The sequence below is a fragment of the Natrinema salinisoli genome (genome assembly GCF_020405205.1).
Classification (GTDB): domain Archaea; phylum Halobacteriota; class Halobacteria; order Halobacteriales; family Natrialbaceae; genus Natrinema; species Natrinema salinisoli.
In genome coordinates this window covers 55650-167969 of the sequence record NZ_CP084469.1, presented here as the reverse complement: position 1 = coordinate 167969, position 112320 = coordinate 55650, and the positions used below count along the sequence as shown (strand labels likewise).

Genomic DNA, 112320 nt, shown 5'->3' with positions numbered 1-112320 from the left:
GGTGGTTGCCGATGCGGGGTGGCGCGGCGCAATGGATACATTGCTTGATTGAGGGGTTGCTCGAGTGTGCTGGTGGGTGGTTGCCTCGAGCAACGCGGGGATCGACTTGTGTGTGGGTCGATCCGTGGTGTGGGGTGCCGCGGAGTTTCTGCGGCACCATGGGGTACTCAATCGGAGATTTCGCACTGGCGGCTGAGGGGGTCCGAACGTTCGGAGTGTTCGGACTGTGGATTACTGTTAAAAAAGTGGAAATCTGCTATAGTATAGCAGGTGGGGAGAGTGGGGACGGAGTTCGAGACGACGGCGCGGGAAGCCAATGCGGATGGGACGATCGAGGCAACGATCTGGCAGCATATCGTCCAGGAAGAGGATATCGAGGATGGCGATATCGTGACACTGGAAGTAAAGGATGTTGAGAAGGAGGGTGATGACTCGTGAGCTATATGCGGATAGGATGGCCGCGGCGGTACGCTGAAGGGGAGAAAACGGAGCAGTACGTTATCGATACGGGGGATGAGATCATGTTCTACGGGCTCGGTCCTGTTCATTATCATGACTGGGCGGAGCTTGTGATCGGTGCTGTTCGCCGGACGGATCTGGACGATGCTATTGTTGACCGGGTGGAGGAAGCGGTTGTCGACGAGTTCGTGGATGACGAGGTGGCAGTGATCCGTGACCAAGACGAACTGCAGGAGGTCTACATGGAAGGTGCCGAGGAACTGGCCGAGGAAGGCAGGAAGTTCGCTGAGGAACTCGAGCAAGAGGGTGATACCTGATTACTGATCAGAAGCCGTGGCGGGAGGATGGGTATAGTGCGGAGGAGATGGTTCCGTATCTGTGTATCGCGTTTCTGCTTGGTGCCGCGTTCATTATCGGGATTACCGTTATCTTCGGAGATAGCGGTACTGCGGTAGACGATGCTCCAGTGGACAGTACAGCATCCGCTGTGCAGGTGCCGGATGGGACGGTCACGGAACAGGTGGTCGCGGCCTCACTTGACGATGAGACGGTGGACGCGTTCTGCGAGGATCAGGGGTACCGTGCCGGGTATCCTGATGCGAATACCGGGCAACGGTATACGATTGCCTGTTACGACGATGAGAACGGCCGGAGTGTCCGTGAGGCGTTTTCCATGTTCGAGGAGTTCGCGGAATACGTTGAGGACGAGGGTGATACGCACTGAGTTTCACGGCAGCGTATTCGCAGCTGTATCGGCTGACGGAGGATGGTAATGTCGGTGATCGACCGCCGAAAATTCTGGAGAAGGAGGAGTTCGAATCGTTGTACGACCGAATCGATATGTCAGAGAGCGCGTTCCGGAAGAACATCGTCACTGACCGGGAGAAGGATTACAGTGAGTATCCGATACGGGAATACGACGTTTTGAAGGGATTCAAGACGTGGAAGCCATCGGATGCATTCGCGTTAGACCATAACCCGGATAAGCAGAATCTGACCAAGATAATCGAAAGTCATGAGGACTACCGGACAGGGCCGATCGGGTATAATTACAATGTTGAGCGGTTTGGCCTGGCGTACGGGACGTCACAGAGTGAGTTTTTCCGATTCTGGTCCGCGGTTAGCAAGTGCACTGAACCATTTGTCGTGTGGCATAGTTCGATCGAGCATGAGTTCCAGCGGATAGATGCGATGGACCGTGACGGTGACGACGAAGCCACACTGTATCGCGTAGAGTGCCGGGACGGTGAGGTCACGCTGTACGAGGTGACGTTTGAACGTACGGAGGAAGAGAAGATCGGCGGTTTTGAGCCGGTTACAGAGGGTGATATCGCTGAGTGAGGATGTACGGTACGGGAAGAGTCCGTTGACCGGGAACTGGTACAGGGTGACGGAGTGGGAGGAAGTTGACGGCCATCCTGAGCGGATCATTGCCGACGAGAAGGTTGAGGTCGATGAATCCGAGGTTCCGGAATCGGTCCGGGAGATGCACAGCGATATTGGTCCTGACGAGGGTGGTTGTGGTGAGTGAGCCGACGCCGGAACTGTTAGAAGAGTACGATGAAGAGTTTGTCTTGGGGCTGTTCGCCTGGTTTATCGTCCCGATGCTGTTGCTGGTGGCGACTGTTATCTCGTTTGGGATCGCGGTGAAGCACCTGATGCGATTTGTCGATGCGATTCTGTCGCGGTTCGAGGGTGGTAGCGGTGGGTAAGAATCTCGAACGCGAGCATCTCGTCAGTGAATGCGCGGATCAGATCAGCGATGCAGCCGACCGGTTGCAGGAGTGCAAGGAGATGGCGCATCCGTACCAGCCGGATCCCGAGGCTCGGCTGTGGATCTCCGAGGAAGGGGCACGGCTTGATGCCTGGAAGGAAGTATTGGATGACGTGCTTGCGGCGTATAGCGAAGACGGAGGCGCAGCGGAATTGCAGCGGTTATTTTTTCGGCGGTCGTATCTGTATCATGTGTTTGCGGAGGAGCAGCGGAAAGAGACGGGTCGGGGATCGTTGTTCCGACGGTTTGATATGTCCGAGTCAGTGTTTTCGCGTGCCGTTAGTATCGTCAAGGAGGCCACTGGTCTGGAGCCGTTGGATGAGGATGAGCGGCGACGTATCCGGAATAGTGTTCGACGGTCGCGTGGGAAACCAGTTATCGAATCCGAGGGTGATAACGTTGCGAATTAGACGATTTCTGCAGAAGCTGTTCGTTGAGAGATGTGAGTATCGGCCGGAGGACTGTGACCAGCCGGGTTATCTGATTCTGGAAACCCGGAAGCACGGGTTTCAGAGTCCGTTACTGTGTCTGCAGCATGGATGGGAATTGTATGATGAACAGAAGCACAGGATGATCGGTCAGGACCCGGAAGCGGTCCAGGAATATATTGAGAGGCAGGGTGATACCCGTTAGTCTGTTCACAGGGAAACGAGTGGTAGCAGCGGTGATCGCGTATTTCGCGCTGTTGATGACGCTACCGGCAACGAGTCGAGAAGCGTTCATGGCCGAGTTCTGGAGTTCGGCGGTGTACGTGGTCGGGCTGAACGCTTTGTTCTGGTACGCGGTGCTCGGCGTAGTCGTCCTGTTCGTGAGGTGGTTGCGGTGAGTGAGGCGTATGATCGGCAGTTGCGGCGGCCGCGGCGGTTCTATCTGGATGAAACCGTGGGCCCGGAAGTGCCGGGGCATTACGATTTCTCAGATGTGGATATTGATCCGGCTACAATCTGGCAATGCCGTCAAAATCACCCTGAGCTTATCGTATCCGATCTGGCGAAGGCGTTCGATCTGGATGAAGAAGGGAAGAACGTGGTGCGACTTTCGCTCTTACGCAGGGGCTGCGCGAAATGGCTCTACTGTAGACGCCAGTTCATCCAGTTGAAGCACGAGGTGAAGGCGTTGATGAAGGAGGCGGAGATCGGGTCGGATCGGTTCGAGTTGCTGCAGGAGTTGAACGAGAAGATGCAGCATATTGCGAAGACGCCGCGGTGGGTGGAGTGGCCGACGAAGGTGCATAGTTGTCGGAAACGCGATCAGGAGAACGTGATTATCCGGGGGAAGATGTGCTGATGTATCGGAACGAGGACGGCGAGTTGATGATGACGAAGGAGGACGATATCGTGTTGACGTTCCTGGCCTGTGACGTGGCCGAGTTTTTGCTGGACGTTCTCGGTGTAGAACCGGCGTCAGAGGGTGATGTGCGGTGAGTGAGTTGCAGGCGGATCTGCTGAAGGTTGATGGGGAGGACCATTATTTTGTGGCGATTCCGGACCGGTTCTGGTGTGAGTGGATGGATGAGCGGACGACGGAGGAGTCGCTCGTCGAGACCGGTCGGGTGCCGCCACGGACGCAGTTCACCAAGTTACCGAGTTTTCAGACGCGGACCTCGAAAGAGGAGATGATCGAGGCACTGCGGGACCAGAAGGAGTACTGGGAGTTGAAGGCGTGCGGGGAGATCGCGAAGGAATTGAACAACCGGGACGGGAGTCGCGAAACGTACAACCGGTACAAGCAACGGGCAACCTGCTGCAGAGACTTCCTTATGGCATTGGTGGATCGTCCGTTACCGGATGACAGAACGGTGAACGCGTAGTTGAGGTGTCTGTGATCGGCGAGGATGAGACGGTTGACGAGACGTTCTTTGAACGGAACCAAGCGGTGTTCCTCTTACTGGCAGTGCTGCAGGATCGTGGTCACATGGTCGGGTATCGTGTTGACGAGGATCCGGCGTGGCCGGTGGTGTTCGCGGAGACGCCGGAAGGGCAGATAGCGTGGCATGTGCCGCGAAACGAGCTGCCGGACTGGCTCAAGGAGCGGGATGTTGCATGGGATGGTCATTCGACGAAGGAGAAGCACGAACGGATGGAACAGTTCGCGGAATCGCTGGTAGCTGCCGCAGATACCGGTTCTGAACGGTTTGATGTCGAGGCGTTCGATGACGGCTATATACGGATCGATGATGCGAACTCAACGTCGGTGATATCAGCAACGTGGTGCCAGGAAGAGGATGCAGTCCAACTGGCAAACCAGATTATAGGCGTAGTACAGAACGGTGATATCGGTGCGGACTGAGTACGTTGATCCGGGTAGTGAGGACCAGGATTTTTCGAAGGTGGTCGTGAAGGGGCCGCGGTACAACCGGAAGCCGTACTGCCGGGAGCACGGCGCCCTCAACAAGGTATACGTGGATGAGGAGAAGGCATTCTGGCAGTGTCAGGCGATCACGGAGCGCGGTGACGGCCACCTGGAGATCGTGGAGACGTGTGATGCGGCGTGCAAGGAGATCGAGGTGGAGGACCCAGTCGGGTTCGAACTTGATGCAGAGTATCCGGAGCCGAAGATTCCGCCGGAGATCACGGCGCGGACCTCCGGGTACCGAACTGGCGACGATGCAGAAGATGATGACGAGGAAGGTGATGACTAAGTGGGGATGACATTTGTACTGGTAAATCACGACGATGAGGAGTACGTCGAGTTCGACAACGACAAATCAACGCATTTCGGTGGGGATGGAACGAGGTTCACGAATCAGATGGTGGCCGAGTACATGAAGATGGCCAGTTACGAAGTGCGGAACGGGAGGCGTATCCAGCTGATAGCGCGGGACGAGAAATTTTACGAGGAGATCCATGACGAGTACGACAACGCGACGTGCGATGTACTCTACAGCATGTTTGAGGCAGGGTACGTGCCGAACAGTAACTGGGTCACTGGCTGGATCTTCACGCAATTCAAACAAGCAGACCGGATGGACCACTTGAAGAAGTGGATGGACGACTGGTGATACGCGGTGGGTGATTCGGAGTTTACGTGGTGGGGAGTTGCTGCATTAGTGGTGATGGTAGTGTTAATGGCGTTCTTGGCGATCATGGAGCCAGCGGAGCCTGCGGAGAATTCGGTGTTCAAGGATCGATTCCTCGAGGACCTGGAATCGGGCCTGTCGGATCGGTATGGACCGGTGGACTGTCAGCCGTTGAAGTGGTCGCACCGGTTCGAGTGCGTGTATGCAAATAATCAGTCGCAGCGGTTCGAATTGGCGTTCGTACCGGTCGAACGTGACCGACTGGATGTGCCGGTGGTGCCGGTGCGGCGACGGACAGGGTGATTGCAGTTAATATCCGCAAGTACATCGAGGAGTCGAACAAGATTGAGGGTGTTCACGAGGAGCAGGCTGTTGAGGACAGTCTGGATGCGTGGCAGTATCTGCGGAAGCAGGAGCGGTTGACGCATGAGGTGATCCGGCAGACGCATCTGCGGATCATGGAGCGTCGGCAGCCGGATATTGCGGGTGAGTACCGTGATTGCCGGGTGTATGTCGGTGGACACGTGCCGCCAGAACCGGAGCAGGTGAAGCAGTTGATGACCGAGCTTCTGGGTGCGGCGAACCGGCCGGAGACACCGGTCGATGCGCTGCGGTGGCATGTCAGGTTCGAGAAGATCCATCCGTTTGCGGATGGGAACGGCCGTGTTGGTCGGATGCTGTACTGGTGGCACTGTCACCAACTCGGTGTGACACCGATCCTGTTCCGGGCAAGGGACCGAAACGGGTACTACGGTCTTTTCCAGGAGGTCGATACGGATGACTGAGTGGCAGAAACGTATCGGGCTCGAGCCGGATCGGCCGCGGCGAGCGGTGATCCAGGCGGGTGCGCATCCGTGTGATGGGCCGGAGTGTCCGGTACCGGGCTGTGACAACAAGACCGGTGACGAGGGGTGGAACGGCTGTAATCTGTGCGGTTACCACGAGTGGAGTCCGCGGAACGAGTTCCCAGATCATGTCTGCCCCCGGTGCGGCTACGTGGTGCCGGAGAGGGAGCGGTACCTAGGAGATCTGTGTCCGGAGTGCGACGGAGATGTGGAGCTGGTGTTCAAGGACGCACCGTGTTTCCGGTGCGGCGGCTCAATCGGTGTCGGCACGGGGATGTGCGGGACGTCGAAGAATCGGAACGCAGCGATCTGTGCAGACTGTGCGGCGCTCGAGGTCGAAGAGGAGGGAGTGTTCGACGACTGAATACCAGTAGCTCGTCGATGTGAGGTTCCGGAGAAGTCCTTCGTATCTACTCCTTGTGACTAGAAGCACTTAAAGCGAAGATTGAGGGTCTCGGTGAGTCGTGGCGGGGTGCGGTAGACCGGAAGATTCCGTCTTAGAAGTATGCTGGTTTGCGGAGGCGGCCTTCGCGTTCGAGCGTGTTGATCGCTTTTTCGATGGTGTCCTGATAGTCGTCGACGTCAATGACTGTTTTGCCACCTGTGTCGAAGGCCCCGTCCAGTTTGTTATAGAGCTCGTCAGAGGGAACGATTAGCCCATATCGTGCCATCTGGATGCCTTTGAGTTGGGTGCCGTCGATTTCTTTGAACGTAGCGCAGTTCGGTTTCCATTCGCCAACGGTGATGATCTTGTCATCGTCGTTCGGTGTCCGGATGAGACCGATTCCACCTTCCTGGGTAATGGTCTCGATCCGGTTGAAGGCGAGTCCAGCAGCAGATCTGCGGTTGTCGTCAGGGACGGCCGAACTCTCGAGAGACCGTCCATTGTTATAGTCGGCGACGAAGAGGCCTTCGGCCGTTAACCGGGCCTGAAGATCCTCGGAGATGGCGGGCTTGTTGTAGCAGCGGATGACTTCTTGGTCACTGGTCAGCGTAGTTGACATACAGGATTACCGACAAAGACTAGGTTGATAGGAGTTGCGGTAGGTCGGTAGGGTCAGCGGGAAAATAATGGGCGTTCACAGGCGGACAGCGTCCACAGGACGCAGACCGCGGTCGGACGCCTAGAATGAGAGTATAGGGGCGCGGCACTTCGCACCGGCAGTAGGTGCCGTCGGTAGTGCTGCCCGTGCTCCGGCCGCGCCCGAGGACGGCTGGCTGGTGATGTTGATCGGTTCGTCTACCGAGTCGCCGGTGGTTCAGGTGCGGTCGTCATGTTGGTCGACTGCCTCGCCGTCTTGGAGTTCCCGGTATGTCGTGCAGTCGGGGCAGCCATAGACTTCGCCGTCGATGCCGAATACGCGGACGAAGTCACTGGTCACGTATGCGTCGCATTCGCCGCAGGTGGGCATGGGATATCTGAAAGACTCTAGTAGGACATCATAAACATACAGGATGTTGACAGCGCACAATGTGCGTTAGGTGATGATCGCGGTCGGGATGCCCGATACTCTCAAGAGGGTATATTTCCATGCTGCTGATAGTACAGAGTCATGCCGACGATCAATCGCTATGTGGACGAGGAAGGGTATTATATCCGGGCACGTCCGTCTGGCGCGGGGAATATCACGTATAAGATCAAGGAGGAAGGTGATCCGGTTGTCTGGAAGCATGGGCTCAGGGATGGGAATGAGATTTCGTGGTCGACGATCCAGTCGTTCAAAGCGCTGGGGATCATTTACACGGAGGAATCGGGGACGCTGGGACCGGATGATTTCAAACCTGATCCCGAGCAACTGGAGAAGACGGAGTTACCGGAGTCTGATGCAGAGGAACTGTTCTCGATTATCACGACACAGTTTGATCTCTCGCCGGAGGAGCGTGCAGAGATCCGGTCGATTCTCGGGCTGCCACCGGAGCAGGATTTCGAGTTGATTGGGACCCGAATCAAGTCATATCTTGAAGCATACGTGGACAACGAGGGACTTGCTGTTCGTCCCGACCGGACGGTAGCGGACACTGATGAGGTCGAAATTTCCACCTGGGTGAACAAGAGTGGTTCAACGGACTACGATACGTGGCAACTCCATATATTGATCAGCAGCGAGGAGGGTGACGAATCATATCCTACTGACCACTGTATCCACCTATGTGAGAAACATGGACTCGAGCGGTGGCATATCCAGGTGGTGGAGACACCATCTTGGGACATCAAGCGGGTTGCTATCGAACAACGAAGCGTCATTTTCCCACGGCTGCTTGATGAACTCCGAGCTGTCGAGTTTGATCTTGGTGATCCATCTGATGTGTTAGCACCGCAGGTCGAACTTCCTGAACACGAATCTACAGACTAAGCCACCACTCTGGGATTCGGCACAGAACGTGATCGTCACCGCACTCCTCCCCGCCGTAGGGCGGCGAGCTTCCGCATTAAGCAAGTCATCCGAGTGGTTTCTCACGCGGAGGATTCGATTACGTATGCTTCGGTGCGATTGATTGTACGGGGTAGACGAGCGAGATAGTATACTGTCTACGGTCGGGCGTTATCATGTTTCATCTCGAATGCGGTGTAGTATACTCCTCGTGGAAATCGCTGTGTGGTTTCGAGTTTTTGGGTTGTGGTTCGCCGGGTTCGGGAGTGTTCGCCGGTGTTGGACATCCGAACGTTCGGAGTGTGGCGTGATCGAACACCTGGTTCGGAGTGAGAACGTTCTCACTGCGCCTCAGTTTCCAGATAGAGCGCTGACGAAGAGTATAGCGGCTGTACCTCGACTATTACAGTATGTAACGTATAAAAAGATTAGAACACATACATTTCCCACCAGGTGAACAGCACTCATGAACACAATCCAAGAAATCCTCGAACTCCACGGGTTCGACTCCGTGGAGGATATGCCGATCAGTTACGAAATCAAACTCGAAGTAGACGGTTTCATGCCGCTCGTTATCGAGAAAGTTGACGCACACCGTCTTTCTGTTGCACACTACTATGAGCAGAACGGCGACCTGATGCGTGACCCGGAGATCGTGTTCGATACACAGGTCTGGGTAGCGGTCGAATACCGACAAGATCCGTTCGTCTACCAGCGGGATGAAGGCGGCCTTGTGGACGCGACAGCGTTCGCACTGGATACGTGGGATGACGACCTTGAACGGCAGGGATTCGTGGAGGCGGCCCGTGAGGCCGCTCCTGCCTCTCCTGCACAAGAGGTGGTCGCATGAGCGACGACCAAGAAGGAACGGAAGCATCCGGTTCTGTTACTGACCTTTACCGGAGTAGCAGCGAGAACAAGCCGCACGGCGTCCACGTTGACGGAACCCGGTACACCACGTTCAACGACGAAGACGTAGAAGAGATCGGGGAAGGCGTCACAATCCAGTTTCGGTACGTAGAGAACGGTGATCACCGGAATATCGTGCCCGGTTCGGTGGAAATCGTGGAGGAATCGAACGGCCCAGAGACTTACGGCGATACCGCCGGAGAAGAGCCGTTTTCCATGAACGATGCCCGTATCGGCGCACAGTCCGCACTCCGTTCGGCAGTCCTGCACCACCAGCACCGGGAGGACAGTACGGACGAGGACGTGATAGCGACAGCACAGAAGTTTGCGGATGCTCAGGCTGACCTGTACCGGAAACTGCGGAACACCGGACAGGGTGAAACCCAGTGAGTACGGGACACGGCATTACCTGCGACTGTGGCGAGACATTCGCCACGGTCGCCGGGTTCCAAGACCATTTGAACCGGCAGACGCCGGAGGTGCTGTATACAATTGTGGACCCATCCACACCGGAAGGCCAGAGCATGGCCGAGGGCTGTGACAATGTGTTCGGCGTGCTATACGCGGTCGAAGAGTTCCAGGTCGAAGACCGTTGCGAACACTGTGAGAAAGAAGGCGCATACCACCTGCAGGGCAGTAGAGGTGCGGCAGTGTGCCGACAGCATCTGGAGCAAGCGCCGTGGGTGGCTGCTGTCGTGGAGTCCAAAGACGAGATTGAGCAGTTCAAGATGCCGGAAGGCCCGGTGCGGACGGGTGAGCAGTGATGTACGAGTGCCCGAACGAGTGCAGTGGAAACCGGTTTTTCCAGACCGTCATACAGACCAAGCGCGTCATAGTCAACGAGCGAGGCGAAGTGATTACGTCCAATGGCATAGGCGAACCAGACGTATCCGGCCCTCGTTGTGCAGTGTGCGGTGAAGAGGTGGATACCGGTGAGTGAACACCAATTGACGAAGTACGAGTCACTGGTCCGGGAAATCCCGATGGGGATGACAGAAGGCGGTGGCGGCCTTGTGCCGACCGGTCCCGGCGTGGTCGCAGATCACAGCGGCGACCGTGACGGCTACTGGTACGCCTGCTCCTGTGGAAAACAGTTCCACGACGACAGCAGTGCATGGGATCACATCGCCGAATATGGTGACGACAGTGGACGGTCACAGACGGCATATGGAGGTGACGAGGATCGGCACGTTGCCGGACTCGTCTTTACTCACGCTCTCCCAGAGGACGTTGATCTGGTGCTGCAAACGCTGGGCACGAGCGAGTTCATCCGCGTCGATCAAGGCGGAGCAAACTACGCAGATATCGTTATCGAGGGTGGCGCAGAGTGATTGAGAACAGCAGTCCGATGGGGCAGTTCTGGTATGAGGACGAGCAGGACTTGCAGGAACGGCTCGGTCACTGCGACCCGCCGATTGGTGTCAGTCTGTTCACCGGGGCAGGCGGGTTTGATCTGGGATTCGAGCAGGCCGGGTTTGATGTTCGCGTCATGGTGGAGAACGAGGAGACCGCCTGCGATACGCTGCGACTGAACATGGAGGCGTTCAACGATCATACGGAGTCGACGATTATCCAAGAGGACATCCGTGAGGTTGGCACGTCAGAGATTCTGGAGGCCGCAGATGTCGGTGTCGGCGGGATCACTGTGATCTTCGGCGGTCCACCGTGCCAAGGGTTTTCGATGGCGGGGAACCGTGACCCGGACGACGAACGGAACGCGCTATACCTGGAGATGGTCCGCATCGTGCATCAGGCCAAGCCCGTGTTCTTCGTGATGGAGAACGTACCGGGATTAGCAACGATGGAGGATGGCGACGTGATTCAGCGGGTGTGCGACGAGTTCCGGCAGGGTGGGTACAACGTCACATGGGATATCTTGAACGCCGCGAACTATGGTGTTCCACAGCGCCGGAAGCGGACGTTCATCTTCGGGAAGCGGATCGATGTCATGACGCAGCCGCCGTTCGGCAACCCACAGATGCATATCGGTGCCGTACCGGGCCGGGTGGACCACCCGAATTTCTTCGTGGAGAAACACGACCTGCAGCCGTCGGAACAGGCGTCACTTGATGCGTTCACAGAGAAGCCGGAAACGCTGAACGAGATGCTGGAACAGATGATCGAGCAGGGTGGTACCTGATCGGCACCGGCCCAGAATACCACAAATACAGAGAACACGTCATGCCGGTCACGGACGCACTGACCGCGATCGAGCAGCAAAGGTACAGCCGTCACAACGTGTTCGATGACTGGCTTGATCTGATGCTGTACGCGTTGCAGCGGCGGGACGATCCGTACCTCGAGATCGTGGAACAGTACGACAACGACCGGCCGGAAGGTAACCGCGAGATCGACTACTTCACGGAAGCATTCGCCCAGCTCCAGCAGGGTATGGCGGCAACGGATGCCGACCTGCTCGGTGTGATCTACGAGGCGTACGGCCAGAGCAGTGATGCGTTCGGCCAGTACTTCACGCCGCACAACGTCTCCGATGCGATGGCAGCGATGAACCTCGACGATGTGGACAGTACGCAGTACAGTCAAGATGATCCATTGACGGTAGCTGATCCGGCGTGTGGCAGCGGTCGGATGCTCATAAGTGCGGCCCAGGCCATCCCTGACGACGTGGAGGCTGCGGTGTTCTACGGACAGGACAAGGACCCCATGTGCGGCAAGATGACCGCGCTCAACCTCTGCCTATTCAACGTAGACGGGTACGCGGTCCTCGGTGACTCGCTCCGGGTGGAGGCCCGGCGGCTGTGGCAGACCCGGAGCAGTCCCTTCGGTGGTAGTGTCCGCGAACTCGATCCAGAGGAGTACGGGAATCCGTTTGAGGCCGCCTTGTCCACATCGGACACCGACGACGAACAAATAGCGGAGGACGACATCAGCGCGGATTCACCAGCTCTGGACGCGGTAGATGTGGAACTGCGCCAGGCCACGTTCGACGAGTACGGTGGTGATACGTCGTGAGCCTATGGCGTGGTTCGACGTTGACGGACAGGGGCCGCCTTCAGGAGAAGAACGACGATGATCGTGAGGACGAGGATGCCGGTGACAGCGGATTGACGCAGGCCGATCTGTCGCAGTGGTCCGGGTAGCTCCCGGCCGCTGCATTTCAGGTGGTGACACTGAAATCACTCGATCAGCTATTGAAGGACTACAATCTGACACCAGAAAACGCGAAACAGTACGTCTGCCGCGGGTTAGCATACAATATCCGTGAAATCAAGAAGGATACCGGAATCTCGCGGAACACGCTGCACCGGTACAAGCGCCGATTCCGGACGATGGAAGAGGAGACACGGCTACGGTTGATCGCGATGCTCGCAGTTGAACTGCATAATGAGATCGCGGACGCTGACCTCGAGGTGGTGGAGCAGTGATCAAGGAGACTGTTGTCCAGTTGGGTGAGGAACGAGCGACCGGCTTCTACCATGTGGATCAGCAGGATATCGTGCCCGAGATGTACGGTCGTATCTGGCGCGTTAATCTGGTAGACGGCCGCGCTGTCAGTCAGGGACACAAAGACGTCGAGGCTATCACGCTCCAGACGGACCAGGTAACGGTCAGCCGACGCACCGGGAAAGAGGTCGTCGCAATAGACGAAGTAGGCAGCATCCTTGTAAAAGCGGAGCGAGACGGTCAGATGGCGCTTGCACGGTGGTCACAGTAAAGGACGGCCCGAACTGTGCATCTACTGCGGCCGGTACCACCATCCGAAAACGCCGTGCAAAGAGGTGGTCTAGATCCAGCAGTCGTTCGCGGAGACGGTTTTGCGTTAAAGAAAATGGTTTCGCTCTGTGCAGACCGCGCCGGTCCGTTTACTCGTCTGATCCCGAGGAATCTCCGCCAGCTTTTTCGACCGTCGAACTTTTGCCGTCCGAGTTGAACCTGCCCTTCGACGTGTCCTGGCCGCTTGACTCGAATCCGGATTCGGATGCGGCGTCGGCCGCAGATTGTCCGGATTCGTTGGAATTTCCGTCGTTGCTCATACAACAACTGCTAGTAATGTCCCGATGACGATAAAGACTACGCCCACGATTAATGCGCGTTTCGCGGTGTTGACGGTATCGCCATTCGTTGTCGTTTTCTCGTTGACTTGGTCTATCCAGGTCTCGTAGTCTTTCAGTGTCTCGTAGAGGTATGCGATTTCGGGCGGGTCGGTTGCTCGGAGGCTTTCGAATGCGTCACTGCTTTGTCCGATCGTCACTGTTTGCGCTTCTTGACCCTCTGTAGCGAGGTAGACGGAGACGCCGAGGAGGATTAGGCCCAAGCCGATGGGGATTCCACTGAGGTACGTAAACGATAGTTCTGGGAGGGCATTTGCAACAGCCGCGGTGTAGACGGTGGCAATGATTCCGTTCATCTGGACGATGCGCCACGCTTTGTCAGTCACGTCGTTGAACGCCTCGAGCTGTTGATCCAAGGTACGACGGGCTTCTTCCAGTGCATGTCGATATGTCTCGATATCGTATGCGGGCTCGGTAGCTGCCTCGTCCTCGTCCTTGCTGGCGTCACCGGTCTCGTCCGATTCCTCCGTCTGCGCGGTCACATTTCGATGCAGGTACAGGTTTGACGTAAGTGTTTATTCAGAACCGCGCTTCCATTTGGGAGGTGGGGCTGTGAGAACGTTCATTGGATGAACTGGGTTCACCCGGACAGCATGGTGTTACCTTCGGGCGTGGCTTCGCCCTTCCTCATTCCGGCATTCACTCATTCGTCATTCGCTCATTCTCTTCTAGCGTCATTCCGGTCTAGTAGAATGAGGTCCTAACTGTCCGTCGGATTGACTATTGTACCGCTGCAAAGGGATACTATGGCAGGACTTGGAGCCATAGACCCAGGTGAATTGGACGTGAGATGCAGCCCCCCGTACGGAGCGCACCCTCTTCTGTACGAGGCTGTAGACGATGTCCTCGGTCCACGATTTCGACAGGGACCGAACGGAGAACCGGCGGATAAACGCCGTGATGACTATCTCCTCGGAGCTGCGTTATTCATTGATGTGCCGGCGGATGAAAGGGACAAAACTCGGATGTACTTCGCGGCCAGTATGATCGCGCAGGCACCGAATCGGGACGTGAACACGCAGTTGGCACCGGTCAACAATTACCGGGCGATGTTCGACGAAGAGGCTGTGGAAGAATCCAACGAGTTTGACACGAAGATCGATGTCGTTGAAGAGGCGTTTCGCGAGATTGAGAGGGAGATAGAGGGACGACTTGAGGAGGCAGACGCGGACAGGTCAGAGGTCGTGACTGAGACGCTCGACGGTGTGCGGAGCGGGCAGTCCTTTTTTGCCCGGTGGGGTAACGCTCGCGAGGAACTGAAGGACCAGGCTCGTGATCAGGGACGCGGGAAGTACGGGTTCTGAGACAGTAAGACATTTCGTCCGTACACGACATATCGACTGTATGAACGAAGAACACTTTGAACAGGTACTGCAATTCTACCAGGGGACCGACTATAATCCGCGGAGAGAAACGCTTCGTCGCCGTGTAGAAGATGCCTATCCAATACTCAAACAAAAGGCGGGGGACCGAGAGCTTATCGAGTATAAGACGTTGGCTGACCAGATTCATACTGATAAGCAGCGGTATATGAGTGTGGTTCTTGGAACCATCAGTAGAATGGAAGATAAAGCAGGACGTCCACCGCTTTCAGCCGTTGTTGTGAATAAAGATCAGCAGATTCCCAGTGACCGGTTTTTCACGTTAATCGACCAACTCCAATATTCGCCAGAAGGAGGAACGAAGGAGAGCATCTTCGAAAATATACGAGATGACTTGGCGGCAGAGTGGGGATGACCTTCTCGGAGTCCAGCTCTGGATAGTATTATGGTTTCCAGGCGGCCAACTCTTCGAGACCAGTATCGAGGAGGGCTTTCCGCCGGTCTTTCAGGAAGGACAGTGCGGCGTTGACATCATGGTCAGCACCAAGCCGTTGCCACGTGTAGGTGGCTGTTCCGTTCCCGATATCTTCTCCAAACTCTTTGCGAACGCCTTCTTGGACGGTTTCTGTTGAGACACCGGTCCACGGTTCAGTCAGGTCTGGATCGTCGTCTTTGCGAGGGACGACTGCATGGCGAGCACAGTAGTCGATCACCAGCTGCATTTTGTGGCCAGCGTCTTCGTAATCGGTAATACGTTTTTGTGCCATTAGATTGGTATTCAAGTTTCATCGATATAAGATGTCATGGTTCTAGGGGGCCTCGAAGAGTTCTGAAGGAGCGCTGGGACCCGGTCCGTCATAGCCGTGGCGGATCACCGCACTCACCGGGTGTCCTGAGTGCCGTTTATCCGTCGAACACGAACGATCGCATATGGGTTGCAAAAGCTGCAACGCGTCAAGCGCGAATAGGAACTGCCACTTCTGCGGTGGCACGCTGTGTATCGCCTGCTCCTTCGAGCACCGTATCTACAAAGATGCTGGCTCGTGGATCTCCAAACACGTCTGCCACGCCTGCAAGAAGAAACACTGACCGCATCAATCCCGGAACTCCCGGAACCACCACTCATACCCTCTTAAACCTGCATTCCGCATACTGTTACAGTGAGATACGATCGACGCGACCAGTGCATCTCGGAATACCGGCGTAACCGAACCCCTTCTTGAGGAAATCACCGCCCGGATCGAACGCATCGACCCGGACCGGGAAAGCGGGAACGGCAACCCGTATACGCTTGTGGTGACGGATACCGCGGACTGGGTGTACGTCTGGAACCGAGCGTGGCGCCAGGAACTGAAGCGGCAGTACGCGTTCTACTACAATCTGGACGTAGTAGTGTACGTTCGCGACCGGCGTAGCCCAGGGAGTGAGGAGCCACGATACGATCTCGAAGCCATCGTCCCGCAGAGCACACAGCTCACAAAACAATTTTTCGAGCGGTGGAAACGACAGAACCGACACGAGTTGTTGGACACGGCGGAGCAATGCGTTAGCACCGTGGATTCACCACGTTCCTGATGTCTCCCGTAAAATCTAGGTTGCTGGAGCGTGTACGTGTATCATGGGGTTCGATAGCACAGAGCATGAGCGATCGCGGGGCGGGACCGCTCGGTCACCGGAGACGCCGGACGAGGAGGCAGCGGACGAGTCCATATGGAACAGGCTGTACTACGGATTTATTTTGATCTGTATCGGTGTACTTGTCGGTATTAGCGGGCTCAACGTGGTGATCGAGGAGACAGGAGGGATTGGACCGCTTTCGACTGTGCGGCTTGCCGCCGTGGGGCTGGTATTGGTATGTGTCGGGGTTGTAGCGGTCGGTGCCGTGGTGATGGTACGGGGCACGCCGAATCTTCAAGAGTGGCTGCCGGTATCGTTCGACCGAGAGATACTTCCTGCCGAACCGGAGGACCGGGATGTCGAACCCGGGAACTGGGCCGACCTGTACTTGGCAGTGTTCCTCGTGTACAGTCTCATGTTTTTCGCGCCAGGAGTGCTGGGCGTGTACGAGGCAGCGACCGCCGAGTCCTGGATGGCCAGGGGTGAAATCCTACTGGGGATCCTGTTCCTCTTGGTCGGGACGCTGATCGTGATCTCGGCGCTTGACGGACGGGATGGTGACAGGATGGGACTGTGGATCAACGGTGGGATCGCCGCTGTGATGAGTTTGGCCGGTGTCTATACCGTCAGAGTGGATATGGCGTACGGGCATGATCCGTGGCTCGGACTGGTAGTACTGATCCCGTCCGTGATCGGTGCCGTGGTGACGTGGCAAGCTTACATGGAACTCCGCACTGCCGCAGCGTGACCGTTTTTTGCTGGTGTCCAATTCCTGTGGACTCTGAACGTTCGGAGTTATGCTTCTGACGGAGTGGTCACACGGAGTTCGCTGTCGACCTCGTAGAAGTATCCACGGTCAAGCAGCCGTGTCAATGCATAGTCGGCGTCCTCTGGCTCGAGGTCTAGCTCGTCAGTAGAGAGCAGTACCTCGATCGCGTCGTCACGGGGAATCGCCTGGACCTGACGATGACTCTCACCACGATCATGCTCGGTGATGGCGTCGGTGAGTACGGTGTACGCCTCTAGCACCCAGTCGGGGAGTGGTGGACGGGGATCAGCAGCCCGGGACATCTATCAGATCACCTGTCAATAGACCGTTCTACACACTAGCGTTTAATTGTACCTCCAAATTCGGCCGACAGCACTGCACCACTTACTTTGAGTACAAGAAAATCCTGATCTGTTTTGTCTTATTTTCGAGTATTTGCTGTATCGCTATAATCGAGGCAGTGGAGAACATGGTTTGAAACGGTGATGATCGGAAGTCTCTAACGATGACCGGTGGGTCATACACCGGTTGCAACGGTTTCCGTGAGCGGAATGCGAGACAAAATATCAAGACAGTACAGTGCCAACCTGTCGGCAGAAATGGTCGAACTTGATGACTTAACGTCCACCCTTGACAATGGAGAGATCGGTCTTCCGCTGCCGTTGGGGGTCGCGATTCCGAAGCGGACCGTGAACGCGAGTTCCGTGTTGAACTTCACGGCGAGTGAATTCGAGGCCGTCGATAGTACTGAGAAAGGCTGGCCGACACTGGTTATCGGAACGGACGAGGAAGCAGATGCAACACTGGGTGTGGCGATCGACTATCTGGGTATCTGGCGGGATGCACCAGTGCAAGAGGTAGATATCGTACTCGACAGTGATCAAACGTGGTGGGCTGTCGTTGCGTTCCATACCTCAGAGCATGCAGAAAACCATGCCAACTACGAGGTTGACGGGTACGCCGGGTGCGAATTCATTGATTGGCCGGACTACGTGGATATGGATCTCGAGGAAGATGTCGTAGAAGAGTATATCGACGAGAAGATCACGCCGATCATGTATACTGCGGACTATCCATCGTATGAAGCGATCGCGGTTCAACGTGCAGAAAATGTTGGTACGCTTACTCGGATGTTTAACTTGGAGCGGTACGGCACGCTGATGGATCGGAAGGAACGGTTGTATCGGCGTGTGATTCCGCGAGAGGAACGGTGGGAAGAGCTAGATACGGATCAGGTTGATCAGCTCCGCGATGTGTATCAGTCGGTCACTGATGATGAGGGTGATGGAGCACTCTGAACGGCTAGCCGTCGCGTTCCTTCGTTACCGGGTGTCCTGCTGGATTTCAAGGACATGTTCCGGTTTCTCAGCCGATCCATACAGGATGACTTCATCCCTGTCCTCGTATAGGTACAGTTCGGCTTCTCCACCTTGTACTCCTTCGATTTCGATGACCTGTGCTGATTCCCCTTCGTGGTCCTTGCCAGGATACTTGTCCTGTACGGTCGCACGGTTCGGTGGCCGTGGGCCCGTCATCGGTCCAGCCTTCACCGATCCACTGAAATTCGTCACCCTCCTCGAGTTGCTTGGCGTTTTCTGCAGACGTACGGCTGTGCTCTGCCATAGCAGTCTGGTGTACGAGATTAAGTGGCATGAAAGAGATGGGAGAGGATTATTCCGAACGTTCTGACTCCGGATTAGGTATATAAATGATTCTTCCCCGTAGCACGTTATGGTGCAGGACGAGTTCGCAGACTTCGCGTTCCAAGTCTTCATCGGATCAGTCATCCTGTTCGGCGTCTATATTGGGATGTTCTTCCTGCTGAGCCAGACCCAGTTCGTAGAACTGGATATCAACCTATTCCTCGATGAATTTGGATTAGCGTTTGTGGCTACGACCCTCGTCTGGAAGTTTATCGACATCGGGTTCGGCCGGCTCCGTAGTTAGATTACTCTCCGAACCAGAGGGCAATCTCCTCCTCGGCCTCTCCCGGTTCACTCGCGTGAATCACGTTGTGCAGCGGCCGGTCCTCCGCATCCGCCCGGCTGTACGAATCGTCACTATATTTGCCGCGGATCGTACCCGGCGCAGCGGACGCCGGCTCAGTATCTCCGACCAATTGTTTCATCCGTTCCGCCGCGTTCTCGCCCTCAATGATCCCGACGATCACCAGGTCCGTCATCCAATCCACTAATGCGTCGTAGAAATCCTCGTCCTGCTTCTCGCGATAGTGGACTTTGATGAGTTCCCGGTCCGCATCCACCGTCTTGAGCCGGGCGAGCTCCAGACCCGCGGATTCGATCTCGGCCAGAACCGTTCCGATGATATTCCGCTTCACCGCGTCCGGCTTCAAGATGATCAGTGTCCGATTCCGCTGTGTGGCCATGTATAACGTGTCACGCTCTAAATCCGAGAATCTTGCTCCTATGCGGTGCCATGGACTATACCTGTCCACGCCGTCCATTTCTAATCGAGCGCGTTCTGTACGCCGCCGACGATCCGGCTGGGAACTTGCGCACCGAGCGACACCAGCGTGAACACAACACTGTAGACGACGAGGCCAATACTTCTGACGCCGCCTTCGACCATGCCGAGGACACTGGGCATCGGACTGGGGGATGCACCCGTAGCATACCCGATCTGCCGCAACAGGACGAGATAGTAATCGGTAAGGTGGACGTCCGCTTTCGCCGGCACCGTCTCCAGTTCGGTGAAGAAATGGTACAGGTGGTATCCGGTCTGGACCGGCCATGCCCGTGATTCCGGGTACAGGACGAACGCGGTGTAGGCGAGAATGAGGAAGAGAGCGGTACACTGTGCGACTGCCCGGCCGTACGCCCGACGATACTCCTCGTGTTCCGAGCGTCGTGCCTGCAGTGCGTAGTACGCGGCGGCGAGGAGAATGATCCCACCGGCTAGGTCGATCAATTGGTGGATTGTGACCGGGTGTGAGAGTTCAGTCATCGTCTTCCCAGTAGTCGTCGTCCTCGAGTTCTACGATATCGATCGGTTCCATCTCGTCCGACTGTTGTCCGAGCCAGTCCGGTACCATATGGTCGTATCTGTTCTGGAGGTGGCCGACGACATCGAGCAACGGTCGCCCACCCGACTCCGGGTTCGGATGGGTTCCGTGGTCCGTGTCAGGCTCCGTCTCGGTACCGCGGGCGAGGATATCTGGCATGGACAGATCGATAGAGGGGTCGTACCCGGTGAATCGCTGCACTGCCCAGAGCGTGGGTAGGGTGATGGCCAGTACGCCAGTGACGAGGATCACGACGTCGACGATGATGATGAAGACAGCGGTGACGGTGGACGCGATCAGTCCGGGATACAGGACAGCATCGTCGGACCGGGCCAGGTACCGGGATAGCCGGAAGCTCCCGATGAAGGTAAGCGCTAACAGCAACCATCCAAGCAACTGGATGAATACGTTCATTCTCCCTGTGAGGGTATAGCAAGGCCAGCGGCTAAACAGTTGCGAGAAATTCAGGTGTAGTGACGGGTGGCTGGTCTACAATGAGGCTTCGGCGTCGGTAGACCGGAGGAGTATGAGGTGGTCGCTGTCCTGGATTTCCGCCAGTCGCATCTGGAAGTGTGCTGGACAGTAGTGCTGTGTCTGCTGCGACCCGTCTTCGGTGTCTTGGACCGTGAGCTGGGTGGTGGCGTTGCGGACGCATGGCTGCCACCAGTCGCAGTTCATACTGGTTCTCTCATTGGACAGTGTGATAATAGATAGGGGTAGATATCGAGATGTGAGCCTATAGTTTCTTGCGAGTTGCGGCCGTATACTGGCGTATGTCGGGGGTGAAGGAGGCGTACGAGGTTCGGGTATACTCAGTCATGAATTTGGTCGGGGTACAGCAGACGTTCGGAGATATCCGGGAAGGGTTGCACAGAGTGCCGGACGATGTGCCGCCGGGCGCTGTACACCAGAACGGGGAGTGGGACACGTTCGAGGACAGTGATGTGGTCACAGAGGCGTTGGGGACGCCGCTGATCGGTTGGGTGATTGTGTTCGAGGAGCCACCGCTGGAGGACTACTCTTACTACCGGTATCCCGATCTCCGCGAGGAGTAAACCAGGTCCGAACGTTCGGACCGTAAGTGTGGCACACTCGCACACACATATTAAAGATTTTCTGATAATTGTGATACGGAGGGGAACACTCCGTGGTACGAGATATACGTGTAACAGTTGAAAATGACGAATTTGAATTCCTCAAACAGGTGAAAGGCGACCGCTCCTGGCGTGACGCGCTGCTTGATGAGTTCGGCTACGAGGAGGACAAGACCGATGAGTAACGGATACGAGAAGCCGTTCAATCTACTGAAAGAATACGTCGGAAACACAGTTGAGGTCGTCCGGCACGATGGCAGCGTGGTCAACGGCACACTCCAGGCCTTTGATCGTCACGTCAACATGGTGCTGACCGATGCCATTGTCTATTCCAACGCGACCGACTCACAGCACCAGGAAGACGTCGGCCGGCTCTTTCAGCGTGGTGGCTCCGTTACCGATGTACGGCCTGCCCGAGGCGACAACCAATGAGCGACGGCAACCACGGACAGGACCCGCTCATCGTCTGCAACATCAAGGAATCGGCAGCGACCGACGAACTCCATACTGTGAAAGCTGCGTTGAGCGGTGCCGGATTCAGCCTCGAGGAAAACCAGTATGAGGGAACTATCAAAGTCTACCGTACTGATCCGGCCGACCGCGAAGACGATCATGAAGCTGCGGACGAGGATAACTCCGAGACAACGTATACGTGCAGCAACTGCGGTCAAGAGTTCGATGCACCGGTCAAGACACAACCGAAGTACCATGACTGCCCGGGATCAGGGGTAGACACCATTACGTGGACACCTGAGAACGTTCTCACCGCGATGCAGGACAACGGCTGGATGACCACACACGAGATCGCTCAGGAAGTCACCAGCCAATCTGATCCGTCGTACGCTGTCCGCGAAAAGTTCCACAAGCAACGGCACAATCATCCGGACTTGGATGCCCAAATCGAGTCACGCCGTGATCCGGCCGACGGACGACGGAAACAGTATCGGATCAGACCCGACGGAGAAGAGAAAGACAGCGCTACGGACGAGGAAGAGGAACTGACAGCCTTTGAACGGCGCTACAGGCGACTTGACAACGAACTTGAGGAGAACACGCCATACACGTCTGAAGAGCTTGCAGCGATCGCGTTCGACAAAGAAGCAGAGGACGTGACAGCCAGTAACAAGGCATACATCTCCAACCTCCGGAACGAGACAGATCTCGAACTTGAGGACATGCAAGACCCGAACAGGCCGGGGAACCGCAAACTGTACTACCGCGGTGAGAAACCCACCATCGAAGACGAGACCGACGACGAGGCCGACGAAGCAACTGATGGTGTCGAAATCCACCCGGACTACGTAGCCGACTGTCCAGACTGCGACTACTGTAAAGAGTTCCAGGACACGGATGAAGCGGACGCCGCGCTCGAGACCCACATCACCGAGGAACACAGCGACGACACTGACACGAACCGAAAAATGGGTGAACCGGTCCGGGACGCACCAGAAGGACGCAGTGATGCAGATATCGTCCGCAACGATGAAACGGAGATAGATGGCGAACAGGACTTGGACGATGTTGCACCGGTGTCAGCCGAAGAAGAGGACCTCAACGATGCCACGTTTACCGCAACTGAGACCGGAAACTGGGAGAAGCCGGTTGAAGACGAAGTGACGGACGACATCACGGATGTCCTGCCGGACGACATCCCGATCAAGGAACTGTCCAAGGCCGACCTGATCAAACTCCTGCACTACCGAACAGACCGGTCACAGGAGGAGATCGCGGACCTTGTCGGCGCACAGCAGTCGTATGTTTCCTTGGTCACCGGTGACCTCCCAGACAGTCAGCAACCGGAGATCGTCGGCAGTGTCCACGAGTGCCGCGAACACGACGTGGTCCGGTACATCAAGTGCGTGGAGTGTGATGCCGTGTTCGACCTAGAGGCAGTAGCAAGACCGGGACGTGTACAGTGGGACAACAAGCAGGACCCGGTAACGCACGTGAACTGGTTCCAGCATAACCGGTTCGAGGGATACGTGGTGAAACCAGAGGGCGAGGAGCCTCCGGATCGACCGGATGGTGCGGTCAAGAACCATCGCATCGTATCATAGAGAAGTAAGCTTCTCTCCCTGTTTCCTTTCTTTTTCTTCTTGGCACGGTTTGAACGCCATTCTACGTCGTTTCCGGTGGTGACACGATAGTCCTAGCCGGAGATCGGGAACAGCTTGATGCCAGTAGCGCCCTACTTGGAGATACAATTCGGAGGTGTGTCTAGGGAAGTCTGGTGTTCGGACCAGTCATTTCATCGCCTATTTCATTTAGTACGCTCCGTGTTGGACGTTGGCCCATGCCACACAATTTGGCCCAGGGAAAGCGCGACCAGTTGTCCCTTGAGCTTGTCGAGTTTGACCTGTGGGAGGTTTCGAACGAACGCGGGAACCGCAGGATGATGGGATGGGAACACGATGAGATCGGTATTGCTCGATTCGAGGCAATCGAGAGAAGCCTTGAATCCATTTATCAAAAAGAGCGGGAGGAACACGTCGGTGATATCCTTGAGTTAGAGGAAGACGTCATCGTCCACATCTACGATACGGACGGTGTGATCATCGTTGAGGACTACAATCTTGGAAGGGCAACCGTGGAACTTGAAGCCAAGCATGTAGACGCCTTCCTTGAAGGGACCACCACCCTTGACCAAGATCCCACGTGGGAAGACGAAGAGATCAAACTGTCCACCGTCGATTAACACGGCACAGAACGAATCTTTTTACACGAACCTGCTTTCGGCAGAGGAGTCAGAGCGACCGTCCTTCTGTTATTGTGCCCGAGAAATTCCCGTCATCGATTCGGTCAACCTGTTCCTGAAGTTGTTCTAACTGTGCTCGACGGCGGCGAGCCCATACCAACCGAACGAACAGTAGAAGAATTAAAAACACTAGTGCAGCGCGTGACCCGTAGAAGGCGATAATGCTGCTGATGAATATGAGGACTGAAACTACCCAATCGCCGATCGAAATTCCAAGAATCGGCTTGTGTAATATCTTCATAGATTCTCACATTAAGAGCATCGCTATGAAACTACTCATTCTTGCCATCTTTCACGAAACTAGGATAGCTCCCGTTGCAATTTGATGGGTTCAGAGAAGGTTTTATTGTAGCTAACATGGTGTTCGGCACATGGTGTCACCTGACACTATCCTGATGTACGAAAAGGATGATCGAAAGCCACTCGACAGTAGCCGTGAACGTACATTTCACCAGGGCTGGGAAGATGCACTAGAAGATGGGGCGTATAGTGAGGGCACTTTCAAGCGTCTAAGCTGGCAGAACTTGGGGAACCGATTTGGTTGTCTCTTTGGAGATGTTCCGGACGAGATGCGTGATGAACTTATGTTTTGGGCAGAACGACAGCGCCGACTCGATTAAAGCTAATTACACTGTGTCTTTCTCGTCTTCTGATTGATCGGTGGGAAACACCACGGTGGTGGCGGATAGCCACGGTGATGGCTCACCACGCTCACATTACGTACGACCAGCTCCAATCAGCGGATGAAGTATGGCAAAGAAGCGTTGTCCGAGTTGCGGTTCCGGGCGTATCGGAGAGAAATCGAATGACTCGAGCAGCAACAGATACACCAGTATTTGGTACTGCAAGAGTTGCGGTCTCGAATCGGGACGATTGAAAGCCTTTGTCTCGTATCCATAACCGCTCTCTATCGCACTCTGGTTCTGATCGAGCTCTGGAGCAGCCGTCATTGTTCGGTGTCAGTTCCGAACAATCCGGTGAGCCTGAAACACGTCCCACGATCGATCACTGTTCTTCCGGTCACCCTGCTGTGGGTACTCAGTTGATAGCGGTATAGCGGTTCGAGCGGTAGACCTATCTTGTTACAGGAATTACTTCTGTAGCATATAGTCGAGGTTTGCAATCATCCGTGTTCAACCAGAAAAAGACCAGAACACAAGCGGCTGTTATCGTGGTGGCAGCGATGCTGGTTCTTGCCGGATGCAGCACGGGCAGTGATCCGGGGAACGGGGTCGAGTCTGAGCCGCAGGAACCGACAGTGGTGACGACCGAAGCGGAAGAGGACGATAACTCTGATGATACGATTGATTCGGACTACGGGCCGGAGCCGGGCCAGAATCTGACGGAGTACAGTGACGAGAAAGGGTCGGGTGCGGCCGGATTGAACAGCTCTGAGCAGGAGCAGGTGGAGGCCCTGGTCGTTGGGTTCTACGATGAACTGCCGGAGAACGAGTCCGAACGCCGCGACCTGTTCCTTGAGACGGCGGACGAGCACTGCGGGTTTGAAGAAAACTACAGCAGTCGGGTGAACACGTCTGCGCTCGAAGAGAACGGGTCAGACATGGGTGACACGGTGCGGCGGGCGCATTACGGAGCGCAGATCGCGAACGAGTTCAATGGGCAGGTCCCGGTCGAACCGTTTGAGGATATCCGAAGTGGGACCGGTGATGTGACGAAGTATGCGCCGTTGCTCGGAAGTTACAATCAGATGAGTGAGGCGGCGTGTGCTGCCTCGGAGGAGCGGACGGATGCAGCGATCCAGGACTACCAGTTTGCCACGTTGATGTTCGGGGTGGATGCGGCGTTGATCTCGACGGGCGCGTTTTACCAGCCGGCGTTCGTTGGCACACGGCTCACGGCGAACAAGGCGAGTCAACTCGGGCTGTACCGATTGCGGTATATGTGCGGTGACCGGTGCTGGGCGCTTGCGATGAGCGAGGTACACGTGACCATGCGTGCATCGATGGTGACCGGGACGTCGAACCTGCTACGGCAGGCGGAGGAGATGGGAACCAAGTTGGATTGGGAAGACCTGGAGGCGATAGCGGATGAACACGATACCGATGTGGACAGTATGCTGGAAGACGTGGATTCATCGGTCGCGTCTGATGCGCTGGATACAGTAGCTGATGATGCCACGGCATGCCGTGATGCCGTACTCGAGTCGAGTGATGGCGACAGTGGTGACAGCGGTGACGGTGGTGGGATCTTGGGCGGTGGCGGCAATATCATTGAGAAGGGTGAGGATGCACTGAACAGGTCTGCTGAGGCGGTTGAGGACTGTCGTAACGGAGGCGAGTAAACGTATGGACATAGATTGTGAGGCACAGGCCTATGAACACGACCTGCTACAAGAGAAAGAAGAATATACGTCCGAACATTCGAATAATGAACTTGTCAACCACTTGCTGGCCGGAATCTCGCGTCTAGACACTGCTGTTTCCACGGTGAATCGTCGGTACTCGTCGTATATTGATTCTCGCCATGAGTTCCAGGATATTTTCGTGATTAAGGGCGTAAATGCGTTGGAATCTCTGTATATCTCCGTTAAGCATCGGCGGTATGATTCGGCGTATCGGGATGTCCGATATTTGATGGAGACGTATCTCTTGGTGAAACACCTGAACGAACACAAGATTGAGGCATCACAGATCCATTCGCGGCAGATGGCGGAAGTCCGGGAGGAAGTCGAGGATATGTCGTTGTTGAGTCGGCATCGCGTGGTTTCGGTGGACCGGTTCTATGAGATGATCCGGGAGGAAAAGCAGAATTACAAGGAATTTGATGACGGCTTACAGACATTTAACTTTCTCAGTAATCGTAGCGCACATCCGCACCGAATTGTTGGGGCGCGTCTAGACGGTGAGCATGTAGAAGACGAGGAGCGGCAGGTCCTGGAGTGGGGATTGGATTTATTGGCTGGTCTGTGCATCGAGTACGTGAAGCTGTATGCTGATACGCCTGCATTCACCGTTGTGCGTGATCTGTTGAGACCGTTGTTTGAGGCTCTTGAGGAGGTGCATAGGCCGCAGAATTTTCTGGAGTTGTCGTTATCCGATCCGATTTTCTCTAGTCACGGAAAAGAAGGGGAATCGGTGTAGCTTGTAGGAAGTGTGAACTCCGTGGTCAACAGGGGTGTGGTATAAAAAGTTCAGGTGTGAGAACGTTCTCAGTGGTGAGGCGGTGAGCCGCAAACAGCGAATCCTGCAGATACTCGAGAACGAGGAACGACCAGTCTCCACAAACACGATCGCCGACCAACTCGGCGTCCACTGGAAGACCGTCGCCGACGACCTCGAAGAACTCCACGACCAAGGAAAGGTGGACAGGAAAGAACTGAACAACCGGCTCACCCTCTGGTCCGATCACAAGATCCGGCTCTAACTCCGGAACAACACAGGTGACGACGATGGAGCATGATGAGCACGAACTAGTTCAGGAGATCGGTGAGGTCATCCAGGAGGCAGATGACGATCGGCTGCCGGATGACACGATCTGGTATGGGGATGCACAAACGCTGTCAGAGGCGATCGCAAGACGCGTCGTAAATATCCGCGAGAAAGAGGAGGGTGATAGCACTGAGCAATAAGCCAGATTATTTACAGCCGCCGGAGATGTCACCGTTAAACTCGGCAGCAGTGCCGGAAGCAGCATTCAGGTGTAATCAGGGATGCAATGAACGTCTATACTGGAATCCGTGGACAGAGGAACTGGAATGCTGGAATCCTGAATGTGAACACTACCAAGGCGAGAAAGGTGGTAGCGGTGAGTGAGGAACAGATAGAAACTGCGGTGATGAAGCTGGCAGAGGTTACTGAGGACATGCTGTTCACGATGCAGAACGAGGGACTATTGACTGAGGACCAGCGGAAAGGCGGTCAGAATATCATTCAGGAAGCGAGAGATGCAGTTTCCGCAGAGAAATCGCAGGGTGAGAGTGATGGGTGATACAGATGTTCCAGAACCCGAACCAGAGACACGGAATGTGACTGCGGAAAACTGGCAGTCAGTGATCGAGGACGGATTCATCATCCAGTTCGGACGTGAACTTGTTGAAAAATGCACCGAGGGTGGCGCATCGGTGATTGATAGATGGAATTGGGTTGAGGGACCTGGGCAGGAGAATAATATCATTCTGCTCATTGAGGTCCTTGGACCGTCCGCAATCGATGTCGAGGGCCTAGTTGAGGCCAAGAAACTACTTGGATCGGAGGAGGTCGACATATTCGACTTCAAAGTCGCATCACGTAACACTGGATACCCACTTTTTGACGATTACAGCAACGCTGTCGCACATATTGTGTTCCGGCGATGCACCAACATAGACGAGTTCCTTGATGATAGAGAAGCGATCCATGAAGACGATTGTTGGGCAGATCCATACGCTAAACACGAGAACTTCGAAACCGTCCTACCTAGTCAATAGGTAGAGATCGGAGCGGAAACTGAGGGTGATAGCACTGAGTGACGAAATAGAACCAGCCATGGAATTTGCGTGGCGGTGCGAAGAATGCGGCCATACGTTTGTCGGATGGGGAGAAGACGGCTGTCCAGCTCATAGAGGACCTGATGAACGAGGAAGCAAGGATGAGCTGCACCGCGTCAAACTCTATGCAGGCGAAGACCTCCGCGAACGATTAGACGAGATGGAAGAAGAGATTGAACGACGGGATATTCGCGGCGATCGTGGACTGAGTTTCAGGGATGTAGAGGATGTAATAGCTGACCTAAAAAACGAACTCGGAGTTTCCGGACAGAAAACGAGGTGCGACGAGTAGAATGGAAATAGGATCAGACGGTGTACGGATTGACAACTATGAGGGGATGGTCTCCTGCAGTGAGTGTGGAAGCAAAGAGTTTCATATCGTTATCTCACGCTGGCGAGATCCGCTGGTAAACGATGAGGAATACTACTGTGCTGGCTGTGGGCGGGTAGTGCAGTTACCGCACATGCCGGTAAAAGAGGGTGAGAACGCTGGAAGCTGAAGTTGACGGAAAGCAGGTACGGTTGATGGATGCGCGTGGCCCGTCCGGGATGATTACGTGCGATCACTACCTGGATGCGGAGGAGGCAGAGAAACTTATTGAGCAGTTGGAAGACGCGGTTGAAGAGATCCGAGGGAACTAGAGCGATGATGAGCGAGCAGGAGATTGAGGACATGGTTGACTTCCTGGAGGAGTCAATGGAGATCTACAGAGAGGATAATGTGTACGAGATTCGTGTCTGCGCTGAGTGCCAGGAACGAGACATAACACGGCATGGTAACCATATCGATGATCCACTGGAATATGACGAATTGGATTGCGAGCACGACTATGCTAGCTGGCCGCTGGTCATGTACCAGTCACCGCATGAGAGCCATGAAATCCAGTTCACAATCAACCTGCTGAACTACCTACTACAAGATTTCCGAGACGAACCTACAGCGGGTGATATGAGGTGAAAATCAGCGGTTTGGGTGAAGAGATTGACAACCCTGTACTGCAGACAATCGTTGGCATAACGGCGATTCCGTACGTGATCATCGTGTTGCTGGCGGTGGTGATCCTGTTGATACTGGCCATCCCGCTGATTGTGGTTACTTTGGTTGCATACGGGCTGGACAACGCCCGACCAAAATTCCTACACAACCCTTCGGAGGATGATAGTTGAATGGATGCATCCACGGTCCACACAGTTCCCGGCCGCGATTTGACGCTGGCAAACGGCGATTTCAGAACATCCGTTGATGGATACCGACTCCCGCTGGTCTCGTGGAGTATGCGGATTGACGCAGCCTACTGCGATTGCTGCGGAAACCAAATCTCGGAGCCAATGACGGTCCGGTGGCTGCACGGATTGAACGATGCCGATGTGGATCAACTGCTGAAGGTGGAAACGCAGGACGAAACCTGCGTCATAGATTTCGAAGACAAGAAACCCTAGTCATCTCCCTCAATCTCTTGAACGATTTCGAGCAGGTCTTCATTGTATTCGTCGCCGTCGTCACCGTGGTGGATACGGTAATGGCAGTTCGGACAAAGAGCGATCACGGTATCAGGCGTATCAGATCCACCATTGCTCAATTCATGAACGTGATGGGCGTGTAGGTATGGTTCTCCCGTTTTGCTAGTGAACGGCGCCGGTTCTCCACAACCCTCGCATCGGCCCCCAGCCCGTTCTTTGACGTATCGCTTCACCCACAACGACCGCGTGTATTGCTCTGTTGAACTCCGATTCACTTCCGCATCTTCGGGCACTTCATCAACAGCGTCCTCCTCGGCTTTTTCTCGTAACGTGTTGAGGGTAGACGCTGATGACTCCTCATCGGAATCAGCCGACCCCGTATCTGACTCCACATCAACAGCAGCTGAAACCACTTCACCGATCGCGTATAACGGACTCGAACTTTCAACTTCGATCTTGACTTCCTCACCGACGTTAGCCCCTATAGCGAAGATCGTCCTTCCTTCAGCATTGGCAACCGGAACGCCTGTATTTTCATAGTAGAGGCCGTCCTCATAGAGAGTTTCTTTAGGAACAACCGTTATTGCTTCTCCTTGAAGATCGCCCTGTGATCGCAACGGATTAAATGACGAGGGGGTCTTCCTATCAACATGTCTTTTCAGTAATTCTTTGGCTGTGTCCTCAGGGATCTCCTCTCGGATCGTATATTCACCGCTTTCCCTATCCACCTCTACCGCTTTCCCGACATCAGCATTAGATGCAGGACCGATATTGATCTCATGGTCTGCGATCATCCCATTACCATTATTGCTGATTCGACCGATTACCCCGAGGAAGGTTTTTCCTGGCTCTGGGTGTCTCATGACGACATTTGACTGTAGAAAGTCTTTCCGTAGCAATAGTGCTTGAGGGGGTTGCGTAACCCGGTGCCGATTCTATCTGACCGGTTGCATGGAAACCGCCTATCCGGTTAAAAGCCTCCACGGGTACAGGTTCTCCCGGTGATTTTCCCGTGGCAGACGAAGAACGGCCGAATCTTGTACAGGCCGCTACCGATCTACTCAAAGGATTGCAGCAGGAGTACAATGCGGTCCAGATCGCGATGCTGCTCGAGGCCGCCCAGTACCTGCATGCCATCAACAGCAGCGCCGATATCCAGGAAGAACGCATCCTCCGCGGCGATCACATCGAACACGACGAAACAGACAGGTGAACCACGATCGGCTCAGACGACGGGAACGACTTCACTGAAACGTACGAGTTGCATCTTACCTCTGACGATACCCTGGACGTCGAGTACGTGTCTCGGGATGATTGGGAAGGGTTGCTCGAGCCGTGTCCTGAGTGCCAAGGCACCGAGTTCGATCATATGCGGTACGAGGGCGGGCACTACGGCCACCATGAGGACGCAGTGATCCAGCGCACCGATTACTGGGACCAGAAAGGATGCCTGTACACAGCCTGCAAATCGTGTGACGAGGTTCTATACAAGCATCCGGCGTATGACCTGTTGGAACAGTGGACTGAATATATAGAGAAAGAGTAGGGGATTTAACCGGTAGTATGCCGGAACTCCTCCCAGAAGATGATTTCTGAGAACCTCAAATCGGTTCCAACCGGAACCCCGGGTGTCTACTGTATGTTTGATCTTGATGGCAAAGCCGCCTATGCAGGAAAGTCCAGTAAACTCCGGAGCCGCCTCAGACAGCACTTTGTCCGGCAGGATTCCAGCGTGGTCAGTTACGGCCGACTAGATATTTGGGATATTTCCTACGTGGACTGGTGGGAAACGTCTGAGACAGACCGTGCCGAACAGAAACTGCTGTCTACGCACCAACCGTATTTGAATTTTGACGACGAAATCACGTCGCCGAGCGGTTCCGTCGACCTGAACCTTGAGCATCCGGACGGAACGGTTGAACTAGTGTCCGAGGAGGAACGAGAGTTCCGGTCAGAGCCGTACAACCGGTCAAAGCAGAAACTGGAGCACTTGCTGCGGATGGTCGACACGATCAAACTGGCCGGCCACAGTGAGGCCACAAAGAAAACGCTCTATGCACACCAGCGTATTTTCCATGAGAACGTATCTGAATTCCTCGGCGTGGAACCCGAGGAGGCTTCTGCAGATCTTTCCGACTGGACCGAATAGCCGAATTCCGTCTCTCTATTACGCGGTCAGCACTGCCAGCCGTTTCTCAATATCCTCTCCTACGTAGTCTTCGATATCGTCCATGTACGGTTCGAATTCATCATCTTCCGTACGGAACTTCAATGATTCCAGTATGGCGGTGATGAGCTGCGCTTTCCGGTCGATCAACTGTTCGTAGGTCCACCACTCGTTGAAGTACTGGACCGTGGGATGGACGTCTCCGAACTGAGTTTCATCCTCTGGCAGCTCCAACCCGAGAAGCTCCTCGAGTTTGTCGGTCGAGACGTTATCGGCGGTCGAGAAGTACTGGTTGACGAGGTTGTCCATGTCCTTGCTGTGCCGGAGGTGGTATTCTCGGAGCTTCACCGAGAACAGCCGGTTCTTGATCGGTTTGTTGACCTCTTCGTCGAGGAGCATCATGTTCCCTAGGTCGCGGACAAACCGTTCCTCGATTCCCTCGATGATCTGCTCGATCTCATCGTAGCCGGGATCGTCAGAGGAGAGAAGGTGGGCATCCCGTGTACGCAGATAATCGATCTGTGTTTCGATCATGTTGCGCTTCCCGTTATCGAAGAAGCACTCCAGCCATGCATACGGGTTCTCTTTGCCGGGGAGGAAGTACGAGATGGGGAGGATGTGCTCAATGTGGACCTCGCTCGGATCCTCACTTAGTTCGGACTTCGTGATCCCGGTCTGGTTCCGTCTCCGGAAATCCTCGTCCGCGATCTTCAGGAACAATTGCTTCGTCTGGTTGTTCCGCCAGTTTTCACTGGTGACAAGGATATCGATGAACGACTCGCCAAAGAGCTGCCGTGCCGAACTATCGATGTTATCGACCAGTGTTGCACTGATCTGCTCAGTGTCGAACTGGTTCCCGGACTGTTCGAGCTCCCGGAACGCTTGGCAGGTTTTCGGATAGGTATCATCGACGACGGTCGCCACGAGATCGGAAATCGCGACACGGAACGTGATGTTCTCGACCGTTTTCAGGATGTCGCGCAGGAACGCATCCTTCCCGGGAGCCTCGGTCACGGCCTGGTAGACATACATGACGAACGGCCGCCACTGTGTTGTTCCCAGCTTGTTGAGCCGTTGGAGGATGGCTTCGCACTCTTCCCGGTACTCCTTTTTTAATTCAGTGTCGTCATCGGTCAGGTCCGCGGTCACGATTTCCCGGTACCGGCCTGCGTAGTTCTCCAGTTCCTCGAGGAAGTCTCGGGCCTGCCCAGGGCTTGCCAGCCGTGACTTGATATCACGGCGACCGATCTGTTTCAGCCGGAACGCTTCCAGCATGTTACTGCGGGCATCAGTCACGGTGTCAAACGATTTCTCGGTCGCAGCCAGGTAATGGGCAAGGAAGTCTTCAACGGCGTCTGCGTCACCGCCGAACATCTGGACCACGTTCTCCCAGCGGGCGATCTGCTTGTCGCTGTCAGATTCGCCCTGGAACCGGCCGACGATACGGGCCCGGACCTTGTCCATACTGGAGAGCTCAACACCACGGTCATTCAGCGACTGGAAGACCTCGATCCGAAGTTCCTGGTTATCAGTCTGGAAGATACACTCGGAAACGCGGAGAGACCGCAGCGTGAAATGTGCGAGGTTAAGCAGGGCCTTGACCTCCTTCTCGGCCGTGTCGAACTCCTCTCGGTCTGCGAACTCTGCGACTTTCGCATCGTAGTATTCGTCGGTCCGCACGAGTCGGCGGTGGGAGTCACCAAAGTACCGGAACGATTCCAGTAGATCGGTGTCAGCCAGCTCCTCGTCCTCTTCGTAGACCTCTTCGGGGATACCAACCTCGTCGAAGAGGTCCCGGAGACGGATGGCATTCTGCTTGCGGCCGTCGTACTGGTCCATCGCCTTCAGGGTCTGAACCTTTTTCTCCGGGTCCTGAAACAGCAGCTCGTAGATGCTGTCGTCGTGGTCGTTGAGTTCTAGGAACGGTGTCTCCGTCGGGCCTTTCCGCCGGTACAGCAATTCGTCAAGGTATTCCTCGCATATATGTTCGGCGTACGCCTGGAGCTGCCCGTCAACCTTCGTCCGCTTCTCTTCGAGGTGGTCCTTGATGTTCTTCAGCAGGATAGAGACCGTGGAGAGTCGTTGCTGGCCGTCGATGATCTCATAGACTTCTCCCTGGGCGGACCGAGCAATATACACAGTGCCGAAGTAGGTGTCCACCGGGAGTTCGCCAGATTTCGGTTTCAGCGTCAGAATTGACAGTAACGTATCCCAGAGTTCCTCGTGCTGTTCTTCCTCCCACGAGAAATTTCGCTGGTATTCCGGGACTTCAAACCGTTCCCCGTCGGTCACGCGGAGGAGAGACCGGTTTTTCAGCTTGATATCTTGCTCGAGAGAGCGGATAAACTGGGTACTGTCCACGAAGTCCAGATCCTGATAGATCTCCCGGTAATCGGTGGGATCATAGTCGATGATCCCTGTCCCGTCCGGGTCACCAGGATACAGGAAAACGCGAGTACCGCAAAGTGGTGTTTCGTCTGAGCTTTCCATGTCCCTACACCCGTGTCATCTCCACGTTAATATTGTGGTAGCAGACAGTCCCGATTTCCCTGCCTAAGAGGCAACGGTCACCGTCCTAATCCAGTGATGGGAGTGGTTGGTGCTCCAGTGCGGCCAACCGGTCAGAGACCGTGATGATGTCCACGGTGTGACGGTTCTCATGGTGGTAGATGATTTGGTTGTCTTGAAGATTGATTTCCACGTCACCGCCGTGGTATCCGTTCCGTTCATATTCTCGCAGGATATCGATATCACCGTAGCTCCAGCACAGAATCGTGTCGGCTGAACCGAGCGGATAGTCGTCTTCGAAATGCTCGGTGAGTTCGACGTATACGTGACTGGGACGCAGCGTGCCATCGTCCAGCAGGATTGCCGGGACCTCATGGTCTGCTTTGTACTCTTTTACGGTGATACTGTTGTCCGCCTCGTTGTTCGAGCGTTCGAGTGCCAGCAGGACCTCCGACCGATTGGTCGGCTTGAACCGGTCGTTGGTATCAATGGACTCCAGTCGTTCTTCAAGTGACGTTGTCTGGGACTGTGCGCGTCGCCGTAGCTGTGCGCGTTTGCGTGTTTCTAGATAGTCTTCCTTGAACCAGGGATCTTCTGCCACCTTCGTCAGATAGTGTTTGAGTTCCTGTTTCAGTTCTTTATACAGTGAACTCGCCTTGTTCCGGACCTTTCCTCGGTTTGCCGAGAGTTCGAGGTCTTGGCAGTTGGCGATGAAGAAGAAGTGGATAAACTCGTTGTCATGGGACAGCACTTCATTGACCTGTTCGACCTTGATATGGTCCTTTGCAAGCCAGACACCAAATTGGACGGAGTGCCGTCCGTAGGTAGGGAGTTCATTGCGGGCCTCTTTACCGCCAACCATACCGACGATTTCCACAGTTGATGTCCCTCCATCATGCTCGAATTCGATTTCACGCGCCGGATAGTGCTTACACATTCGGGTGGCGGGGAAATCACTGTTGTCTGGTTCTAGCTGCTCGCTGGGGAATGTAAGCTGGTTGGTCGTGACAAGCTGCTCTTGGGAATCGTCAATCTCCTCATCGAGGTCGACCACGATATCCATCTTGCGCTGATCGTCGTCGAAATAGTGTGCTGTCGATCCGGCAATGGTCTTCCACTTCAGGTAGTGGTGGATCTTGTCGTACGTCAGCGATTCTGGATCAAATCCTTCACCGGACCGGAAACCACTGATTTGGATACGGGTCCCAGTATTGCCTGGGCGGGTTTCTGTTTCTGTGACCTCGTATTCTGGTAGTGTTTTCTCATTAAGTTTCTCCCAGGGCTGGTCCATGACCGCGTGGTAGTTTGAGCCGTTGTGCGCGGTGTCAACGACAATACGGTCGCTCTTGTAGAAGATTTTTGTTCCGTGGCCTTTGTGGCCGATCGAGTCGGTCTTCCGGGAGTTCCCGAGGTCGAAGAAGGACTTGAGATCGTCCCGGGACATGCCGTGCCCGTCGTCTTCGATGATGATGTCGGAGCCTGCGGCAGTGTCGCGGATCGTTATCACGACCTCTGTCGCACCGGCATCGTACGCATTTGATAGTGATTCACGGATGATCTCGAGGGGATCCTCGAAATCGCTGGCAATCTCAAGAAACTCCTGTACTTCGTTGACTTCCGGGTGTTGTTTCATTGTTAGAAATACCCTCCGAGCGCTTCGTTGACAACGCGATGCGTCTGTTTGCGGATTGAATCATTCCGGCCCACGGTCTCGTCAAGGTAGTCGATAACCGGTTCCGTGCCGTGCTGCTTGATCCGCTGCCGGAGTTCTTGCACCTCCTGTCTGTGGATGATAAGATTGTGCATAGCGACCGGGCCGAGAACATCTTTCTGGTATTCAGTGTTCCCCTGCATCCAGTTGACTAGCATCGGGTCCGAGCACACGGCACAGTCACACTGGGTGAAATCGACTTCGTCCAGCGGAATATGCTCGGTCAAACCCACGGCATACTTCTCGTTGATAGCGTTCAGGAGATAGGTCGTTGAGTCGAACGTGTCGGCGCCGGCAGCGACAAGGAGCGGGATCGATCCACTGCCAATGCCCAGTACGTGGAGTGGAAGATCAGCAAGCCCGCGTTCCTCCATGATTTCGACACAGTCCATGACCGCGGTGATCAATGCTGCTTTGTCATCTTTCTTCGGGACAAGGCTGCCGAGAGCGATCCCGTCAAACAGGGTAGAAATATCAATATTCCCGAACTGGGATTGCACGTGGTCGAAGAACCGGTCGAGCATCGAATAGTTATATCCATGGACGGTCAGGTACCGGGCTCCTGGATAATCCTGGGTAAGACGTGCAAACTCAACCGCATTTTCGGCGGTGCGTTCAGCCTTCTGTTGCCGTTCGTCGAACGTGTCGCTGGGAGCGATCGGCCGATCAAGGTTGACGATGATATCGCCGCCGAGCTGCTTCTGGATGCGGAACGCTTCCCGTTGATCGATCTCTATCTCGAAATCACTCCCGTCAAGCCCATCGTTATGTAAGAATTTGTATCCGCCAGAATCAACGAAGATGAGGCCGTTATAGTCGGAAAACGTTTCTCGTTCTTTGATTTGGTCCGAGACATAATCGTCAAATCGTTCCCGGTTGATGCCGTAGTCAGTGAGAGATGCAACAGAGGTCATCGTTCCGCGGAAGTATTCGTCGTACGTTCCGCCACCGATCTCCTCCTTACCGAGCATGAACTCCTTTATCGTCCTGTGAACGCCGCCGCCGAAGACGCTGGATTTCGTACCACCGCCATAGAAACTCAGGACGGGGAAAAACGTTGGAGTGTCGAGTGACTGACCGTTGACAGTGAGGGTCCCGGCACGGGCATCGCCAGCTGTCGCAGCGACTTGGAACGAGGCAGTCTGATCAGTCTGCTTGAGCTGTGGCATTCCTCACCTCCATCTCAAGCGACGAATAGTCGCCCCGAATAATTTGCTTGAGTGTGTGCCCTTTGTATCCGATGCCATCTCCCTCAATAAACTGGACTGATGCCGGAAGGTCAGACAAATCTCCGATCGCACCCCTATATGCAGATCCGAGATTGAAGATGACATGGTCATAATCGTTCTCATCGACTCGTGATCGCAGTTCCATCGTGATGTCATCCCGGATCTCAGCTGCCCGGTCTGCGTTCATACGTCGATCATAGTAGCTGATTTCGTCAGTTGTATCGATTAGTCCGTGTTCGGCCGAGAGAACGCAAATATCGATTTCATCCTGAAGCTTGCCGTCCCGTATCGATTTTTTGATAATTTTGAAGAAATAGCCCGAGTATAATTCGAGGGCCTTAACCGGTTCTCCCGGCTGATTTTTAGACTTTGAGCATGACTGTACCAGCAGTATTGACATGGTTTCCTCTTTCGACCCCGAGACCTTATAGCTTACCACGTTCTCTACTGCGCCGTGTATCCGGAGAATTCAACAGATACAGGAGTCATACCTGGGGTTCTGAGATAAGTGGATAGGCAACGGTAACCAGAACCGGCTAGTCCCTTATATACGCTCATGGTTTTGTTTTGAGAGAAAGAGAACGATATCTATGGGGTGTCACTCGAACGACTCGAGTGTTGACTGATCTGGGGGTGAGGTTTGCTCGAGCCATTCCATCTGTTCGAACAGCCTCTTTCCTTGGAACGGCCACTGTACCGTGGGTGCTGCTTGGCGAAGTTCGTCACTGATTGGGTCAAAGTAGTCACGGCCAGCGAGGACGACAACTTCGTCAAAACTACTGAGCAGTGGGCGCAAATCGGCCATGACATCTGTGGCCCATTCGTTGGCCTGCTCGTTGCTCAGGTCGGCCATCGCGGTATCGTACGGTTCTAAAACAGTGGCTGGGTGAACTACCCCGTGTTCAGCAGAAAGGATACGCCAGGTATCGCATCCTTCGGCCCACTGCCGTTTTTTAGCGAAGTAGGTGGAGGTATAGAGTGACTTCGCTTCCGTCCGCGTATCACGTTTTTCGCTTCCACAGCCCACAAGCGCCAAGGTTTTCGTCATGACCCGTTTTATTGGTAGTCGCTGATACTTTTCTGGTTGGTGGTAAACTCGGTATTGTACTTGGTGAGCCGGTGCGTTGCCTGGAGGAGGATTCCGAACTCGAATGCCCCTGCGACCGAGTTCCGCATCTGTCCTTCGACCAGTCCAAATGGCTGTTTTTGCCAGTGCTTGTCAAGCAGGCCACCGTTGAGAATGGCCTGTGATGGACCGCTGTTATCGACGGACTCGATCAGGTCCGGATTATGCCGGAGTGATTCAACAAGGGCATCCGAGAGCCCCCAGCCCAGTCCGTGGAGGTCCGGCTCGCTACCGATTTCGTCTCGGAGGGCCTGAGCTTCGCTGATCCGTCGTTTAGGGTTCGCATTTTTGAGCCCGCCAAGCATGTACCTCTCCTCGAGATGACTGTCGACGACGATTTCCCTGATATCTTGTATATGATCGACATACGGAGGCTGCAGCGGGATATATGCCGGTGGGTGCCGGTCCGGATCATGGAGGTCGATAAACTCCTGGATGCTTTGGGTCGTTGCCTCTGTATGGTTTGCTGCCCCCGTCAGCTTTTCCAGGTCAAATTTGCGGTCATAGAGATGAAATGGCAGGTAGTCTTTGGCGACAACAGCTGTCGCGTCCTTCTGTATCGCCTCCTCAAGGATATCCTCGTTGGTGACCCGTGGATCAGTGATATTAGAATCCAAGATGCGGTGCTGACTCCGCCAGAACGATGCCGGAGCACACTCCCCAGCCTTCTGCAACCGATATGGCCAGGGATGTTTAAGAGACGAGGCCGCATAGATATTCACAGGACATTTCTCTAAGATCAGTTCTAAGCGTTGAAAATACCCTAAGACCAAATTCGGATCAAAGATTTCAAGATCGTCGGGTTCCGCGTGGAAGTCCTCGACTTCCTCCGCGTATGCCCCTATCTCAGGCCGTTTTCCCATAGCGTGGGTTTATTAGACCAGTTGGTTAAGCCGTTTGGGTTCCCGAACGAACCACGGTTTTATAAACACGATCGAGGCCAAAAGCCGGATGTCGGTTTTAGAGGTCAATCTGAAGCCTATCCTCGAGAAAGCCGCTAATACTCCCGCATTCGTTTTCACGAATATCACAGAGCTCGATATTGATATTTAATCCGCGGTACGTTACGTTTGCAGAGCCCTGATACAGTACTTGGTCTGTCACGATCGCTTTAGCATGAAGGTTTTCAACCTCTTTGATATAGGCCACGTCCGAGACACGAGGGAGTAATGCAGCAGGTCGAAGCCGATTGTGATCGTCTTGTGCGGGATCGACGACGAACCAGACATCAACGTCAAAGAACCGCACTGCTTCAGATAGCTGCAATTGGCGTTCAGAGAGCTGATCAGTTTCCGGGAACTGGACAGTGATGTCACTTACCCAGGGTGAGACGATCGCGATCCGCTCTGCGTTCAGGAACGCCGTCCCAAGGAAGGAGGCGATCAGGTCAGAGTGAATGGAAAATGTTCGTGCCATCGATTCGAGCTCCGGCCATCGCCTCGTTGTCGAGTATGTCTTCACCCCACTCATCGCCATCTTTCCGTGTGATCAGATGCTCATACAGCGGCTCCAGAACGGCAAAGCTCAGTACGTCATTTTGGTCTCCTGGAGCAATACTGTAAGCTTGGTGGAGGTTTTCGATACACCCATCGACATCGGGTTCTTCCAGTAGATTCCGCACCTTTTCAGCAGTAACGTCCAGATCATGGTCGTCGATGAGATCCTCAGCCGGTTCATGATCTCCGTCAACGAACTGCCGGTGGACAACGTCTTGTCGGAGGTCGTACGCGTTGTCCGGATCGATACCAGCATCTCTGGCAAATTCCCCGACCCGATCAGCCGTATTACGGACCATCTCAACGACGTCGTCGACCACGGTCTCTACAGCGACGGTGACACGGTCCTCGATTCTGCCTCGAACCGCATCCCAGTTGTCATTCTGGACAGCGGAAACGAACTCCGGATCGGTCCATAGATAACCGTTGATCAGCTGCGGATTAGATGCGACTCGGTTGATCGACCGAAGTAGCTTTTCGTGCTCCGCCTGGTCCCGGACATCATCAAAGAGATCAACGATACCTTGTCCACCTTCAGCGTACTCGAATACAGCGACCTGCCGATTCTCCGGGTTGATACCGTACAATAATTGAGCCTGGTTAACGCCACTCACGTCTGCGATGATCTCCAACAAGAGATGGGCAGCGGTGTAATGGATTGCAGTCTCCAGATCGCCGTCCGGGTTCTGGGTGTCAAATCTGTCACGGAACACCTGATATTCTTCTTCTTCGAGGAACGCATCGATAAACTCGTTGAGATCCCAGACCGCTCCTCGCGTTCTGAGTGAGAACCCAAGCGGTCGTTCGAATTCGATCAAGACCTCATCTTGGTTATCCCGGTCCGGATTAAACGGGGTGCTGCCCCCAGTCGTCGGATCGCCCATGGGATCTGCGGGAGTGATGGTCAGATCAACAGCGTCTAGTCGGACATCCGGGGACATATACGTGACAGTGATCCCATCCTCTGTTGGCACATCCTCGTTGAAGGCGGTAGAGATCTGAGGCTCCGAATGAAGCTGTCCAAATTCCATGGTATCCCCTCCATGCGGTCCAGTGTCCCAGAAATCACGCGCCACATAGAGTGACTCAGTACAGTACCGGACGATCGACTGGGCACGATCACCTGAAAAGTCCCGGACGCGTTTTACGGGCAGCGTGTTCGGCGTGATCACGTTCTGTCCAGGCTCCGTACTGAGACCGGCAACATCGAAGTAGTAATCCGCCTCTTCCTCTGGAGGAGCATCCTGAACAGGCGGGTTAAACATCTGCAGTGATTGGTCTGCCAGATATTTCGCCATGTATGGTGCATATTCAAAGAGAAGCGTAGTCAGCGGTGCTTCTGTACGCTGTGTGTCATTTTCATCACCGTCCTCATCATTATTCACAAACCGACGGTCATACAAGATATCGACACGGTCTTCTTCTTCGTCCTCGTCGTGTTCCTCTTCAGGAACGATGGAAAACGTCTCCCCTGCCTCAGCGAAGTACGATGTGGGCACGTAATGCGGTGGCTGGAGTTGTTCACCAACATCATCCATCGCAACGGCACGATCAAAGAAGTACACTCCGCGGAGCAACGCCTTAAACGCACGAACCATCAGATGGCCGTAAACCGTGTTTTCAGCATCCTCCCGCTCATACTCCTGACCGATAAAGCAGTACAATTCTTGTAGGGACTTCTTGAGGTAGTATGCCTGTCGCCACCGCTGAGATCGCTGCTGCAGTTCATCGTCTCTACGGATTCCACGAGCTGTTTGCAGCGCCTCCATAGCCTCCCCGTATCCCAGGTTATAGGGGAAAGAATCGGGTACCCCGTCCAACGATTGCGCGAGAGACGCCAGATCACCCTGAATGTCGTACAGCATTCGGTCGAGGCGGTCATACCGGTCACGGCGGTCTATTTCATCCTCAGTGAGCAGATCAGTGAGGTCCGCAAGGTCATCACGGATGTCATCGACCGTCTGTTCAGCAGCAGCAGTTTCCGACTCTGAATCGTCTATCAGGTCCTCAGTTTCTGTGCGCAGAGTACGCAATCCCTGATCTATCCACTCATCGAGGTCATCACGCCCCTCCAGCTGGAGGGTGAAGCGTGTCGCTGGTTCATTGACAAATCCAGCGATTTCCGTGAAGACGGCTCGGTCTTGGATGTCTTGCAACTCACGGTACGCCCGTCGCAGTCCATCTGTGGTCTCCAGTCCGTCCAAGTCACGGACTTGCTGCTGAAACGTATTTTGCAAAATTGTGTTAGGATTCTGGACCAGATGCAGAAATGCTTGGAACGAGGCTTCAGCTGAACCGTTGAGGAACGATTCAAGGAAATTTTCCCGTTGCTCGTTATTGGATAGTCCCGGCTGGCTCCGGAGTTGATAGATAATCTCAAAGGCGCGATAGAGTTGATCGTGAATCCAGATCAGAATCTCGTTGTCGACGTTCAGGGGGGTGGTGATTTCTGGTTCAAGGAACCGATCAGCTCGGTGGAACAGCGTTCTATCACCACCTTCATTTTCCAATGTGACAAGGAAATGAGCGTCATTCCCCTCTTGGCGCGAAGCACGACCGATTCGTTGAACGAACTGGGACATCTCCCACGGTGCCCGGTACTGGCTGATCACCTTGATGGCTGGAATATCAATCCCTACTTCGAGCAGGGAAGTACTCAGTATTAGGTCCGTGTTCCCGAACTCGTCTGCTCCAAGACGGAGATCAGATGTGGTCCGCTCAATATTGAGGTCATCTTGGATAAGCTCGTGTCCAGGAAGTGTCTCAGTTGGCCTGGCGGCTCTATATGGAGTCTCATTGGCGACCGCATCCCAGTCATCCTCATCAGTATCGTGATGACGCCACCGCCCTTCGTTTTCGAAATCCCGTATCTGGAAATACCGTTGGTTGACCTGACTCACACTGTCGATAAAGGCAAGCGCCTTCTTTCGCTCGCGGTCATCACGCTCGTCCAGAAGCGCATGCGCAAACAGCAGGATTTGCTGGATAAACGTGGAACTCGTTCCGACTTCCTCTGCCGAAGTCACAAAGTGGAAGTGCTCCGTGTCGTCGGTCTCACGTTTATCCTCTGGTCTTGTCCTGATCACGGAGGTACTGCCTGAATCTACTCCGAACAAATCACTGCCGAACTGTTTGGGCTGGGCGATCGTTGCACTGGAGCCAATATACAGCATTCCGACATCGTCATCGACTCGTCGTGCGATCGACTCACGCGTATTTTTGATAATGCGTGAAGCGTGCGATCCGTAGATACCGTTATAGAGATGAACCTCATCAAACACGACCGTCCGGAACTCGTCGATTATATGGTAATTTGGTTTGAGTGCAAAGTTTTCTAAGGAGTTGATGGTCGTAAGTAAAATGTCGGGAACATCTCCTCCATTATCCGGCTGCATAGCAGAACGCGATAGTTTCAGTGTGTCTTCCCCGAACGTGGGACCATCTGGAGCTGTCAGCGCATACGCGTCGTCATCCCACTCTAGTGCAACGGGGTCGTCTTCATGCTCACCTCCTGTCCACTGTGCAACCGCGAATTCACCGTCTTCAACGAGCGAACTTGTCGCAACATCACTGTTATCCCGCGGAACATTGCCGTTATAAATCCCGATCGAGATGTTGGCGTCGTATTCCTCGTTCATCTCATGTAACGTGACGAGGAAGCGCTCAAGTTGATCTTCAAGCAACGCGTTCCGCGGATAGACAATCGCGGTTTTCCCAAATCCCTCACCGTTGTTGAATGCGAGATCGTGGAATAAGGGTCCAGAGAATCCTTCCGTCTTGCCGAACCCAGTTGGCGCGGTTAACATCGCAGCTTGAGTTTCACCTTCATCTGACCGGGCTCGCCGCATCTCCTTCAAGCGGGTCCAGCATTTTTCCTGGAACGGAATCAACTCTTCAAATCCAAGGACATCATGCAGTACCTCCTCAATGTATTCGTCTTCTCCATCATACGATTGCCTATCAGGGCGTTGAACTGGCTGAGAATGATATTTGAGGGCCTCTGTTACTGGAGTAGGATTTGCATCATCGGCACCCCAACGCTGGTGATTTTCTACGATAGCCTCGAGAAGTGTTTGTACCTGGGGGTCAAACCGGTCGAAGTCTGAGTGCCGATCCGCATAGTCCATGGCGAATGAGTGCCACCGGTCTGATCATTAAACTTGCCTTATAGCAACCTCCTGACCACTATCGGACGAGATAATGATACGCGGGTTGAAGATCAAGACAGCATATCTTTTTAAAAATGAAGTCACGGAACCAGTGTAGAGGTAGAAGTTAGAGCGCCTGCCACGCCACTTGGTGTCGCCGGTCGCCATCCTTCCTCCTAGAGGATTCGTCGACACCTGCGAGTGCTGTTCACCTCGATCGGGTGTGGCGGGCTGCTCTCTCCTCACTTTCCTTCTGATTCTGACTGCTGATACGGGTTTGACTGAGAGTCTAGAGAAAAAGAGAGAAGGAGAAGAACCAGTGATGCAGCATCCTTAGCGGTCATGCTGGTCCTGATATCGGTTGCCAGCAAACCAGGAACCGAGTTCGACGGGTGACGCGTTCCGGTCCACCTGACCACCGAAGTACCCGGATATGAACGCCATGCCGGGGTGTCCTTGCTGTGGAGACATTAGGTGGTCACCTCATCGGAGACATCACCCTCGAATGCGTACGAGGTCCGGCCGTTCTCCTCTTCCTGTTTGACAACGGTTTCGTCGTAGGTTTCTGCCCAACGCTGGATATGCGGGGGCAGATCATCGTGTGCGAGTGCTGTTCGATTCATAATATGAATCACCTGATAGTGGTATGTTATAAGCCAGTTTATATAATTACTCCTCCAAGGTGTTGGTTATATAAACGGTTTTCGCGCACACATCTACAGCCATGAACCGGCGAATCCTTGCAGTTCTCTTCGGGATCGGACTACTCGTTGTCGCAGCCGGAATCAGCTCACTCTCTGTTGGTAGCAGTGACGGATTTGATCCCAATCCCAGTGTAGCAGGGACTGACGACAGGATCAGTATCGATACGACCGTCAGCAACCCGACACTGTCCTCGCGGATTCTCCCGTTTGACCTCGAGCCGCCGTCGCTGGCCGTCGTCGACACCGTCGACGATACATACGCACCCGGTGACACCGTGGACCTCGAGTTCACCGATACCGCACACACCAGTTGCGACAACACCGAGTTCCGCGTCGAGGTACGAGAACCAGAAAGCAGCGTCACCGATCTTCGCGGATCCAACTCGCTGCAAAAGTACGACGGCTCAGTCATGACTGACCAGCTCGTGACCGGTGAGGTCACCATCCAGCTCCCGGATGATGCACCCGCAGGAGAGTGGGAAGCCATGGGGTATCTGTACTGCCTGGACGACGACTCGGTCGGCGATCCAGATCACGATACGTTCACCGTCGAAACCACCTCGCCTGATCCAGAGCCAACAGACGACTCCACAGATGATACAGACGATACGGATAGTGACGATGGAACCGACGAAACCGATGATACCGAAACTGACGGTGACACCAGTTCTGACGATAGCGACAGTGAAGACAGTACAGATACCGGTGACAACACGGATGAGACAGTCGATGAAACAGATGATACCGGTGATGACGAGGAGCGCCACTGGACGGTCGACGCGGTCCTCGATCTCTGGGAGCGGATAACCGATGTATTCCGATGATACGACGTGATGTGTGATGGGACGAATACTCGTAGTTTGCGGCGTGGTACTTGTCTTGGCTGCTGGCGCGGCCGGCCAAACAACAAGCAACAGTACAATCGATGACGATGCGGATCCGCGGCCCGGTCTCATCAATGCGGACAGCCCACTATATGGTCTAGATGTTGCACTGGATACCGTGTGGATATCGGTCGGTGTGAAGCGGGCCAGTAGCGTAGTCGAGGAACGCGCATGGGAAGCGTTGGCCGCAGCAGAGGACGGTGATACGGCGGCCGCAGAACAAGCGGCAGTGGATGCATCCCGGTTCGCACAGGTCGCACACAGTGTCAATGATGACGGGAGCAATCCACAGCGACAGCTCAGGGATGCCGAAACGTTGCTCCGGGAGGTCCGCGACCGTGTCCCAGCGGAGGCGCATGACGGATTGGATACGGCGATCAACCAGGTAATGCAGGCCCAGCAGCGTCTGCCGACCGATCTGCCGGCGAATCCGGAGATCTCGGACCGGCCAAGCGCTGGAACACCAACGCCAGCTGCAAGGGGTGAACGGTAAGATGGGATACCACAGGAATTCGGGACCGGTGAACACGCCGAGTGACCTGGTAGGCCGCACTATCAAGGACGACAAGGGCCGCCGATACACGTATGAGAACTTCTTCCGGGTGGGCGGTGCCCATGCGAAGCGCGAAGTGAAGCGTGAGGGCGAGCGGATGAAGGCGAACAACGAGATCCGCAACTACCGAGTCAAGAAGTATCGGAACGTCCGCGTCCAGAAATACCCGAACGGCAAGTTCACTCGATCGACGATTTACGCGTTATACACGCGGTGATCCGTGCTGTGGATAATCGGCGTCGGGACGAGGAACGGTGGCTGACCTCCGGGCAGGCCCGGTGGCTGAAACGCTTCGGCACCGTGTTCGTCCTGAAGATGCTGTTTCTCGGCGGGTACCTGCTGCATTCGATGTATCTCGGATGATCTCTCGGTACGCTACCATGACACATATAAATCGGCAACATGTGTAGGGAAACGCTTATCTCGGACACGCGGATAGGACGGTTGATCATGACAGATCACCCCTCCGATAGCGCTGACAAGTCATCGGACACGACGAAGAACGTCACGGTCTCCGCGCCGGCCGCCACCGCAGAAGCGACCGCAGTCGCCAACGCATCAGTCACGATCGGGTTCTCCGCGGACAACATCCGAGACAGACTGGAGAATGGTACAATCACTGAAGCACTGGTGATGACGTCGACCCGCCTCGAGAGCGTCCTGAGCCGGGCGATCGCGGACCGGTACGACATCACCGACGAGCAGTTCGAGAAGCTGTACGGCCGGGAGAGCCTCGGCCGGTACCAGGACATGACGGCCGTCCTCGGGTTGTTCGACGAACACCAGGAGACGCTGCAGGACGTGGTTCGATACCGGAAGAACCTCGTACACGAATACGGCTACCTCGAGACGCTGGATATCGATGACGACGAACGGGAAGCGGCCAAAGCCGTAATCGAGGACGCGATCACGTTCATCGAACAGACCGAAATCTAACGCCGCTCTTCGGCGGTTCGCCTCTAACTGCTCGTAGGACAATCGGTCTCCCGCTCGCGGTTCGCCTGACTTAATCTGCAAATTTACTTAAATACTCTTCACGCATATCTTTACGGGAATTCCGAGGGGGCAGGGCGATGGTCGAGATCAGGCTGAGCACGTACAGGGATGACTACATCGATCGACGGAAAGCGAAACAGGCCGAGACCACGGCCGATCAGAAGGCGATCACCGTCCGCCACCTCACGGACTATCTGGACGACGAGCAGGAAACGATCGACACCACGGAACCGTACGAGGCGTTGGACGCGATCCGCGATTTCTTCGAGACCGACCGGATCACTGTGTCAGGTACACGGCTTTCGCATATCCGGGATTTCCTTGAGTATGTTGCGTCGCACCTGGATTCGACCCGTGCCCAAGACCAGCTGCTGGACATCCGGGATAAGGTGGAGAAGGATCGGTGGCCGGAGGAAGCGTTTGAGTCTGGGGAGACGGAACCGGAGTTCATCCGGACTGATGATGTCCGTCGTGCCTGCCAGCTGGCGTCGGACCGCGGTGAGCGGGCGATCCGGTTCCTGTTCGAGACCGGGTGTCGGCTCGGTGAGATGCGAGCAGTCACGGTCAATGATATCGATTTCGAGCATCCGGAGGTCGGGGCAGCCGTGTCGATCACGAAGAAGAAGACGGAGAAGAACACGATCGAGGCGCCGAAGACGCAGGCCGGATACCGGACCGTTGAATTGACGCCCAAGACCGCTGACCTGCTTCAGAACCACATCGAGGAGAATAATCTGGCTGCGGACGACGAGGTATTCCCCATGTCGCCGAACACGTATCGGAACCATGTCGAGGCAGGGTTTACCGAGGCCGGTGTGTGCATCGACCCGGAGAGCGGTGAGACGGAGATGACGCCGCACTGGCTGCGGCATAACCGGAACACCCGGATCAAGAAAGAGGAGGGATCGGAGGCGGCACAGCAGTACATGGGTCACGGGAGTCAGGACGATAAGCAGGATGCGGCGACGGAGATGACCGACCACTACACGCACTACGATCCGGACGAGGTCCAGTGCATCGTCGGTACCGAGGACTGGTTCTGAGCCTATCTCTGGTTGGAAAAGGCAGGGTAGGTGATTGAGATTCGTGCTGGACCACGGACTACGCACAAGACCTATCGGCCTCCTTTCTAATCAACTAGCGAGAACGATTCATGGAGTTGGAATCGGAGCACCGCGATGATCTCCGCCGCGAGGAAAAGCCGCAACAGATGGCGGAGAATCTTCCCGACCTCTTCACACTGCACGAACAGATCGTGTTACGTGACCCGATCAACATCTCGGAGGTATTCGGGAAGGAACCAGACCAGACTGTGGCGTTCGAAGTGGCACTGGCAGCACTCATCGCGACTGCAGTCCTCACAGTATCAATCTCGTCATCGCTGCTGGAAGCAGGTGGGACGATCGCTGCGCTACTATTGCTGGGGATAACCCTGGTCCGGAAGATGATACTGGACAACGCGTTCATTGACACGGATCAGATGATGCGGAAAACCACGGGTTGGATGCAGTATCTGATCATGTTCTCGGCGATCTATATGGCGGTCTTCGTTGCGGAGTCCATTGTCGCGGTCGTTTCAGGGGACGTCCTCCTGGTTTTGGCGATAGGATTGTTCGTGTCCGCGTATGCGCTGCTGTTTCTCTATGAGTTCGTGTTCGGCGATCTCTTCTTTTGGGTGGCAGTGAAGCTCCATAATCGGGCTGTGAAGGATCGTCGCAGCTATTTCAACCATGGACTGCTGGAGAGTGCACGGTTCCTGCTACAGGTGTCACTAAAAGCATTCAATGACGAGCATCCGGCAATACGGAAGATCCAGTATCAGGGAGTGAACCGGCAGGTTCAGGGTTCGAAAGAGTTCACCATGTCCGTCGTGCTCGGGGCGACGTTGGGAGTGCTGGTGGTAGGTGCGTTGATCTCGGTGCCGATCATGTACTGGGTGACTGGGAGTACGTTGTTGTATACGGTGATATTGACGGTGTTGTTAGGGCTGTCGGCATTACCGCTTCAGGGACTGTTCCAGTTTGTTTTGTCCCGGTATGGGAACGCGTCGTTTGAGGAGGTGAGTGGGCTTCGCGATGATGTGTTGCCGATGCTGGTGATGTTGGCGGTGGCATTGGTCTACGAGGTGGAGCGGACTGGCCTGCTGTTCGGATAATTTTCGTCGCTGAAGGAGGAGCTCACTGGAGTGGTGATCGGCTGATTGTAGATTAGAGGAAGTAATCTGCAAAACAGGTATCGTCGGGACTTAGGCGGTCTACTCCCGAAATACTCTCTATTTTTGTGGTGTCTTCGTTCGCTATTCTGGTATACCAGAATCTGTAATAACAGAAACATATAAAAACGAATTCTGTTCAATGATATATATGTCCGAAAGCGACGATGAGACCATCTCTTTTCCCGACTTGCGATACAGCGACAAGTCACTGAACCAGATCTGGGACGGAATCAAGGATATCTATTCGAATCAGGACCGGGTGTACAACCAGAAGATCGTCGAAAACGCGGACAAACTGCCAGAGGTCTATCCAGAAGAGACACTACGAAAACAGGTACTCTCGAAACTCCGAGATGCACTCGAGGAGAAGGACATAATCGATATCGATCACGAGCGAGGAGGAAGAGAAGGAACCGGGGGCGCACCACGGAAAATCTGGGTCTTCAAGGATCACAAACGGGGGAGTCAGGGCGAGGAAGGTGATCAACAATAGGACTGCTCAAATGGTTCTTGGGAGTCTACGGCGTGGTATACGCTGGGCTGGGCGTAATCGGCATGATTTCAGAACAGGCAGGATGGGGACTAGTAACTGACGAGCGTGTATTGTTGTGGTTCATCGGCGGACTGATACTCATTGGTGTCGCCCGAACCATCCATCTCCTCGAAACATACGATAACACCGGAGAGAGTGACGGACAGTGACTACCACAGTAATCACACAGGTCGAATATGGCTACGTCGAACTCCGAGAGATGGGTCGTATCAAGCGGAAACGGTTGTTCCGCGATATCTTGAAACAGGAGACTGCGGTCAGTATCCACGAAATGGGGGAACTACTCGGCGTCACCGTACCACGGACGACCAGAGACTGCAGATTGTACGGACTCATCCGGAAAACCCTGGAGGCGCTCGTCGATGACGGGATCGTAGACAAGACCCAGGAAACTGAGCCGACCAAGTATTATCTGCGGACCGGACAGGAGAAGCCGTTGACACGGGAGGAACGGTTATTCCAGCGGTGGGAGGACGCATTGAAAACCGAGAACGGCTGGTTCGATTTCGAGGAGCTTGAAGAACTGACTGGTAGCGTATCCTCTGCCCCGGTCACGAACCGGAAGATCACACCGTTCATCGAGTACGTGAACGACCGTGACGTGATCCGTATCCGCCGGAGACCGAAAGGCGGGAACGGCATCCAATACTTCGTGAAAGGCGGTGAATCGACGGATCGGTACGAACACTTGAAGGAGCGGTTACCGGCGGGTGAGCACGTTGTGGATACGGCAGTTGCCAAGGGGCGGCGGCCGTCCGTAGCTGCGGCTACCGTCCTGTACTTTCTCGACGAGGATACGACACAGGAGGAGGCGTCGGACATGTTCGACACGAGTCCGGTGTCCATCCGAAGCAACCGGGACTGGGTCCGAGAGCAGCTCGAGGATGCCGGGATAGCGATCGATAACGAAACTCTGGGGGGATAATCGATACTATGTTCGGACTATTAGAAAAGCAGCAGATTGAGCGCGAATCTTATGTCTTAACCAAACGAGGAAAGAACTGGTTCAAACTCCAGTCCGGTGCAACCCTGGGGATCGCTGGAGTCGCACTGGCTAGTCAAAACATCAGCGGCACGATGGCACTCGGATTCTGGGTTCTAATGATCCCTATTTCATACGTCTTGACAGGCCAGGATACCGAGAAAGGTGATAGCTGATCGACTGGGGCCGCGTATGGATACGGCCGTCAATCGGTCTCTGGTTCGGGGGTGGGGAAGCCGGTGAGAAAGATGCAGAAGGTGCTGGCGCACAAGGCGGACTCGTCCTCGGGGATTTCACCGTCACACTCGGCCTTTTGCTGGGCGGTGTACTCGGCTTCGGGAAGAAATATGGCCTCTATACTGGGCTGATGGGTGCGTTCGCACTGGCTCCGCTTCTCGGCTTCGGATTCATCGGGGTTCCGATCGGCGTCCATTATCGGAAAAGTTCGGTATCGGGTTGATCATCCCGGTCCACACGACGGAGTGGTGGATCGGTCTGATCGTCGGATCAGTGCTGTTCACAGTACTGTGGTGGTTGAACAATGAGTGAGATAGACCATACGGAGGTGAGAGGTAGTGACGGCCACAGATGTTGACGAACTTGATGACCTGCTGCAGTATGCATTCAAACAGGGCCAGGAGGTTGGCCTAGTCCCGGCAGAAGACTACGGAATCCACGTGACGATCGACGGCGTATCGATCACGGAAACCAGGAACGACCGAGATGAAGGATTGCCGTGGGAGCATTTCGAGATGTGGGCGAATCCGAATCCCTCTCCTGCCGCTCAGAAGAAGATTGACGAGCTAGTTCAGTGGTTCATCTATGAGCATATAGACACGTCAGGCGACGTTCCACGGCTGCACGACAGCGGAGTCCCTATTGAGCAGATTCGGATCATGCACGAGGAAGGATTGTACACACACCAGATCGTAGACTGGCTTCCAGACTCAGTGAACTTTAGACAGGTCAAGGCTGCAGTCGCCTATATAGAACGCTCCCAACAGACGGGTGATGCGGAGTGAACGACGATACCAAAGCAGTATCCATGATTTTCGCGGCACTGATAGCTGCTACCATTACCGGTGTTACGATCGACGCCATCCTCCCGTGGAACCTCGGTATAGGGATGCTGTTCTCTATAATTACGTTCCTGGCTAGCACAGGATTCTTCCCACAGTGGTACCTTTCAGGCGGGGACTGGACGCAGAACACGAAATTCGCCGATATCCATCTGCATTTGAAGCGGCGGCATTTCGTTACCGCCGCGATCGGCCGATGGTACGTCCCACACGGTATCGCCACCAAACTCGGTGATATGTATCGGTGTGGCGGCCGATACGTGTGGAAATCTGGAGATATACATCTAAATCTCCCAGTGATCTCATCATGGGGATTAAACGATAATCAGACCATGCGGGAACTGGACGTGGGGACAGTAGATTCGGCTGTGGAGTCAGTTATCGAGCACGAAGCAATTCACAGTGCAATCCACAGCTGCTCCGGCGACATATACAACGAGGTCCGCGACGAGTTCCGGTCCAAGTTCCGACAGTCAGGTTTACTCGGCAAGGCACAGATATTCCTGAAGTCAGCTCCGTTCCATTCGGCGGTCGGTGGGAACGAGGAGTGGGCCGTGGATACGTTGCAACGGAGTGCCCGCGAAATCCCAGTGAACCAAAAGAACGCTGGAAAGGGTGATACGCAATCGAATTGAAACGGTGGTTGACCGTTTCGGTCCTCTGGTCGGTCGGCGTAGTGTGTGCGGTAGTAGGCGCGTCAAGGGTGATATTTTGGAGTCAGCAAGCAGATCCACTCATATTTAGCTGGCTGTTCTTCAAATCTACAGCCATCTTTCTAGTCGGGGTGAACGCGGCATTTGCAGCGTTTATCATCCTATTTACAGATAGCAAGAAACACGGCGAGGGTGATGCTGCTGGCAATTGACCGCGAACAGATCAAGGAGGATTTCGAGGCGTTGCAGTTTCCGATCCTTGGGATAGTCGGCGGAATCATTGGTATCGGCCTCGCTACAGCATCGATATTTTGGGACCACATCCTCTTCGACATCCTGTACTGGTCCGCGATACTAGCTGGGGCCTTTCTGTTCCTGAATAATCTCTATGAACGGTACACGGTCTCAGAGAGCGGGAAGAACGTTGGAGGCAATAGCAGTGAGTGACTGGACAGAGGTTGATGCAGAACAGGGTGATCCACAGTGCCCCGAGTGCGGTAGTCCAATGCAGCCATCGCCGGACGGCACCCACTGCAAATGCTACGGATGCGACGAGGAGTACGAGTACCGGCGACAAACACGGTACATGGTCCGAAGACCCACAGAAGACGGTGATACACAATCGAACTAACCAACCAACACGACGATGCTCACACACAGACAAACCACTTTATCGTTTACAGCGGATGGGTGATCGCCGTAGTACTCGCGGTTTTCCTGATAGCACCGACGCTTCCCGATCTCTCAGGAGACGGTCCCGTAGACCGATCCGGCGAACCCAACGACACAGAATCTTCTCAGCAGGACTGGGTTCAACCGGCAAATACGAGCGGTGAGACATTGACGTGGGAGAATCGGCCGCGGATTGGGAACGACACTGCTGAAATCAAAGTCCACTATTTCGCGGATTTCCGCTGTCCATACTGCCGGAGATGGTCAAAAGACGTGTATCCGAAGCTGTACGAGGAGTATATCGAACCTGGAACAGTCCAGGTAGTGCACCGGGAAGCGCCCATTCTTGGAGGAGATTCAAAAGAGATGGCACTGTTGTCACAGTGCGTCTGGCAGACTGAACCGGGGAAGTACAGGAAGTGGTGGAAAGACGCCTTAGAATCGGAAACGGACGATGTGGAGATGCTGAAACACGAGACAGGAGCGCAGATGATCTGCGACCGTGAACAGCTGAAAGAGCGCATAGAACAGGACGTGGCGGAGGGCTTACAGTTCGACATGCGGGGCGTACCGTTCTTCATCATCCACGACACGGTGTCAAACGAGACAATGACGATCATGGGAAATCAGCCCTGGCCGGCGTACCGTGACGTACTGGAAACCATGATGGAGGAGCCATAACAGGCCATATCAGCGGGTTACCGATTCAAGGACAGAAGCCTGGGTATAGGGGGGAAATCGAACGTGAAACTAGTCTGGACTGACGACGATATCGCCGACGTGGAGCAAACATTCGACGAGCAGGTAGCGGAAGCACTGCAAGATGATCTCGCGGAACTCGAGCAGCAGATAGACGGATTCACTCGGAAGAAGCACGTCCGGAAACGGATGAACACGGTCTGGCGGAACTTCATCGGTGAGCGCTATCTGAATCCTGGTGGCCGAAGTTTCCGCGCCATCTACATCATCACCGGCCACGGTACCGTATTCTATGACGTCATCAAGAAACGGAAGGAGAAGCAGCACGCCCTGTTCCGGAGTCTAGAGCAGAACCGGGAACAGGTCATCCGGGATGCCGAACTGAAGATCGCGGAAGCATTCAATGGAACAAGTGAGAGATGAGTTGGTGATCAGGGCCGGATCCGGCACCTGCCCAGACCGATCGCTTCGTTCAAAGTAAGCGCAAGTGAGCAATGTCGAAGGTGGACGACGAGTTCGAAAACGTAGACCGGAATCACCTCCTCAACGCAGTCTACGCCCTATATGAAGATCGGGCCGAAGGCGAACACGCCCTTAATGAGTTCGAATCAGATCTTGAAGCGACCGCTGCCGCCTACGAACATGCCGAGAACACGCGATAGACTGCGGGAAAGTGTTCTCCACCAGCTCCACGGGATCTAGAAATCTAAAAATCTAAATTTATAAAATATTTAATACTTTTGTGCTTCCATCACCAAGGTACTGGTGTATGGTAGATATCACTACCAGTACGATCAGTTGGAAGAGCATCGATGAACCGATCGAGGTCACTAATATCGACGTTCTTGCTGCGATGGCCGAGACTGATCCGAACGAGAACCACGGTACGAAACACTGGTACGTGTCCTACGGCGGTCACGACTACCCATTGAAGCATATCGTCGGCCGAGCGATCGCCCATGCAACCGGCACCGAACGACGAGAACCTCACACCAATCGCGGCGTCAAACTCGTGGAAGAACTCGGTTTCACCACGATAAAGATCGAGGACTAAACTCCTCCCACAGCCACCACGACAGCTCCTTTAGGAAAGTTGATTGTTTCTCACGATAGTGTCCGCAGTAGATGTTAGAGGAGATACAGCAGTGGATTGATGACAGCCAGTACGATAACTGGGAGGTCTACTTTCTAATCTGGGCTGCGTTCATCAGTCTCTGTATCTACGCAGAAATCCGACTGATCACAGGGATGCTGCGAAGTCTGGATACGACAACGTTCGCGTACGGGATGCGGCTGGGAGAGATATTCATCGCAGCCCTGCAGGGAATCATTGTCGGGATATTCGGCTGGAAGCTGTTCAGTCAGGGTGACACGTATTTTGCCGTAGGTACCAGCAGCTTCGATACGAAAGAGACCGCGTTTCTCGTGAAGATAGGGGTGATGACGCTGGTCGGGGTCGTGATCGGATTGGTGATCCCATCGATTGTCGAAACGTACGCCGAGTACGTGGTAATCCAGACCGGGGGCGCTGTCATCCTGCTGGGCTATGCATTGATCCACATCGAGATCCAGAACTGGAAGGCGCTAAACGAGTTACCAGTACTCCTCGCAGGATTCCTCCTCGCCTACGTTCCCGTCATCAGTTAACAGTACCACGTTTGAATTACGACTGATCGAGGTTCACTACGTGTAGTTCTAGAAGATCTGAAAACAGAGTGTTATTGCAGATCGAAGACTTTGACAGCGATCTTCACCGGCGTCCCGTTTTCAAGCTCAAACCGGTATACATTGTGGTCAGTGAAATCAGGAAGTTCCGTTACGTACTGATCATGGTGGTCTGTCGCTGTTCCTACACGGTCTCGAACCGTGTTGATGTTCGTCCGATTAGAGAATACCAGCAGTGCAGCATGGGTGTCTCGAGCGGTCAGATTCCCAAGCAACTGGCCAATCGCATCCGTGTAGACGGACTGGCCTTTCCAGAACTTGCACTCGGCGACGAATAGGTTCCTGTTCTCATATCGGAGCAGGATATCGGTTTTCCCGCCGCGGTTGAAGGTTTCTCCGGTCGCCAGTCCAGCGTAATGCGAATTGATACCCATCAAAAAGATATCTCGTAGGGATTCCTCGTCCAGATCTCGGACCCGGTCCGCCGATCGCTGGAGATTGACGCCAAGATCATTGATCACTTCCAAGACCTCAGTGAACGTCTGATCTGGCATCACCTCTATCGAACTATCTTCGTCCTGTGATGGCAGCTCAATATTTCGCTTCTTCTCTGGAGAGACATATCCAACGTCAGTGGTGCTACCGTCGTCAACATCCAGTACCTCCATCACCTGCTGATGGGTATCCTCGGTATCTCGCCGCCGTTCAATCGCTCTTCGCGCTTTTTGCTCCATCCGAGATTCCATCTTCCGGATACTGGTATTCAGCTGTTCAATATACCACTCGACGTCCTCCACCCAGTTCTCGATCTCGTTCTGTATCTTGTCCGCAATTTCGTCCGGATCCTTGTCTGCAGAATACTCGGCATAGTAAACGATCTCGTTGGATTTTAGCGAGGCATACGTAGGCGGGTTCAAATTGTGCTTTCCTGGCCGTATCTTCAGTAGGTCTCTGTCACCATCGAATGGGAGACGGACCTTGATCCGTTTGTAGGTCTTGTATGTGGGGGTACTCCGGTCGAGAATCATCAGATCCTGTCGGTGGCTGACATCCCGTTCTACCTCGCCACCGTCCTCTTTGATAGGGTCGTGGAGCGTGATCTGAGCGGGTGTGTATTTGGAGGCGAAAATGAGGGAAAGCGAGTCTGTACTGTTTTTCAATTCGTCAGATGTTAGCTGAGAGATCTCGTCTTCCATCACATCCTGCTGATTCCTCCGGTACTCAGAGAACCGTTTGTCGCAGAACAGATGATTGACCGACCGTGACATACGATTATCGAGGAAGGTTCACAGTATAAAACCATTCTAATTACCAGTCTTTGGTGGGGCCGGAAGCGCAACGGTCTGCGTTTGAACTAAAACCCTAATTCGGAGTGAGAACGTTCTCACTGCGGTGGTCAAACCCCCAGGATTCCCTCTCCTCCGAGAAAGCTGACTAAACGTTGACCGGACAGACCTCGACCGTACCCTCGCCGCGGACAACGACAGCGTATCCAGCGTACTCGAACTCGACGGTGGAAACGCCACCAGAATCAGACGTAAAGAGAGCGTTCAACGCTTCCGGATCGATCACGTTGTAGAGCGGTGGCAGATCAACATGATCAACACCTTCCGCCTCGGCAACGGCGGAGACAACCGCATAGACAGGAGTATTCTCGGTATCCTGCTCCCATTCGGCAGTAGTAGACGGAGTCAATTCAGCTGAAGAGTCATCCGTATTAACCGGTGTGCCCATCTCTCCCATGGACCCTGAACTCCAATACTCCGCTATAAAAGGATTGCCAAATTCTGTTGAATAAGACACGGTCTTTCATGTTTGACGGGACGCTATCATCCCTATTCTTATGTCGCTGACTACCATGAGGTCTGATATGTACGACCTCACCGGCTTCCAGCGCGACCTGCTCTACGTGGCTGCGGGACAGGACGAACCACATGGCCTGGCGATCAAGGAAGAACTCGAGGACTACTACGAGAAAGAGATCCACCACGGCCGGCTCTACCCGAACCTCGACACCCTCGTCGACAAAGGATTGATCGAGAAAGGAGAGGCCGATCAGCGTACAAACGTGTACTCAGTCACGCGGCGAGGGACGCGGGAGATCGAAGCCCGGCGTGACTGGGAACAACAATACGTGGAAGACCTCTTTTCCGAATAACCACTATCCTCTCCCAGCTTTGAAACGGGCAGGATAGGAAACTGTACGACAGTACCGCGATAATTCCCACAGAGCTATATTTTTGCGGTGAGCGCGAGAGTTACATGGCAAGTCCATGGAACGGATTGTATAAGGTTCTTGATACACTGGATGAAAGCGAGTTACGGGCGATTCGCCGCCGGTGTGACTGGTGTGAGGTCGAATCACCGGGAAAAGCGAAAACATCCTTTTCAAAGCGGATCCGCGATTCTGTGCGAAGTTCCGTGGAGGACGGTGATTACTCATTTGATCAAATCGTCAGGCAGATCCATTCCGAGGTTCTTCGTGAAGGTCCCTATCTGCCGGAAACCCGGATCAAACATGTTCTCATGGATACCTCGATCTGCGGTGATGAACGACCACGTGAAGTCATGGTGTCAATGCAGATGTACGGTGCTCTTCGCAACGAGTTCGGGGATGACTACAGGGTCTATCGCGAACATAGCGTCCACGACCATACCCGGACACAGTTCGATCTCTACGTCGAGCACATCCCTACCAAGCGGTGTTATCTGATCGAGACAAAGATCGCAGGAAACCTGTCGAAAAACGATGTGCTGGGACAAGTCTACAAGTATAACCGGATTCTGGACGAGGAGACGGACAAGGATCGGGTGAGAACCTTTCTTTTTGTGCTGGCAGATGATGAGGACAAGTGGTGGGGTGAGGTCGCCCAAGACCCGGATAGAACGATCAGTGACTGTTTCGAACTGTCTGAAAACCTTGAGGAAGAAGTTGAAAAGCAATCGAAGACAAAGGTGATCAAGCGCGTTCTTGACGAGGAACTTGTCTGATCGGTCAAGACGGCAAAATCGTTTTTCTCCCTCTTCCTCAATCCGCTACCCGAACGTTCGGACTCCCACGGAAACACCGGTCCACCACGGACACGGCAAACCACCAGAAGTGTGGACACACTGATAATATGGTTGGGTATGTGTCGTGTAGTCTGCGGTGCCGATGATCGTTCACGACTGCGCCGACCGATTCGCCGAACGGCACAGCGCCCAGCATACGATCGAACCAATGTTCTGCACCTGCGGCAGCTACCGACTGCCCGGCCACGACGGGTGGCGGTGCCGCCGCGGCTGCGGACAACCCGCTACCGATTTCGATTTCACGACGACTACGCCACAACGTAACGAGCCGTCGCGGTACGTGCCCGAGGATGCCAAGTTCCTGCCGACCACGACCGCGAACTGTCCGGAATGTGGGAACAGCGAGGCTGAGTTCAAGCAACAGCAGATACGGTCTGTCGACGAACCGGTTACGCGGCTGTACCGGTGTACCGCGTGTGGTCACCGTTGGCGGAAGGACGGCTGATCTTTCTCTTCCTGCTTCAGTGAGAACGTTCTCAGAAGAGTGAATCTGGGTGGCACTCAGGACTGGGATCAAACGGGCCGAGATGCCAATTACGTTCGAAACTGAGCTCCTTGAGGTCGTCTTCATCGTCCATATCCTCCACTACACTTACGTCGTCAACGTCTCTGTCAGAGAGGAATCTCTGTGTCTTGACGACATCCCGGGTAATATCCTCAATCATACCGAGAATCTCCTCGATCCCGTACTCCAACGTCATATACAGTTCCCGCAGTAGCACAAGATAGGTCTTCAATCCCAGAACTTCCCGTACGACACCGAGCAAATACGTGTCTAGTTTCCGCACGGCAAAAGATGCAGCGCGACTGACCAAACCGTATTTGATCATCACAATCTCCGCGACGAGTATCCCCATACTCATCAACATATTCTCCACGTCACCGGTGACCGTGTCCGGGTCGGATTGAGATACGGCACAGGAATCATCCAGCAGCTCCTCCACGGTAGATACGACAGGGAGTACCTGGCCAGTCCACCGTGTCCACCTCGCTGTCTCTTCTAACAGGGCCTCAGCCAGTGGTGCACTATACCCGGTTTTGTTCTCGATCACCTCAAGCACCGACTGGAGAACCGATGCCGTACGTTCCGCTCCGGATACGTCATCATCGATGTCGTCGGCGGTGAGACCATCCATCTCTGCAGGTACCTGACTGCAGATCTCATCCGCAATCTGCACCATTGTCTGTGCCAACGATTCGGATCCTGGAAGCAAGGTGTAGAAGGATGCGATCTCGTCTGTCGCCTCGTCGACGGCAGTTTCTTCCTCCCTGTACCGGGCACGGATCAACACGTCTACTGTTGTACTGTCATCCGCTGGTTCGGCGAGGACCTTACTGCTCCAGTCAAACACAATATTGTACGTTCCTTCCCCGATACGATGAGCGGCTTGCGTTGCCCGTTCCTCGGTTAGACAGTCCAGAGCCTTGATGTTCACAATGCTTTCGACATCCCACTTCTGCCGTTGCTGCCACCATTTCCCTATATTATCCATATGAATAGTAGGGAACTGATGGGTGCCGAATCTTCCAAGATTAACCATTTTGGAGCCTAGAACGGGGTATGAACCGACCTGCACCTCGTACTCACTAAACCCATAATGATCCAGGACGAGAACGTCAGGTTCCGCTCCCGACTCTTCCGGCCGAATCTCGTACTCAATGACAGCAGTTTCATCGAACCGCGGAAAGGTATAGGCCTTGTACGGATCATCTTCTGAAAGATCAAATTCCTGCTGGGTCTCTGTAATCACTGAGTCGACAGGGCTGTCAGATGTAGGCAGATCCGATCGAGCGTCATCAGAGGAGGCACTGCCTGCAGCGGCCTGTACTGTTCCTGCCAGAGATAGAGAGATCGCGCCCGTGGTAGAGGCTGAAAGAAGTTGGCGACGGGAGAGACTCATTTACCCCGATTACCATACCAAAGCAAAAATTACTTTCGGGGAGTATTATCTGTTCTCCAGCAGATAGTCACGGCTCCTTCTCCTGTGATAATACCACTCTCTATGAGGATCTCCTTCAACAATATGAGTGAGTCATAGCTATAGCCCCTCACCACCTATTTCATACTATCCGCGAAACTGATCCGCTACCAGCAAAGAGGGTTGATGAGATAATGGCAAACGGACATACTGTTCTGGTTCCTATCCGGTACCCGCTAACAGCAAAAAGCACACAGACTCTCACCAGTGCCGAACGCATCGCACACGACTATAATAACGCACAGTTGATAATCTTCCATGTCAATCTCTTCCAATACAACGAAAACGTGAAAGAAGCAGAGATCCGTCAGGCAGTTACACCGGTACTCGATGATGTCCCGTTTTCCGTATCTATCCGCCAAGGTTTCCTGATTGAGGAAGTCATTTTAGAGGAAGCCCAGCAACGGAACATCGACGCGATCGTGATCGGTGAGAAGCAGAACCCGTTATGGCGCCGCGCAATTAATATGCTGCTCCGGAACGATCCAGATATCGCGCCATTCCTTAAAGAGAATACTGGGACAGATATTGAGGTCAAGACCGCTAACTGACCCTCTCGAAACGTACATGCCTAAGCTACAATAGAATAATTTTACTGATCCGCCATATTAGCGTCAGACGGACGTTAGACGCCAGTTCTTGCGTATTTTTGGCATAGCAATGGATCTCTACGCTGTCTGGGAAATTGAACAATGATAAACAGAAGACACCTCTTTACATGGAAACATTGGACGAGAGGCTATGGAAGGCACCTGCCGTATAACTGATACTGAAAGCGCAGACGAGTGGAGCGAACCAGCTATGAAGATTGTTCAGAAAGTTAGTCGGGCAAAAGGAGTCGATATCGTTGACCTTGAACCCCTCTACGACACAGTTGACGGCGATGCCCTCGATAGTCTGCTCAGAACTGCGGACCAGGATGTAGAAGTAACCTTTCAGTACGCAGGATACACCGTAACTGTTCGAGGCGATGGCCAGATCAGCCTTGGCAAGCAACCAGTCACCTCTAACCGTTGAAAATCCCAATTAGAGGTAACCACCTCACTCTAGCGTACGAAACGCTGTTCCCCCGCACGGACACCCATGGCCAGTACCGATGAGTCTGATCTCACCATCTGGCCAAACCCGTGCAGCATATGGTGATTGGCACTCCAGACAGACAGCAACGGTCCGGTTCGCGGCATCTTCGAATTTCATACGGCAAATGGAGGCAGAGACCGGTATCTGTGTATCACCCAACTATGCAAGGGATACCCTCCCGAACGATATCACAGCGACAGAAACAGCTCTGCAAATCAGGTTTCCGGGTGATCGTACCGGTGGAACCGGTACTTACCCTTCCGCATCACCCAATACCGGTCATCGAACTCGAGAAGATCATCGTTGTTGACCGCCTCCGAAAGCAGGTCCGAGATATTCGTATCGGGGATGCCGTGATCAGCTGCTAGGTCCGTGATTTCCTTGACAGTGGCTCCCGGGTTCTCCGCCACGACCTCCAGGATCTGGTCGTATTGTTCTTCCATCGGTCAGGAGATCCGGTGTTGGACGATCGCTTCGGCGCTGCATTCAGGACAGGTATCGATATCTTCGTCGACGGTAGTTCCGCAGCGCCGGCACTCGTACACGATCACCTCTTGGTTTGTCCGGGACAGCAGCCTGTCGACACCGTCGAATACCATGGATACAAGGATCACTCCGGATTTACGACGTCACGACACTCCGGGCACTCAGCGTATACGGCCGGTCCCATATCTGTCTCGTACTTGAGGATCACGTTGAGCGTCGTGATCTCGGCATGGCAGAACGGGCACGTACCGAGATCCGGAGGGTTCGTCGTGGACATGGATTTGTGAAGGTGACAGAGAGGGAGCGTGTGACTGTGACAGGGTGGAAGGGGTGATCCCTCTACTCCCAGTATAGTACCCAGATCTGTATATAGGCGATCCAACCGCGGTGAAACTGAAAATAGACGGAACATGAGACCGTCACATCCTATCCCGAAGATTCCCACCTAAACGATAGCCCGTGGCTTCCTTCTCTGGGAAAGGCAACGCTCTGCCCATACAGACAACGGCTCGGTTCCACAGCTGAGGTACACTGTGTTAGAGTTCGTGTTTGAGGTAGATACCAAGGTACCCACCAGCAGCACTCAAACCGACGGTATACAGGGCACCCAACATCAGCATAAAGATCGCCATCATACCGAATGCGAGGGGAGCACCACCAGTCCCGAAGCCAACGAAGAACATCATGAAGAACATCCCCATGAGTACCATCGGAATGAGCATGATGACCCCTGCGATAGCCCCGACTCTCAGTCCATCACCTGTTTCACCGCCCTCGAGGTAGCCTGCAATCGCCCCACCGAGCAACGTAGAAAACGGAACGAACGAGAGGATGACACCGGCAGCCGCTCCGATCAATGCATTGATCGCGGTACTGGACCCACTCTTATCAGTGGATGGCGTATCGACCGTCGTACCGGGAGGTGTATCAGAGGCCATACTGTAGAACTACTGAACCTACTGGTAAAAAGGATTGGAACGCATCAGGTTGCATCTCAAGGATTCTTCTCTAATCGATACACACAGCCATACTGCTCTAGGAGATCCAACGCTCCGCCGATACAGAGAACGAGCAAGTCCCACCCGAGGAGATTTACCGGCCTTCAGAGGGAGACGCTGACCGGAACCACCAGACACTGATCAGGAGCGCCAAGATCACTGCCAGTCCACCGACTACTGATTTACGCGAAACACCGATCCCGCCGGTCGGTCCAGTGATCGGCAATCCAGAGAATAGACCAGGTGACCGGATCTCAGCTGTCACCTCAAACGTGGTATCCTCACCCTCCGGAACGCCCACATCGTATTCACAGGTGATCGTCTCACCAGGCTGGAGTACATCCGCGTCAATCCCGGTCAAGTCGATCTCGTACCCGATCGATCGCGTCGTATTCGCCGGCAGATTGTACTCGGCCATCCCCCACTTGTCCTCGTCTATCAGCGCGATGTAGTCGCAGCTGGCATCCATCGCTGACACAATCTCCAAGGTGACATTCTCATCGTGCGGGTTCTCCGCCAAGATCGATCCTGACACCGCAGTACCAACTGGCAGTTCTTCCAGTGCTGACCCCACCGTGATATTTTGCAAACCGCCGTCGGACGGCGAAGACGATGAAGACCCGCCGCTGGATCCGGTATCAGATTCTCCATCACTATCATTATCTCCGTCACTGGCGTTATTCGCTGTTTCAATGGTAACGGTCGTTGAATCGGTGTCGTCGTCACTGGCAACGGTCGCGGTTCGATTCCCACTGTCACCGTCCGCGGTTACATATGTGAACGTGACAGACGTACTCTGCCCACCGCTCAGCGATCCCGACGTCGAGTCCACCTGCTCACTATCGAACTCGAGAGTCACATTCTGTGTCGCGGATTCATCCCCAGTATTCTCGATCTCAGCAGTAACATTCAGTATCTCGCCTTCCATGACCGGACTGTTCGTCCCGGTAATGTTCACATCGAAAAAGGCCGGGTCAGGATCAGATCCAGGGTCTCCACCGGAGTCAGACGTATCCACCGTGAACGTTACTGACTCGCTGTCGATGTCGCCGGTCGTCCCATTCGCGTACACATCAACAGTATGTGTTCCGTCTGAAAGACTGGAGATGGTGGTGTTCGGTGTGAAGGTGGTATTGCTTCCGCCGTTGAGACTGTACGTCCAGGTATCGACCGTTGTATCAGCAGTGACTTGGAGATCGACCGTATCGCTGTCGTACGTCGTATCCTCTGGACTGTAGACTGTGACAGTGATGTTACTCGGTTCGGAGCTCACATTTACTGTAAATGACTGTGTGTCGGTCGCAGTGGTTACATTGTCTGCCTCGGCAAATGCCTTCCACGTGTATGTCCCGTTACCGAGTCCGGTTTCCTCATGGCTGAACTGCGTTGTCCCGTTAGTGAACGAGTCTGTGGTCACGTTCTGGCCGTCGAACTGGAGTGTGGTCGTACCCGCACTGGGGCTGTCGCCCGTCCAGTTCATCGTCACGTCTTGCGTTTCTCCGAACCCGATGTCGTACGTGGTACCATCCGCAGGGCTGTTCGGAGTGATACGGAGTTCGCTGACGGTGAACTGCCACATATCAGAAGTGACAGTCCCAGTCCGGTCGTCAGATGCATTCACGTACCACTGGTAGGTTCCTACTCCGTACGAATCGTAGAAGATATACTCTTGACCTGTAACATCTGCTAGATACCCTCCTGTCCAGGTAACGGTATCATTTATGATCAGTGATGTCTGCCCACTGTAGTTCCCGGCATCCACCGTCCAGTTAATCGGTATCTCTCGTGTCTCATCTTCCGCCACGGTGAACTCTGACGTGTTCGAGGGCGCTACGTTCGTGACGGACGATGGTTCGGCCACGGTAAGCGTGACAGATTCACTGCCCCAGTTCCCTGCTGTGTCGTTCGCCCACACCGTTACCGTGTGCTGCTCCAAACTTAGATCCGTCAATGTCGTATTCGGCGTGAACGTCTCGTTGGGGCCGCCGTCCACACTGTACCGCCATGCGTCCACGGATTCATCAACGGTCGTATTCAGTGGGATATTGGTACTGTTGTAGGTGGTGTTCCGCGGTTCATGTAATGTGACGGTTGGAGCAGTCGTGTCCAGCGTGACGGTCTGTTCCGTGGTGGTGTTATAGTTGCCAGCGGTGTCGTTCGCCCATGCCCTGAATGTGTACGTCCCGTCGCTGAGACTGGTGTGGTTCTCCCAGTAATATGTGCCAGCCGTGTTCGTGAACGTCGAGTTAGTGCCGTCGAAGGTTTCGCGCACCTGCTCGATCCCACTGTAGGTATCTGTTGATGAGAGGTTGATGAAAATCCAGTCTTGTCCGTACGATCCAGACGTTGTGCTACTATCTGTGTAATCAACTTTCGGTGATGCCGTATCGAGAGCCACATACTCGGTACGGGTAATTTCCTGGTTGCCAGCGGTGTCCGTACTATTGTATTCCAGTGTGTGGTTGCCGTCGCCGGAGACGGTTACCTCGGCCGTTGTTCCAGTGACTGTTGTCCAGTCACCGCCATCTACCCGGTAACTTATCGCTTTACACTCGCTGATCCCATCGCTGCAGGTGAACTCGAGTGTGGCTGAGTCCTGATCCAGCCACCCGGAGACGGTCCAGTTATCTGTGGTAGACGGCGCAGTATTATCCAAGGCGACGTACTCGGTCTGTGTGGTTTCCACGTTGCCCGCAACATCAGTCGAGTTGTATTCCAGTGTGTGGTTGCCGTCACCACTGATCGTAACCGTCGTACTCGCGGATACAGTGGTCCAGTCTCCGCCGTCAACCCGGTAACTGGTTTTATCCGGGCCGGACGTGGCATCGCTGGGAGAGATCGTGACATCTGCACTGTCTTGTGCCTGCCACCCGGACTTACTCCAGTCATTGGACGTGGACGGGGCGACCGTGTCGATCGCCACGTACGTCGTCTGCACCGATTCCATGTTGCCCTGCGTGTCGTTCGACCGGTAGTCCACGGTATGGTTGCCCTCGGAGCTAATGGAGACAGTCTTGTTCGGTGCAGCCCAGTTGTAGCCGCTGCCATCGACCTGATGCCCTGTGAGATCGACGCCGACCACGTTATCGGTGGCATTCAGGAAGAACTCGATCGGGCTACTGGTCTGCCAGTCACCAGGTGAAGTGTCGGTCGTCTCTGGTGGGGTCGTATCGACCGTAAAGTAGACATCGCTCATCCCAGTATTCCCGGCCATATCCTCCGCGTAGACCTGCAGACGGTGTTGACCGTCACTCAAACCCGATATACTCGTGTTCGGTGTAAACGTCTGGTTCGTGGCACCATCCACAGAATACGTCCATGTGTCGATGGTCTCGGTGGCCGTCACATCCAAGCTGACGGTGTCCGATGAGTAGGCCTGATTTTGCGGGTTGTAGATCGTCAAAACGGGTGATCCGGTGTCCAGTGTGATGCTGCGTTCTTCGGTGAAATTGTAGTTGGAAGTGGTGTCGTTCGCCCATGCCCGGATCGTATATGATCCATCCGAAAGCGCGGTATGGTTCTCCCAATAATACGTACCAGCCGTGTTCGTGAACGTCGAGTTAGTGCCGTCAAACGTTTCGCGGACACGGTCCAACCGCGTATCCGAAGCGGAGACGTTGAGGAAGATCCAGTCCTGACTCAATGTCCCGCTGTCCGTGGTGGAGGACTGGTACGTAATGCTGGGCGGGGTGGTATCACCGGTGAACGTGGTCGAATCCGTGGACGACTCGCCCACGGTGTCGTTGGCGAAAATGTCGACCGTCCACGTCCCGTCATCACTGGCCTCGTCACTAACCGTTGCGGTACACCACCGGGTCCCTTCCCCGGATCCGAACATGGACGCGTTGTCCACTTCGATGTTACCGTCCGAATCCTTGAACGTACACAATGCCCCATCGAGGTTGTCGTCAACGTCGCTGATGTCTGCGGTGGCGTTCACGGTTTGTCCAATCCCGGCCGGGTCAGGCGTAACCGTCAGTGAATCGATGGACGGCGGCACAGACGCGTTAACGTCAAAATGGAGTGTGTCGGTGACGTTCCAGTTCCCTGCTGTGTCACGGCCATATACCTTGTATCCGAGTCTGCCTGTGAACTCTGTATTAGCCCAAGTGAACTCAGATAACACCCATTCATCTCTTTGACCATCAAACAGGTGCGTTGAACCGTATACGTTCGGAGTATAGGAGGACCCATCCCAGTATACATCGTAGTCACGCTGTCCCGAAGTAAACAGTTGTACGGCGTCGAATTCTGGTGTGAACGTGAAGTACCCGGTTGCCGTATCCAGTTTGGTGCCGTTCTCATAGAAGATTTCAGCAGTTACATTTTCCCCATCCACCGTCATCTTCCACCGGTACCACGTATCCGTATTGACCGGTGAACTAAATTGATCGTCTACAGTCCCGGAAATAGATAACTCGAAGAACCCGTCGTCAACTGCTTTGATAAGAGATGCAAAGTCGTCGTTCCCTCCTGTCAAACCGTAATGCGTGTTCCCCAAAGCACTGGATTCTTTCCGGAACCAGGTCTGAACGGTGTACGGTTTATCCGGTACACCGTCAATAGATGATTCCAATTCTAGTCCGGTAGACCCGCTGGATCCGCTTCCGTCCGGGTTCATGTGGAGCGCATAGCCCCCATTTTTCACGGTCGCCTGCTGTACCTGTATCGTGCCCCCGGTCGTATCTTCCTCAATCCATTCTGGGCTTTCATTGTAGTTCCCATCCTCGAACCCGTCAGTCCCGGTCCAGTTCACCCATTCTCCGGATTCGTTCGTGGACAGTACCGCTTGATCCATACCAGATCTGTTATCGTACCATTCAGACGTAATATTTACGAGGGTTCCTTGTAAAATCTCGCCGCTGCTATTGTCCTGCAGGTTCCGCCAATCCGGTGGCGTATCCACCGTGAACGTCACCGATCTATTCCCGATATTCTCCTCGGAGTCGTTCGCGTACACCGTGACAGTGTGCGTCCCGTCCGACAGACCGGAAATCGTTGTATTCGGTTGGAACGTTTCGTTGGATCCGCCGTCGACAGAGTACTGCCAGACATCTACCGCCTCGTCCGCCGTCACGTTCAGCCACGGCGAGGAATCGCTGATTGTTGTGTTCGGCGGATGGTGGATCGTGATGGTCGGCGGCGTGGAATCACCGCTACTGCTTGTGGACACTTTGAAACTGTCCATTTCGTCGGTGCTGCCACTGCTCATGTTCACCGATACCCGGTAGTTCTGGAACGTGCCGATACCGCTGACAGACAAGTTCTGCTTGCCAGTCTGCGTCACGTCCAGAACGTGAGTGGCGGTGGTCGTGTTCGTCCCATCCTTCTCCTCAAAGATTACATTCGTCTTGTTCGCATCCAGACCGGCCATATCCACCTGAAACCAGTCCGTTTGACAGGTATCCCCGTCAGTACACGCCTGTGTGTCACCAGTCCAGTTCCCGTCAGTAAATGGTGAGTTAGCGTTCGATGCCAAGTTATTGATCTGTGATTCGGAGAGGTACCCGTCATAGGTGAAGAACTCGTCAACGTCGCCTTCGAAATTGTCACCGCCGTTGTTTGGGTTCTCCCCGATCCGGGTGTTCATTTCATCTGTCAAACTACTTGTTGACACGGTAGCGCTCAGTTCAAGCGAGCCGTTCAGGAAGACGGAGGCATTATCTTCCGATGTGTCATACCGGATGGCAACGTGCGTCCATTCCCCTACATCGATGTTCGGGTTTGTGCTCGGGGTGACACTGCCGATACTGGTTTCCTCAACAGTGAACGATAACGTGTCCGTCTGAAGGTTTTCCACGACATGTTTGGAGGCACAGCAGCCGCCACCCGACAACCAGACAATATCGTTGTTGCTGTCGAAGTCATCCGCGTTCATCCAGAAACTGATGGTAACGTCGCCGCTCGGGAACAGGTCTGGGTTACTATTGTCCAGGCTGTCACCACTACTGTCACCAAATGATCGGGCACTGTCCTCATCGTTAAACCCGAGTGCGCCATCAACCGATCCAGGTGAACCATCTACAGAGAAATCTTCATTCCCACAGAAATCCGTTTCACCACTGGTGGCTGATCCATTCATATGGAACCCAACCTTACAATTTGTATCGTCCTGCCATTGCGCTAACTGAAGGACTCCACCGTAACTTGACGTATCGAAGAATGTTCCATCGCTCTCCCAGTTTGATTGACTGCTAACTGAGAAACTTACCGAGTGACGGCCTACTGTCATAGTGCCAATAATTCCCGTCTGATTCCGGAGTTTGACTTTCCCGGTAATGTTTTTCGGCTTATCTGTTATACTGGTCGTCTTCACCGTTTCGCTATTAACCTTAATCGGGATGTTATCCAGATGATTAGAAAAAGTGGAGGAGGTACTGTTTGAAATCGTGGAACTGTTGTCAGATGTGTTGTAGTAGATGCCGTGATACCCGTTGACCGCTCCGTTTAAACAGTCCCCCATATCGGGATACTTTCCATCGTTTTTACACTGATTGAACGGGTCAACTCCTTGCAGTACTTTTGTTGTATTCGTCGGAACCAGTTCCACCGTGATCTCGACATCTTTCACCGTTCCATCATAGTGGTATGTATAGTCCGTCCAGTACCCGCCGATACCAAATTTCTCTGTGTTCTGTCCGGGTTCATAATGCCAGCCGTTCTTCGCCATTGAACAGTTGGTTTTTGTCCCGTTATCAAACGTGTCACACGTCATTTGATAGTCGGTGACGTTCACCCGCTCTTGTATCGTGTCAGTATACTGCCAGTCAGTAGTTGTCTCAGTCTGCGGGGAGAACACAGCTGACACTCCCGGAATTAGCAGAACAACAACTATGCTCACCAGCAGGTAGCGGTTCATCTTCCACGTATCACATCCCAGTACTTCCGACACGCACCGTACAGAAATCCGGGAGCCGCTATAACTACGGCAAACGGTTTTTCAATAGTTGACATCTCTTGAGGATGATGAGCACTACACATCGAATGTTTTGTGCCGTCATTCATGGTATCACGATAAGGTGTCCAGTTTCTCCTTCGGAACCTGGGACTCACGCTCGGTTCCAGACCGAACTTGTTTAAATACTATCAAAATTGAATTAAATAGGTATGGGTCGGTTCCTGCTCATATCGACGAACACACCACTATCAAACGGAATTTCTCTTCTGAAACCAGAGTCTTGATTTGACAGTACACGACTTTATCAGGGAATGGGACCGCTTACAGCTACAGCCGCTCTCGGTCAGCAGCCTGTCGTCAAAAAAGTCGCAGAAGAACTTGAGCGAATTTTCGAGGATGCTGGGCTGGATGAGGTTGTTGTCGAAGCCAATAAGCGACCACTCTCCTCCTCAATTGAGTCGATGATCATCAAAGGCTCAAAACCCGAGTCTGGCACATCAGATATTCTGATCGCGTTCTCACCACAACATCCGATTCCGGAACTGGATCACATCGAGAATCTTGATCGGTGGTTTCCTGACACACAAATACAGCTGCCGATCGCATCAATCGATGTCAGGGTCAGCCGCACCGTTCTAGGTGTTAGACAGGATTATATGAACACTCTCGTCAAGATCGGACGAGATCAAAACATCACTGAGGCGGGGATGCCGTTCAAAGCTGGGCGAGTGCTCCTCCTCGAGGATAGTGATGAGTCCATTGAAGAGGTGGACACCTCCGATGAGGACGTAGCCGTTATTCAGCACGTAGATGAACTCGTGGACGCCCCCCTCGTAACCGAGATCGTTCGTCTTGCAGAAGATTACGCCGAACAATCGAGACAAGGAGAAATCAGCTATACAGACGTTGTCGAATCGTTTGACCCGGAAGTGTTTCACTTCAATGAGGTGCTCAGCGCCTACCGGAATGATCGGGTTCAGATGCTTGTGATCCTCTTATCCGTGTTCTTTGAAGGTTACGTGAAGGATCTTCGGACCAAGACGATGACCGAACTCCAGCAGAACGAGGCCGCAGGAGCATTCTATTCAGACTGGCGATTCAAACCATCGTTGGATGCGTCCCGGTTCTTCGGGACCCTCGAAGACCGAGACTACCAGGTGATTGACCAGATCAGGGATGAGCGAAATTCCTACGCTCACAACGTGGAGGGATATCACGAAAACCATTCCAGTTCAATCGTAGAAGATGGCGTCTTAGAACAGGGAATCCAGCTCTACGAGGAACTGATCGGTGTGAAAAAGTCGATGCTGGACGAATAGCCGTTATCTCCGTGCTTTCTCGACAGCTGGCTTGATCCATGGAACCGTGTACGACACAATCAGCCACATCGTGCCGAACACAGCCAGTACTTCGAATAAGACAATCCCGGCCGAAATATAGACGATTGGCTCAGGAGCAGACAAGATCACCTGCCACGACTCAAGCACGCCGATCTGCTGGTCCGCGTGGTTGTTCCCCTTATGCATAGCAACCGCTAATGCGGTGCCAGCGGGGATCAACGATGTCTCCCACCAACCGAGGTCGTGACCGAACACGATGACAGTCCAGACGGTGAACGAGGCGAACGCGAACAAGAAGAACGCCGGGGTACGTGCGCCGTGAAGCAGTGCGAATCCGGTGCCGATCAGGGTGATTGCGACAGATAACGCACCAGATGTCTCGAGTCGTGTACCGCGTCTGATCGCGATAAACAGGACGGCCACAAACCCGAGCAATGTCACGGTTTCAATGATCGGTGCCATCCACAGGTTCACCTTGTGCTGGATGTAGATCGGTGCCTGCTGCACCATCGACAGATGTGCATCGGTCGGTGCCGAGAACAGGCTGAGACTTCCTCCGATCGGCATCGACACCAGGAACGGCAGGTGACCAAGCCAGTACGCGGCTGAAACCTGTGAAAACGTGCCTGGACCGGTCAGTACTTCTCCCCGAGTGAACGCAACCCCGAGTAGGAGAAAGAATCCGAACGAGAGCCCGATCGCGATAAAGTTCATGTTCTGCTCCTGAATCCCGAAGAAGGTCAATGCGGCCGTAGCAAAGGCTGCGACCAGCAAAATCGCTACCATGAACAGGTTGAACGGGGTTTCCTCCTCCGGTATCAACGAGTTCTCGCCCAGCCTTCTCACCCTCTTAGTAGTAGCGTCGAACCATCCAGCTACCGCCTGCGACAAGCAGGAGCAGGAACAGGACGGACCACGTGAACCGTGTCGGCCACCGATGCGTCAGTACCTCGTCGTCCGGGCACGCCTCGGGGCCATCCTGCAGCAATGTCTCTACATCTAAACATTGTGTCCGTTCTTTAAATAACACGATGTCCGTCCGGGCTGAAACCCACTCATCGATCACAGCGAACACATCCCGACCCGGTTCCACCGTGACGGTCAGATCTTCGATACCGCCGTTCGTCGCACTCGTCTCAAACCCGCACCGCAGTTTGCCGTCCTCCGCTGTATCCGCGAACGTGTCGGCGTTCGGCATATCGATGCGGACAGCAACTCGTTCAACGTATGCATCCGTGATGACATCGGTTGATGGCCGTAACGTGTACTCACCTCCTGAACCGAACGCATCACCGTCTACCGACTCCTGGATCATGACGTACTCACAGCCGGGAGACTCATCGTTCCGCTCCAGTGTTACGGTCGTAGATTCCCGACCGTAGTTCTCGATCACGAACGACCGTTCGATCTTGGATTCGTACGGTGCGGAAAGCTGTGTGTCGGCGAACCGGACCAAGATCTCCTCGTCATCATCGTCGTCTGATGATGAGGACGGTAAACCACCGGTACTGCCGCTGTCGTCATTTGAGGTACTACTTACGACTGAGAACCCCTGTTCGGACGAATTGTGGATGGTCCCGTCACTTTCCACAAGTTGGGCGTACCATGTGTGGGTGTCCGGGGAGAACGTAGAGCTGTAGGTATAGTCTGCCGTTATCCCTGATCCGTTGTATGTGTCGTTGAACGCGCTATTCCCGTCCACCACGATGTGTACGTCTCCCGCAAAGTCAGCGGTCACACCGACATCAAACGTGACGGTGTTGTCTTCTTCGAAGGTTGCACCGTTGAACGGACTCCGTAACGCGAACGAGGCTTCATCCGATCTCAGTTCCTCAACGGTGACCGTCGACGAAGCAGTGTCATCCTCTGACTGGACCGTGATAGACTGGCTGCCAGCATCCCCGGACTGTGTTGTGTACGTCAAGTTCTCTGTCGTGGATCCGCCGCTGTCAAGCGTGATCGCCGCGGTGTCCACGACCTGGGTATTGAACTCGAGGTCGACGTCTTGCTCACCGGGTTCGTCCCCTACGTTCTCCACCTGGGTTTCGACAACAAGCTGTTCGCCTTCTGTCACCGGATCATTCGTGGATAAGATGGATACGTTGAACTCGGCCGGTGCGTTGACTGTGACGCCGACGGTATCACTGTCGTTTTCGGACTGAACGGTGAACTGCCGTGTCCCGGCATCCCCGTCCTGCGTGGTGTACGAAAAGGTCTCTGTCGTGGATTGACCGCCGTTCAGCGACACGGATGTACTGTCGTCGACCGTGGATTCGTCTTCGTAGTACAGTTCCACGGTCTGCGTCCCGGACTCGTCACCGGTGTTTTCGATATCGGCCGTGAACGTGGCTGTGTCACCTTCCGTTACCTCCCAGTCGAAACTCGTGATGTCCACGGAGAAGTTGGCAGGTGCAGTGTACTCTTCAACGGTTATCGAGGTACTGTCACTGTCGTCGCTGCTGGAGACCGTTGCGGTATGTGTTCCGGCATCGCCGTCGGACGTCCCGCATGTCAAGGTCTCCGAGGTCGAGGCACCACCGTTCAACGAGACGGACGTAGAATCACACGCCTCGCCCAACACGTCCAAGCTGATCGTCTGCGTGTCGGATTCATCGCCTGTGTTGTCGATGCTGGCAGTGACCTCGAGTGTCTCCCCCTCGGTGACCGGACTGTTTGTCCCGGTGATAGAGACCTGAAAATTGGCTGGGTCCGGCGGCGCACTCTCCGTGGTGAACGACTTCGTCCCGCTGGTTTTCGTCCCGCCATGCTCATTCTCCGCCACCGTATACCAGTTATACGTCGTTCCGTACTCTAGATCGCTGTCAAGACCTTTGGTGAACTCACCGTCACCAGTGTATCCGGAGGGCGGTACTCGCCCGATTTCGGTGTCGTTTCCCCAGTAAAACGTGACCGCGACATCGTTCCCGTTCCCCTCGGTGATATCTGTGGCGAGACTGGTATCTCTCGAGACGCCCGTTGCACTGTCTGACGGAGTGAAACTATTGAACGTGATATCGGGTTCAATCGTGATCGACGTGGAGTCACTGTTATCACTGCTGGAGAGTTCGGCTGTATAATCGCCGGCATCACCGCTACCGGTTGAACAGGACAGCGTTTCGGTCGTACTCTGTCCACCGCTTAACGAGATACTAGCACTGTCACAGCTTGCACCGCCCCAGGAAAGTGTGATTGTCTGTGTATCGGATTCGTCGCCAGTGTTATGGATGGTACCGGTAACCTCGAGATTGTTTCCTGCGGTGACGGGACTGTTCGTACTGTCGATCGTGACATCGAAGTTCGCTGGGGATTCCTCGGTGATCGTGAAACTGCCAGACTCAGTGGTACTCTCTGTCTGCGTGCCGTCGTAGTAGTATTCTTGTTCTGCGGTGATCTCCCAGGGATAGGTTCCACCGTCGTAGGAATCGCTGTGGCTGTACGATTGAGATCCTTCATCACCGTTATATACGCTTTCGTACGCCAGAGAACCATCTACGTCAAGCCTGGTTGTCCCATCTATACTGTGGTCAATATCCGGTGTTACCCCCCAGTCCCACGACTTCGTAGCAGACCCACCGGAACTCACCGTCTCATCGCTCGGTGCACTGTTGACAGTGATGCTCGGCGCACTAGGCTGGTTGAAATCAATTGCCACCGAGTCACTGTCGTATGATTGCGTATCATCGTATATCTCGACCTTGATTGGGATGTCCGCACCTCCATCAATGTCGATGCTTTCCGTATACGTTGTTGACTGGGTCGTGTCCCCGGTATGGCTGCCAGTTGCTCGCTGGAATCCTCGTACATACACATCGTAGTCTACGTCGATGTCTGAAGAGATAGAAAACTCCACATCGATAGTTGCGCCGTTACTGTCTTCATAGTTGTATGGACTGTTCGTCGTGACGGAGCCGGAGATACCAACCGTCTGCGCTGATGCAGCACCGATAAACAGCAGAAGCAGTATCAGCACCAGTACGAGTTTTGTCCGTGTCCGTCGTATCGTGATCCCCTCCCACTTACCAGTATATAAATAGATGAGTGAAATTTCTTTAAATAACACACGTAAAAACTGGCTATGTCGCCAGCGAACTGACTGCTCGGATCGGACCACGGAGATACAGGTACGCTGCTCCACCAACGATCAACAGAAGATAGAACCACCAGCTCGTGAGGACATCGAACACGAGATACGCGGCCAGTACACCGACTGCCACTCCCAGAACGGCTCGGATCACCTCCTCGGATACCGGTACCGCAGCTGCTATCACCGATATAACTGCCTCCATCCGTGGATGCGTTACTACATTGAACGCCAATCCAAACGCGACGATCGCCGCGATCAGTCCGACCGTCCGCAGCAGATTTTCAAACGGGCTCGTTACCGTGTCCACGATATTTGAGACGGTGCTGGAGACACTGCTGGTCAGTTGATCCCAGAGACCCTCACCATCGGGAGGCGGAACCTCCTCTTCGACACACTGCAGTTTGCCGTCGACGATCTGGGCAATCTCGTCCAAGCTACATTCCTCCACTACGGAAATGTCCATACCGTCCTCCGAACACTGGTATATCGTGTACCTGCCACGGTCATCGACCCGATGGAACCGTTCCCCGGGCTGGCACGTCTCCTCCGGAATACCAACCACTTCGACCGTATCCGTGACGGCGAACCCTTCCTGGTTCGCGACCTCGAGCGTACACTGCCCGGTCACCTCCGAGTCCGCATCCGTCTGGAACGACACATCAAACTGGTAATCTACAGTGCCACCTTCCGATACGGACCGTGTTTTCTGCGAATCATCAAACCCGAACCCGGACGAACAAGAACGGATCCGTGCCGAAAAACTGCCATCACCGTCACCAACGTTCTCCACGGTCATCGACACGGTTCCAGACTCCATCTCACCGAACCGGTCACCATCTGTGGACACGATCTCCGGCGTCCCGACTGGCTTGTTGACTCGAATATATGCGTCACATTCGTCCTGACCATCGTCTTCACAGGCGTCAACGTATACTGAGAACTGCGGCCACGCCAGTTCCCCATCCATGTTCAACCGGAGATGACCAGACGATGCATCACCGGACGTTGACGCCATGGCGAGGTCGCTGCTTGAGTATTCGCTGGACGCGGTTTCTGCCCGACTCTGAATCTCTCTCCGCAGTTCGTCCTGATCGATACTTCCTTTCGCCCAGTCATCGTACCGGGTCGGCAGTGTGTCACGGACGTAGTTATCCCAGTTATCGTACCGGGATTCGGAGATAATACGCCAGTCATTCGCGGTACGGATATACAACGCGGCCGCTCCCTCGTCACCCGGGTTTGGCGGGTTCCGGCCAAGGTCGGCGTTTCCGTTCCATTCGACAATTACGTGGTCACCGATCCGTGTGGTCCGTCCTTCACCGATATCCGCGTTCGACAGGGTCGCAGTTTGTGCAGATTCGCCGTCCGTTTCCACTCGCCACGAGGTCTCGAACAGTTCCCGCGGTGTCTGGATGTTCCCGATCGGCCCCCACTCACCGTTGTACCGGGCGCAGTACACCTCATACTTGGTCCCGGTAAACGTTAGTGTGGACTGGACCACATACTGTATATTACCGTTCTGCCCGATATCGTAACAGTTCTGGACAGCCCAGTCGTCCGCTTCATCACTTGATGAAAACCGGTCTGATTTGATCGGTTCCAGGTTCACCAGGTCCTGCTCCACGGAATCGCTGATACTGTATTCGGCAAATGTGTTCTGTGACTCAACGGAGATCGAGAGGTCTTGATCGACTTCGCCGTCCGCCGCATCCGACAGGTCATCCTGATCAAGGAACACGTCGATCTGGTCGGTCGAGAAGTCGGACAGATAGCTTATTACAAACGTCTCTCCGTCAAAGAACGCACTATTACTCTGGAAGTCGACACGGTCGACCGAGGTTACTGCTGCGGTCCCGGCCACAATGAGCAGAACAGCGAAGACGGCAACGAGTCCAGTCCGCTTCACAGGGTACTGGTCACGCCACGATCTGTTCTCCGAGTTCATTGGTCAGTAGGCACCTCCTTGACACCGCACTGATCCGGCCTGAACTGGAGTGTGCCATCGCGTTCACGGAAGGCAACGTCCCCGAACGTATCGTCAAAGTTGACGCCCTGTGTCTCGGCTGCATCACGGAAATCCTCGAGGGAATCGAACTGCTGTCCCTCGATTTCTACGTCCTGCCACTCACAGCTATCGCCGGGGTCGATTACGTTCAACGAACCACTGGCGAAGAACGCGAGACCAGCGACTACAACAAGTATAATTGCTATCAGTACACGCCGGTCGACGGCCAAAACTATGCTCCCCTCTACACAAGTATTCTTGAAGAACGGTTTATATATCTAATCCGTGATCTGAACGTTCGGAACCTACTCTCCGTCGACGATCGCCAACTCAAGTTCCTCGAGTTCCTGTTCTGCACCACCTTCTTCCTCAGGAACTGACCAACAGCGCATCCCGTGAACCTTGCCACGGATCTCTGTCACCTCGTCGAAGATCAAGCATGTGACTGTGAATGGCGGTGAAACCTCCCTGTCAGTTTCAGAAAGTTCGTCACTATACCGTGGATGTGTATGAGCGATCCCCATCTCAGTTCGCAACGACTCTGGGAGTTCCTGCCGGCACGTCCCGGACACCTCATCGTAATCGGAGTAATTGATCTGGTCCGCCCAACGAACATCCACTATCTCGTTATCCCGGAGTTCGAGGCAGTACAGCTTCTCGTGAGCAAAAAAATTAAATCCAATACTCGGTGCTGACGACCGGGAGAGGAACTCTGCATCCTCTCTATGGAGAACGAGATCGACATCTGTCTCGTTTCCCGTTGTCTCAGCAATCGACAGGGACCCGGTCGGGTTGTTCAATGCGAACCGGACGTACATCCCTGCATCTGTGAACGAAAACAGGAGGACGACAGCGACAAGGACCATCATGGAAATCGCTGCTATCCGGCGACTCCCTATACGGATTTCACAGACTTTGGGCATCGGTACCTCTCCTCCACAATTGTCTACAGTAAGGGAAAAGGCGGAGCCGGGGGCTTACCCCGTGACCGCTCCGCGTGCTATCACAGAGCTTATCCTGTGATAGAGAGGCTTGATGTGGATGCGTCGTAGATGTCGCTGACACTGATGCCAGAGACAACACTTTCACTGTCAGCCAGGTCTGATTCCGCTTCGAAGCGGAACGTCAGCACGACCTCGTCAGTCGCCTTCCGAGGATCGTCACTGCTACCGAACACGTCCCTCTCGAGATCGTGATCGGTCAGATCGACGTCGGACAGGGCGTCAACAGATTCTCCGTCAACCGTTGCAGAGGCGAGCTCTGCTTCGGAGACGTTTGCGTTGCTGTCGACGCTGCCCAAGTTGATGTCACCGAGGTACATCGCACCGCTGTCAACTTCGATCGTGTGCGTCACCGTCTGCACAGTCTCGAAGCCATCCTGACTGTTTCCGCGCAGTGAGGTGGCCGGTGAGTAAACGTTGTCTCCCGACTCTACCTGTGTCTGCGTGGAAACATCGCTGGAATCAGCGGTGGTCTTCTCGTCGAGTGGCAGGTTGACCAGCTGCTGGTAGTCGCGATCAAGCTTGTACTCAGCAACTTCACCATCGATCTCAACGCTACCGAACGCTGGGTGGACCTGATCCTGGCCGTCAACCACTACGTAGTGGTACTCGCCTGGTTCCATGACTGGATGGTTGCTGGTTGTGGTTGCTGTGTCGTTGTCCAGGCTGACCGAGTAGTAGTCGACACCCTCCTGCAGGCCGTCCGTTGCCTCTGTAGCGTCGAAGTCCACGTGGTCACCGTGGTACACCGGGTACTCACTGTCTGGTTCCTCGCTGAAGAAGTAGACGGTGTCAGCACCGCTGGCACCGGCCTTCAGCTTGACGGTGGATTCCTCGATCGTTTTCAGATCACCGTCGTCAGCGTCACTGGTGTCGTCTCCGGTATCGCCGACACTCAGACTGAACGCTGCCAGACCGGTTCCGACCATGATCAGTGCGATCAGTCCGAGCACGATGTAGAACTGCTTACTTGAGAGTCCCATTCGTGATTTTCACCTCCCTCGGGGCACACCCGAGCATTGTCGTAGGTTTCTGCAGAGAGCCGGGGCTGTGATCTACGTCTGGAAAAGTACGATGAGGGCTGTCGCTTCCAACCGGCCGATATGTAGTCCTGGGCCGCTGCCTGTGGACGCGGACAGCTGCACCGTTCGTCAGCAGGCCGGACCTTTGACCGGGTCGGCCGTCCTCGGTCGTCGCGTACAGATCATTCCCCCTCCTGCAGTAGTGTTTGACTGCACCCGTGAACCACAGATATCGTGGCTTGAGGATGCACATACTATATTCGTATTCAATAAAGATGGTTTATATAAGTAATCTCGATGGTGCGAGGGAGAAGAGAAAAGAAAAGAAGGGAAACTGGTGGCCAGTACTACTCCATCAGGTTCCAGACCATCTGACCGAACGCCCAGAGCAGGTAGATCCCGGTCACTGCGACGGAGGTTCCGACCAGGACAGAGAGCAGCCACAGGAATCCGGTCAGACTGAGTTCTGGCGAAGCTGCAACAGCCAAGTTGATCATGTCCAGGAGGTCCGCCAGCAGCGCTTCTGCCGGACTGAAGATATGGCGGAGACCGGCACTTAGAAGCACCAATCCGGACACCAGCATCGCCAGCGCCGACGCTAGAGAGAGTTTCCAGCCGACCATAGACTCCGCTGTATCACGTAGTGCCATACACTATCACCTCCAGCGACGGGGATTTTCTCGGCACCCCGGCCGGACGCCGAACAGGTATCAGTTGTCCGCGTACCTCTCAACGGGTACCCAACCATGGAGGTACGCAACACGATAGAGCGGCTGCGGACGCCGCCAATATTCATATCTCCAGTCGAAGCCACGCTAAATCACCTCGAACTTCTTCAGGACCGGGGCGATGATACTGCCAAACGCGGCACCCAGTGTAATATATGAGACACGGTCAAAGAACAACGCCCAGCCTCCGTCCGTGTACGTCCAAATAAACGAGATTGAGAACAGGATAACGGCAGCAGCCACCGGCTGAACCCAGGAAAACGGGGATGGAACTATCTCGTACACCCAGTTCAAGATCAAAATGAGAGAAACAGTGATGCCTACTGCGAAGATTTCCACGCGGAACATCGTCATCCATGCGACGATTTCCGCAGCAACACTGGACAACATACCTGTTTCACGTACGGGAAAAGCCAGTTTAAATAAGTAGCTATTGTTATGTAAATAGTCGAGAGAAACACGGTGTAGAGGCGTTGATAGTGCCTGAGAAGATCCACACCTCTGCCGTGGACACCGTACTCACGGTAGTGTTCTTCTTTCTGGCTCTCTGCCTGCTCTACATGAAAATACAGATTGAGAACGTTCTCATCCCGCGTCTTGAGAAGAAATACCGGGAATGGCGGTACTGCTAGTCCTGTTCGTCAATGGCAGGGAACAACTCGGCCAGCTCCTCCTCGAGCTCGTCACCGACCAACTCCCATTTCCGCTCGGCCACCGCCTTCTTCATCGCCTTCTCTCCCAACGGTACGTCCGCGAACTCCTCTTCCGCGTCCTCCTCCGCCTCATCAGCCTGGAGCATCGCAGAGTGAAGAACACCACTATCACGCACCAGCAGCATTCCCAAGTACTGCCCGAACGGCGTCAACGCATACGTTGTTCCGGATTCCTCCGGCCGGTACACGGCCTCCGCCCGCTCCAACGTCTCCACATGCTTCTGGATCGCCGACCGCGAATACCCAAATGCGTCTGCAACCTCAGTCAACGGCCGATCCTCATCACCGACCAGCGACTCGAGGATCGCTACCCGGACCGGATGCGCCATTGCCGTGAACAGATCAGCGACCGTCTCCCACCGATCAACATCGCCGTCTTCTGGGTCTGCGTCCACCCCGTCATCAGCCATATCCGGCGATAAGTGTTCTAAACAGTAAACATTACTGAATGGTTCACACCGAGCAGTGCGGTCACTTCGCCATGACGGTCCATCCACCACGACCATGGCAGATCACCATGCCCGCGTTGATCCACTACACTACTAGGTTAATATGACCGAAATAGTTAATCTACTGCGCCACGTTAGCTGCTCACATGGGGAAGAGCCTGAAAGACGACGAGATCGTCATTCCACAGGATGACACGAACTACCGCTCGGGACCGATCCCGCCGGACACGCCCGACCACATGATCCAGGGCGTCACGGTTACGTACAAGGGTGACACCTACCGGTACGAGATCGTCTCCGGGTCCAACGGGACGCAAGTCGGCGTACTGAAGGACGAACTCAACGCGGAGGACACGTTCGCCGTCTATACCGATGCCACCGGCCGCACCATCACCCTGAACGATGACGACGTGATCACCGAATACGTTGGAGACGGTGAAACGCTGGCTCTGAAACCGAACGCCCCTTTCGGATAACCACACTGTAGCTACCCTCTCCATACCATGGATACACAACGCTTCAAACAGGACGTCGCCAAGCTCAAGCAGCGATACCATGTTACGGGGACCGACAAGTACCATGGAATCGTCATCCACAACTTCAACTACCCAACCGGCTGGGTGCTGAAGAATCGGCGGCAGTGGCAGAGCCGCCACAAAGGTGTTCCAAACGGTCCGAACCACCTGGCACCACTCATCGTCCAGTTCCCTACCAACTGGCCGCAGAGTCAGCCGTACGTCTACATCCCCGAAGACATGGACTACCGGCACGGACGAGTAGAGCACAAGATTCCACGCAAACGGATTCGAGAGGGGGTTGGAAAAGAGGCAGCCGAAAAATGTCCGGAGGGGTACGCCCTGTGGTGCGCCCACGACCTCGGACTCGATCCACGGAAGAAGGAATCCAGCATCCCTGGGTTCCTGAAACTGATCATGGCATCGTTCAGCTACCCGGACAAGGACGAACCGCTCCGGTACGTCTACAACGCCACCTGACCGACTATGACTTCCGAACTCCGTATTCCGGCCACCGTCATCGACCAGTTGACCACAGACCTGCTGCAGGATGACGGACTGGAACGGGCGGCCGTTCTCGAGTGTGCCGAGAGCGGTTACGACCTCGTGGTCGCGGACTGTACCGTTGTTCCGGACAACAAGTTGGCGGCGATCGGCGAAACCGAATGCCAGATCAGCCACGACTACGAGACTGCATTCGTCGATGAGTGCGTCGCCCACAGCCGGCACCCGTTGATCATCCATAGTCATCCGTTCACCGCTGACGCCTGGTTCTCCACGGACGATGACGCTGTGATGACCGGGAGTACGTGGATACACGCGTTGCACGATCGTCGTGTCCTATTCGGTGTCCTCACTCAAGACGAACTCCGTGTCACCGAGGTCTACGGTGATTCTTCACGGACGTCGGTAGACACTACGATCGTCGGCAGTTGGACGCTCGACGAACAGGATCGGGTGGAACCGGCCACAGCAGAAACCGGACAGAAGTCGGTAGAACCGGGTGATGACGATCTGCATGACCGGACACGCCGCGTCTACGGCGCCGACACGTTACAGGAATTGCGGGAGACGCATGTCGCGGTAGTCGGGTGCGGTGGGATCGGCAGCGAGCTCGTGAAAGGGTTGGCCGGACTCGGCGTTCGGCAGGTGACGCTCATCGATATGGATCGGATCGAGGAAAGCAACCTGCCGCGGATACCGCAGGCCACCCTGCAGGATGTCGATCAGTACAAGGCCGCTGTCATGCAGCAGTGGTACGTCCGAAACGTTCCGGGAGCAGAGACCACGATCATCACGCTCCCGGTCGAGGAGACCGCACAGTACCTGACAGACCTCGATGTGGACATCATCGTCGCCGGACTAGACCGGATAGCGCCACGCGTCTGGCTGAACGAATACGCTGCCCGGCATCTCATCCCGTACGTCGACGCTGGGAGCCGGATCGATGTCGACGACGATACCCGGATACAGGTGATGGGGACTACGGTCCAATCCATCGTTCCGGGGACGAACACCGGTTGCTTCGAGTGTGTGGGCCGGATCGACCGTGAGCAGTTGCGGCGGGAAGGACTGCCAGACGGCGTACTCGAAACCGAAGTTGACGAGGGGTACATCCCTGAATCTGCGTTAACGCCGGAACCGGCCGTGAACTACCTGAATGCGGTCGCGGCGGCCGAAGCCATTGACCAAATGGTCCGTATCGTCACCGGATACAAATCGGTGACCGGGTCCGTGATATACGACGCAGTCTCGAAGGACTTGGTGGCGGCGGACACGCGGCAGAGTGACCAGTGCTATACCTGCAGTCGATTCGTCGGAACTGGCGACACAGGATCGGTTGGAGACACCGGGATTGACGACAACGATATCGAGGAGCTTGTGGATGATATCGCTCCAGTACCCGATGAGCAGGAGACGGCGACACAGGAGTACGTCATTCCCGAGACTGTGACCAGTTTCTTTGCACAGAACAGCGAATAACTAGGTATGGCCGCGTCACCGCTTGTCCTGCCGATGGACGTGTTCTGGCAGGTGCTGGCGTTCACCATCATCGTGACGGTTATCGCCCCGAAACGGGTGGTAGCGCCATACCTGTTCACCGCGCTCATGGGTTTCGCGGTGTCCGCAGCATCCGTCATCCCCTATAGCGATGAAGCGGGGCTGGCCCTGATCAATAGTCAGGTCCTGTTTCCGTTGATACCTGCCGGTATCTATCTTGTTCGCGGGTTTTTCGAGAAGGATGATCGTCCACATGTTGTGTTCCAGATAGCTAGCTTACTCAGCCCGGTCAGTGGCATTGACCCGGGAACTGCGGACCAGCCACAGGCCACGCCGCAGGAACCGGTGCAGGAACCGCAGGGGCAGCAACACGGCGGTGGCGGCCAGCAGCAATCGGGTGGGGGTTACACGGTGGTCCCGGATCCGGAGCAGGTTGACGCTGATGCGGCACCGGATGGTGAGAGTATTGAGGATCTGGTGAACGAGATTGACGAGCACAGGGAGTAAGTTCTGTTCGTTTCTTGTTTTGGCGAACCAGAAAACCAGTCGAACCAGCTACGAGAGCAGAGTATCGTGGCTGAAGAAGTCACGGAACAGCCGAAGCTGTACCCGATCTTCAGGGATGGCTGAATCAGTGAGTTTCTCCTGTAACCCGGTCTGAACGTTCGGATTCCGACACGCGGTAATCACACCATCAAACCCGGTATCAAGGCGATCTGCCACATGCTGAATCTCCCGGTCGCGGTCACGCATTGCTACTTCGACCGCAATCCGGCCACCGTTTGCCTTGACTGCGACATCCGCATCATCCGATTCGATCCGGGCCTCATACCCGTTCTCTTCAAACAGGTCACGGATCCGGTGTTGCCAATATCGATGGACGACACCGCCACGCCCACGATAGGAGATATCGACATCCTGTTCCTCGAGGTACTGACGGCCATGATCCGTCAGTTCCAGTAGCTTCCGTTTCCCGGATTCGTCCACCGTCGTATGTTCGCGGATGAGGCCCGCGTCTTCTAACGCATTCTTCGCTGTAATCCCCTGTGATGGGCTCGATTCAGAGAATAATTCGTACCGCTCAAGGTGGGTTTTGAATGGATGATGGGCAATATCCCGCAGCAGTTCCTTCGCATTATCAGATACTGCTTCTTCAACTGGTTTCTCGCGGGAACCAGCCTGTTCAGGGCTGAACGATGCTTGTTCGATGGCCTGCTTGCTACTACCAGTTACGGGAGAAGAACCAGGGATAAGCTGTGTCCACGTCTCCTGCATCTGGCTCTTGAGTTCGGTATCGGTCACCGTCTTCGTTATCGCGGTATCATGGAGATCAACTGGGACGGGTGCATCGACTCCACTCCGGATCACGGCATGACCGACACCGAGATCGGTCGCAAACTCACGTTGCCGCCGATCCAGATCCATGGATTCCGCCATCCGCCGGAACTGGTCATGATCCCCGATACGGAACAGGACCTTGGTATGCGTGTTTGCGAGCAACGAGTCTGTCAGCTTCGACGGCTCCTGGTCCGCAACCACAACACCGATCTGGAATTCGCGGAGTTTAGCGAGTACCGTGTCGATCGTCGGCAAGCCCTTGGCATCGGATCGTTCCTTGTAGACGCTGAAGGCGCGTTTACCTTCGTCCATGATAAGGACGTGTTCGAGGCCGTCACCACGGTCCTGCTGTGCTGCCTGATACGTGTACAGCCATACCAGCAGCCACTCCATGATGAAGTCCTGGTGGTCGGCGGCCAAGCCGTCCAATTCGAACACGACATCAAGGCCCTCCTTGAGCAGCTCTGGGAACGGTTCACCGGTCTGTGCGTCGAATAGGTGATTGGTCGCTGCGAGTGTAGCACGGAGCCGACTGGTCAGCCGGTCCTTGTAATTTGATGTGATCCGACCGGTCTCTCCATGCTTTCGCAGGTATTCGTATAGATCCTGCATCGTCGGGAACGCAGTCTCTGGGTCTGGTGTGTCCTCGAGGACATCGTAGTCGCGATATAGGTCAAGCAGATGCGGTAGTAGGTAGTGCTGTGACGGTCCGAGTAGATCGTAGGCATCGCCGAATACTTCGTGGAAGACTTGCGCCCATCGTCGCGGCGAAACGCTGGGCGGCGGATGGAGCGGGTTGAACTGGAGCCTGTCCCAGGGGAGGACAACGAGAGCAGGATCGGCTTGGAGGCGGTGGCGGTAATCCGTTTTGAGATCGAACGCCCAGAACGGGGTTGAGAGTTCGTTCATCAGGTTGTAGATCAAGGTGGTCTTGCCGGCGCCGGTTTCACCGGTGATGAGCATATGCCGGGTGAGAACGTTCTCACCAAGCGTGAACGCGGAAGACGAGTTGAGGATGTGGCCAAGGTTGAGTTCGTACAGGCAGTCACCGGGCACCGTCGCCAGACTTCGAACGTTTGGAGTCTTGAACGGATACTGCGAATGCTGAGACGCCGCCACCTGCAGAACACGATGAACCTGTCGCGTCACGGTCTCGTTCGGTGAGGCCGCCGCAACCGCTAACAGGTTCTGTACCCGGTCGTTGTCCGCGATCCCAGCCTGCTCCACAAACCGACGGAGCCGCGTTACATCAGGTGTTCTCTTCGCATCACGCGTAACTGTCGCTCACCTCCATGTTCTCACCCCGATCGCAGATGTAACAGACTAGCAAACGTCGTCGAATACCGGTCCTGCCGTCCGGATCAATTCACCTGCCCGGTCGTAGACGCGTTCACCACCTTGCCGACACCCCTGTTCATCCTGGCACCGGTAGTATTCCACCTCGATGTGGTCACGGATATCGTTCCGGACGAAATTGACCGGACCACCGCACTGGATGCACTCATACGTATCGGGGTCATCGTATGTCTGGGTCCGTTCCAACCGTGCATACGCGTCCGACAGGTCCGGCGGGTTGTCCTCAAAGTATTCCATGGTTCAGCGGTCGCTGTACATCTCAATCAGGCTGTGCAGCGTTTCCTCCTCGTTCTCCCAGTATAGTTCCACGCCATCATCGTCAGTGCCCGCATGCTCCGACACCCGGTTCTCAACCGCGGTCTGCCCGAGATCCGCCGTATCCGGCAATGACCCGTGACGATCCAGCAGGTTCCCTACCTGCTCGAGGGCGTAATCCCGGTCATCACCAGTCAATTCAGCCTCATGCGTGATCAACCGGGTCGCCACATTGTACGCATCGTACAGGGTCGGCGGCTGGTCGTCATGGTCTTTCTCGGCGTTCAGTGCGTCCTCAGCCAGTTCCACGGGATCTTCGAGGTAGGCGTCGAGTCCGAGGTCGAACAGGACCAGCATTGCTTCCTCGTCGCTCAGAAACGTGTACTCGGTCGCCTGCTCCAGCCGATCTTCCACGACGTCTGTCCCCTCAATGATGGAGTCGACCGCGTGCTGTGCGAGTCCGTAGTTCAACGGTTCGCCGTGGGTCTGGTCGAACTGGAGATCGGAAACGAACGCCATCATCCCATTCGAACAGATCATCCGTTCCGCCCCGATGTCGTATTTCGTGCCGTGGAACCCGGTGTGCGCGGACCGGACCTTCACACCCATATCGATCACGTCACCATCCACCGGTTCCGCCTCGACGCCCTCAAGGTCAACGTAGGCGCTCATCTTATGCCCAGATTCGGATAGTCGAACGTGACCCTTCGGCTGCACCGTGTCCTCGTACGGTTCCAAGGCAGAGCCGACCCCTTCAACGATATCACCATAATCGTGGACATGATAGAAATCACGATTGCTGGAGACGTCACCCACGGCGTTCTCCTCGAGCCAGAGCGAGTCCCGGTACCCGAGTTGCTCCCAGTCACCGGGGTCGTCACCGTCCGGATCATTTGTGGGCCGATGAGCGTACACGTCGAACCGTTCCGCGTCTGGGAGGGCTTCCGCTGTTTCGTAGAGTTCGTTGAGGCCGTCAAACGTGTAGAGCTGCTGCTCAAGCATCGCTAGGGCTTCACCTATTTTTGTTGTCCGTACAGATACACAGCGGTACAGAATTTAAAGCAGGGATGATAATTCCAACATAACACGCCGGATCATAGTGGGTTCATCGACTGATGCTGGTGCTATCGGTTGAATTCGGCGGATACCTTCACATAGTCATCGGTAACCTGAACTGCGGCACGCCCCCAGAAGATAACCTCTTTACGGAAAACAGGTTTAATATGTATCTTTTCTGAATCAACGCGAACAAGTTCTCCCACTTCCTCATCATTTAGACCCCGCACCTGCTTCCCTACGTCCTCCTCAATAACTCCTGTTGCATCTTCAGAGTAGACGTAATCTGTATCGTCCTCAGCAGTTTGAACAGTATTCAGAACCATTTGACGCCGTGATTCCTCCACCGTTATCCACTCACCCCTCTCCGAATCAAATACGGAAGCGTTCTGATCACTGAGGTGCGACGGAGGAAGCGGCTTTTCAGTAGGTGGCAGGTCAAAGCGAGACGCACGATGCAAGTACTGGTTCTCAGCACGCTCCTCCGCCTGTTGCTTTGCCTCAGTAATCGTTTTCCATTCTCCTGTCTCCGAATCAAACACCGTCTTATCCCGGTCAGGATTTACCTCTCGCGGTGGCTTGATCTCCTGTGCGTCCCATTCTCCTGTCCTGGGTTCTATATCAGGCACCATATTAGTCCACCCCCATTGCTTCATCCGCGTTATCTGAATCATCCTCCGCGGTAGCAGAATCCGGCCAGTAGTTCGGCGCGGTCTCCGCATTCTCCAGGCACTTCTCGATACTGAGGCTGTGATCCTCCAACAGATCGTCCTCGTCAACGAAATTTTCTGCCAGCTCCCGGCCACCGGCCATGCCCCCTGCCTGTGCGGCCTCGTCAAACATGTCGATGTAGTCCTCAATCGCCACCAGGAACGCGGCATCACCGGCAAGACAGTCCCACGGCGACACGGCCAGGTACAGGTGGTCTGCCCGTAGACAGAAGTCACGTTCGTCCAGCTCCGCCAGTTCCGCGTATAGAAAATCACCGGGGGAATCGACATTGAAGATGCCGCCGGTGAACAGCGGTTTCGGGATCGTAGTGACTTTCCCACCATCCACTTTTGATGCGTTCACCCAGTGGAACCGGTCTGTGTCCTCCCACGGCTTCTGCGGGTCTGCAACCATGACACGTTTCTGCTCCAAGTCACAGAACCAGTTCACCGTGTTCTTGCGTCGGATAATTCTTGCGTACTCGAGAGCCTCCGGGAATGTCACCCGGTAACTGACTGAGCCGTCGTCGCGCTCATTCTCCCGAAGCACCATCGAACAGAACGTGTCTCCGGTTCTGACATCGTACTCTCTCCGGTCCGCTGAATCAGCGGTCATGCCATATCACCGGTGTGTTAATGTATACCATACTGCGACCTACGAGAAGCAGGGGATATAATACTAACAGGATTCACCACAACTGGAGTGTCAGGAGTGGGCACAAAGCGGTGCCAACGGCTGCACTACCTGATGCGTCCCGCGTTCCTTGTTGAGGTACATGAATTCATACTGGTCCATGGAGGCGAAGCGGTCCCGCCAAATATCGCGGTTGCCGTACTGCCGCCACAACCCGGACGCTTTCAGACATTGTTTCCAGTCTTTCTCTGGCAGGTTCGGTGCCAGGAAGAAGTGGTTGATCGATCCGAGGACGTCGTACCGGTCCGAGTTCTCTTCGTTCGGAATCTGTGCCGGATGCTGTGAAGCAAACATCATGGGCACTTTGTACGCCCGGCCCAGGTCCACGAGATCGACGAACTCCCGTTTCGAGATGCTGTCGTCTCCGGCCGGGCAGAACGCGTGCGCCTCATCCGCGAACACCATCACCGGCCCCTCGAGGTCTCCGTCACGGAGCTGCTCTTTCAACCGGCGCAGCGTCAACGCGACGTAGATCTCGACCAGTTCCAACCCCTGCCGCTTGTACCGATCCCAGTTCTCTAATGCCAGTACCACGACCTGCTCATCCAACTTCTCCAGTGGATCCTTCTGGTACCGCGTACTCAGAATCTGCTCCTGCTTCAGCGACCTGAGATTGCTTTTCAACGCCCGCCGCACGTTCTTCGGAGCCTCCTCCTGCTCATCGATCACCTGTTTCAGATGTGGAAATGATCGAGCCTTCGGCGGTACTGCGTCCAGCACATTATTCAGGACGACCTTCTGCCGTGTCGAGTTCGTCGGAATCAGGTATTTGAGATCGGCATCGGAGATATCCTGAAATCCCAGGGTAAACGGTGTCAGGTAGTACGGTGGATTGTTCGGGTACTCGTTGTAGAGGAATCGCGGCATGAACAGTTCGACCGGGATCGGGGTTCGTTGCTCGCCGGGCGCGAACCCGGCCTCGTCGATCAGTTCCTTCGAGACACCGGGCTCGTTATCGATATCGTGGAAGTCGTTCTTGATATCCGATGCGTGCAGGACTTTGACACCGCCTTTGAACAGCCGGGAGAGGATGGCCTTGGCTAACGTGGTCTTCCCAGCTCCGGTGGTACCGAAGATGCCGATCCGGTCGTGATCCGCTACATCGTATTCGACGAGTTCACCGGTGTGTTTGTCGCGGCCGATTGGAACGCGCTGATTGTAGTCGGGCGGCTCGGACTGGGTGTCACCTGGTTCAAGATAACGGCGGTGTGTCCGGTCCGCTAAGTCCATGAACCGGCGGTTTCCACGGTAGATCTCGGAACTCATCATGCATCACCATCGTGATTCGGTGGCCCGGTGTTGACGAATACCTGGTTTCCGCGGGTGGACTGTTCGTTCTGGTCGGCGCGGTAGCCTTCACGGTGCTGCCACTCGTCCTTGTTGAACCAGGGATCCGTCCGGTGCTTGCCGGGCACCCAGCCATCGTATGTGACGAACTCGTCGTCGGTCAGGTTCCAGATCACGCGAACGGTTTCGACGTCTTTGTCGTTTTTGAGATCCTGTTCCTTGCCGATCACGGCGTACGCTTTCTTCTTTTCTCCATCCAGTTTCACCTCCTTGGTGTCGTCATGGAGTTTCCGGCGGTTGGTGTAGTCGATTGGACGGCGGCCAGGTGTTTCCCGGAGATACCTGTTCACCCGCTCCGGTGCATCCTGTGGGGAGAGCGATGTACGGAGTCGTGTCCTACCAGATTTTGACTGGTCTCGGGTAAGCGGGTCGGCGTGGATCCAGTACCAGGCGACTGCGGTGGCGCCGAGGATGACGATGAATCCGTACGTGAGGACCGCGGGGATCGGGTAGCGGAGGTTGACGAGGAGGGTCCCGGCGAGGAAGACGGTGAACGTACCGAAGTGGATGAGTTTCATGGGGGTTATCCACCTCCGGCAGGCCAGAGTTCGGGGAGGAGGAGCAGTGTACCGTAGAAGACGAGGTAGCCGATGGCGCAGGAGAAGATGAAGTAGGTGAGGATGCTACCGGGGGTGGTACTGGATTTGACTGCGCGGGCGAGGATAACGAGTTGGATGAGGAATGTTGTGGTGAGTGCGACCGTGAGGTAGGTGATGGTAGCGGCGATCGGCATTGGTCAGTGTCCCTCCTGTTTGGTGATCCAGCGGCGTTTCCAGAAGTACTCGATCGGTGGGTAGCCTCCGATGAAGAACCCGGTGAAGTAGCCGTCTCCCCACCGGGTGTGGAATTGGTGTGTGAGGTGGGCGATATCGGGTGTTTGAACGCCGTTTTTGGTGGTGTAGAGGCGGAATGGGGGTTTGTCGCTGTTGTATTGTTTTTTAAAGAGAGCGGAGTCCTTGTCGTAGGGGGTTTCACCCCGTTCATGGCGGTACAGTTTGTACCGGTGGGGTACCCCGTCGTCGTCCGTCACAGTGAGTACCCGATCAATATTCAGTGACCGGCTGTCAACATCTGAGACTCGGACAGGTCTCCGCAAATCTGTGTCCCATAGTTGCTCTATAATTACAGCCATTTTACACCCCCTCTCATCCGGTTAGGTAACACCCTGATACACGACAGAGACAGCTAACCTCCGTCCTCCGGACCTGGTCGTGGCGGAACGATTCCCTTCTCTTCCAGCCCGTCGCGGAGTTCCTCCGCCCGGTTCTTCTTCACCGACACCTTCTGCGCCAGATCGGTATCCGACAGCTCCGGATCCTCCTCGAGCAACGCCACGATACGCCGCTCCGTATCCGACAACGACTCGGAAATCTGGTCTTCCGGATCCACAGCAGAGATACCCTCCTCTACGTCCTCCAGTTGCTCCTGAAGATCTTCCAGCGCATCCATGAGCGACGACTCAGCATCTTCCGCAACGTGCTCCTGGATGTCCGTCACAATCTCCAGCAGTTCGTTGACATGGACCTGCTGTTCACTGACCGATTCGACCGCGTCAACCGTCCGCTCCGTCTGCTGCTTAATGAATTCACGGAGCAGTTCCGTCTGCTGCTGATTGAAATCCTGCTGCAGATTCACCATCTCCTTCGCCTGATCCAGATACTCTTTCCCGGCCTGTATCCGCTGCTGCTCATCTACCAGGTCTTCGAGATCCATCATCGTCACCAGCGTCGCTTCCTTCTCCAGCCCCAGTTTTACGATGATCTCCTCGTATCGATCCAGCAGCGTCATCGCCCGCTCCCAGTCCGCGGTATCGATCGCGTTATCCCGTTTATTGTCCTTGAAATCGTCTTCTTCGCGCCGCTCTTCGATCCGGGTCCGGATCGGGAGTGCCTTATCCAGCAGCGTATCTGACTCCCGCTCCAGGCTGTCGATCTCGGATTTGCGGCGGGCCAATTGCTTGTCCAGTTGCTGTGGTTTCAGCCGTCCGTCTGACTCCATCTGCTCGACCGACTGCTGCCGCTGCACATCTGCCTCCTGTAACTCGAATTCGGACAGGACCCGCTGCAGAAAGTCCGGTGCATACCGTTCCTCACCGCGCTGCACTTACTTGCCACCCTTCCTCGAACCGCCGTTCCGGTTCTGCCTGTTGTTTGAGGTGTACTTGTCCATGGTCTCACCACAGCTCTCGCACCGACCATCGTTACTGGTCCACTTCTGCGGTGTCTGCTTTGCGCCACAGTACTTGCAGGCGACCTTGTCTGCGGACTGGCTGGCTTCCCGTTTCTCTCGCTCTTCCTGCTCTTCACGCAGCCGCCGGTTCTCCTTCTTCAGTTTCCCTTTCTCCTTTTCCACCGTCTCCAGCTGTTCCCGGAGCTTCTCGATCGTCTGCCGTTCATCGGCCTGTAACTTTGCCCACGGCGTCGACTGATAATCCAGTCCAGGAATATTCTTCGACGGTACTAAGATACGTAAATCCGGTCCGTTCACCACCGGAATTTGTTTGATATTCGTCTCTATATCGAGCGGATGCGGAAACAGATCCCCGCGTAGTTTCGGTACGGCCTTTCTTACTGGCCGGATCTTCGGTCGTTGTCCGCCATGCGTTTGGTCTGGCTCATACTCATCGAGAAAAGCGCCGTGCCACTTCCCCGTGATCAGGTCATACACAAAATCTTCCGATGCCATCGTCTCATCTCACCTTATGCTACTCCGATCAGTCAGTATCTTTGAGCCGGACGCGGTAGTCGCCCGGATACAGTTTCAGGAAATACAGTGCCGCTCCTGCTGATAGGCCAGTCGCCAGTACTCCACCGATCACAACGACCCAGAGCCATGTCCAATACCGGCCAGCACGTTCTTCAACAGCCTCGATCCGTCCAAGGTCTGCGCCCTTTATATCGGTACAATCATCGGGATGATCATAGCCTAAGCAGTTCTCACCCGGCACTGTCGCGATAAATCTGAGGTCACCATCTAGACAGTCCTGCTCCGTGTATCGGTACTCGTACCGGTACTCACCGCTCTCATAGTCATCTTCTGGCGGACAATCCGAATCAATGAACTCGCCAGCAAACCCGGTGGTTGCCAGTTCGACATGCTTCTCCACGTTGTATACGAGTTCTCCACGGAATCGTCCTCCCTCGCTTGTCTCGACGACCAGTTCGTAGGTTTCTGGCTCAGAGACGGTTATGCTTTTACCGGGACTGATCGTGTCCGGTGACGCTGAACCGGTTTCACGAATCCCGACCAGCATCGAACCATTTGTATCCAGTTCCCGGAACGAACTCAGCTCCACCGTGACCGGTATCTCCTCGTCCAGTTCGAACACGTCGACAGTGAGCTGTTCGTCAGGCGGTGTCCCATCAAATTCCACGTCCTCCTCCAGTACCGTTACCGCATCCAGCGACACGACCTCAAACCTCTCCGTCCGGTTCACCGTGTTCCCAGCCGCATCCTTCACAACAACGGTGGCGTAATGCGTTCCACGGTTATCCGTCTCCGTGAACGAAGTCTTCCACGAATCCGTATGCTCCACCGGATCGAACGAGACGTTCGCCACGGACTCGTTCACCACCTGCGTCGTATTACCGGCCGTGATCGTGGACTCGCGGACGACCTGAGCGGTGACCGACGCAACCTCGAGATTATCCGTGGCTGTCACCGTCCAGTCATCAGACAGCGTGGCCTCGATCTCATCATTCAGCGTCACGTCCTCGAGCTCCGGTGGACGCTTATCCACAAACTCGACGGACAGGTTCACCGTGTCGCTCCGGTTTCCGTCACCTGGCAGCACGAGCTGACCGGTATATGTCCCAAACGGCGTATCGGACGGAATACGGTATTCGACCGGAACAGAACGGCTGCGGTTCCGGTAGAGGTCAACGATTTCGTTCGTTACAACGTACTCAGACAGGTTTCCGGATACGTTTACGTCGACGCTTGTTCGGACGTTTCCAGTATTCTGCAAGTCAAAACGCCCTAATACACCGTCAGAGCCGATGTCAACCGATGCAGTAAACGCGTGATCGGTGAGTGTCCAGTTCGCAACCTCCGGCACAGTAACAGTGATCGATTCCGCCTGTGTCTCCTGCTTGTCGAACACGAACGCAACCTCACCGGTGTACGTATCCGAGATCTCCCGGTCTGGCACCGACACGTTCACCGCCACGGTTTCATTCCGCCAGGGACAGTTCCCCGCCGTATTCTGGTCGGCCGGACCACACGACGCGTTCACTGTCCTCACATCCGGCGAAATCACGGTATCGAAGGGCAACTGCGACACAGCGATATCCGTCACGTTGACCGTTCCGTTCCGGACACCGACGTTGTACTCGGCGACCGTCGTGTTCTCCCCCGGATAGACGGTATCAGATACAGTCGTTGATGTGACGCGAACGTCTGTCGCTGTTCCCAGACCGAGAACGAGGACGAACACCGAAACCAGGGTGAGACTATGCTTCAGTCGTATCGGGACCACCTCCTCGTAGATCACGGGACAGGCGCTGCAGTGACAGGCAGAGGCCGCTACCACCGATCATCAACATCCCAGCCAATACCAACGCGATCGGACCGTATTCGGACTGGATCATCCACACCGCACCCAGGAGTAACACGATACTGACCGCGAACAGCACAATATGCTCCAGATATTTCTCCGGGATCAGCTTCACTCGGAATCACCCGGATGATTCTGCTTATAGTAATCACGGTACTCCTGGATCTTCCCCCACTTCGATTGTCCGGGCGCTAAATCCTCGACAATGCCATCATGCAGTTCTTTAGGCAGCGATACGTTCTCCCACTCCTCGGTTTGACTCACAACGACTCCCCGTTACAGAATACGTGTGCAAGAACCGTTTAAATAAGTATCACTGGGGATCACCGCCTACATCCATTGAGTTGTTCATCGGATACTCGTCTACTCCGGTCTCATTGGCTGCTTCCGATACCCAGTCCGGTAAATTGTCCATCACGTACGGCACGTCCCGCACACGGCCAACAGACGAATTCTCCATCCACGCCGTCCGCAGCATCTCTGGATCGAACACTTGGTCGAAGTTCATCACCAGCGTCGCCACCCCGGCGAACGGTACGCGGGGATCACTCTGTACTACCGATGCGGCAAACGCCAGGAATCCGTAGACGACGAACGGCCAGCCCCATGCATCGATGACACTGTAGTTCCGGTTCCACCGCATCAGGATGAACGCACCGGCCCGCAACCACATACTCAACGTTGCCAGCGCCGACACAATCGAGATCACCGCCAATAGCGCTGCGATCCCGGTTACCTCTCCGGTGACTACGGCCACCGTGTTCTCCTCGATCGCGACGTCAACCGAGAAGATCGTCTTCCCGATCTCCAGCATGATCTGGATCGGGTCACCGGTCCGGAATACACCCCAGTTCTCGTAGCCGATATAATACAGCGCCATCACTGCGAACATCCGGTCCTGCGACGTGACAGCCCACAGCCGCCCCAGCAATCCACCGGCTGCTGACCGTGATATCGACAAGAGCCACGATAATGTTGCTACCAGTTTTGCCAGTCCCGCCAAACTCACCGCGACAACCTCTATGAACTATCTATGAGAAAGTTCTTTTTTACCAGTTTTCGATGATAGAGGGATGAGACCGGTTTAGGATATGAGATGCGGTGGATCACTTCCTTATGCGTTTCCGGTGCGGTATTCACTCCGTTGTGGTAACGCGATATAACGGTGTTACATACCCATATGGATTTCGTGTGCAACCCCCTACATCTATATCTAGTACCTATAACAGTGTTATAATATATGTATTTAGTATACTTTTGTTTTCGATATGTATGTTTACCCCTTATTGTTTCGTCTAAAAATTCGACCCTCGGTTTGTTACTCCTGAGAGATGAGAACATAGAGGGTATAACAGGGTTATAAGAGAGATCGGCTGTCGATTTCGGTCTGCACTCGAAATGCATATGGGTATGCATTCCACTGGAAACGGATTTTCACTTCTTCTGAGTGAGAACACGATTGGATGGGATTGGATTCTTTATAACTCACAGAAGAACGTGATGCACTGGAATTATTGGAAACAATAAATATATAAACGAGTTACGGGCAGTAGGAAAACCAGAGGTACAGCCGATGAACGGCAACGTCTTCGACAACCAACCCGACAACCAGATATTCAAAAACATACAAGCGCTCGACCCAGACCGCACTCCGGCCAAAGAGGAATTCGTCGAACGGGACGATGAAATGCAGGAGATCATCTCCATCCTCCGATTCATCGAGATGGGTGGCGCCAGCAACTTCCTCGTCACCGGCCCCTCCGGTGTCGGTAAAACCATGGCAGTGAAGATCATCCTCCGCGACCTCGAAGACTACCTTGACGGAAACATCCGGTCCGTCTACCTCACCGACCTTGAGAACGAACTACGAACACTGCGGAAACTCTCCACCCACCCATCGATCAACCTCGGATACCGCGGCACCGACCTGAATGAGTATTACGACCGGTTGGCGGAGAAACTGATCGCAGAAGATCTGAAGCTGATCCTCGTCTTGGACGAACTGGAGAAACTGTTCCTCGCCCAGAGCGGGAAGAGCCACGGTAACTCCTTTCTCAAGAAACTGCTTGAAGCTCGAAAACAGGTCGTGAACGCGGATACGGACGGAACACTGCTTGTGATCGGTATCTCGAACAACGCACGGCTGGGTGAATACATGAACACGAAGGTGACCAGCAGGTTCGGGCATGAGACCGTTCATTTTCCCAAGTACGATGCGATAGAGCTCCGGAAGATTCTGGAGTCACGCTGTGAGAAGGCATTCCGGCCCGGTACAATTGATGACGGTGTAATATCCAAGATCGCAGCGGTCGTTGCACAGAACGGTGGAGACGCTCGGGAGGCAATCCAGGTCTTGCGGAAAGCAGGTGAGCTGGCGTTGGACGATGGAGCGTCGAAGGTGACGAACGGTGGGCACGTGGATCGGGCACGGCAACTGATAGAGGCCGACAAGATCGTGGATACGGTCCGGTCGTTGAGTATGCAGTCTCACATAGTGGTCTATGCCGTATTATCGCTGTTCGAAGAGGGGCAGACACCGATCACGACTGGTGACTGTTATTCTGAGTATCGAGAGGTATGTGCACAGTCGGATAAAGATCCGATCTCTCAACGGCGCGTACGCGATCTCATCACCGAACTCGATATGCTTGGTGTGATCCAGGCAACGATCACGTCTCAGGGGAAGTACGGTCGGACAAGCCAGATCAGAGTTAATCTCGAGGAACGGACAGTCAACGAGTTGCAGGAATTTATTGAGGAGGAATATGAGCTGTAGGCGCGTGCCACACGGTGTTTTCCAGCGGAAGTGCGCCTGTGATTTTTTAAGATTAACATCTGTTTAGTCACTATCTATGAGTAACACATCGACGCAGGTACGGAAATTAGACGAACTCGACCTCGAAATCCTCGCCATTCTCACGCAGAACCCGTTATGGAAAACAGCGCTACACAACACCCTCGGGAAGAAATCGATCCAGACGATCGGCCGCCGCGTCAACGATCTGCAGGACGATGGGCTGCTTGTATCCTGTATCCTCAGCCCTGATACCCTCAACCGCGACCTGGTGATCGGATATAAAACGACGGAACAGGGACGCACCGCACTGGAACAGCACCACGTCTGCGAGGCTCCTGACTGTGATGAGATTGTGGTCGATGGTGAGGACCACGTTCACGAGTTTGCTTCCGGTGTAGAGTATTTCGATGCCTCCGGTTCTGAGTAGATTTGTTCCGGTTCCGGTTGCTCCCTGATTTCCATACTATCTGTTAATTCCTGTCCACACACTGTGCAGGTATGCAACGGAGTGGGGGGCCGGACGCCTCGTTCGACTGGCAGGGCTACATTGTCGAAACGACGGAAGCCGAAAAGGACCGCCTGCAACGGCAGCTTGAAGCGAAACAGGTACAGATCCGACGCCGCACAGAGACGTACGAGTCAGCCGTACAGATGTTGCAGGACGAACTCCAGGATGTCGAGCATCAGTTGACGCGGAGTAGTCCGACGCGGGATCGGAAGCAGCAGTTGAAGCGGCGGCGGGAACGGCTGTGCAGCGATCTGCGGGAGACGCGGGAACGGTTCGCGGACGATATGCAGCGATTGGAGGACGCAGTACTGGAACTGGAGGCGGAGCTGGCGGAACTGTGCGAGGCAGAACAATTGCTGGAACAGGCAGTCAATCGGTAGAGGCAGAGTCCGATCGTTCAGACTGAGGCTCGTAGTAGTTAGTCACGTCGCGGATCGCCTTCTTGATGGTCCGTTCCCGGTAGTCCGGCCGCTCCTGCCATTTCTCCCGCACCAATCCGCTCTTGGAGAATAGCCGCTCCATGCGTTGCTGGTCGCCGCCGGTCCAGTACGCTAACAGGTTACAGAGCGCCAGGTCGGCTTCACTGTGGCTGGGATAGCCGGAGATGTCGCCGTTCCACAGTGTCCGGAATTTGTCGCCGTTCGAGGCGTTGACCGCTTTCTTGAGGAGTTCTGCGTCGGAAAGGGTGATCTCAATGGTGTCCGGTTCCGAGTAGTCGGACTGCCCTGTGTCGTCCGCGATATACTCAGCGTGCAATTCCTGCAGTTCCTCACTGCGGTCCTCGATCGTTCCGGGTGTGCCGTCGACGTGATCGCCAGTCACCGTGAAGAACCGGGAGTCGTCATACATCTCGAGTTGGTCGCGTCGGTTCCCACCCCCCGGCACCGCGCCTTCGACGATGACGTGGTAGCCGGTGCCGCTCGGACTGCGTTCCGTGTACGACTGGAGCGTCATCAGTACGTCGACCACCCATTCCTCCAACATCGCACTGACCTGGTTACGGGCATCGTCGATATCGACACCGGTGTACGGTCCGTTCGCGGTGAAGACGTATCCGAGGCCGTCCACGTCCTCGTTGAGGTCGTAGTAGGTCTCCGCGGCGCTGTAGGTTGCCCACGTGTTCGGATCACTGACGGAAGCGTAGCCGTCGTTCACTGGGTCAATGGGGACTTTGGTCGGTTTCCCGTCGCGCTGTTCTTCTTTCCAGCAAATCCACTGGTCGCGGGCTTTCAGTGCGTCAGGGATCGTGTCCGTGTGGATCATCGTGGAGTGGGGCCGTCATGGGTGTCAAGTTTTATACTGTGATTCGGTGGTTCCGGTCTGGAGCATGGGTGGAACGAGTTTCAGATGTCGGGGTTGGCGACCTCCTGGACGCGGAGCGTTTCCAAGGTGGATTTGACGTCAGGATCGTCCTCGTACAGTTTCTTGCCAGCGGCCAGTGCCTCCGTCCCGGCCGGACTCAGGTCATGGCCGTCGTCGGTGATGTAGCCGTGGTCGCTGAGCGTGGACGCGGCACGGTCCACGACAACATCGGTGCCGTCCTCGACCGCGTCGACCTGAATGAGGTCGTCGGCGTCCAGCTGGTCGTGGTTGATGTAGAGCAGGAACCAGAAGACGCGGCGATCCATGCTGTACGCGGTTTCCACGCACTGCGGGCAGTAGCGGCGGCGCTGTAGCTTGATAATGCACTCGGGGCAGGACAGATTGTCGCATTCGGCGCAGCGGTACGCATAGTACGTGTCCTCATCGACCTTGACGTGGGGAGTGCCGCAGGTGCAGATCGGATGTGACTTCGATTTGATTTCGATGCGGCCGGTCGCCGGGTCCACCGTCTTCTCCTTGTGGTAGACGATGTCGGTGCCGCGTTCGGCGAAGTGTTCGGTCTCTTCCTTTTCGAATCCGGTCCCGATGTCGAGCCCGGGTGTGGTGTCGTCGTCAACCATCGTTCAGGTCCAAGGGATGAGTGTGCGGAGCAGTCGTCGGATGCGGTACGTTTTGGCGTCTTCCGGGCAGAGCACGCAGCCATCGATCCAGTCCTGGTGGAACGGGCAAAGAGTGCGGCCGCACGCCTCACAGCTCCAGTTACAGGTCATGCACAGGCTGTATGCGCAGCCCTTGTACTGACAGACGCCGGTATAGTAGCCGACGTGGCCGCAGTCGCGGAGCCTGATGGCGGTCGGGTCCTGAACCATATCGTGGTATACGGTATGTCCCATGTTTCAAATTCCGAGGCAGCCGGTTTCTCTGGTGGTTTGTGGCAGGATCAGTGGGTCACCACGGTCGCGGTGAATCGGCAGCTAGTCGCGGAAGTCGTCGATCTCGTCCACCAAGTCTTCGAAGTTCCCGTTCTGCGGGATTTCGTCGGGAGGTGGTGTTGCGCCGTAGTGTTCCTGGTCCTGCTGGTTCGGGTTGTTTTGGCGGTGTCCCGGTTGGCGGGGTTGGCGCTGTGGGCGTCGTGGACCGGTGTTGTCGCTGGTGAGTTTACCGAGGTATGCGGCGATGCCGATGAGGCGGTTGGCGGCACCGAGGTCGCTGTCCGGCTCTGTGTAGTCGCGGGCGAAGATGATTGAGGAGAGCAGAGTGTACACGAGGAGTTGGCCGCCGACCATCAGCAGGGTGTCGCTGCTGGAACCGTATTCGGTGATGGCTGCGCCGGCAGAGGCAATCAGCCAAAGGGCACCACCGAGCCAGAAGTCGCGTGCGTGATGGATCGGGGCGAACACGAGGATCGGGACCCAGATCACGGCCACGATCACGAACTCTTCTTCGAGGATAAGCCAGGTCAGGTCCATGTGTCAGGTGTCTCAGCGAAAAGGAAGGCCGTGGGACGTTTCGCGGTGCCCTACGTTAGTACCACTTCTCTTCAGGCAGGTTCTGCTGTGACGGGATGAGCACGGTCTCGTCAAGGTCGATGTGGTCTTCCACCCCGTACTGTTTCAGCTGGTCCACGGTCATCGATCGGGTGCCGCGGGGGGCGGGTTGTTTCCAGTCGGGCAGTTCAGTCATGGTTTTGCCGTACTCCGACATGTCGGGGTTGCCGGAGGACGTGAATTCGTTATCGGTCATCGCTGCAAGCTTTGCTTAGACCGGTACCAGATTAACGAATTCGTGGGCCGTCACAGCCCCGTGTTTTCACAGATTTGTCGGTGAGTCACGAGGGAGGCGATGGTCCGCCACAAGTACGGTGGACACGGAGAGGTGTGATGGCTCAAACCGCGTTTTTCTCGGTGTAATACGTACGTACGCGGTAGATGAAAGGGATCGACGATATGACCATCGCGGAACTGCAGGAGCTGTTGCAGGATGTATCTCCGTCGGTACAGCCGTTATCTCCTGATGAGGGGGTGGAACGGTATCTGAAGCGTCGGGAGGGGGAGATCACGGAAAACACGGCGGATGAGTACCGGCGGAAACTCCAGTATTTCCTCGAGTTCTGTGAGCTAAGGGATGTGGAGAACTTGAACGAACTGGACGGCCGTTTCGTGGACGATTACCGGGTGTGGCGGCGGGATGATGCGACGGCGGGTGATGCGTTGAGCGCGAAGACGATGCGGGATGAGATGCTGTTGTTCCGGGCGTTCCTCTGGTACTTGGAGTCGATTGAGGCGGTACGGCCCGGTCTGGGTGAGAACGTTCTCATCCCAGAGTTGGGGACTGACGACGGCGTCCGAGACGTGGAATTAGAGCCGGACCGCGTGGCGGAGATCTTGGACTACTTGGAGACGTACCAGTACGCCAGCTGCGAGCACGTTGTGTGGCTGCTGCACTGCCGGACCGGGCGGCGGTCGGGCGCGATCCACTCACTCGATGTCACCGATGTCCATATCGGAGAAGACCCGTACCTGTCGTTCCGGCATCGGCCTGAGACAGGGACACGGCTCAAGAACGGATCAAAGGGAGAGGGAGACGTCCCGATTACAGACGCGGTCGCTGCCGTCCTTGAGAACTACATCACCGTCCAACGGGAACCGGTCATCGACGAATACGGACGGGAACCGTTACTGACGTCATCGCAGGGCCGCTTGTCGAAGTCGGTGATGCGCCGCCAGTTCTACAAATGGAGTCGGCCGTGCGCGATCAACAACGAGTGTCCACACGGAGAATCAGTTGAGACGTGCCGGGCGGCGAAGTCGATGGACGATGCGAGTAAGTGTCCGTCCAGCCACTCCTGTTATTCGGCGCGGCACGGCCACATCACCCATTTACGGCGTCTGGGATTGCCAAAGTCAGTGATCAGTGATCGATGTGATGTCAGCGAGAAGATTATCGACAAGCATTACGATGAGCGGTCGGCGGCGGATCGGCGTGAACTCCAGCGCGACCTGTTCGACCAGCTCCGCGAGCAGCAGGATGACGAGGCCACCGGCTATCTTTAGCCCAATTCTTTCCAGTAGTATCTGAGAGGTTGCCTGTCCAACCGGTTCTCCTCTCTTAATATGGTCGTGGACGAGGGAGTAGTATGCGTGCAGTCCGGGGTAGACGCCGTCTTCGGGATTTTTTCGGACGGTGTGGTGGAAGTGATTGGACGCGTCCGGGGTCTTATGGGGGAGAACGGTGTGTTTGGATGTACGGAATCGCAGGACGGAGCAGACCCGCGTTCGGTGATCGAACGAAATCACGTGCGCTGTGCGGCGGCTGTTTATAAGGAAGCCGCCGCTGGCTGTCGGATGTGGACCGTTCGGAAAACGGATGGGCGCTGCAGGATTTGAACCCGCGGCAGCTTGGTCCGAAGCCAAGTACTCTGTCCAGGCTGAGCTAAGCGCCCGCGTCGCTACATTTCGGATGAGTCCGTATAAGTCACTCGATTCGAGCCGGTTTCGGTAGACACCAACACTCACCAGGAATTCTCACCCGGTGACAATCACCTGCGGGGGTCTTTGTTATATAGTTCCATCATCTATACGTGTCATGACTGACCCCGAGACCTCCACTCCGGACGAGGCACGATCCAGCACGACGCCCCTCGAGTTACTCTCCGAGGACGATCGGAGCTGGACCGCCGTGCCGGTGGATGCGAGCGGTGACGACCGGGTGAGCAAGTGGCTCGAGATCGAGGACGACGTCCTCTGTGATCTCGAGGAGTGGCGCTGAAACCGCGGCCGATGTGACAGTGACGGCGTCGGTCCGTGCCTCGACGCCCTGCGATTCTCGGTGATCCCCGCCCGATCGGCGGTGGACCGTACCGTTTAACCAGCCCGCATGAGCACTCCCGCGTATGACAGCCGGGGAGACGGGTCGCGGGTTGCTCGAGTTGACGCGGCCGGTGAACGTGGTCGCGGCGAGCGTGCTGACGTTTATCGGCGCGTTCGTCGCGGGTGGCGTGACCGAGGCGCCCGTCGCAGTCGCTGCAGCGGTCGGGGCCACGGCGCTGGCGGTCGGTGCGGGGAACGCGATCAACGACTACTTCGATCGGGAGATCGACCGGATCAACCAACCCGAGCGGGCGATTCCCCGCGGGGCGGTGAGCCCGCGCGGTGCGCTCGCGTTCAGTATCGTTCTCTTCGCCGGTGCGGTCGTCCTGGCGCTCACGCTGCCCCCGCTGGCGATCGCCATCGCGACGGTGAACCTCCTGGCGCTGATCGCCTACACGGAGTTCTTCAAGGGACTCCCCGGGCTCGGCAACGCGCTCGTCGCCTACCTCGTCGGCAGCACGTTCCTCTTCGGGGCTGCCGCGGTCGAGGAGATCGGCCCCGCGGTCGTGCTCTTCGTCCTCGCGGCGGTTGCGACCCTGACGCGGGAGATCATCAAGGACGTCGAGGACATCGAGGGCGATCGCGAGGAGGGATTAAACACGCTCCCGATCGCGATCGGCGAACGCCGGGCGCTGGTCGTCGCCGCCGTCCTGCTCGTGATAGCCGTCCTCGCGAGCCCCGTTCCGTTCCTCCGGGGCTACTTCGGCGTCCCGTATCTGCTGATCGTCGCCCCCGCTGACGCCGTCATGCTTTTCGCCGCCTACGAGAGCTTCGACGATCCGACCGCCAGTCAGTCGCGTCTCAAGTACGGGATGTTTCTCGCCGCGCTGGCGTTCATCGTCGGACGCGGCGCGCTCGAGATGCCCGGGCTCTGAGACCTCGTTCGTTCGTCCTCGTCCGAGCGCGATCGCCTATTCGTCGGCTTCCGACCGGTCCCACTATCCTGAGCGACTTCTCTGGACATATATGCACCCGAGCAACGCGGTCAAAGAAGTTAACTTATTCGGCGGATAAAATTTGATGAAAACGTTCAGCATATATAATAAAACGCGTCTGGCAGATCCGTTCGGATGCAACGACGAAAATTCATGACGGGACTCACCGCCGCCGGCGGGCTGTCGCTCACCGGCGTTGCGGAGGGGGCTCTCACGGCAGCGGAGTCGTCGTACTGGCCGCACGGACGAAGAAAGGGATTCGTAACGGCATACGACCACGACGTCGCGATGTCGGACCTCCCGCGGGTCTGGTACACGATCACGGCGGGGGCGATCACCGAGATCAGATTCCCGCGGCTCGATCTGGTCAACACGACCGCGATAGAGTTCGTCGTCACCGACGGCGACGGATACGCGGCCCGGACGTACGACGTCGACGGAACGGACGACGGAACCGGCACGGACCCGGTCGACCGGCGAGCGACGATGGTCGAGGACGATGCGCTCGTGTTCGAAGGGACGATCACGGACGGCGTCAATCCGGACCACGACTGGACGCTCACCGTCGAATACATCGCCGATCGAGCCGGTGAGGCCCTCCTCGCGGACGTCACGTTCGACGCCTCGAGCGAGTACGACCTCTACGTGGCGGCGGACCTCGCCCTCGGTCACGGGACGAACGCCGATCGAGCGAGCGTCGCGGGATCGGGCGAGTCGAAGCACGTCGTCGCTACCGGGTCGAGCGACGAGTGGATCACGAAACCGGACGGGAGTGCCTACGACATCGCGACGGCGCTGACCGCCGCCGGCGGGTTCGACTGGGCGACGGCCGACACAGCCGGCGGCGAGATCGCGTCCCTGTTGAGGGGAACCATACCACAGACGAACTCCAGCGCGAGCGGGAACGTCCAGGTCGCGGGACGGCTGTGCTCCGGCGGCGGGGAGACGACGCTGGCGATGGGCTTCGCCGAGGATGGAGACACCGACGCCGCGACGGCGGCGGCCCGGGACGCCCTCTCTCGAGGCTACGAGTCGGTGCGGGAGACGTACGTGTCCGGGTGGCAATCGTATCTGGAAGCCACCGAGACACCGGCGTCGGTCGCGAGCGATGCGGCTCTCCGCGCCCAGTACAACGCGAGTCTCATGTCGCTGAAGGCCGGCGAGAGCAAACACGAGCAGTTCCGCGGGGCGTCGGTCGCCGCGCCGACGATCCCGTGGGGGCAGATCAAAGCGGCGGACTCGGCCGCACGGTCGGGCTACGCTCACTGCTGGCCGCGGGATCTCTACCACGTGTTCACGGCACTGGAGGCCGTCGGCGACGTCGAAGGCGCGACGCACGCGACGGAGTACCTCTTCGAGTACCAGCAGAAACCCGACGGCTCGGTCAAGCAGAACACGACGTTCGACGGGACGGAGCGGTGGGGGACCGTCCAGATGGACCAGGTCGCATCCCCGCTCATCATGGCCTACCAGCTCTTCGAGCGTCACGATATCGCGCCGAGCGACGGCGACGTCTCGTACGACTACCGGAACCTCAGGCTCGGGGCCGACTACGTGGCCGATAACGGACCGCGGTCGCCACAGGAACGGTGGGAGGAAAACGGCGGCTTCTCGCCGCAGAGCATGGCCGCCCAGATCGCCGGGCTGATCTGTGCGGCCGAACTCGCCGATCACGAGGGCCACGCCGCGGACGCCGACCGCTGGCGGGGTGTCGTCGACGATTTCGCGAGCCGGCTCGAGTCGGTGACCGTCTCGGAGGACGGCCCGTTCGGCGACCGGTACTTCGTTCGGGTGAGCCCGACCGACGACCCGGACGGCTCGAGCATCACCCTCGCGAACGGCGGCGGGACCCATCCCACCAACGAGGTCGTGGACCCGAGCTTCCTCGAGCTGGTTCGGTTCGGCGTTCGATCGACGGACGATCCGCTCGTTCGGGAGAGTCTACAGGTGGTGGACGATCGCATCCGGGTCGACACGCCGAACGGCCCGGGGTGGTACAGGTACAGCCACGACGGCTACGGGCAGCAGGCCGACGGGAGTCCGTGGGACGGAACCGGCGTCGGTCGGCTGTGGCCGTTCCTCACCGGCGAGCGGGCGGAGTACGAACTCCTCGCGGGCGGAACCGGCGATCTCTCGCCGACGACCCTCCTGGAGACGATGGCGAACTTCGCGAACGAGGGCCGAATGATATCCGAACAGGTCTGGGATCGGTCGGACGCAACGGAATACGACTGGGCCTTCGGCGAGGGAACCGGCGCTGCGACGCCGCTCCTGTGGTGCTCGGCGCAGTTCGTCCGCCTGGCCCATTGCATCGACGCCGGGCGACCCGTGGAGACGCCGTCGGCGGTCGCGGAGCATTTCGACACGTCGCCCGGAAGCTGTCCGGCGCTCTCCGTGGACGCACCGGACGACGTCGACGCCGACAGCGCGACGATCACCGGCACGACCGAGGCGGACGCTGTCCGGATCGAGACGTCCGTCGGTGACGTCTTCGAGCCGCCGATCGCAGCGGACGGCTCCTTTTCGGTCGACGTTCCCCTCGCGATCGGTGACAACACCGTCACCGTCTCCGTTCCGGAGACAGAGGGCGACGGTCGCTGCGAGGAAGCGATCACCATCGAACGGCGCGAGCGCCTCCTCCGGTGGCGTGATCCGGTGGGCGACGACGTCGGCCCCGGCGACTACACCTATCCGACCGGATCGGTCTTCACCGACGGCGATTTCGACATCGTCGAGCTCACGGTTCGGGATCGGGGCTCGAGCTACCGATTCGCGGTCACGATGGCCACCGAGCCGACGAACCCGTGGGAGTTCGACGCCGGGTTCGCCAAGCAGTACCTGCAGTTCTACGTCCGCGACCCGTCGGCCGCCGGCGGCTCGACCGATGCCGCACCCGGCGTCAACGCGGCGCTCGCGAGTCCATATCACGTCCGGATTCTCACAGACGGCGAGAACGGCGTCCGCGTACAGGATTCGACGGGCGACCGACTCGCGACGGGGCGCGCGACGGTCGACGGCTCGGAGATCGGCATCGAAGTCCCGAAAGATGCGATCGGTGACCTCGCGTCGGCGTCGATCGCCGCGCTCGTGGTCGGCTACGACGGGACGAACCCCGATTACACCCGCGCGGTTCGGTCCGAGCGGAGCGAGTGGGCCTTCGGCGGCGCGGCCAACGACAACGCGCCGCAGGTGCTCGACGTCATCACCCCGCCGGACGTTTCGCAGTCGGCCGCACTGGCGTACACGAACGAGTCCCGAGCGTCGATTCCGCTCCGCCCGGTGTCCGAGGGGAGCGGCGACCCGGCGGCCTTCGACGTCTCGAGCCTCGAGCACCCCTCGGCGGCGACGATCGGTGATGAAATTACGGTCTCTGCGACCGTGACGAATACCGGCGACGCCGAAGGGACCGCGACGATCGAGTTCGGTGTGGACGGAACGGTCGCGGAATCGACGGACGTGACGCTATCGCCGGACTCGAGTTGGTCCGTCTCGTTCGAGTACGACACGAGCGGGCTGAGCGACGGGTCCCACACGATCACCGTCGGATCAGGCACCGACACCGTGTCCGGTTCGATCGAGCTCTCCACCGGGTCCGAATCGGAGAACCGGTTCGAGGTTCGGAACCTCGATAGTCCGTCGTCGGCCGCGGTCGGTGACCGGATCTATACGAGTGCTGATATCGTGAACACTGGCGACGAACTGACGACGAAGACCGTGGAGTTCCTCGTCGACGGAACCCACCGGGACGAGACGGCAATAGAACTGCACGAGAACTCCCAGCGGTGGTTGCAGTTCGATCTCGACACCGCGGGGATGGCGACGGGCGAGCACTCTGTGACGATCGCGACGCCGGACGACAGCGCGTCGAGAACGGTAACGCTCACGGACGGTTCGTGACGACCCCGAGAAGACGGGATGATGCGCTTCGGCGTCGTACACTCATCCGAGAGTAAATCGGGCCGTCCGTTCGTAAACCGACGCCGAACGCACTACGACTAAACGAGGCCGTCGTGCTCGCCCCCACCAGTACGTCCAGTCGTAGACCACTGAGTACCGACGACAGTTGGTTTCGGTCACTTCCGTAACCGAGTTTTGTAATCAAAAGTACTATAAGCCGCTTCGCGTATTTCCATACAACACGCCGGACGCCGGAGTGGCCTGTGATACGACCAATAGAGTCGCCACGGCGATGGATGTGAGTATCCCGTATGTATGACCTCGCAGACGTCCTTCCGGACGCCGAACTCGATCCGGGGACGAACGTACTCGTCTCGGGCCCGCCCCTGACGGGAAAGCGACGGATCGCTTTCGATATTCTCGCCAGCGGTGCGAATCGCGGGGACGGATCGATCGTCGTCACCACGAAAGACAGCGCGGACAAGGTCCTCGAGAGCTTCGACGACCACGTCGCCGAGGGCGTCGAGCCGGACATCGGCGTCGTCGACTGCGTGACCAAACAGCGCGGCATCGGGACGATCGACGACGATCCGCGGATCAAGTACGCCTCGTCGCCAGTCGACATGACCGGGATCGGAATCAAGCTCTCGGAGTTCCTCCAGGAGTTCTACGAGACCCGCGGGCTCAGCGAGAACCGCGTCCTCCTCCACTCGGTCTCGACGCTCCTGATGTACTCCGACCTCCAGACGGTCTTCCGGTTCCTCCACGTCTTCACCGGCCGGATCCAGAGCGCCGACGCCCTGGGCGTCTACGTCATCGACTCGACGGCCCACGACGACCAGACGATGAACACGCTCAAACAGCTCTTCGACGCCGTCATCGAACTCGAGGAGTCCGTCGACGGCGAGGACCCCGAGATCCGGACGGCCGGGCTCTCGCCCTGAGCTGGCCCCGGTAGTCGCCGCTCTCGAGGCGACTACACGACTGAATGCGATCGCGCCGCGACCCCGAGACGTATACTTTTCGAGCACGTACGCTCGCATATGCCAGTCGAAACTACGGCAGAGCTCGAGGCGATCCTCGGCTACGAGACGATCGCGGTCGTCGGCTGTTCGAGCACGCCCGGCAAGGCGGCCCACGACGTGCCGAAGTACCTGCTCGATCACGGCTACGACGTGATTCCGGTCAATCCCTTCGCGGACGAGATCTTCGGCCGCGAGGTCTACGACTCCATCGGGGATGTCGAGGAAGAGATCGACGTCGTCTGTATCTTCCGCCCCAGCGACGAGGTCGCCGAGATCGTCGACGCGGCCCTCGAGCGCGACGACGTGAAAGTCATCTGGACCCAACAAGGCATCCGCGACGACGAGGCGGCAGCCCGCGCGGAAGACGCGGGTCGAGACGTCGTCCAAGACAAATGTATGAAGGTCCAGCACCGACAGCTCGTCGCCTGAAAACGGGCTGCGACGACGGATCCGAGGGTGATTCGAGACGCCGGCGGTGACTACGACGCCCACTCCTCGAACGAGCGGTAGATGCCCTTCGAGAGATAGCGCTCGCTCGAGTCGGGGAAGATCGTTACGACCGTCTCGTGGGGGACGTTAAGATCGCCGGCGGCGATTTCCCGGGCGACTCGTTTCGCGGCCACGCTCGCAGCGCCCGCACTCGAGGCGACCAGATGGCCTTCTTCGCGAGCGAGGCGTTCGAGTTCCGCGTGGGCGTCGCGATCGGCAATGGCGTCGACGGCGTCGACCAGTTCCGGTTCGAACAGTTCGTTCGTCGCGGTGTCGTGAGTGCCGATCCCCTCGATCTTGTACTCGTCTTCGTCCCGATCCTCGCCGACGAGATCCCCGTAGACCGATCCCTCGGGTTCGACGGCGACGATGTGCGTGTCGGGGTCCTGCTCGAGAGCGTACCGGGCGATTCCCATGAGCGTACCGGCGGTCCCGCAGCCGGCGACGACCGCGCCGACGCGCCCGTCGAGCGCCTCGAAAATCTCGGGTGCGGTCGTCTCGTAGTGGGCCTCGGTGTTGAGCGGGTTCGAGAACTGCTGGGGGACGGCCGCGTCGTCGAGTTCCGCGGCGAGTTCGTGAGCGCGATCGATCGCCCGCTCCATGCCCTCGTCCGTCGGTGTGTTGATGACCTCGCCGCCAAGTGCCGCCATCAACTGCTGTTTCTCGACGCTGAACCGCTCGGGGACGACGAAGACGGCGTCCAATCCGAGCTGTTCCGCCGCGATAGCTAATCCGATTCCCGTGTTCCCCGCCGTCGGCTCGATGATCGTCCCGCTCGGCGGCACGTCACCGCGCTCGAGCATTCGCTCGAGCATGTACCGGCCGATTCGATCCTTGACGCTGGCGCCGGGATTGAACGACTCGAGTTTCGCGTAGACGGGGACCGCGTCGGGGCCGTCCTGGAGCCGAACGAGCGGCGTTCGACCGATCGTCTCCAGTACCGAATCCACCGGCTCCTCGTGAGTCGTCATCGTGCTGGCAAATGTTGCCTCGGTTGTTAGCCTTTGCCCTCTCGATTCCGAACGACCGGTGATAGCAGTAGGCACAGGCGTGTTATCGGACCGTTGCTATCGGCGCGAGTGTGTGGTGACGAGTCAGTAACGCGCATTCACGCTGGAACTGAGGGGGGGAAGGTCTGGTATCCCGCTTGGATGACCAGCAGCCGCCGTGGTCCACGGAACGGATGCTCACGGGGTGATGGCCGAACGATCGTGACTAAATGCAGAACTGCTCCGTCACTCGGCGGTCGTCTCGCTCGCCTCGGTCGCCGGTTCGGATTCCGCCGTCGTCGCGTCGGTGTCCTCGCCGTCCGCTCCGTCCTCGAGTTCGGCCTCGTCGATCGCCGCCTCCGCCAGGATCTCTTCGCCGTCGATCCCCTGCTCGTCGGCGATCGCGAGCAGGAGCGCCCGCTGCTCGGTGAGCTGGTGGTCCAGGCGCGTAACGGTCTCGTGAGTTTCGTCGGCCTTCTCTTCCAGCCCCGTGACTCGTTGCTGGAGTTTCTTGACCTGCTTGTACATCGCCTCGGCCCGATCCGAGAGGGTCTGAATCTTCTTTGCAGTGCTGCCGAGTCCCATACGCGAACGATGTGTCGGCGTACTAATGGGCCTTTTCCTCCACTGCGGTCGGACTGGTTGGATACGCCATGCTAACAAATAACATAATACGACAGATTTATTACGAACCATGGACAATCATCTGCTGAATTCGAGGTGATCAGCCATGGTGCGAGCAAGTCCACCGAGCACATGGATGCAAGGCCTCGACCTCCCGTCCCAACT

The 112320-nt window shown here is 55.7% G+C and carries 142 protein-coding genes and 1 tRNA gene (1 of these 143 cut by a window edge); 86 read left to right on the top strand and 57 right to left on the bottom strand.

Annotated elements, in window-relative coordinates:
- The first annotated feature begins 279 nt into the window (after window positions 1-279).
- From LDB05_RS00975 to LDB05_RS00900, 16 genes are all read left to right on the top strand, one after another.
- Window positions 280-438, top strand: a complete 159-nt coding sequence (locus LDB05_RS00975) for a hypothetical protein (protein ID WP_226006063.1) — start codon at window positions 280-282, stop codon at window positions 436-438.
- On the top strand, window positions 435-776 hold the full coding sequence (locus LDB05_RS00970) for a hypothetical protein (RefSeq protein ID WP_226006062.1): 342 nt from the start codon (window positions 435-437) through the stop codon (window positions 774-776). Before LDB05_RS00975 ends, LDB05_RS00970 begins: the two co-directional genes overlap by 4 nt.
- 47 nt (window positions 777-823) lie before the next feature.
- Entirely contained in the window at window positions 824-1183 is a 360-nt protein-coding gene (locus LDB05_RS00965; RefSeq protein ID WP_226006061.1) for a hypothetical protein, read from the top strand.
- 116 nt (window positions 1184-1299) lie between these two features.
- On the top strand, window positions 1300-1800 hold the full coding sequence (locus tag LDB05_RS00960; protein ID WP_226006060.1) for a hypothetical protein: 501 nt from the start codon (window positions 1300-1302) through the stop codon (window positions 1798-1800).
- A gap of 25 nt (window positions 1801-1825) precedes the next feature.
- Window positions 1826-1990: a hypothetical protein gene (locus tag LDB05_RS00955; RefSeq protein WP_226006059.1), complete on the top strand. Its 165-nt coding sequence runs from the start codon at window positions 1826-1828 to the stop codon at window positions 1988-1990.
- The gene (locus LDB05_RS00950) at window positions 1983-2171 is read left to right on the top strand and encodes a hypothetical protein (protein WP_226006058.1); all 189 of its coding nucleotides are present in this window, start codon (window positions 1983-1985) and stop codon (window positions 2169-2171) included. The genes LDB05_RS00955 and LDB05_RS00950 overlap by 8 nt, the downstream gene beginning before the upstream one ends.
- A complete protein-coding gene (locus LDB05_RS00945) occupies window positions 2164-2643 on the top strand; it encodes a hypothetical protein (RefSeq protein WP_226006057.1) in 480 nt (159 codons plus the stop codon). Before LDB05_RS00950 ends, LDB05_RS00945 begins: the two co-directional genes overlap by 8 nt.
- A 412-nt stretch (window positions 2644-3055) precedes the next feature.
- Window positions 3056-3520: a hypothetical protein gene (locus LDB05_RS00940; RefSeq protein ID WP_226006056.1), complete on the top strand. Its 465-nt coding sequence runs from the start codon at window positions 3056-3058 to the stop codon at window positions 3518-3520.
- Window positions 3520-3657, top strand: coding sequence for a hypothetical protein (locus LDB05_RS00935; protein ID WP_226006055.1), 138 nt, complete (start codon window positions 3520-3522; stop codon window positions 3655-3657). Before LDB05_RS00940 ends, LDB05_RS00935 begins: the two co-directional genes overlap by 1 nt.
- Window positions 3654-4043, top strand: a complete 390-nt coding sequence (locus tag LDB05_RS00930; RefSeq protein ID WP_226006054.1) for a hypothetical protein — start codon at window positions 3654-3656, stop codon at window positions 4041-4043. The genes LDB05_RS00935 and LDB05_RS00930 overlap by 4 nt, the downstream gene beginning before the upstream one ends.
- A gap of 11 nt (window positions 4044-4054) precedes the next feature.
- Window positions 4055-4522 carry a hypothetical protein gene (locus LDB05_RS00925; RefSeq protein ID WP_226006053.1) on the top strand — a complete coding sequence of 156 codons (468 nt, stop codon included), beginning with the start codon at window positions 4055-4057 and terminating at the stop codon, window positions 4520-4522.
- Window positions 4512-4874: a hypothetical protein gene (locus LDB05_RS00920; protein ID WP_226006052.1), complete on the top strand. Its 363-nt coding sequence runs from the start codon at window positions 4512-4514 to the stop codon at window positions 4872-4874. The genes LDB05_RS00925 and LDB05_RS00920 overlap by 11 nt, the downstream gene beginning before the upstream one ends.
- A 6-nt stretch (window positions 4875-4880) precedes the next feature.
- The gene (locus LDB05_RS00915; protein WP_226006051.1) at window positions 4881-5234 is read left to right on the top strand and encodes a hypothetical protein; all 354 of its coding nucleotides are present in this window, start codon (window positions 4881-4883) and stop codon (window positions 5232-5234) included.
- A gap of 6 nt (window positions 5235-5240) precedes the next feature.
- Entirely contained in the window at window positions 5241-5555 is a 315-nt protein-coding gene (locus LDB05_RS00910) for a hypothetical protein (protein WP_226006050.1), read from the top strand.
- Entirely contained in the window at window positions 5552-6037 is a 486-nt protein-coding gene (locus tag LDB05_RS00905; RefSeq protein WP_226006049.1) for a Fic family protein, read from the top strand. Before LDB05_RS00910 ends, LDB05_RS00905 begins: the two co-directional genes overlap by 4 nt.
- Window positions 6030-6461: a hypothetical protein gene (locus LDB05_RS00900; protein ID WP_226006048.1), complete on the top strand. Its 432-nt coding sequence runs from the start codon at window positions 6030-6032 to the stop codon at window positions 6459-6461. The genes LDB05_RS00905 and LDB05_RS00900 overlap by 8 nt, the downstream gene beginning before the upstream one ends.
- Before the next feature lie 133 nt (window positions 6462-6594).
- Here LDB05_RS00900 and LDB05_RS00895 read toward each other — a convergent pair whose 3' ends face one another.
- The gene (locus tag LDB05_RS00895) at window positions 6595-7101 is read right to left on the bottom strand and encodes a hypothetical protein (RefSeq protein ID WP_226006047.1); all 507 of its coding nucleotides are present in this window, start codon (window positions 7099-7101) and stop codon (window positions 6595-6597) included.
- Between the two features lie 255 nt (window positions 7102-7356).
- Window positions 7357-7509, bottom strand: a complete 153-nt coding sequence (locus LDB05_RS00890; RefSeq protein ID WP_174701832.1) for a DUF7563 family protein — start codon at window positions 7507-7509, stop codon at window positions 7357-7359.
- Between the two features lie 141 nt (window positions 7510-7650).
- Between LDB05_RS00890 and LDB05_RS00885 the strand changes: the two genes are divergently transcribed.
- The 10 genes from LDB05_RS00885 (at window position 7651) to LDB05_RS00845 (ending at window position 13054) form a co-directional block, all read left to right on the top strand.
- The gene (locus tag LDB05_RS00885) at window positions 7651-8451 is read left to right on the top strand and encodes a hypothetical protein (protein ID WP_226006046.1); all 801 of its coding nucleotides are present in this window, start codon (window positions 7651-7653) and stop codon (window positions 8449-8451) included.
- Between the two features lie 484 nt (window positions 8452-8935).
- The gene (locus tag LDB05_RS00880) at window positions 8936-9319 is read left to right on the top strand and encodes a DUF6908 domain-containing protein (RefSeq protein WP_226006045.1); all 384 of its coding nucleotides are present in this window, start codon (window positions 8936-8938) and stop codon (window positions 9317-9319) included.
- Complete coding sequence (locus LDB05_RS00875; protein ID WP_226006044.1) at window positions 9316-9768, top strand: hypothetical protein; 453 nt, start codon at window positions 9316-9318, stop codon at window positions 9766-9768. Before LDB05_RS00880 ends, LDB05_RS00875 begins: the two co-directional genes overlap by 4 nt.
- Window positions 9765-10142, top strand: coding sequence for a hypothetical protein (locus LDB05_RS00870; RefSeq protein WP_226006043.1), 378 nt, complete (start codon window positions 9765-9767; stop codon window positions 10140-10142). Before LDB05_RS00875 ends, LDB05_RS00870 begins: the two co-directional genes overlap by 4 nt.
- Window positions 10143-10310: 168 nt before the next feature.
- Entirely contained in the window at window positions 10311-10709 is a 399-nt protein-coding gene (locus LDB05_RS00865) for a hypothetical protein (protein ID WP_226006042.1), read from the top strand.
- Complete coding sequence (locus LDB05_RS00860; RefSeq protein ID WP_226006041.1) at window positions 10706-11518, top strand: DNA cytosine methyltransferase; 813 nt, start codon at window positions 10706-10708, stop codon at window positions 11516-11518. The genes LDB05_RS00865 and LDB05_RS00860 overlap by 4 nt, the downstream gene beginning before the upstream one ends.
- Window positions 11519-11559: 41 nt before the next feature.
- Window positions 11560-12351: an N-6 DNA methylase gene (locus tag LDB05_RS00855; protein WP_226006040.1), complete on the top strand. Its 792-nt coding sequence runs from the start codon at window positions 11560-11562 to the stop codon at window positions 12349-12351.
- Entirely contained in the window at window positions 12348-12479 is a 132-nt protein-coding gene (locus LDB05_RS23355) for a hypothetical protein (protein ID WP_284145783.1), read from the top strand. The genes LDB05_RS00855 and LDB05_RS23355 overlap by 4 nt, the downstream gene beginning before the upstream one ends.
- Before the next feature lie 24 nt (window positions 12480-12503).
- Window positions 12504-12764, top strand: a complete 261-nt coding sequence (locus LDB05_RS00850; protein ID WP_226006039.1) for a hypothetical protein — start codon at window positions 12504-12506, stop codon at window positions 12762-12764.
- The gene (locus tag LDB05_RS00845) at window positions 12761-13054 is read left to right on the top strand and encodes a hypothetical protein (protein ID WP_226006038.1); all 294 of its coding nucleotides are present in this window, start codon (window positions 12761-12763) and stop codon (window positions 13052-13054) included. The genes LDB05_RS00850 and LDB05_RS00845 overlap by 4 nt, the downstream gene beginning before the upstream one ends.
- Window positions 13055-13369: 315 nt before the next feature.
- Here the strand turns inward: LDB05_RS00845 and LDB05_RS00840 are convergent, their stop codons facing one another.
- On the bottom strand, window positions 13370-13933 hold the full coding sequence (locus tag LDB05_RS00840) for a hypothetical protein (RefSeq protein ID WP_226006037.1): 564 nt from the start codon (window positions 13931-13933) through the stop codon (window positions 13370-13372).
- A gap of 264 nt (window positions 13934-14197) precedes the next feature.
- Between LDB05_RS00840 and LDB05_RS00835 the strand changes: the two genes are divergently transcribed.
- Window positions 14198-14755, top strand: a complete 558-nt coding sequence (locus LDB05_RS00835; RefSeq protein WP_226006036.1) for a hypothetical protein — start codon at window positions 14198-14200, stop codon at window positions 14753-14755.
- Between the two features lie 40 nt (window positions 14756-14795).
- On the top strand, window positions 14796-15188 hold the full coding sequence (locus tag LDB05_RS00830) for a hypothetical protein (RefSeq protein ID WP_226006035.1): 393 nt from the start codon (window positions 14796-14798) through the stop codon (window positions 15186-15188).
- Between the two features lie 28 nt (window positions 15189-15216).
- On the opposite strand, the gene LDB05_RS00825 is transcribed toward LDB05_RS00830, so the two are convergent.
- Window positions 15217-15540, bottom strand: a complete 324-nt coding sequence (locus LDB05_RS00825; protein ID WP_226006034.1) for a hypothetical protein — start codon at window positions 15538-15540, stop codon at window positions 15217-15219.
- Between the two features lie 851 nt (window positions 15541-16391).
- Between LDB05_RS00825 and LDB05_RS00820 the strand changes: the two genes are divergently transcribed.
- On the top strand, window positions 16392-17138 hold the full coding sequence (locus LDB05_RS00820) for a hypothetical protein (RefSeq protein ID WP_226006033.1): 747 nt from the start codon (window positions 16392-16394) through the stop codon (window positions 17136-17138).
- Window positions 17139-17185: 47 nt separating this feature from the next.
- On the opposite strand, the gene LDB05_RS00815 is transcribed toward LDB05_RS00820, so the two are convergent.
- Window positions 17186-17461 carry a hypothetical protein gene (locus LDB05_RS00815; RefSeq protein ID WP_226006032.1) on the bottom strand — a complete coding sequence of 92 codons (276 nt, stop codon included), beginning with the start codon at window positions 17459-17461 and terminating at the stop codon, window positions 17186-17188.
- A gap of 210 nt (window positions 17462-17671) precedes the next feature.
- Here LDB05_RS00815 and LDB05_RS00810 point away from each other — a divergent pair, with 210 nt between their 5' ends.
- Complete coding sequence (locus LDB05_RS00810; protein ID WP_226006031.1) at window positions 17672-18457, top strand: hypothetical protein; 786 nt, start codon at window positions 17672-17674, stop codon at window positions 18455-18457.
- Window positions 18458-18481: 24 nt separating this feature from the next.
- Here LDB05_RS00810 and LDB05_RS00805 read toward each other — a convergent pair whose 3' ends face one another.
- A complete protein-coding gene (locus LDB05_RS00805; RefSeq protein ID WP_226006030.1) occupies window positions 18482-18694 on the bottom strand; it encodes a hypothetical protein in 213 nt (70 codons plus the stop codon).
- Window positions 18695-18890: 196 nt separating this feature from the next.
- Here LDB05_RS00805 and LDB05_RS00800 point away from each other — a divergent pair, with 196 nt between their 5' ends.
- The gene (locus LDB05_RS00800; protein WP_226006029.1) at window positions 18891-19106 is read left to right on the top strand and encodes a hypothetical protein; all 216 of its coding nucleotides are present in this window, start codon (window positions 18891-18893) and stop codon (window positions 19104-19106) included.
- Window position 19107: 1 nt separating this feature from the next.
- On the opposite strand, the gene LDB05_RS00795 is transcribed toward LDB05_RS00800, so the two are convergent.
- The 3 genes from LDB05_RS00795 to LDB05_RS00785 form a co-directional block, all read right to left on the bottom strand.
- Window positions 19108-19545: a nucleoside-diphosphate kinase gene (locus LDB05_RS00795; protein WP_226007852.1), complete on the bottom strand. Its 438-nt coding sequence runs from the start codon at window positions 19543-19545 to the stop codon at window positions 19108-19110.
- Between the two features lie 80 nt (window positions 19546-19625).
- Complete coding sequence (locus LDB05_RS00790; RefSeq protein WP_226006028.1) at window positions 19626-20123, bottom strand: hypothetical protein; 498 nt, start codon at window positions 20121-20123, stop codon at window positions 19626-19628.
- Window positions 20116-20595, bottom strand: coding sequence for a hypothetical protein (locus LDB05_RS00785; RefSeq protein ID WP_226006027.1), 480 nt, complete (start codon window positions 20593-20595; stop codon window positions 20116-20118). Before LDB05_RS00785 ends, LDB05_RS00790 begins: the two co-directional genes overlap by 8 nt.
- Window positions 20596-20954: 359 nt before the next feature.
- Here LDB05_RS00785 and LDB05_RS00780 point away from each other — a divergent pair, with 359 nt between their 5' ends.
- The 15 genes from LDB05_RS00780 (at window position 20955) to LDB05_RS00715 (ending at window position 29956) form a co-directional block, all read left to right on the top strand.
- A complete protein-coding gene (locus tag LDB05_RS00780) occupies window positions 20955-21236 on the top strand; it encodes a hypothetical protein (protein WP_226006026.1) in 282 nt (93 codons plus the stop codon).
- A gap of 92 nt (window positions 21237-21328) precedes the next feature.
- Window positions 21329-21460, top strand: coding sequence for a hypothetical protein (locus LDB05_RS23350; protein WP_284145782.1), 132 nt, complete (start codon window positions 21329-21331; stop codon window positions 21458-21460).
- Window positions 21453-21707, top strand: coding sequence for an LSm family protein (locus tag LDB05_RS00775; protein ID WP_226006025.1), 255 nt, complete (start codon window positions 21453-21455; stop codon window positions 21705-21707). The genes LDB05_RS23350 and LDB05_RS00775 overlap by 8 nt, the downstream gene beginning before the upstream one ends.
- Window positions 21704-23332 (top strand): hypothetical protein, encoded by a 1629-nt coding sequence (locus tag LDB05_RS00770; protein ID WP_226006024.1) that lies wholly within the window; start codon window positions 21704-21706, stop codon window positions 23330-23332. Before LDB05_RS00775 ends, LDB05_RS00770 begins: the two co-directional genes overlap by 4 nt.
- A 236-nt stretch (window positions 23333-23568) precedes the next feature.
- Window positions 23569-23970: a hypothetical protein gene (locus LDB05_RS00765; protein ID WP_226006023.1), complete on the top strand. Its 402-nt coding sequence runs from the start codon at window positions 23569-23571 to the stop codon at window positions 23968-23970.
- Between the two features lie 1189 nt (window positions 23971-25159).
- Complete coding sequence (locus LDB05_RS00760) at window positions 25160-26332, top strand: hypothetical protein (protein ID WP_226006022.1); 1173 nt, start codon at window positions 25160-25162, stop codon at window positions 26330-26332.
- 4 nt (window positions 26333-26336) lie between these two features.
- Entirely contained in the window at window positions 26337-27131 is a 795-nt protein-coding gene (locus tag LDB05_RS00755) for a hypothetical protein (protein WP_226006021.1), read from the top strand.
- 82 nt (window positions 27132-27213) lie between these two features.
- Window positions 27214-27414, top strand: coding sequence for a DUF7342 family protein (locus LDB05_RS00750; protein ID WP_226006020.1), 201 nt, complete (start codon window positions 27214-27216; stop codon window positions 27412-27414).
- A 25-nt stretch (window positions 27415-27439) separates the two neighbouring features.
- Window positions 27440-27619: a hypothetical protein gene (locus tag LDB05_RS00745; RefSeq protein ID WP_226006019.1), complete on the top strand. Its 180-nt coding sequence runs from the start codon at window positions 27440-27442 to the stop codon at window positions 27617-27619.
- Between the two features lie 86 nt (window positions 27620-27705).
- A complete protein-coding gene (locus tag LDB05_RS00740) occupies window positions 27706-27978 on the top strand; it encodes a hypothetical protein (protein ID WP_226006018.1) in 273 nt (90 codons plus the stop codon).
- Window positions 27971-28456, top strand: coding sequence for a hypothetical protein (locus LDB05_RS00735; RefSeq protein ID WP_226006017.1), 486 nt, complete (start codon window positions 27971-27973; stop codon window positions 28454-28456). The genes LDB05_RS00740 and LDB05_RS00735 overlap by 8 nt, the downstream gene beginning before the upstream one ends.
- Before the next feature lie 58 nt (window positions 28457-28514).
- Window positions 28515-28808, top strand: a complete 294-nt coding sequence (locus LDB05_RS00730; RefSeq protein WP_226006016.1) for a hypothetical protein — start codon at window positions 28515-28517, stop codon at window positions 28806-28808.
- 357 nt (window positions 28809-29165) lie between these two features.
- Window positions 29166-29474 (top strand): hypothetical protein, encoded by a 309-nt coding sequence (locus LDB05_RS00725; protein WP_226006015.1) that lies wholly within the window; start codon window positions 29166-29168, stop codon window positions 29472-29474.
- A complete protein-coding gene (locus tag LDB05_RS00720) occupies window positions 29471-29683 on the top strand; it encodes a hypothetical protein (RefSeq protein ID WP_226006014.1) in 213 nt (70 codons plus the stop codon). The genes LDB05_RS00725 and LDB05_RS00720 overlap by 4 nt, the downstream gene beginning before the upstream one ends.
- A complete protein-coding gene (locus LDB05_RS00715) occupies window positions 29684-29956 on the top strand; it encodes a hypothetical protein (protein ID WP_226006013.1) in 273 nt (90 codons plus the stop codon).
- Here LDB05_RS00715 and LDB05_RS00710 read toward each other — a convergent pair.
- The gene (locus LDB05_RS00710; protein ID WP_226006012.1) at window positions 29953-30840 is read right to left on the bottom strand and encodes an HNH endonuclease; all 888 of its coding nucleotides are present in this window, start codon (window positions 30838-30840) and stop codon (window positions 29953-29955) included. The two genes, LDB05_RS00715 and LDB05_RS00710, sit on opposite strands and share 4 nt — an antisense overlap.
- 149 nt (window positions 30841-30989) lie before the next feature.
- Here LDB05_RS00710 and LDB05_RS00705 point away from each other — a divergent pair, with 149 nt between their 5' ends.
- Complete coding sequence (locus LDB05_RS00705) at window positions 30990-31190, top strand: hypothetical protein (protein WP_226006011.1); 201 nt, start codon at window positions 30990-30992, stop codon at window positions 31188-31190.
- Window positions 31191-31616: 426 nt separating this feature from the next.
- Window positions 31617-32126, top strand: a complete 510-nt coding sequence (locus LDB05_RS00700) for a GIY-YIG nuclease family protein (protein ID WP_250160930.1) — start codon at window positions 31617-31619, stop codon at window positions 32124-32126.
- 18 nt (window positions 32127-32144) lie between these two features.
- Here the strand turns inward: LDB05_RS00700 and LDB05_RS00695 are convergent, their stop codons facing one another.
- The 9 genes from LDB05_RS00695 to LDB05_RS00655 form a co-directional block, all read right to left on the bottom strand.
- A complete protein-coding gene (locus LDB05_RS00695; protein WP_226006009.1) occupies window positions 32145-34634 on the bottom strand; it encodes a DUF262 domain-containing protein in 2490 nt (829 codons plus the stop codon).
- A gap of 85 nt (window positions 34635-34719) precedes the next feature.
- The gene (locus LDB05_RS00690) at window positions 34720-36285 is read right to left on the bottom strand and encodes an ATP-binding protein (RefSeq protein WP_226006008.1); all 1566 of its coding nucleotides are present in this window, start codon (window positions 36283-36285) and stop codon (window positions 34720-34722) included.
- Window positions 36286-36287: 2 nt separating this feature from the next.
- Window positions 36288-37532 carry a tRNA-guanine transglycosylase gene (locus tag LDB05_RS00685; RefSeq protein ID WP_226006007.1) on the bottom strand — a complete coding sequence of 415 codons (1245 nt, stop codon included), beginning with the start codon at window positions 37530-37532 and terminating at the stop codon, window positions 36288-36290.
- On the bottom strand, window positions 37510-37992 hold the full coding sequence (locus LDB05_RS00680; protein ID WP_226006006.1) for a DUF6884 domain-containing protein: 483 nt from the start codon (window positions 37990-37992) through the stop codon (window positions 37510-37512). The genes LDB05_RS00685 and LDB05_RS00680 overlap by 23 nt, the downstream gene beginning before the upstream one ends.
- Before the next feature lie 198 nt (window positions 37993-38190).
- Window positions 38191-38640, bottom strand: a complete 450-nt coding sequence (locus LDB05_RS00675; RefSeq protein WP_226006005.1) for a DUF6884 domain-containing protein — start codon at window positions 38638-38640, stop codon at window positions 38191-38193.
- Window positions 38641-38648: 8 nt separating this feature from the next.
- A complete protein-coding gene (locus tag LDB05_RS00670) occupies window positions 38649-39581 on the bottom strand; it encodes a hypothetical protein (protein WP_226006004.1) in 933 nt (310 codons plus the stop codon).
- 97 nt (window positions 39582-39678) lie between these two features.
- Window positions 39679-40134, bottom strand: coding sequence for a phospholipase D-like domain-containing protein (locus LDB05_RS00665; protein ID WP_226006003.1), 456 nt, complete (start codon window positions 40132-40134; stop codon window positions 39679-39681).
- Entirely contained in the window at window positions 40106-44341 is a 4236-nt protein-coding gene (locus tag LDB05_RS00660; RefSeq protein ID WP_226006002.1) for a helicase-related protein, read from the bottom strand. Before LDB05_RS00660 ends, LDB05_RS00665 begins: the two co-directional genes overlap by 29 nt.
- Window positions 44342-44832: 491 nt before the next feature.
- Window positions 44833-44985 (bottom strand): hypothetical protein, encoded by a 153-nt coding sequence (locus LDB05_RS00655; protein WP_226006001.1) that lies wholly within the window; start codon window positions 44983-44985, stop codon window positions 44833-44835.
- Between the two features lie 101 nt (window positions 44986-45086).
- Here LDB05_RS00655 and LDB05_RS00650 point away from each other — a divergent pair, with 101 nt between their 5' ends.
- The 9 genes from LDB05_RS00650 (at window position 45087) to LDB05_RS00610 (ending at window position 51192) form a co-directional block, all read left to right on the top strand.
- Window positions 45087-45890: a hypothetical protein gene (locus LDB05_RS00650; protein ID WP_226006000.1), complete on the top strand. Its 804-nt coding sequence runs from the start codon at window positions 45087-45089 to the stop codon at window positions 45888-45890.
- A gap of 16 nt (window positions 45891-45906) precedes the next feature.
- Complete coding sequence (locus LDB05_RS00645; protein WP_226005999.1) at window positions 45907-46443, top strand: hypothetical protein; 537 nt, start codon at window positions 45907-45909, stop codon at window positions 46441-46443.
- 1 nt (window position 46444) lies between these two features.
- Window positions 46445-46720, top strand: coding sequence for a hypothetical protein (locus LDB05_RS00640; RefSeq protein WP_226005998.1), 276 nt, complete (start codon window positions 46445-46447; stop codon window positions 46718-46720).
- Window positions 46721-46728: 8 nt separating this feature from the next.
- A complete protein-coding gene (locus LDB05_RS00635; protein WP_226005997.1) occupies window positions 46729-46866 on the top strand; it encodes a hypothetical protein in 138 nt (45 codons plus the stop codon).
- Window positions 46867-46953: 87 nt separating this feature from the next.
- Entirely contained in the window at window positions 46954-47439 is a 486-nt protein-coding gene (locus LDB05_RS00630) for a hypothetical protein (protein WP_226005996.1), read from the top strand.
- Window positions 47440-47576: 137 nt separating this feature from the next.
- Window positions 47577-48542 carry a tyrosine-type recombinase/integrase gene (locus tag LDB05_RS00625; RefSeq protein WP_226005995.1) on the top strand — a complete coding sequence of 322 codons (966 nt, stop codon included), beginning with the start codon at window positions 47577-47579 and terminating at the stop codon, window positions 48540-48542.
- 110 nt (window positions 48543-48652) lie between these two features.
- Complete coding sequence (locus LDB05_RS00620; RefSeq protein ID WP_226005994.1) at window positions 48653-49654, top strand: hypothetical protein; 1002 nt, start codon at window positions 48653-48655, stop codon at window positions 49652-49654.
- A 208-nt stretch (window positions 49655-49862) separates the two neighbouring features.
- Entirely contained in the window at window positions 49863-50207 is a 345-nt protein-coding gene (locus tag LDB05_RS00615) for a hypothetical protein (protein WP_226005993.1), read from the top strand.
- 331 nt (window positions 50208-50538) lie between these two features.
- The gene (locus LDB05_RS00610; RefSeq protein WP_226005992.1) at window positions 50539-51192 is read left to right on the top strand and encodes a hypothetical protein; all 654 of its coding nucleotides are present in this window, start codon (window positions 50539-50541) and stop codon (window positions 51190-51192) included.
- A 262-nt stretch (window positions 51193-51454) separates the two neighbouring features.
- On the opposite strand, the gene LDB05_RS00605 is transcribed toward LDB05_RS00610, so the two are convergent.
- Window positions 51455-51682, bottom strand: coding sequence for a hypothetical protein (locus LDB05_RS00605; protein ID WP_226005991.1), 228 nt, complete (start codon window positions 51680-51682; stop codon window positions 51455-51457).
- Window positions 51683-51824: 142 nt separating this feature from the next.
- On the opposite strand from LDB05_RS00605, the gene LDB05_RS00600 reads away from it, so the two are divergent.
- The 8 genes from LDB05_RS00600 to LDB05_RS00565 all read left to right on the top strand — a co-directional run bounded on the left by LDB05_RS00600 (window position 51825) and on the right by LDB05_RS00565 (window position 55999).
- Window positions 51825-52271 (top strand): hypothetical protein, encoded by a 447-nt coding sequence (locus tag LDB05_RS00600; protein WP_226005990.1) that lies wholly within the window; start codon window positions 51825-51827, stop codon window positions 52269-52271.
- On the top strand, window positions 52268-52963 hold the full coding sequence (locus LDB05_RS00595; RefSeq protein WP_226005989.1) for a hypothetical protein: 696 nt from the start codon (window positions 52268-52270) through the stop codon (window positions 52961-52963). Before LDB05_RS00600 ends, LDB05_RS00595 begins: the two co-directional genes overlap by 4 nt.
- Before the next feature lie 213 nt (window positions 52964-53176).
- Window positions 53177-53428: a hypothetical protein gene (locus LDB05_RS00590; RefSeq protein WP_226005988.1), complete on the top strand. Its 252-nt coding sequence runs from the start codon at window positions 53177-53179 to the stop codon at window positions 53426-53428.
- A 243-nt stretch (window positions 53429-53671) separates the two neighbouring features.
- On the top strand, window positions 53672-54334 hold the full coding sequence (locus LDB05_RS00585) for a DsbA family protein (RefSeq protein WP_226005987.1): 663 nt from the start codon (window positions 53672-53674) through the stop codon (window positions 54332-54334).
- A 63-nt stretch (window positions 54335-54397) separates the two neighbouring features.
- Complete coding sequence (locus LDB05_RS00580) at window positions 54398-54775, top strand: hypothetical protein (protein WP_226005986.1); 378 nt, start codon at window positions 54398-54400, stop codon at window positions 54773-54775.
- Between the two features lie 71 nt (window positions 54776-54846).
- Window positions 54847-55014, top strand: a complete 168-nt coding sequence (locus tag LDB05_RS00575) for a hypothetical protein (RefSeq protein WP_226005985.1) — start codon at window positions 54847-54849, stop codon at window positions 55012-55014.
- Window positions 55015-55121: 107 nt separating this feature from the next.
- Complete coding sequence (locus tag LDB05_RS00570) at window positions 55122-55406, top strand: hypothetical protein (protein ID WP_226005984.1); 285 nt, start codon at window positions 55122-55124, stop codon at window positions 55404-55406.
- 71 nt (window positions 55407-55477) lie between these two features.
- Window positions 55478-55999, top strand: coding sequence for a hypothetical protein (locus LDB05_RS00565; protein WP_226005983.1), 522 nt, complete (start codon window positions 55478-55480; stop codon window positions 55997-55999).
- A 71-nt stretch (window positions 56000-56070) separates the two neighbouring features.
- On the opposite strand, the gene LDB05_RS00560 is transcribed toward LDB05_RS00565, so the two are convergent.
- Together LDB05_RS00560 and ddfA are read right to left on the bottom strand one after the other, a co-directional pair.
- The gene (locus tag LDB05_RS00560) at window positions 56071-57213 is read right to left on the bottom strand and encodes a hypothetical protein (protein WP_226005982.1); all 1143 of its coding nucleotides are present in this window, start codon (window positions 57211-57213) and stop codon (window positions 56071-56073) included.
- A gap of 238 nt (window positions 57214-57451) precedes the next feature.
- Entirely contained in the window at window positions 57452-57760 is a 309-nt protein-coding gene (ddfA, locus tag LDB05_RS00555; RefSeq protein ID WP_425498584.1) for a DdfA family disk-determining factor, read from the bottom strand.
- A gap of 127 nt (window positions 57761-57887) precedes the next feature.
- Here ddfA and LDB05_RS00550 point away from each other — a divergent pair, with 127 nt between their 5' ends.
- The 3 genes from LDB05_RS00550 (at window position 57888) to LDB05_RS23550 (ending at window position 59534) form a co-directional block, all read left to right on the top strand.
- Window positions 57888-58175 carry a PadR family transcriptional regulator gene (locus LDB05_RS00550; RefSeq protein WP_226005981.1) on the top strand — a complete coding sequence of 96 codons (288 nt, stop codon included), beginning with the start codon at window positions 57888-57890 and terminating at the stop codon, window positions 58173-58175.
- A gap of 104 nt (window positions 58176-58279) precedes the next feature.
- Window positions 58280-59008: a hypothetical protein gene (locus LDB05_RS00545; protein ID WP_226005980.1), complete on the top strand. Its 729-nt coding sequence runs from the start codon at window positions 58280-58282 to the stop codon at window positions 59006-59008.
- Window positions 59009-59171: 163 nt separating this feature from the next.
- Window positions 59172-59534 (top strand): RPA12/RPB9/RPC11 RNA polymerase family protein, encoded by a 363-nt coding sequence (locus tag LDB05_RS23550; protein WP_425498583.1) that lies wholly within the window; start codon window positions 59172-59174, stop codon window positions 59532-59534.
- Window positions 59535-59565: 31 nt separating this feature from the next.
- Here the strand turns inward: LDB05_RS23550 and LDB05_RS00535 are convergent, their stop codons facing one another.
- Window positions 59566-60990 carry a hypothetical protein gene (locus tag LDB05_RS00535; RefSeq protein WP_226005979.1) on the bottom strand — a complete coding sequence of 475 codons (1425 nt, stop codon included), beginning with the start codon at window positions 60988-60990 and terminating at the stop codon, window positions 59566-59568.
- A gap of 212 nt (window positions 60991-61202) precedes the next feature.
- On the opposite strand from LDB05_RS00535, the gene LDB05_RS00530 reads away from it, so the two are divergent.
- Both LDB05_RS00530 and LDB05_RS00525 read left to right on the top strand, forming a co-directional pair.
- Window positions 61203-61619, top strand: a complete 417-nt coding sequence (locus tag LDB05_RS00530) for a universal stress protein (RefSeq protein WP_226005978.1) — start codon at window positions 61203-61205, stop codon at window positions 61617-61619.
- A gap of 190 nt (window positions 61620-61809) precedes the next feature.
- Entirely contained in the window at window positions 61810-62085 is a 276-nt protein-coding gene (locus LDB05_RS00525; RefSeq protein ID WP_226005977.1) for a HalOD1 output domain-containing protein, read from the top strand.
- Window positions 62086-62363: 278 nt separating this feature from the next.
- Here LDB05_RS00525 and LDB05_RS00520 read toward each other — a convergent pair whose 3' ends face one another.
- From LDB05_RS00520 to LDB05_RS00505, 5 genes are all read right to left on the bottom strand, one after another.
- Window positions 62364-62591 carry a ring-infected erythrocyte surface antigen domain-containing protein gene (locus LDB05_RS00520; protein ID WP_226005976.1) on the bottom strand — a complete coding sequence of 76 codons (228 nt, stop codon included), beginning with the start codon at window positions 62589-62591 and terminating at the stop codon, window positions 62364-62366.
- A 3-nt stretch (window positions 62592-62594) separates the two neighbouring features.
- On the bottom strand, window positions 62595-62747 hold the full coding sequence (locus LDB05_RS00515; RefSeq protein ID WP_226005975.1) for a hypothetical protein: 153 nt from the start codon (window positions 62745-62747) through the stop codon (window positions 62595-62597).
- An 11-nt stretch (window positions 62748-62758) separates the two neighbouring features.
- The gene (locus LDB05_RS23720; protein WP_484549597.1) at window positions 62759-62911 is read right to left on the bottom strand and encodes a DUF7837 family putative zinc-binding protein; all 153 of its coding nucleotides are present in this window, start codon (window positions 62909-62911) and stop codon (window positions 62759-62761) included.
- Between the two features lie 259 nt (window positions 62912-63170).
- Window positions 63171-63572 (bottom strand): DUF5518 domain-containing protein, encoded by a 402-nt coding sequence (locus LDB05_RS00510; RefSeq protein WP_226005974.1) that lies wholly within the window; start codon window positions 63570-63572, stop codon window positions 63171-63173.
- A gap of 154 nt (window positions 63573-63726) precedes the next feature.
- Window positions 63727-70491 (bottom strand): OmpL47-type beta-barrel domain-containing protein, encoded by a 6765-nt coding sequence (locus LDB05_RS00505; RefSeq protein WP_226005973.1) that lies wholly within the window; start codon window positions 70489-70491, stop codon window positions 63727-63729.
- A 350-nt stretch (window positions 70492-70841) separates the two neighbouring features.
- Here LDB05_RS00505 and LDB05_RS00500 point away from each other — a divergent pair, with 350 nt between their 5' ends.
- Complete coding sequence (locus tag LDB05_RS00500; RefSeq protein WP_226005972.1) at window positions 70842-71849, top strand: hypothetical protein; 1008 nt, start codon at window positions 70842-70844, stop codon at window positions 71847-71849.
- 3 nt (window positions 71850-71852) lie between these two features.
- Here the strand turns inward: LDB05_RS00500 and LDB05_RS00495 are convergent, their stop codons facing one another.
- The 8 genes from LDB05_RS00495 to LDB05_RS00460 form a co-directional block, all read right to left on the bottom strand.
- Window positions 71853-72692 carry a hypothetical protein gene (locus tag LDB05_RS00495; protein WP_226005971.1) on the bottom strand — a complete coding sequence of 280 codons (840 nt, stop codon included), beginning with the start codon at window positions 72690-72692 and terminating at the stop codon, window positions 71853-71855.
- A 28-nt stretch (window positions 72693-72720) separates the two neighbouring features.
- Window positions 72721-75930 (bottom strand): CARDB domain-containing protein, encoded by a 3210-nt coding sequence (locus LDB05_RS00490; protein WP_226005970.1) that lies wholly within the window; start codon window positions 75928-75930, stop codon window positions 72721-72723.
- 13 nt (window positions 75931-75943) lie between these two features.
- Window positions 75944-77899 carry a fusexin 1 gene (gene fsx1 / locus LDB05_RS00485; RefSeq protein ID WP_226005969.1) on the bottom strand — a complete coding sequence of 652 codons (1956 nt, stop codon included), beginning with the start codon at window positions 77897-77899 and terminating at the stop codon, window positions 75944-75946.
- The gene (locus LDB05_RS00480) at window positions 77896-78189 is read right to left on the bottom strand and encodes a hypothetical protein (RefSeq protein ID WP_226005968.1); all 294 of its coding nucleotides are present in this window, start codon (window positions 78187-78189) and stop codon (window positions 77896-77898) included. Before LDB05_RS00480 ends, fsx1 begins: the two co-directional genes overlap by 4 nt.
- A 75-nt stretch (window positions 78190-78264) precedes the next feature.
- A complete protein-coding gene (locus LDB05_RS00475; protein WP_226005967.1) occupies window positions 78265-78882 on the bottom strand; it encodes an MPN domain-containing protein in 618 nt (205 codons plus the stop codon).
- 89 nt (window positions 78883-78971) lie between these two features.
- Entirely contained in the window at window positions 78972-79943 is a 972-nt protein-coding gene (locus tag LDB05_RS00470) for a hypothetical protein (protein WP_226005966.1), read from the bottom strand.
- Window positions 79944-80329: 386 nt separating this feature from the next.
- A complete protein-coding gene (locus tag LDB05_RS00465) occupies window positions 80330-80632 on the bottom strand; it encodes a hypothetical protein (protein WP_226005965.1) in 303 nt (100 codons plus the stop codon).
- 165 nt (window positions 80633-80797) lie between these two features.
- Window positions 80798-81100, bottom strand: coding sequence for a hypothetical protein (locus LDB05_RS00460; protein WP_226005964.1), 303 nt, complete (start codon window positions 81098-81100; stop codon window positions 80798-80800).
- Window positions 81101-81189: 89 nt separating this feature from the next.
- Here LDB05_RS00460 and LDB05_RS00455 point away from each other — a divergent pair, with 89 nt between their 5' ends.
- Window positions 81190-81342, top strand: coding sequence for a hypothetical protein (locus LDB05_RS00455; protein ID WP_226005963.1), 153 nt, complete (start codon window positions 81190-81192; stop codon window positions 81340-81342).
- Here LDB05_RS00455 and LDB05_RS00450 read toward each other — a convergent pair.
- Window positions 81339-81833, bottom strand: coding sequence for a winged helix-turn-helix domain-containing protein (locus LDB05_RS00450; RefSeq protein WP_226005962.1), 495 nt, complete (start codon window positions 81831-81833; stop codon window positions 81339-81341). The two genes, LDB05_RS00455 and LDB05_RS00450, sit on opposite strands and share 4 nt — an antisense overlap.
- Window positions 81834-82018: 185 nt before the next feature.
- On the opposite strand from LDB05_RS00450, the gene LDB05_RS00445 reads away from it, so the two are divergent.
- From LDB05_RS00445 to LDB05_RS00430, 4 genes are all read left to right on the top strand, one after another.
- Complete coding sequence (locus LDB05_RS00445) at window positions 82019-82348, top strand: hypothetical protein (RefSeq protein ID WP_226005961.1); 330 nt, start codon at window positions 82019-82021, stop codon at window positions 82346-82348.
- A 27-nt stretch (window positions 82349-82375) separates the two neighbouring features.
- Window positions 82376-82867 (top strand): hypothetical protein, encoded by a 492-nt coding sequence (locus tag LDB05_RS00440; protein ID WP_226005960.1) that lies wholly within the window; start codon window positions 82376-82378, stop codon window positions 82865-82867.
- Window positions 82868-82993: 126 nt separating this feature from the next.
- A complete protein-coding gene (locus LDB05_RS00435; protein ID WP_226005959.1) occupies window positions 82994-84370 on the top strand; it encodes a ThiF family adenylyltransferase in 1377 nt (458 codons plus the stop codon).
- A gap of 6 nt (window positions 84371-84376) precedes the next feature.
- Window positions 84377-84895, top strand: a complete 519-nt coding sequence (locus LDB05_RS00430; protein ID WP_226005958.1) for a hypothetical protein — start codon at window positions 84377-84379, stop codon at window positions 84893-84895.
- A 48-nt stretch (window positions 84896-84943) separates the two neighbouring features.
- Here the strand turns inward: LDB05_RS00430 and LDB05_RS00425 are convergent, their stop codons facing one another.
- The 13 genes from LDB05_RS00425 to LDB05_RS00365 form a co-directional block, all read right to left on the bottom strand.
- The gene (locus LDB05_RS00425) at window positions 84944-86953 is read right to left on the bottom strand and encodes a helicase HerA domain-containing protein (RefSeq protein ID WP_226005957.1); all 2010 of its coding nucleotides are present in this window, start codon (window positions 86951-86953) and stop codon (window positions 84944-84946) included.
- 369 nt (window positions 86954-87322) lie between these two features.
- The gene (locus LDB05_RS00420; RefSeq protein WP_226005956.1) at window positions 87323-88339 is read right to left on the bottom strand and encodes a hypothetical protein; all 1017 of its coding nucleotides are present in this window, start codon (window positions 88337-88339) and stop codon (window positions 87323-87325) included.
- A 122-nt stretch (window positions 88340-88461) separates the two neighbouring features.
- Window positions 88462-89022 carry a hypothetical protein gene (locus LDB05_RS00415; protein ID WP_226005955.1) on the bottom strand — a complete coding sequence of 187 codons (561 nt, stop codon included), beginning with the start codon at window positions 89020-89022 and terminating at the stop codon, window positions 88462-88464.
- Window positions 89023-89026: 4 nt separating this feature from the next.
- The gene (locus LDB05_RS00410) at window positions 89027-89719 is read right to left on the bottom strand and encodes a hypothetical protein (RefSeq protein ID WP_226005954.1); all 693 of its coding nucleotides are present in this window, start codon (window positions 89717-89719) and stop codon (window positions 89027-89029) included.
- Between the two features lie 90 nt (window positions 89720-89809).
- Window positions 89810-91063, bottom strand: coding sequence for an ATP-binding protein (locus LDB05_RS00405; RefSeq protein WP_226005953.1), 1254 nt, complete (start codon window positions 91061-91063; stop codon window positions 89810-89812).
- A complete protein-coding gene (locus LDB05_RS00400; protein ID WP_226005952.1) occupies window positions 91063-91662 on the bottom strand; it encodes a hypothetical protein in 600 nt (199 codons plus the stop codon). The genes LDB05_RS00405 and LDB05_RS00400 overlap by 1 nt, the downstream gene beginning before the upstream one ends.
- Before the next feature lie 5 nt (window positions 91663-91667).
- On the bottom strand, window positions 91668-91877 hold the full coding sequence (locus LDB05_RS00395; RefSeq protein WP_226005951.1) for a hypothetical protein: 210 nt from the start codon (window positions 91875-91877) through the stop codon (window positions 91668-91670).
- Window positions 91878-91880: 3 nt separating this feature from the next.
- Window positions 91881-92174: a hypothetical protein gene (locus tag LDB05_RS00390; protein WP_226005950.1), complete on the bottom strand. Its 294-nt coding sequence runs from the start codon at window positions 92172-92174 to the stop codon at window positions 91881-91883.
- 155 nt (window positions 92175-92329) lie between these two features.
- Window positions 92330-93247, bottom strand: coding sequence for a hypothetical protein (locus LDB05_RS00385; protein WP_226005949.1), 918 nt, complete (start codon window positions 93245-93247; stop codon window positions 92330-92332).
- On the bottom strand, window positions 93248-93829 hold the full coding sequence (locus LDB05_RS00380) for a hypothetical protein (RefSeq protein ID WP_226005948.1): 582 nt from the start codon (window positions 93827-93829) through the stop codon (window positions 93248-93250).
- 28 nt (window positions 93830-93857) lie between these two features.
- On the bottom strand, window positions 93858-95636 hold the full coding sequence (locus LDB05_RS00375; protein WP_226005947.1) for a hypothetical protein: 1779 nt from the start codon (window positions 95634-95636) through the stop codon (window positions 93858-93860).
- The gene (locus LDB05_RS00370; RefSeq protein WP_226005946.1) at window positions 95596-95814 is read right to left on the bottom strand and encodes a hypothetical protein; all 219 of its coding nucleotides are present in this window, start codon (window positions 95812-95814) and stop codon (window positions 95596-95598) included. Before LDB05_RS00370 ends, LDB05_RS00375 begins: the two co-directional genes overlap by 41 nt.
- A gap of 198 nt (window positions 95815-96012) precedes the next feature.
- On the bottom strand, window positions 96013-96708 hold the full coding sequence (locus LDB05_RS00365; protein WP_226005945.1) for a hypothetical protein: 696 nt from the start codon (window positions 96706-96708) through the stop codon (window positions 96013-96015).
- A 564-nt stretch (window positions 96709-97272) separates the two neighbouring features.
- On the opposite strand from LDB05_RS00365, the gene LDB05_RS00360 reads away from it, so the two are divergent.
- The 3 genes from LDB05_RS00360 (at window position 97273) to LDB05_RS00350 (ending at window position 99384) form a co-directional block, all read left to right on the top strand.
- On the top strand, window positions 97273-98475 hold the full coding sequence (locus LDB05_RS00360; protein ID WP_226005944.1) for a Cdc6/Cdc18 family protein: 1203 nt from the start codon (window positions 97273-97275) through the stop codon (window positions 98473-98475).
- A 76-nt stretch (window positions 98476-98551) separates the two neighbouring features.
- Window positions 98552-98923, top strand: coding sequence for an Lrp/AsnC family transcriptional regulator (locus LDB05_RS00355; RefSeq protein WP_226005943.1), 372 nt, complete (start codon window positions 98552-98554; stop codon window positions 98921-98923).
- A 71-nt stretch (window positions 98924-98994) separates the two neighbouring features.
- On the top strand, window positions 98995-99384 hold the full coding sequence (locus LDB05_RS00350; protein ID WP_226005942.1) for a DUF8104 domain-containing protein: 390 nt from the start codon (window positions 98995-98997) through the stop codon (window positions 99382-99384).
- On the opposite strand, the gene LDB05_RS00345 is transcribed toward LDB05_RS00350, so the two are convergent.
- The 4 genes from LDB05_RS00345 to LDB05_RS00330 form a co-directional block, all read right to left on the bottom strand.
- Window positions 99374-100267: a phage NrS-1 polymerase family protein gene (locus LDB05_RS00345; protein WP_226005941.1), complete on the bottom strand. Its 894-nt coding sequence runs from the start codon at window positions 100265-100267 to the stop codon at window positions 99374-99376. The genes LDB05_RS00350 and LDB05_RS00345 overlap by 11 nt on opposite strands.
- A gap of 80 nt (window positions 100268-100347) precedes the next feature.
- On the bottom strand, window positions 100348-100947 hold the full coding sequence (locus LDB05_RS00340; RefSeq protein WP_226005940.1) for a hypothetical protein: 600 nt from the start codon (window positions 100945-100947) through the stop codon (window positions 100348-100350).
- A gap of 354 nt (window positions 100948-101301) precedes the next feature.
- Complete coding sequence (locus LDB05_RS00335) at window positions 101302-101796, bottom strand: hypothetical protein (RefSeq protein ID WP_226005939.1); 495 nt, start codon at window positions 101794-101796, stop codon at window positions 101302-101304.
- Window positions 101797-101851: 55 nt separating this feature from the next.
- Window positions 101852-102070 (bottom strand): hypothetical protein, encoded by a 219-nt coding sequence (locus LDB05_RS00330; protein WP_226005938.1) that lies wholly within the window; start codon window positions 102068-102070, stop codon window positions 101852-101854.
- Between the two features lie 185 nt (window positions 102071-102255).
- Here LDB05_RS00330 and LDB05_RS00325 point away from each other — a divergent pair, with 185 nt between their 5' ends.
- A complete protein-coding gene (locus LDB05_RS00325; RefSeq protein WP_226005937.1) occupies window positions 102256-103380 on the top strand; it encodes a tyrosine-type recombinase/integrase in 1125 nt (374 codons plus the stop codon).
- 314 nt (window positions 103381-103694) lie between these two features.
- On the opposite strand, the gene LDB05_RS00320 is transcribed toward LDB05_RS00325, so the two are convergent.
- Window positions 103695-103769: transfer RNA gene (locus LDB05_RS00320), tRNA-Arg, on the bottom strand.
- Between the two features lie 143 nt (window positions 103770-103912).
- Here LDB05_RS00320 and LDB05_RS00315 point away from each other — a divergent pair.
- The 5 genes from LDB05_RS00315 to LDB05_RS00295 all read left to right on the top strand — a co-directional run bounded on the left by LDB05_RS00315 (window position 103913) and on the right by LDB05_RS00295 (window position 110482).
- Window positions 103913-104095, top strand: a complete 183-nt coding sequence (locus LDB05_RS00315) for a DUF7511 domain-containing protein (protein ID WP_226005936.1) — start codon at window positions 103913-103915, stop codon at window positions 104093-104095.
- Window positions 104096-104219: 124 nt separating this feature from the next.
- Window positions 104220-105071 (top strand): geranylgeranylglycerol-phosphate geranylgeranyltransferase, encoded by an 852-nt coding sequence (locus tag LDB05_RS00310; RefSeq protein ID WP_226005935.1) that lies wholly within the window; start codon window positions 104220-104222, stop codon window positions 105069-105071.
- A 195-nt stretch (window positions 105072-105266) separates the two neighbouring features.
- On the top strand, window positions 105267-109028 hold the full coding sequence (locus tag LDB05_RS00305) for a glucodextranase DOMON-like domain-containing protein (RefSeq protein ID WP_226005934.1): 3762 nt from the start codon (window positions 105267-105269) through the stop codon (window positions 109026-109028).
- A gap of 311 nt (window positions 109029-109339) precedes the next feature.
- Window positions 109340-109972, top strand: a complete 633-nt coding sequence (locus LDB05_RS00300) for an RAD55 family ATPase (RefSeq protein ID WP_226005933.1) — start codon at window positions 109340-109342, stop codon at window positions 109970-109972.
- A 99-nt stretch (window positions 109973-110071) separates the two neighbouring features.
- On the top strand, window positions 110072-110482 hold the full coding sequence (locus LDB05_RS00295) for a CoA-binding protein (protein ID WP_226005932.1): 411 nt from the start codon (window positions 110072-110074) through the stop codon (window positions 110480-110482).
- Between the two features lie 50 nt (window positions 110483-110532).
- Here the strand turns inward: LDB05_RS00295 and LDB05_RS00290 are convergent, their stop codons facing one another.
- Both LDB05_RS00290 and LDB05_RS00285 read right to left on the bottom strand, forming a co-directional pair.
- Window positions 110533-111513 carry a PLP-dependent cysteine synthase family protein gene (locus LDB05_RS00290; protein WP_226005931.1) on the bottom strand — a complete coding sequence of 327 codons (981 nt, stop codon included), beginning with the start codon at window positions 111511-111513 and terminating at the stop codon, window positions 110533-110535.
- 264 nt (window positions 111514-111777) lie between these two features.
- Window positions 111778-112116 carry a DUF5798 family protein gene (locus tag LDB05_RS00285; RefSeq protein WP_226005930.1) on the bottom strand — a complete coding sequence of 113 codons (339 nt, stop codon included), beginning with the start codon at window positions 112114-112116 and terminating at the stop codon, window positions 111778-111780.
- A gap of 145 nt (window positions 112117-112261) precedes the next feature.
- Between LDB05_RS00285 and LDB05_RS00280 the strand changes: the two genes are divergently transcribed.
- Window positions 112262-112320, top strand: the 5' end (the start) of a protein-coding gene (locus tag LDB05_RS00280) for an Hsp20/alpha crystallin family protein (protein ID WP_425498582.1). 310 nt of this gene lie beyond the right edge of the window; only the first 59 of its 369 coding nucleotides appear in the window; the start codon lies at window positions 112262-112264; its stop codon lies off the right edge, out of view.

Coding starts and splice junctions, on each gene's coding strand:
- LDB05_RS00965 (WP_226006061.1), top strand. CDS start 824: ATGGTTCCGTATCTGTGTATCGCGTTTCTGCTTGGTGCCGCGTTCATT.
- LDB05_RS00960 (WP_226006060.1), top strand. CDS start 1,300: ATGTCAGAGAGCGCGTTCCGGAAGAACATCGTCACTGACCGGGAGAAG.
- LDB05_RS00935 (WP_226006055.1), top strand. CDS start 3,520: ATGTATCGGAACGAGGACGGCGAGTTGATGATGACGAAGGAGGACGAT.
- LDB05_RS00915 (WP_226006051.1), top strand. CDS start 4,881: ATGACATTTGTACTGGTAAATCACGACGATGAGGAGTACGTCGAGTTC.
- LDB05_RS00900 (WP_226006048.1), top strand. CDS start 6,030: ATGACTGAGTGGCAGAAACGTATCGGGCTCGAGCCGGATCGGCCGCGG.
- LDB05_RS00895 (WP_226006047.1), bottom strand. CDS start 7,101: ATGTCAACTACGCTGACCAGTGACCAAGAAGTCATCCGCTGCTACAAC.
- LDB05_RS00890 (WP_174701832.1), bottom strand. CDS start 7,509: ATGCCCACCTGCGGCGAATGCGACGCATACGTGACCAGTGACTTCGTC.
- LDB05_RS00885 (WP_226006046.1), top strand. CDS start 7,651: ATGCCGACGATCAATCGCTATGTGGACGAGGAAGGGTATTATATCCGG.
- LDB05_RS00880 (WP_226006045.1), top strand. CDS start 8,936: ATGAACACAATCCAAGAAATCCTCGAACTCCACGGGTTCGACTCCGTG.
- LDB05_RS00875 (WP_226006044.1), top strand. CDS start 9,316: ATGAGCGACGACCAAGAAGGAACGGAAGCATCCGGTTCTGTTACTGAC.
- LDB05_RS00855 (WP_226006040.1), top strand. CDS start 11,560: ATGCCGGTCACGGACGCACTGACCGCGATCGAGCAGCAAAGGTACAGC.
- LDB05_RS00835 (WP_226006036.1), top strand. CDS start 14,198: ATGGCAGGACTTGGAGCCATAGACCCAGGTGAATTGGACGTGAGATGC.
- LDB05_RS00830 (WP_226006035.1), top strand. CDS start 14,796: ATGAACGAAGAACACTTTGAACAGGTACTGCAATTCTACCAGGGGACC.
- LDB05_RS00825 (WP_226006034.1), bottom strand. CDS start 15,540: ATGGCACAAAAACGTATTACCGATTACGAAGACGCTGGCCACAAAATG.
- LDB05_RS00820 (WP_226006033.1), top strand. CDS start 16,392: ATGGGGTTCGATAGCACAGAGCATGAGCGATCGCGGGGCGGGACCGCT.
- LDB05_RS00815 (WP_226006032.1), bottom strand. CDS start 17,461: ATGTCCCGGGCTGCTGATCCCCGTCCACCACTCCCCGACTGGGTGCTA.
- LDB05_RS00805 (WP_226006030.1), bottom strand. CDS start 18,694: ATGACGGGCCCACGGCCACCGAACCGTGCGACCGTACAGGACAAGTAT.
- LDB05_RS00800 (WP_226006029.1), top strand. CDS start 18,891: ATGGTGCAGGACGAGTTCGCAGACTTCGCGTTCCAAGTCTTCATCGGA.
- LDB05_RS00795 (WP_226007852.1), bottom strand. CDS start 19,545: ATGGCCACACAGCGGAATCGGACACTGATCATCTTGAAGCCGGACGCG.
- LDB05_RS00790 (WP_226006028.1), bottom strand. CDS start 20,123: ATGACTGAACTCTCACACCCGGTCACAATCCACCAATTGATCGACCTA.
- LDB05_RS00785 (WP_226006027.1), bottom strand. CDS start 20,595: ATGAACGTATTCATCCAGTTGCTTGGATGGTTGCTGTTAGCGCTTACC.
- LDB05_RS00780 (WP_226006026.1), top strand. CDS start 20,955: ATGTCGGGGGTGAAGGAGGCGTACGAGGTTCGGGTATACTCAGTCATG.
- LDB05_RS00775 (WP_226006025.1), top strand. CDS start 21,453: ATGAGTAACGGATACGAGAAGCCGTTCAATCTACTGAAAGAATACGTC.
- LDB05_RS00770 (WP_226006024.1), top strand. CDS start 21,704: ATGAGCGACGGCAACCACGGACAGGACCCGCTCATCGTCTGCAACATC.
- LDB05_RS00765 (WP_226006023.1), top strand. CDS start 23,569: ATGCCACACAATTTGGCCCAGGGAAAGCGCGACCAGTTGTCCCTTGAG.
- LDB05_RS00755 (WP_226006021.1), top strand. CDS start 26,337: ATGGACATAGATTGTGAGGCACAGGCCTATGAACACGACCTGCTACAA.
- LDB05_RS00745 (WP_226006019.1), top strand. CDS start 27,440: ATGGAGCATGATGAGCACGAACTAGTTCAGGAGATCGGTGAGGTCATC.
- LDB05_RS00740 (WP_226006018.1), top strand. CDS start 27,706: ATGAACGTCTATACTGGAATCCGTGGACAGAGGAACTGGAATGCTGGA.
- LDB05_RS00735 (WP_226006017.1), top strand. CDS start 27,971: ATGGGTGATACAGATGTTCCAGAACCCGAACCAGAGACACGGAATGTG.
- LDB05_RS00730 (WP_226006016.1), top strand. CDS start 28,515: ATGGAATTTGCGTGGCGGTGCGAAGAATGCGGCCATACGTTTGTCGGA.
- LDB05_RS00725 (WP_226006015.1), top strand. CDS start 29,166: ATGAGCGAGCAGGAGATTGAGGACATGGTTGACTTCCTGGAGGAGTCA.
- LDB05_RS00715 (WP_226006013.1), top strand. CDS start 29,684: ATGGATGCATCCACGGTCCACACAGTTCCCGGCCGCGATTTGACGCTG.
- LDB05_RS00710 (WP_226006012.1), bottom strand. CDS start 30,840: ATGAGACACCCAGAGCCAGGAAAAACCTTCCTCGGGGTAATCGGTCGA.
- LDB05_RS00700 (WP_250160930.1), top strand. CDS start 31,617: ATGTTTGATCTTGATGGCAAAGCCGCCTATGCAGGAAAGTCCAGTAAA.
- LDB05_RS00695 (WP_226006009.1), bottom strand. CDS start 34,634: ATGGAAAGCTCAGACGAAACACCACTTTGCGGTACTCGCGTTTTCCTG.
- LDB05_RS00690 (WP_226006008.1), bottom strand. CDS start 36,285: ATGAAACAACACCCGGAAGTCAACGAAGTACAGGAGTTTCTTGAGATT.
- LDB05_RS00685 (WP_226006007.1), bottom strand. CDS start 37,532: ATGCCACAGCTCAAGCAGACTGATCAGACTGCCTCGTTCCAAGTCGCT.
- LDB05_RS00680 (WP_226006006.1), bottom strand. CDS start 37,992: ATGTCAATACTGCTGGTACAGTCATGCTCAAAGTCTAAAAATCAGCCG.
- LDB05_RS00675 (WP_226006005.1), bottom strand. CDS start 38,640: ATGACGAAAACCTTGGCGCTTGTGGGCTGTGGAAGCGAAAAACGTGAT.
- LDB05_RS00670 (WP_226006004.1), bottom strand. CDS start 39,581: ATGGGAAAACGGCCTGAGATAGGGGCATACGCGGAGGAAGTCGAGGAC.
- LDB05_RS00665 (WP_226006003.1), bottom strand. CDS start 40,134: ATGGCACGAACATTTTCCATTCACTCTGACCTGATCGCCTCCTTCCTT.
- LDB05_RS00660 (WP_226006002.1), bottom strand. CDS start 44,341: ATGGACTATGCGGATCGGCACTCAGACTTCGACCGGTTTGACCCCCAG.
- LDB05_RS00655 (WP_226006001.1), bottom strand. CDS start 44,985: ATGAATCGAACAGCACTCGCACACGATGATCTGCCCCCGCATATCCAG.
- LDB05_RS00650 (WP_226006000.1), top strand. CDS start 45,087: ATGAACCGGCGAATCCTTGCAGTTCTCTTCGGGATCGGACTACTCGTT.
- LDB05_RS00645 (WP_226005999.1), top strand. CDS start 45,907: ATGGGACGAATACTCGTAGTTTGCGGCGTGGTACTTGTCTTGGCTGCT.
- LDB05_RS00640 (WP_226005998.1), top strand. CDS start 46,445: ATGGGATACCACAGGAATTCGGGACCGGTGAACACGCCGAGTGACCTG.
- LDB05_RS00630 (WP_226005996.1), top strand. CDS start 46,954: ATGACAGATCACCCCTCCGATAGCGCTGACAAGTCATCGGACACGACG.
- LDB05_RS00625 (WP_226005995.1), top strand. CDS start 47,577: ATGGTCGAGATCAGGCTGAGCACGTACAGGGATGACTACATCGATCGA.
- LDB05_RS00620 (WP_226005994.1), top strand. CDS start 48,653: ATGGAGTTGGAATCGGAGCACCGCGATGATCTCCGCCGCGAGGAAAAG.
- LDB05_RS00615 (WP_226005993.1), top strand. CDS start 49,863: ATGTCCGAAAGCGACGATGAGACCATCTCTTTTCCCGACTTGCGATAC.
- LDB05_RS00610 (WP_226005992.1), top strand. CDS start 50,539: ATGGGGGAACTACTCGGCGTCACCGTACCACGGACGACCAGAGACTGC.
- LDB05_RS00605 (WP_226005991.1), bottom strand. CDS start 51,682: ATGGACGCCGATCGGAACCCCGATGAATCCGAAGCCGAGAAGCGGAGC.
- LDB05_RS00590 (WP_226005988.1), top strand. CDS start 53,177: ATGCTGCTGGCAATTGACCGCGAACAGATCAAGGAGGATTTCGAGGCG.
- LDB05_RS00575 (WP_226005985.1), top strand. CDS start 54,847: ATGTCGAAGGTGGACGACGAGTTCGAAAACGTAGACCGGAATCACCTC.
- LDB05_RS00570 (WP_226005984.1), top strand. CDS start 55,122: ATGGTAGATATCACTACCAGTACGATCAGTTGGAAGAGCATCGATGAA.
- LDB05_RS00565 (WP_226005983.1), top strand. CDS start 55,478: ATGTTAGAGGAGATACAGCAGTGGATTGATGACAGCCAGTACGATAAC.
- LDB05_RS00560 (WP_226005982.1), bottom strand. CDS start 57,213: ATGGAAGACGAGATCTCTCAGCTAACATCTGACGAATTGAAAAACAGT.
- ddfA (WP_425498584.1), bottom strand. CDS start 57,760: ATGGGAGAGATGGGCACACCGGTTAATACGGATGACTCTTCAGCTGAA.
- LDB05_RS00550 (WP_226005981.1), top strand. CDS start 57,888: ATGTACGACCTCACCGGCTTCCAGCGCGACCTGCTCTACGTGGCTGCG.
- LDB05_RS00545 (WP_226005980.1), top strand. CDS start 58,280: ATGGCAAGTCCATGGAACGGATTGTATAAGGTTCTTGATACACTGGAT.
- LDB05_RS23550 (WP_425498583.1), top strand. CDS start 59,172: ATGATCGTTCACGACTGCGCCGACCGATTCGCCGAACGGCACAGCGCC.
- LDB05_RS00535 (WP_226005979.1), bottom strand. CDS start 60,990: ATGAGTCTCTCCCGTCGCCAACTTCTTTCAGCCTCTACCACGGGCGCG.
- LDB05_RS00530 (WP_226005978.1), top strand. CDS start 61,203: ATGGCAAACGGACATACTGTTCTGGTTCCTATCCGGTACCCGCTAACA.
- LDB05_RS00525 (WP_226005977.1), top strand. CDS start 61,810: ATGGAAGGCACCTGCCGTATAACTGATACTGAAAGCGCAGACGAGTGG.
- LDB05_RS00520 (WP_226005976.1), bottom strand. CDS start 62,591: ATGGAAGAACAATACGACCAGATCCTGGAGGTCGTGGCGGAGAACCCG.
- LDB05_RS00515 (WP_226005975.1), bottom strand. CDS start 62,747: ATGGTATTCGACGGTGTCGACAGGCTGCTGTCCCGGACAAACCAAGAG.
- LDB05_RS23720 (WP_484549597.1), bottom strand. CDS start 62,911: ATGTCCACGACGAACCCTCCGGATCTCGGTACGTGCCCGTTCTGCCAT.
- LDB05_RS00510 (WP_226005974.1), bottom strand. CDS start 63,572: ATGGCCTCTGATACACCTCCCGGTACGACGGTCGATACGCCATCCACT.
- LDB05_RS00505 (WP_226005973.1), bottom strand. CDS start 70,491: ATGAACCGCTACCTGCTGGTGAGCATAGTTGTTGTTCTGCTAATTCCG.
- LDB05_RS00500 (WP_226005972.1), top strand. CDS start 70,842: ATGGGACCGCTTACAGCTACAGCCGCTCTCGGTCAGCAGCCTGTCGTC.
- fsx1 (WP_226005969.1), bottom strand. CDS start 77,899: ATGAACTCGGAGAACAGATCGTGGCGTGACCAGTACCCTGTGAAGCGG.
- LDB05_RS00475 (WP_226005967.1), bottom strand. CDS start 78,882: ATGCCCAAAGTCTGTGAAATCCGTATAGGGAGTCGCCGGATAGCAGCG.
- LDB05_RS00470 (WP_226005966.1), bottom strand. CDS start 79,943: ATGGGACTCTCAAGTAAGCAGTTCTACATCGTGCTCGGACTGATCGCA.
- LDB05_RS00465 (WP_226005965.1), bottom strand. CDS start 80,632: ATGGCACTACGTGATACAGCGGAGTCTATGGTCGGCTGGAAACTCTCT.
- LDB05_RS00460 (WP_226005964.1), bottom strand. CDS start 81,100: ATGTTGTCCAGTGTTGCTGCGGAAATCGTCGCATGGATGACGATGTTC.
- LDB05_RS00450 (WP_226005962.1), bottom strand. CDS start 81,833: ATGGCTGATGACGGGGTGGACGCAGACCCAGAAGACGGCGATGTTGAT.
- LDB05_RS00445 (WP_226005961.1), top strand. CDS start 82,019: ATGGGGAAGAGCCTGAAAGACGACGAGATCGTCATTCCACAGGATGAC.
- LDB05_RS00440 (WP_226005960.1), top strand. CDS start 82,376: ATGGATACACAACGCTTCAAACAGGACGTCGCCAAGCTCAAGCAGCGA.
- LDB05_RS00430 (WP_226005958.1), top strand. CDS start 84,377: ATGGCCGCGTCACCGCTTGTCCTGCCGATGGACGTGTTCTGGCAGGTG.
- LDB05_RS00420 (WP_226005956.1), bottom strand. CDS start 88,339: ATGCTTGAGCAGCAGCTCTACACGTTTGACGGCCTCAACGAACTCTAC.
- LDB05_RS00410 (WP_226005954.1), bottom strand. CDS start 89,719: ATGACCGCTGATTCAGCGGACCGGAGAGAGTACGATGTCAGAACCGGA.
- LDB05_RS00405 (WP_226005953.1), bottom strand. CDS start 91,063: ATGAGTTCCGAGATCTACCGTGGAAACCGCCGGTTCATGGACTTAGCG.
- LDB05_RS00400 (WP_226005952.1), bottom strand. CDS start 91,662: ATGAAACTCATCCACTTCGGTACGTTCACCGTCTTCCTCGCCGGGACC.
- LDB05_RS00395 (WP_226005951.1), bottom strand. CDS start 91,877: ATGCCGATCGCCGCTACCATCACCTACCTCACGGTCGCACTCACCACA.
- LDB05_RS00380 (WP_226005948.1), bottom strand. CDS start 93,829: ATGGCATCGGAAGATTTTGTGTATGACCTGATCACGGGGAAGTGGCAC.
- LDB05_RS00360 (WP_226005944.1), top strand. CDS start 97,273: ATGAACGGCAACGTCTTCGACAACCAACCCGACAACCAGATATTCAAA.
- LDB05_RS00355 (WP_226005943.1), top strand. CDS start 98,552: ATGAGTAACACATCGACGCAGGTACGGAAATTAGACGAACTCGACCTC.
- LDB05_RS00350 (WP_226005942.1), top strand. CDS start 98,995: ATGCAACGGAGTGGGGGGCCGGACGCCTCGTTCGACTGGCAGGGCTAC.
- LDB05_RS00345 (WP_226005941.1), bottom strand. CDS start 100,267: ATGATCCACACGGACACGATCCCTGACGCACTGAAAGCCCGCGACCAG.
- LDB05_RS00340 (WP_226005940.1), bottom strand. CDS start 100,947: ATGGTTGACGACGACACCACACCCGGGCTCGACATCGGGACCGGATTC.
- LDB05_RS00335 (WP_226005939.1), bottom strand. CDS start 101,796: ATGGACCTGACCTGGCTTATCCTCGAAGAAGAGTTCGTGATCGTGGCC.
- LDB05_RS00330 (WP_226005938.1), bottom strand. CDS start 102,070: ATGACCGATAACGAATTCACGTCCTCCGGCAACCCCGACATGTCGGAG.
- LDB05_RS00325 (WP_226005937.1), top strand. CDS start 102,256: ATGAAAGGGATCGACGATATGACCATCGCGGAACTGCAGGAGCTGTTG.
- LDB05_RS00315 (WP_226005936.1), top strand. CDS start 103,913: ATGACTGACCCCGAGACCTCCACTCCGGACGAGGCACGATCCAGCACG.
- LDB05_RS00310 (WP_226005935.1), top strand. CDS start 104,220: ATGACAGCCGGGGAGACGGGTCGCGGGTTGCTCGAGTTGACGCGGCCG.
- LDB05_RS00305 (WP_226005934.1), top strand. CDS start 105,267: ATGCAACGACGAAAATTCATGACGGGACTCACCGCCGCCGGCGGGCTG.
- LDB05_RS00300 (WP_226005933.1), top strand. CDS start 109,340: ATGTATGACCTCGCAGACGTCCTTCCGGACGCCGAACTCGATCCGGGG.
- LDB05_RS00295 (WP_226005932.1), top strand. CDS start 110,072: ATGCCAGTCGAAACTACGGCAGAGCTCGAGGCGATCCTCGGCTACGAG.
- LDB05_RS00290 (WP_226005931.1), bottom strand. CDS start 111,513: ATGACGACTCACGAGGAGCCGGTGGATTCGGTACTGGAGACGATCGGT.
- LDB05_RS00285 (WP_226005930.1), bottom strand. CDS start 112,116: ATGGGACTCGGCAGCACTGCAAAGAAGATTCAGACCCTCTCGGATCGG.